Source organism: Mucilaginibacter sp. McL0603, assembly GCF_049992945.1.
Taxonomy (GTDB): Bacteria; Bacteroidota; Bacteroidia; order Sphingobacteriales; family Sphingobacteriaceae; genus Mucilaginibacter.
In genome coordinates, this window is record NZ_CP188251.1 from 3,052,398 (window position 1) to 3,167,740 (window position 115,343).

Here is a 115,343-nt window from a genome sequence, read left to right on the forward strand (position 1 = left end):
CATAATATTTTTTACTATTCCAGAATGTAACTCTGAGTATTACAGCTAATAATGGCAGAATTAAAAACATCATTTTAGGAGTATTATGCTTCAACTCATCCACAAACACATCCCGTGCATTTGTGCCATACTTTCCAATATAAGTATAAACCTTCTTGTTCCACATCCTCAATAAGAAGTTATCCTGTTCTTTTTCAGGCAATTTTTCCTGACTGATAAGATATTGCGCATAACTTGTATCTTTTGTGAGCGGACGAAACCAGGAGTTTGGCTTTTTTTCGTAATCTATATCTTCAGTAATTGCAACAACTCCTATGCTAGTAACAGCTTTAGCTTTAGGAAGCTGTTTTTTTAAAGCTGTTTTTTGTTGTGCGCTCAGATTCGTATTCCTGTCTATCGCCTTGCTTGTTGAATCTATAACATCAGCCGTTTTTTGAGTGTCTGCTGGCTTTTTTCCACTAACATTATTTGTTGTTACTGTTTCATGTGCACTTTGAAATAATAGCAGGAAATAAACAATACTGATAAAAATATACATTTTTACCGGGTGCAGGTATTGTGCACGTCTCCCGGCCATGTATTCGTTGGTCAGAAATCCCGGTTTAAATAATAAAGGTTTTAGTGTATGAAAAAACTGGTGATCAAAATGGAAGTAATCGCTTATGGCATGATTCATCATGTGGCCAAAACTTTCCCTTATCTGTAGGTTTTCCTGCCCACAGTTATGGCAATAATGTCCTTCCAAGATAGTTCCGCAGTTTAGACAATCATTTTCCTGGCGATAATGCTTTTTCATAAGTGTTTATTACTATTCAGGAATGTTGTATGGCATGCTTCAATGCTGCATTGTGTCGATATCTGAAAACAAATGGGAAAATAATAGCAATTACCAGGGCATATGCGGCAAAAGCCAGCCAGATGCCGTGCCAGTTATTACTATGATCAGGAAGTATGAAAAAGTTATCAATCAAGAAACCACTTAAAATACTTCCTAAAAATGCCCCGAATCCATTCACCATCATCATAAACAAACCTTGCGCGCTCCCCCTTATTTGAGGAGTAGTTTGTGTTTCGACAAAAAGTGAGCCTGAGATATTAAAGAAATCGAAGGCCATACCATAAATGATACAGGATAAAATAATCATCCATAGCCCTCCGGCAGGGTTACCAAAAGCAAGTAATCCAAAGCGCAATACCCAGGCCAGCATACTAAGTAACATCACATATTTAATTCCAAATTTGCGGAGGAAAAATGGAATAGTGATAATGAAAAACATTTCAGAAAATTGAGATATTGACAAGACAATGGCGGCATGTTTTACTCCAAAAGAATCTTTATATAGTGGCACGTTTTTAAAATCATGAATAAAGGTATCTCCGTAAGCGTTTGTTAGTTGCAAAGCCGCGCCGAGAAGCAACGAAAAAATGAAAAATATAGCGAATTTCGGCGTCTTAAATAATGTAAATGCATTTAATCCCAACAAATCCACAAAAGATTTATTAGTCGTTTTGCTATAGAGAGGCGGGCACTTTGGAAGAGTGAATGAATAAATGCCCAAAGCAAATGCTACCAACGACGAAATATAAAATTGATTAGCGGAGGTCTCACTACCGGTTAAATTTACAGTCCACAATGCTACGATAAAGCCGAACGTGCCCCATATGCGAATAGGGGGGTAGCTTTTAACTACGTCTTTATTTTCTGTTTTTAATGCAGAATAGGCAACTGTTATTGATAGTGAGAGGGTTGGCATGTAACACAATACATTTAATAGCATTACTGCAAAAAAGGTTGAAGGAGTATGCATCAGCGGAAGGCAAAACAATGCAACAGCTCCTAAAATATGTAAGATACCATACAATTTTTCTGCATTAATAAATCGATCTGCGATAATACCCATTAATGCCGGCATAAAAATGGCAGAAATGCCCATCGTTGAGAAGATAGCGCCGAATTGTGAAAATGTCCAGTGTTTAGTCTGGGAACAATAACTTCCTATGGTAAGCAGCCACGCTCCCCATATAAAGAATTGCATAAAATTCATCAGTATTAAGCGAAACTTAATATTCATAGAGCATCCGGGCTTTAAAAATGTTCAGTAATAAATCAAAAGCGGAAAATAATGAAATAAATACGAAATCAGAATCTTATGATATAGAATTTAGTGTCTGTGGGAGTATAGTTAGATTATTTTAAGACTCAGTTTGACAACCTCGTAAGCAAAATCTAAATCAGGAAGCTTTTCGCCTGTTAAGCTCATCGCGAATTTTTGCTGCTTTTTCATAAGCCTCGTCTGTAAGCGCTTCCTGCAATTTGCTTTTTAGCTCATCTACGCTTAAGGATGAATAGCCACTCGTAGCAGGTGTTACTGCTTTTTCTTCAGTAGCGTCACTCATATTTTCGAGGTAAACAAAATCATTGCCCTCGATGACAATACCTGCTGTAGATAAGATAAACTCATAGGTATAAATTGCACAATCAAACCTTACTGCCATAGCTATAGCATCAGATGTACGGGCATCAATCTCAACCACTTTTTTACCATCTGAGCAGATGAGTTTGGCATAAAATATTCCATCAACCAGGTTATAGATAATGATCTCCTGTATAGTAATGCTGTAGGCTTGTGCGAAATTTTTGAACAAGTCATGTGTAAGCGGCCTGCTTGGAGTCATTTTTTCTATCTCGATAGCGATAGCCTGAGCCTCAAAGCTGCCAATGATGATTGGTAATCTGCGGCGACCATTTACTTCGCCTAAAACCAGTGCATAAGCGCCGGATTGGGTTTGGCTATAAGACAAGCCAACTATATCCAGCTTTATTTTTTTCATATTATTACCCATCACTGATTCTGTTTATGCTGATGCTTTATATTCTTTTACTGCTGCAATTAATTGAGGTACTACTTCAAAAGCGTCGCCTACAATGCCGTAATCGGCTACTTTAAATATTGGTGCCTCAGGATCTTTATTAATAGCGACAATAACCTTCGACGAACTTATTCCGGCAAGGTGCTGTATGGCACCCGAAATTCCTATTGCAATATACAAATTTGGACTGACAGCTATACCGGTTTGTCCAACATGTTCGCTATGTGGCCTCCATCCGGCATCGGATACCGGTTTTGAACAAGCTGTAGCTGCGCCTAACAGATCGGCCAGTTCTTCTATCATTCCCCAGTTTTCAGGACCTTTTAAGCCACGGCCCCCTGAAACAACGATCTCAGCATCCGGTAAAGAAATTTTATCTGTAGAGCGAACGATCTCTTTAACCATGGCTTTGAAATCGGATTCTTTATTTTCAACAGCGAAATCCTCAATTGTACCTGCGGCCTTTTTTTCGGTTACCTGGTAAGAGTTAGGCACTAAGGCAATTACTTTATTAGCTGATGTTAATTGAACAGTCGCAAAAGCTTTGCCCGAAAAGGCAGTTTTTTTTACAGTAAACTTATCGCCTGATATTTCTGGTAATGCTACTGCGCCATCAGCCACACCTGCTTCCATTTTTACGCCTATCCGTGGAGCCAAGCCTCTTCCTGAAAATGAATTGGACAGAACTACGATGTCAGCATTTTCTTTTTTTGCTGCTGCCGCGATAACCGAAGCATAAGCCTGGTTAACAAAATTCTTTAACTGGCTATTAGAAACGTTCAACACTTTATCAGCGCCATACTTTCCCAGTGAGCTTAATTGTTCTGCACCCACATCTCCGATAGAAAGAGCTATCAGATTGGTTTTTGTTTGATCAGCAATTGCCCTGGCATAAGACACTGCCTCAAAAATTGACTTTTTGAATTTGCCTTCGGCATTTTCTGCATATATTAAAACTGACATATATTTTTCTGAATCGTAAAATCTGTAAACCTTATATAACGCGTGCTTCAGTGTGCAATAAGCTGATCAATTTGCTGCTTTCATCTGACGGGACTAATTTTACCTGTCCGCGTGAAGCCGGTGTTTCGTAGCTGATGATCTCTGAAGATGTTTTTACATCAACAGCATCAATTACATTTAACGGTTTTGTTCGCGCCGACATAATGCCGCGCATATTTGGTATTTTGGGTTCAGCTACACCCTCAGCAGTTCCTGCAACAAAAGGAAACGGGATCACCAATACTTCCTTACCACCTTCTATTTCCCGTTCCACAGTACCTTTGTCACCATCTACATCCAGTTTTTTGATGATCGATACAGATGGAATGTCTAACAGTTCACCAAGCATACCAGCAACCTTTGATCCATTATAATCAATAGATTCCCTTCCTGTCAAAATCAAATCAAATGCATTTTGTTTGGCATACTGTGCAATTTGATAAGCTACATACCATGCATCGTGGGGTTTTGCATTAACACGTACCGCATCATCAGCTCCAATAGCCAGTGCTTTACGTATGGTAGCTTCGGTATTTACTTCTCCTACATTTATCACAGTTACCGAACCTTTTCCGCCCTCTGTTAGCTCGATAGCGCGGGACAATGCTATCTCATCGTAAGGATTCAGGATAAATTGAACGCCATTGGTATTAAATTGCGTGTTATTATCAGTAAAAGTTATTTTTGTCGTTGTATCAGGAACATTACTTATGCATACCAGTATCTTCATCAGGCTATTTGTTTTTAATTGGCAATGAACTTTACAATGTGTACGGTTTTATTCATTTTACTCATGAAGACGCAAAAAGGTCCTCATGAACAATGTTTGCAAATTTAGTTAAAAAAGAGAGAGTTTAAAATGCAGTCGAGCCGATTAGATAAGCTATTAGAATTTTTACAAAATGAACCTGAAGATGCATTTTTGAAATATGCGTTGGCAACAGAGTACCTTCGGTTAAACGAAACAGATAAAGCCTTGGAATACTATGAGAGCCTGGTGAATGGCCATCCTGATTATGTAGGGACTTATTATCATCTTGGCAAATTATATGAGGCGTTAAATCGCAAACCTGACGCTATCAGTACCTATGAAAAGGGTATGGAGACAGCAAAAAAACAACGCGACAATCATGCTTTTTCAGAATTACAGGCAGTCTATCGTGAAGCAACGGGATGGGACGAAGATGATGACTACTAAACGTTCATTAGTTCATTGGCTAATTTGTTCCTTAGTAATGCATAGCCGATACAATGAGTATAAAAGCAGACCAATGAACCAGTGAACAATTGAACCAATGAACTAAATGAGGAGACGACAACTTTTATTTCTTCGCGACGCACTAATATACACCTTTACTGCTTTTGGTGGCCCGCAGGCACATATTTCTATTTTGCTGCGCGAATTTGTCGAAAAACGCCGGTATATAACTGAACAGGAATTGATGGAGCTGAATGCGCTCGCTCAAATACTGCCAGGGCCCTCTTCAACCCAAACCTTAATAGGCATTGCCTGGAAGGTTGGTGGTTTACGACTAGCAATCGTCACTTTCCTGATCTGGATATTTCCGTCTGCTGCTATTATGTGTATGGCGGCCATTAGTTATAAAATGTTTCTTACCCATAGTAGATTTACCGAGATACTGCGTTTTGTCCAGCCCATAGCTGTAGGGATAGTGGCTTATGCAACTTATACTTTTGCCAGTAAGTTTTTAAAGACAAAGGTTACGACCATGCTGGCCATAGGGGCACTTATTGCCACGCTTATCCTGCAAAATGCATATGCTTTTCCTATCCTGGTATTATTAGGGGGCATTATTTCATCAGCACTTGAAACACAACCACAGGAAAGTGAATTACGTGTAAGCTTATTCGCGAATGTGAATCCGAACAAAGTCGCTTATTTTATCGGTATATTATTAGCTTTTGCTGCTTTGGGTGCTGTGATCAATCAAACCTCGCCATTTAGTTTGCCTATACGTTTATTTGAAAACTTTTATCGTAACGGAATCCTTATTTTTGGGGGCGGACAGGTGCTGGTGCCCCTGATGTATACCGAATTTGTGGAGGTGAAGCATTATCTTTCCAACTCTGAATTTCTGTCCGGATTTGCTCTTCAACAGGCTTTACCCGGCCCTACATTTTCTTTTACTTCGTTTATTGGGAGCATTTCATTAGGTAATAAAGGCTACAGCATTGGTGGGCAAATTATGGGAAGCATTGTAGCTGTGATAGGTATAAACTTGCCGGGATTGATCCTAATCCTCTTTATTGTACCTTTTTGGGAAGATTTGAAGAAAATAACCCGTATCCGTAACTCATTAAGCGGAATCAGCGCAGTAGCTGTCGGCTTTATGGCAACAGCATTGATATTATTGGTCAGGCCATTTGGTATCAACTGGATGGCTTATGGGTTGATGGCCGGGTCATTCTGCCTGCTATATTTTACTAAAATAAAAACCCCGATCGTTATTATTATCGGAGTTGTTTTGGGGTTGATATTTTAGCCCCCTGCCCCCTAAAGGGGAACTTTTTAATAAATTTATTAAAGCACTTCATCATTCGTTATTCAAAATTCAGTATTCGATATTTTGCTCCCCTTTAGGGGCTGGGGGCTAAAACGGCTGATCATCGTCAATATCATCCATGCGTGATGGGCGGATGATAAAATTACTTGGTTTTTCAAAATCCTGTGATGGGTTTAAGCCCGAAAAAGGCGTACCTTGCGGCAGGAATGCACCACCCTGATCCAAGTCGGTAAACTTCACAAACTTGCCAACAAACTTCAGTCTTACAGTACCAGTTTCGCCATTACGGTGCTTGGCGATAATTACCTCGCCCACACCCTGTGTATTATTACCGTCTTCATCTTCGGTCATTCCATAATATTCGGGACGGTAAAGGAACAATACCATATCGGCATCTTGCTCAATTGACCCCGATTCACGCAAATCCGAAAGCATTGGTCTTTTGGACGCCCCAGGCCTGTTTTCTACCGCACGACTTAACTGCGACAACGCAATTACCGGTACATTTAACTCTTTAGCGACAGATTTTAATGCACGCGATATGCTACCAATTTCCTGCTCACGGTTACCCCCGCCTTTTCCATCGCCGCTTTTGCCCTGCATTAACTGCAGGTAGTCAATGATGATCAGTTGTATATCGTGCTGTGATTTTAAACGACGGCATTTTGCCCTGAATTCGAAAATGTTCAGCGCAGGGGTATCATCAATAATAAGCGGAGCTTGTTCCAGTCTGCCTATCTTAGAGTGTATTTGCTGCCATTCCCATTCTTCTAAAGTTCCCTTACGAATCTTTTCCTGCTCAATTTCGGTTTCACCAGATATTAAACGATTTACTAACTGAACCGATGACATTTCAAGTGAGAACACCACAACAGGCTTGCTGAAGTCAACAGCAGCGTTCCTGGCGCAACTTAATACGAATGCAGTTTTACCCATTGCCGGGCGGGCCGCTATAATTACAAGGTCTGATTTTTGCCAGCCAGAGGTCATTCTATCCAGGTCAGTAAATCCCGACGCCACACCGGTTAAACCGTCCTTTTTATCTTTTAAAGCTTCAATTTCTTTTAGTGTTTCATGCATCAGGTCGTCCATCTTCCTGGAGTCACGGCGCAAGTTATTTTGAGCAATATCAAAAAGATTTTTTTCAGCTTTATCTAATAGGTCAAGCACATCAGTCGTATCCTCATAAGCATTGTTGATCACTTCTGTAGAAATGCGGATCAATTCACGCTGAATAAATTTCTGGATAATAATACGTGAGTGGAACTCTATATTCGCTGCAGACGCAACGCGATTGGTTAATTCTGTAATATAATATGCACCACCGATCATTTCCAGTTCGCCTTGCTGGCGCAATTGGGCAGTAACCGTCAATATATCTACCGGCGAGGTTTTCTCAAACAGGTAGCGTATAGCAGTGAATATTTTTTGATGATTGTCTTTATAAAAGACTTCAGGTTTCAGTATATCAATCACTGATGAAAGTGCGTCTTTCTCAAGCATTAAGGCACCTAAAACTGCTTCCTCCAGGTCAACAGCCTGGGGGGGTAATTTACCTAGTCCACTGTAAGGGGTAGGATTGGTTATCCTGCTTCTTCTTTCGTTAGTGTTCGGCTTATTGTAAGAGCTTTCGTTCTCCAGAATCATACCTCAAAAATATACTAAAAAATGGCGGTTTCGCCAATAGTTAAAATCTTTTTATTTGAATTTCGGGAATGCCCAAATCACTGGAAAATTGAATAAACAGGAAATAATTAATTAACATCAAATTGTTGGTAAATTTAGTTTGTAGCTGTAAATCAGCTTTTAAAAACGGTTGTTAGTAAAATAGTTTGTCTTATTCCTTAAAAAAAAGGATACTAAAGCAGCATTATCCCGCATCACCACAAAGTTAATTAATATGGCTAATTTTACACCCTTAATTTAAGTAACATAATGTCTTATAATAACAGGGAGAGCAGGGAAAGTAATCAAATGGTTTTTGGTATCCGTGCGGTGATAGAAGCGATACGTTCAGATAAGGAGATCGAGTCACTATATATCCAGAGAGGTATCGGCGGAGGTTTGCTTAGCGAGCTTAAGGAATTGATGCATGAGTACGGAATTGTTGCCCAGCAAGTACCGGTTGAGAAACTAAATCGCCTCACACAAAAAAATCACCAGGGAGCAATTGCCTTTATTTCTCCTATTATCTACCAAAAGATAGAGAATATCATCCCTGAAATATTTGAGCGGGGAGAGGTACCGCTGATTCTTGTTCTTGATGGTATTACCGATGTTCGCAATATGGGTGCCATCGCACGTACTGCCGAATGTGCAGGGGTGCATGCAATTGTGATTCCGGCAAAAGGATCAGCACAGATAAATCCCGATGCAATCAAGACATCAGCGGGGGCGCTATATAAAATCCCGGTTTGCAGGCATGATAACTTCATGCAAACCATCCGGTTTTTGCAGGAATCGGGATTGCAATTGGTATGCTGCACCGAGAAAACTAAGGATGATATTTATGCACCTGATTATACTCCTCCAACAGCCATTATCATGGGCTCAGAAGAAGACGGCATACGTAATGACCTTATCCGTATAGCTGACCACCTGGCAAAGATTCCGATGTTTGGAGAAATTGAATCATTGAATGTCTCTGTATCAACAGGAGTAATTCTGTATGAGGCGATACGTCAGAGAGGAGTTGAGTAGTTGAATAAGTTAGATTAAGTTGATTGAGTTGAGGTAGTTGGAACTTAATCAACCACTTCACTCAATCAACTTATTAAACCGAACTAAATATATTTGGCTCCAAACTTTGTCTTTACATCAGCAACGACCTGTTTCACGTTTTGTTCCTGATCGCGTGGACAAATGAGGAGGGTGTTATTTGATTCGACTACAATAAAATCATGTAAGCCTTGTAAAATTACCAGCTTTTCGCCAGGGACATTTACCATGCAGTTGGATGAATCATACATGATCACTTTTTCAGAAGGGATTACTGCGTTGCCTACATAATCTTTTTCGGCAAGTTGATAAATGGAAGCCCAGGTACCGAGGTCTGACCAGCCGAACTCTGAAGGCAATACAAACACATTATCGGCTTTTTCCATAATGCCATAGTCAATTGAAATGTTTGTGCATTGCTGATAGGCTTTGTGAATATGGTTTTTTTCTTTGTCCGAATTGTAAACCGGCCTTGCATCAGCAAATATTTCATTCATTTCGGGCAGATAGCGGCTGAACGCGTTTAAAATAGCTTTTGCCGACCATACGAATATACCGGCGTTCCACAAAAAGTCTCCGCTTTGGATAAATGTCGTAGCTATTTCTAACGTGGGTTTTTCGGTAAAGGTCTTTACTTTATAAAAATCCTCGCTCAGCACCTGGTCGGTATATTGGATGTATCCATAGCCTGTATCCGGTCTCGATGGTTTTATCCCCAAAGTAATCAAGCATTCTTTTTTAGTAGCTAATTGTAATGATTTTTCAATGGTATTTACAAAAGCAGTTTCGTCCAATATTAAATGATCAGATGGTGCTACAACAATAGCTGCATCAGGATTGATGCTTTCAATTTTAAAACAACCATAAGCTATACATGGTGCAGTGTTACGCATTACAGGTTCTGTCAATATTTGCTGATCAGCCATATCCGGTAACTGAGTTTTTACCAGGTTGGTATAGTTCTCGTTAGTTACTACGTAGATATTTTCTTTCGGACAAACTTTAAGAAACCTATCATACGTGTTTTGTATCAGGGTCTTTCCAGTACCTAATATATCAAGAAATTGTTTGGGATGGGAGGTTCTGCTAATAGGCCAAAAGCGGCTTCCGATGCCTCCGGCCATAATGATAGCATAATAATTTTTATTCATGTGTGTTTGTAAAGAATATTATATCTGTAAACCATGCGCAAAAGTGTACAAAATTCTGTAAATTATGTATTAAATAAAATTACATAAACTCGCCGGTTACAGATCCGAATTAAAACGAAATGATAAAATAAATTGTTTTCATTTAAAAATCATTTTTGTATAAAATTTAAAGTAAAACACGTCGTTTATTTAGAAAATTTTGTTATTTTGAACTTTTAAATATAATAATAGAATACATAAATAATGATTGAAACAAAAAGGTCACTTTTTGATAATCTCCAGAATTTTTTTGGGTTTGATAATTTCAAGGGGGAGCAGGAAGCGATTATAACCAATATTCTTGCCGGTAATGATACATTTGTGATAATGCCCACCGGTGGTGGCAAGTCCATGTGCTACCAGCTACCAGCGTTGATGAGCGAAGGAACTGCGATTGTGATTTCACCCCTTATTGCATTGATGAAAAACCAGGTCGATCAACTAAGGGCCTTCGGTGGATCAGATAGCATTGCACATTTTTTAAACTCATCCCTAACCAAAGCTGATATTGCCCGTGTTAAAGAAGATGTGCTTGGTGGCAAAACTAAATTACTCTATGTTGCCCCTGAATCTTTGACCAAACAGGAAAATGTTGATTTTCTGCGTTTGAACCACGTTTCATTCGTTGCTGTTGATGAAGCGCATTGTATTTCTGAATGGGGGCATGATTTCAGGCCTGAGTATAGGAAAATAAGACAGGTGATCAGCAACATAGGCGAAGACATCCCGATCATAGCCCTTACTGCCACCGCAACACCTAAAGTTCAGCAGGATATCCAAAAAAACCTGCAGATGAACAATGCTACAGTTTTTAAGTCTTCTTTTAATCGTTCAAACCTGTTTTATGAGGTTAGAGCTAAAAGAAATGTGCTAAAAGAGATCGTTAAGTTTGTTAAGCAGAATACAGGGAAATCGGGTATAATCTACTGTCTTAGCCGAAAAAAGGTAGAAGAAGTAGCTGAGGCGCTTTCTCTAAACGGTATTAAGGCTTTGCCATATCATGCTGGGCTGGAATCAAAAGTACGAGCTGATACACAGGACAAATTCCTGATGGAAGATGTGGATGTGATCGTAGCAACCATTGCGTTCGGGATGGGTATCGATAAACCAGACGTGCGTTATGTGATTCACCATGATATGCCCAAGAGTATGGAAGGATATTACCAGGAAACTGGTCGTGCTGGTCGTGATGGTGGCGAAGGGATATGTGTGGCTTTCTATTCTGAAAAGGATATTGACAAGCTACAGAAATTTATGAAGGATAAGCCGGTATCAGAACGCGAGATCGGTACACAGATATTGAAAGAGGTTATTGATTACGCTGAATCATCTGTATGCAGGCGTAAACAGTTGCTTCATTATTTTGGCGAGAATTTTAATGAGGCCGGGTGTAACAATATGTGCGATAACTGCTGCGGACATAAAGAGCATTTTGATGGTGAAGAGCACCTGCATAAAGTTTTAAGCCTGATCAAACAGTTGGGTGAGAAGTTCGATGACTTCCACATCATTAGCGTATTAATGGGTAAGGATAACCCACAGATACACAATTATGAGCATCACTTGATGGACGTATTTGGATCGGGTAAGGAACAGGGTGAAAACCTTTGGAACTCGTTATTAAGACAGGCATTACTGAATAATTACCTATCTAAGGATATAGACCAGTATGGCTTATTACGCTTGACAAAAAGCGGTAATGCATTTCTGGATAACCCGCACAGTATACGTTTTGTCATGAACAGGCCTATGGGTGCTACTGATGATGATGATTCAGATGACGGGCCAAAACAGGGTGGAGGAGCTTTGGATACCGAATTATTACAGATGCTGAAGGATTTGCGTAAAAAGATAGCCAAACAAAAAGGATTACCGCCGTTTGTAATATTCCAGGACCCATCACTGGAGGAAATGTGCACACATTACCCGATAACAACTGAAGAGCTGAAGCAAATATCAGGAGTAGGGACGGGCAAGGCTACGAAATTTGGTGCGCCATTTATAGATCTGATCAAAAAGTATGTTGAGGATAATGAAATAGATCGCCCAATAGACATGGTGATCAAGAGCGCGGCTAATAAATCAGCTCTTAAAGTTTATATTATCCAGAACATTGATCGTCACTTGAACCTGGAGGACATTGCAGCCTCAAAAGGGCTGACGTACGAAGAGATATTGCGTGAGGTGGAGACTATTGTCAACTCAGGTACAAAACTCAACCTGAACTACTTTATTGATGAAGTGATAGATGAGGATAAGCAAGAGGAAGTATTCGATTACTTCAAATCAGCTGAAATAGATTCTATAGATGATGCTTTGGTTGAGTTAGGATCAGATGATTATACCCGCGAAGAGGTACAGCTGATGCGTATCAAGTTTATGTCCGAAATGGGTAACTAAAAATCTGTTATTTATAATATGGTGTATGGGTATCCAGGAAAGCTTTCTCGGTGCCCATCCAGCTATTATTGACCTCATTTCTGCCAGTGTTTAGCTGATTGTTTACCTGGTTAAAGTTATTGACTGCAGCATTAATATCACTCACTGCTTTGTTATAGGCATCAACATCCTTTTGTGTTCTTTGATCGGCCGCTTTTGCATCCATTGTAGTCTTGAATTTATTAAAGTTTTCCTCCTTCAAAAAGAAATCTGTGAGTATAGGGGTTTGTTTTTCCGCCTCATCTTTATAAAAAGCAAGTGCCTGTTTACAAGCCTCTCTGAGCGCGTGGTCATTTTCGTACGACTGTAACGTATCAAGCACCGTAAGTCCTTGTTTAGCATATTTATCAAGGGCGCTTCTGTCCTGCTCAATTTTGGTTACATTTTTCTGATTTACAGCTTCGATCAATTGATTGTCTTCCCAATTGCATTTGAAAAATAGCAGATACACTTTGTCACGGTATTTATTCAGACGACCGGTTATATCCATTTTATCACCAAGTTCTGTTTTCTCTGAAATGAGTTTTATATTATATTTTGAAGCAAAGCTGTTCACCGCTTTAGTCATTCGTTCATTGGCAATTTTCAGCGTATCATTTGTAGCTTCCTGCAATAACAAGTATGCCTGCATTTCGTCATAGCTCTGCTCAGCAATTTCTTCCATATTAACAATGTGGGCATAGTCATCATTAAATACCTTGTAACAAAGCTGTACGTAATTCAAGCTGCTTTGACGTAATGAATTATCCCCTTTATAGGGCGATAGATCAGTTATCTCATTTTGGCAGGTGATAATATTTTCAACGGCATGGTCACGCATTTTTTCGATCTTTCTTTTGCGACTGCTGTGTGCGGAGGCGCTTACGTAGGCCATGTAAGCTTTATTCATGTTTGTTTCCGCTTTGTTAATAGCATCTATGTAAGCAACAGCATCATCTGATGGGTCCTGGGCTTTTGCCAGGTTTATAGAGCCAAATATTATACCAAATACTAATAAGCAAAACGGTAAAAGTTTTTTCATGGAAGCGGTATTTATATTTCAAATATAGATTATTGGAGTTTTACTTTGGCAAGTACATCGTATGCAATTTTTACGAAAGCGTCAGCAGCTATCTGGTGCCTGAATTCGTCGTTCAGTTCTTTTAGATCGCTATCAGCCTGTATCATATCCTTTTCATACTGATTACTTTGCACCTTGAATTTTTTTGATTCTTCGTCAGAAAGATTAGTGCTATCATCATTTTTGCCAGCCTGATCTGCCGCTTTCAATGCATCATTTACATTGAGCGATATATCACTTGCCGCCTTTTTCTGTTTTGCAGTAGCTATAATCGGTTTTATAGTATTAAAATATTTGTTGGTGTCTATCTCTGTTTGTACACTTTGTGTCAATGTTTTTATAGGTAAGGGTGGGTAAGGGGTAAAATATTTATTGGCGGCAATTGTACCAGGTTTTATTGCGTGTGGTTCATCAGCTTCTTTGGTTATATAAGCATCCAATACATCGGGCAACACAATATCAGGCTGGACGCCTTTAAATTGTGCTGTAGCGCCGGTAACACGGTATAACTTGCTTGTAGTGACCTTTAGATAGTTTTCGGTCTGTTTCTGTGAAAAGTTTTCAGGCGTAACAGTAGTATCCATTGGCAAAACAACCTGCATTGTGGCTTTGCCATAAGTAGGTGCGCCAATAATGACAGCTCTGTTATAGTCTTGTAAAGTCCCGGCAAGTAGTTCAGAAGCTGAGGCGCTATATCCGTTTACCAGTATCACCAATGGGCCATCGTATATTGTACCCCGATCCATATCCTTTATGGTACTTACTTTAGTATCCCTGCTTTTTTCTTGTGCTACAGGCCCGGCATCAATAAAAATACCCGCAAGTTCAGTGGCCTCACTTACAGATCCTCCACCATTATAGCGTACATCCAGAATAAGACCGTTTATATTTTCCCTCTTTAGTTTTAAGATCTCACGACCAACATCATTTGCGCAACCGTTAAGGCCTTCGTTAGATGATTCCCAATCTTCATAAAAAGCCGGTAAATAAATATAGCCGATGGTACTGCTACCCTTTAAAATAAAACTTTTTACCCTGTCCTCGTCACCACCTTTGGCTTGTTCTTTTTCTAATGTGACCTGTACGTTTGAACCATCAGCCTTTTTTACAGTGAATAGGGTCTTTTTATGATTGATCTCATCAACCAATTCGCCAAATTCATGTGTTGTCATATCAGAAACGTCAATGGACTGCCCACCTTCCCACTGCATGCTCATAAATTTATCACCCCTGTTTAGCTTACCACACTTAAAGGCCGGACTACCAGGCTGGAGGTTATCTATCAATACACCACCATTTTTATCTGCTTTTATTTTAAAGCCAAATTGAAACGGTTGTTTGCCCAGTTCGCTTTCAAAGTTTTCTTTTTCATCGGGAGGGAAAAACTCTGTATGAGGATCATAGCAGGATGCGATAGTTTCGCAGTACATATTGCCCACATATTTGACAATACCATATGGATTTTGAAGAATATTATCAACCCTTCGTTTTAAAGATGATTTTGCCTTTCGTTGTAAGGTTACGAGGGCGCTGTCGATGTATTTTTTCTGTTTTGGCAGGCCGAATGTTTTAAAATTGGCTGGTATATCATCAGTCAACTCATTAAGCGCCCAGGCTCTCATTTTTTTATACAATTTAACTTGCATGGCTGCAAGCGAAGCCGGATATAAAGTATCTTCCGCAGCAGTAAGTTTTTCCGTTGTATAAAAATCAAATGGTTTTTTATTGATCGTATTAATAAGCGAATCAGCCTGTTCAAGACGACGTTTATAGATACTGATGAAAAGGTTTAAGTAGCCTGTTTTACGATGTTTTATTTCATCATCAAGTGAAGTATTATACTTACTGAGAACGACAATATCATTTTTTGTAAAAAGCACCTTGTCAGGGTCAGCTTTGTCAAGCATGCCTTTAAATACATCCACCGAAAACTTATTATTTAATTCGCGGGGTTCGACATGGAATTTATTTATCATCCGGACAAGCACAAAAGCTTCATTCGCGGTTTTTTCGTTTGTTTGACACAGTGAAAAAAGCGGGGTAATAATACAGGTGACAAGCACCGTTATGATTTTTTTCATGTCTTATAAATACCGACTGTAAAATAACAAGGATACCCGAAATAAAAAAGGGAATTAGCGTCCACGTTTTTAATAAATCAATCTTTTTTAAACTCGAGGTAATCAAGGTTCATGTTTCCGTTAGCTACAATATGAATCGTTAATACATGAATACCTTTTTCAAGTTTGCTAGTAGTTAATTGATCTGTTTTACTCCAGTGATGCCACTGCCGCCATTTAACAGTATCACGATCGTCATGGGTAGAAATTATTTTTAGCGGACCCGTTAGTTCTTTACCATCCAGATCAAGCGAAATAGCACCATCTCCATTAGCTGTGTACATTAAAGCAACATTATATATTCCCGATTCATTAACCTTTAGCGTGTATTTTATCCATTCGCCAGGTACTGTCCATCCGACATAAAATTTATCCATATCGCGGGATACTTTATTGTACTTATTATTGTCGATATCATCGGTCTTGGTATAAGAAATATCAACTCCTTCTTTCATTCTAAACTCATTCAGGTAACTACCGTTTGCAGGATTGAGCTTACCGCTTCCATTATTGATACTGTCTGAGTCGTGATAGGCTATCCCTTCGCCACCTTCATCATAATATTCGCACTCTATTCTTCCGGGTATCTGTTGCGTTTTATTCTGCCAGGGTTTACCGGAATAAGTAGTTTGATAGTTGAAAAAATACGGAAATGTAATAAAGATAAGGGCAGTCAAAGAGATTTTCATATCTAAAGCTATGAATTTGAATTGAAAAGCAATGGATCAGAAGCTCAGGTTCAACTTATTTAGCAATGATCATAAACTCAGTACGTCGATTTTTGCTGCGGTTTTCTTCATTATCATTGGATGCTATTGGTTGTGTTTCTCCATAGCCTTTGTAGACCAGTCTGCCTGCATTAATGCCATTACGGATAAGATATTGGTATACAGATTTCGCACGATTCTCTGATAAACTCTGATTAAATTGGATAGTACCCACATTATCGGTGTGCCCGGATATCTCAATGCGGACGGTAGGGTTAAGATTTAAAAAGTCAATCAGCTTTTTTAATTCTGATTTTGATTCATTTTTAATATCAGATTTGTTGGTATCGAAAAATATGTTGTTCAAAACAACCTTATTTCCTATCGCTATAGGTTGTAAAAAAACCTCAAGATTGAATGGTTTCCTATCTTCATGGCCTACAAGTGAAAAATTTGCGGAGTAGAACATGTACCCATCCCTGGAGATATTGAGGCCATAATTTTTACCGGTTGTCAATGTTGCCAGGAAATCACCGCGGTCGGCTGAGCTGTAATCCTGGTAAACAGGTGCATCTTTTTCAAGATCAACAATTTCAACTGCTGATTCCAGAGGTCGTTTTGTTACGGCATCATATACCAAGCCTTTTACATAGGTTACTCTATGCGGTCTTAAATTTTTAGGAAGTTCAAAAGTATAAATGTCAAAACCGCCAGTTCCACTCAAATTATTGGAGGAAAAGAATGCATAATCTCCATTTGCTGTTAGAGCCAACCCATTTTCATCACCACTTGAGTTGATAGGATAGCCCAGGTTTTCAGGTTTTTGCCATTTACCATCTTTTCCAAGGCGACTAACAAATAAGTCTTTGCCACCCATGCCGGGCCAGCCGTTGGAACAAAAATAAAGTGTGCTATCATCGGGGTGGATGAATGGGGATTGCTCATCAAGTGAAGTGTTAATATTAGGGCCAAGGTTCTCCGGCTCAGACCATCCCTTTTCAGTTAGGTTAGATTTCCATATATCATACCCACCATAGCCTCCTTTTCGGTTACTCACGAAATAAAGCGTCCTTCCGTCCGAACTAATGGATGGTTGTGATTCCCAACCAGGAGAGTTAACAGGTGCACTAAGATCAAAAGGCTTACGCCAATCGCTGCCTTTTTTTTGTGATACATATATATCGCAACGCCCCATTCCGTCGGGTCGGTTACAACCCGTAAAAAATAATACTTTCCCATCCTGTGATAATGAAAGTGCTCCTTCATTATAGCTTGAATTGATCTTATCACTTAAATAAATTGCAGTTTGCCATTCCCCATTAACCTTAATGCTTTTATAAAAATCTTCATTGTTGTCTACCTTACGGGTAAATATCAGCATGTTTTCATCTGCAGTGATTGCAGGAAAATATTCATCATCCCCGGTATTAACTGCCGGGCCAAGATTTTTAGGCTTAAAAGGAACAGGATGTTGCAACGCTGTAAGACTAAATTTGCAATCATTCAAATATTTTTTAGATAAAAAAGCATTTTGAGAAGAGATATCCGGGAAGGTTAGATATTTTTCGAAATTCTTTTCTGCGTCCAGATACTCAGCTATGTGTATATCACAGTCCCCTAATTTAAAATATACAAATCTGTTAAAGTCAGGATTAAGAGAGAGGACTTTATGATATTGATCTATAGCTTCTTTATATTTCCATTTTTGCCGGTAAACATCAGCTAATACTAAATGAGCTTCAATAAATTTATCATCCTGGTCAATGGCCTGAAGCAATAGCTCTATAGCTTTATCATAAGCATGATTGTCAATGCTTTCGTTAGCAAGTGCATAATATTTTATGGCTTCCTGATCAGTAGTAGAGTAGTGTCTTTCCTGGGCAGATAAAGAACCGTATAGAAATAGAAGTAATACTGACAGGAAAAAGACCTTCATCGTAAGTAATACGATATTCGCTACCCTAAGTTACGTGTTTTAGGGAATATTCAAATATTTGTGGGTTTGCAGTGAAATTTCCCACTTAGGATTATTCATCACATAATCCACAATAAGGGGCGTCATTTCTTTTGATTTTGACCATTCTGGTTGCAAATATAGTTTGCACTCAGAAGATACCATTTTTGCATGCTCCTCAGCCCAGGCAAAGTCGGATTTATTAAATACGATCACCTTAAGCTCATTAGCATGAGCGGCAATGCCTGGTGATGGTGATTTGAACTTTTTAGGAGATAGGCAAATCCAATCCCAATTACCCGACAGAGGGTAGGCCCCCGATGTTTCTATAAAGGTTTTGATGCCCTTTTGTTGAAGCTGATTAGTTAAGTACTCTAAATTATAGATCAGTGGCTCGCCACCGGTAACAACTACAGCCTTTGAAGGATATTTCATAGCATTTTCAACGATCAGATCGGCAGCGGTAAGCGGATGCAATTCGGCATCCCAGCTTTCTTTCACATCGCACCAGTGGCAGCCCACATCACATCCGCCAAGACGAATAAAATAAGCGGCTTTGCCGGTATGAAATCCCTCGCCCTGTATCGTATAAAATTCTTCCATTAAAGGAAGTAATGTGCCATCTTCCGGAACCTGGTGTGCCATAATTAAGCGGCAAATTTACCTTTTTAAGTGGAAAGGATAAAGCGCAATAGCAGAAAGGATAGAATGTTACGTTAAAAGGATAATTCTCCTGACTATATTAGTTTAATCGCGTCTTTTTCAAGCTATTATTTTCGTTTTTGATTTTATAATGCCAGTATTTTTTTTTAGTATTACTTAAATTTTTCAATAATGCGTAAACTCTGCATTCCGATAATATTTTTATTACTGGTTTGTTTAACATCTTGTGTTGATGTAGAGGAGCATTATGATTTTAAAGCTGATGGTTCCTGTAAGGTTGCATACACCTTTGATATGAGTAAAGCCGTATCTGTGCTGATGAACCTGATGTCTGATTCGGTAAAGGCAACTCCGCAATTCGCAGTTGTAAAAGATACAAGCCTTAACTTTTATAGTGCTTTACCAGATAGCACGCAGCAAAAAATGACACCTGATGAGATCAACCTTGCTAAAAGCAGTAGTCTTTCGGTAAAAATGAATCTCCAGAAAAGTCTGATGAAAATTAGTATCGATCATGAGGCTAAGAATGCTGCCGATCTGAAGTATTATTTACAGAATATCGCTAAGATCGAATCACACAGCAACCTGAAATCGGTAACCAATAGTGATAAAAACAGTAAAGAATTTGATGCCAGGCAGTTAATCAGCGGGCAGGATTATTACGCGTATGAGGTAACACCACATAAATTTTATCGCATTATAGATAAAGCAAAGTTTAATGCTTTCCTCAAAAAGACACAATCCACATTTTCTATGGCAAAAGCAATGCTGATAGATATGCCATATAAGGTTATCCTGAATTTTGCTAAGCCGGTTAAAAAAATAAATAACCCTAAGGCGGTGCTTTCTGCGGACAGGAAAACGGTTACACTTCAAACCAATATGGATGAGATCATTAAGAATCCATCGGTAATGAATTTAAAGATCGACTTTTAATATTCATGAAGTGGTATAAAATACCTGACATCCAACCTGACGGAAAACCATTTATCAAGAAAGTAAAAGCAGGTGGTAAAACCCTATGTTTAGTAGGCTTTGATAACCAGGTATTTGCGCTTTCGGCACGGTGTCCGCATGCAGGTGGCGATCTCACTGAAGGTTGGTGTAAAAATCGAAAACTTATTTGCCCTGTCCATCGTTATTCGTATAGCCTTGACACCGGAAAGGGGAGTGAAGGGCAAAATGACTATATTGAAAGCTATCCTGTTGAAATACGGAATAATTCAATATATGTCGGTATCAATTCATTTTGGGAAAAATTAAAGCAAGCATTTAAGTAATGGATACTACCGCAATCGATTTGCTGACAAAAGACTTTTATAACTCGATAAGTTTTGAGAATGCTGAACCACCTGAATTGGCAGCAGTGAAGATATTATTCTTCGGCGAGGGCATTTTAATCAACAACAGCTTTAGTAAACCTATAACTTTTACGGTGGAATCGTTTATTGATGCAGTAAAAGTAAAGGTTGCTGATGGTAGCATTGAGCAATTTATGGAGCGTGAGATACATTCAAAAACGGAAATATTTGGAAAAGTAGCCCAACGTGTTAGTGTTTACGAATATAATTTTGCCGATCATGCAATGCCCAGACTTCCTAAGGGAATCAATTTTATCCAGTTTATATGCACAGAAGGCAAATGGAGGATTTTATCTATGGCATGGTTTGATGAAAACGAAAATCATCTTATCCCAAGAGAGTATTTGCATAGTCAATTGATGAATAATTAAGCCGTTTTAGCTTATTCAGTTAATATAACCTTAATCAACTCACGGATAAACCTCTTTGTTAGCAGAAGATAGCGTGTTTTTAAGCAGTCCAATGATGGTCATTAATCCAACACCGCCGGGTACTGGTGTAATCCATGAAGATTTTGGAGCTACGTTTTCAAAATCTACGTCACCATATAATTTATAGCCTGATTTGGTAACTGTCGAGGTTTCGCGGTTCATACCTACGTCAATCACAATTACTCCATCTTTTACCATATCGGCAGTAATAAAATTCTTTTTACCGATTGCCACGATCAAAATATCAGCCTGCAAAGTGAAATTTTTGATGTCCGGAGTGCGGCTATGACAGATGGTTACCGTACAATTGCCTGGTTGAGTATTACGCGCCATCAAAATGCTCATTGGTGAACCCACGATATTACTGCGGCCTACAACTACACAATGTTTGCCTGTGGTATCGATGTCATACTCTTTCAGCATTAAAGTAATACCATAAGGTGTTGCCGGAATAAAGGAAGGCAGGTTACGCTGCATACGTCCGAGATTGATAGGGTGGAAGCCATCCACATCTTTACGGTGGTCAATTTTTTCAGTTACTTTTTCCGGGTCGATATGTTTTGGTAAAGGTAATTGAACAATAATGCCGTCTATATCAGCATCTGCATTCAATTCCGCAACTTTATTTAGCAGCTCTTCTTCGGTTACATCGTTTTCATAACGTACCAGGGTTGATTTAAAACCTACCCTTTCGCAGCTTTTCATTTTGCTGGCTACGTAGGTTTCACTGCCACCATCATGCCCTACCAAAACTGCAACCAGGTGTGGTTTGCGGCCTGTTCTTTCTAATATTTTAGCAGCTTCTTCGGCTATTTCGCCTTTGAGTTTTTCTGATACGTATTTTCCGTCAAGTAATTTCATTTTTCTTAGATGTGAGATATGAGACGTGAGATTTGAGATAAATAATTAAACTGATGAGATTAGTCTCAAATCTCATATCTAACATCTCAAATCTGTAATTAATCCAGTTTCAAAACCGCCATGAACGCCGATTGTGGTATTTCCACGTTACCAACCTGACGCATACGCTTTTTACCTTTTTTCTGTTTTTCAAGCAGTTTACGTTTACGGGAAATATCACCACCATAACATTTGGCAGTAACGTCCTTACGCAAAGCTTTTACAGTTTCCCTGGCGATGATTTTGGCACCAATAGATGCCTGTATAACAATTTCGAATTGCTGGCGTGGTAGTAGCTCCTTTAACTTTTCACAAATCTTTTTTCCGAAATCAAAGGCATTTCCTCTATAGATCAATGAAGATAAGGCATCCACCGGCTCAGCATTTAAGCGGATGTCTAAACGTACCAAGTCCGATTGACGGTAGCCAATCTGGTGGTAATCAAATGAGGCATAGCCTTTGGATATGGTCTTTAGCTTATCATAAAAGTCAAAAACAATCTCGCCCATTGGCATCTCAAATATCAGCTCTACACGATCTGAAGTAAGATAGGATTGATTAACAATGGTGCCTCGTTTTTGAATACACAACGACATCACCGGACCTACAAATTCAGATTTGGTAATAATGGTTGCCTTGATATAAGGTTCTTCCACAAAGTCAATTTTGCTGGGGTCGGGGAGGTCGGATGGGTTATTCACCTGCATTTCTTCACCTCTGGTAGTAAATGCCTTGTAAGATACGTTTGGCACAGTAGTTATCACCGTCATATCGAACTCACGCTCCAGGCGTTCCTGGATGATCTCCATGTGCAACATGCCCAGGAAACCGCAACGGAAACCGAAGCCTAATGCTGCAGATGATTCAGGTTCAAAAACAAGCGAAGCATCGTTTAGCTGTAATTTGGCCATTGATTCGCGCAGTTCTTCGTAATCCTCTGTATCCACCGGATAAATACCGGCAAATACCATTGGCTTTACTTCTTCAAAACCTTGTATACCGCTTTCGCATGGACGGTCGACACGTGTTATCGTATCACCAACCTTAACTTCCCGGGCTTCTTTTATTCCTGATATAATATAACCAACATCGCCTGTTTTTATAACATCACGCGGCGATTGCTTTAATTTTAAAGTGCCAACCTCATCGGCATTATATTGCTTTTCAGTAGCGAAAAATTTCACTTTATCACCTTTCCTGATCTCGCCGTTTACTACCTTAAAGTATGCCACAATACCTCTGAAAGAATTAAATACAGAGTCGAATATCAATGCTTGCAATGGAGCAGCAGGATCACCTACAGGGTGCGGTACTCTTTCAACAATAGCGCGTAAAATATCATGCACGCCCATGCCGGTTTTACCGGATGCAGCTAAAATATCCTCACGTTTACAACCGATCAATTCTACTATCTGGTCTTTTACCTCTTCAGGCATAGCGCCTGGTAAATCCATTTTATTTAATACCGGGATGATCTCCAAATCATTTTCCAATGCTAAATAAAGATTGGATATAGTTTGCGCCTGTATGCCCTGGGCTGCATCTACGATCAGTAAAGCACCTTCGCAAGCGGCTATGGAACGTGAAACTTCATATGAAAAATCTACGTGGCCTGGTGTATCGATCAAGTTCAAGATGTATTTCTGTCCATCAAGCTCATAATCCATTTGGATGGCGTGGCTCTTGATGGTGATACCGCGTTCACGCTCAAGATCCATATCGTCAAGCAATTGTGCCTGCGATTCACGCTGGGTAATGGTATTGGTATATTCCAGTAACCTGTCGGCAAGTGTACTTTTACCGTGGTCGATATGCGCTATAATACAAAAATTACGAATGTGCTCCATTGAAGCGCAAAAATAGCTTTTTAAGGCGAGATATTAAAGGCTAAACAATGAATGAGGCAAAAGGCAATTATTGAATACAACAACTGAAAGACAATATAGTTATGTTATCCTAATAATGGTAGATATGATGTAATCCGTATAACTCAGACATGCAAACAGTGAAGTTAAAGCAAAAGTGAATAAATACGCCATACCATATGGTGTTTTCTTTAATCCTGATATACGCCAGTAATAAACCAAAAGGAATAAGCCAGAAAAGTGAAATAAAAGAAGTATGCATGATTGCGAACAAAAATCCTGAAATAAATACCGCCTGTTTCTTATCAACTACCTGTAATAACTTTTGCAGCAGAAACCCACGAAAGCCCAATTCTTCAAACAAAGCTGGCATTATCGCTACAAAAAGCACCATTAATACTTTCCCATAATGATGCCCGGCGTAAAAAGCATAATATGAAGATGTTTTTGAGAAAAGCGTCCGGTTCACCCATCTGACCAAAAAACTGACAGTGATTGATCCAAGGATAGCAATTACACAAAAAGAAATTAATTTAACAATAGAAAATCCCGGCCATTTTAACAGTGTTTTGGTCGACTGCCAATTGTAAAAGAAAAACACTAACGATGAAATTGCCAGGGAGCTATCAAAAGTAACCGACCATGCAAGTGTTTTGAAAAAGTCGATAAAGGAAGCCGTGCAGCATATAACTGCATCAATAATAAAAAATAGTGCTATCTGTTTGGTAGCAATCCATCTTTCATCACTCAGGGAGCTATCCCTGGTTTGTGCAGAACCGCAATGACTACAGAAACGGCTCTCTGTGGCTATTGATTGACCGCACTCGATACAATGTGATAACACCGGTTCATCGGGACCGGTATTTATGCTTAGGTCATTCAATATTTAATTCCTTTTTAAGCTTATCGGCCTCTATTGCTGATTTTATGCCTCTTACAAAATATACAACAATAAATATTTTGAATACAATACCCCCAAATATACTTAAGGGGTCAGTAATAGCATTCAATATAAAAACAAGTACATAAAGTGAAAACCCGGATATAATAGCTGTCAATGGTTTCTTTTTGCTCCATAAACCCAAGCTTGCATAAATCAAAGCTAAAATAGTATTTACAATTAATATGCTGTTTTTAGTTTCAATGTCTTTACTGGTACCATAAGCTACAAGTCCCCATATCATGGTTGCACCTGCTATGTAGTATAAAGCATAACTGGCCCTTTTTATTTTGATATTTTCTTCATGAAGATAAATCTCTTTAGTGCTTTTCATCATCATGAAGTTCTTTTGCTCATCTTCAGAACCCTTCAAAGGATAGCCGCAGGCAGTACAAAAGGTGTCGTTTTGATCAACCTGATTAAGGCATGAATTACAAGAAATAGATTCGGTGGTATTGTGCGTAGTTGTTAACTCCATTTTGTGTAAGGTTTAGGATACTAATTTATAAATTTAGTTTTATTGTATCAACAGGTAGATTCACCTATATTTTCAAAAGATATCAATGTGAATGGAAAAACCTCTTTTAACATATATTGGAGAACGTTTAGGAATGGGTATTCTTAATTTTTCAAGTGTCGGTGGTGGGAGTATAAATCAAGTCTATTACCTTCAAACTAAATCTGAAAAACTCCTCCTGAAATTAAATAATAAAGAAGATTTCCCGGGAATGTTTAAGGCGGAAGCTGAAGGACTGGATATCATCAGACGAACGAACTCGATTAGTGTTCCCGAAATTATTTTACAAGATGAATTTGGCAATGATAGCTTCCTGGTGATGGAATGGATAGACAATAAACGACCCGGAACCAAGGCATCAATTTTACTGGGGGAGAAGTTAGCCCAGATGCATCGGAATACCACTGTGAATTTTGGTGCAGTAGCCGATAATTATATGGGATCACTTAAGCAGTCTAATCAATCTCATACTACATGGGCAGAATTTTATATCGAAGAACGATTGAAACCAATTGTTCAGATTGCAATTGATAAGCATCTGATAAACAATGATAATATGAAAGAATTTGACCAGCTTTATAAGAACATCCCAAGGCTATTTGATGAGGAAAAATCTTCATTAATTCATGGTGATCTTTGGAGCGGTAATTACCTGATAGGCATTGACGATCGACCTTATTTAATCGACCCTGCGATTACTTTTGGGCATCGTGAATTTGATATCGCTATGACTACTTTATTCGGTGGTTTTTCAAACGAATTTTATGAGGCTTATCAATACCATTTTCCATTAAATGAAGACTGGCAACAGAGAATCGATTTATGGAATCTTTATCCTTTACTGGTGCATCTGAACCTATTTGGTTTGGGGTATTTGGGACAGGTAAAGGATTGTCTGAAGCAATATATTTAGCCTATTGCTTTGTAGAGCCTTCAATAAATAAAAATCAAAATTTTCGTGCTTTTATATTTAATTTGCTAAAAATATTAGTAATTTTGATATCCGTAATAAATAATTATGCCGGATACCAAAAGAGACATAATCAGCAGGCTACAAAAGGATATTTTGCTTTGGGAGGGATTTAAACCACCCCAGACAGATAATGCGGATACTTTTGGACTTGGGCCGATAGAAGCTGCTTTCCCGAATGGCGTTTTTCCGGTCGGCGCTTTGCATGAATTAGTTTGCCCAACGTCCGAGCAAGCGGCGGCAACATCTGGTTTTATAGCCGGGATATTAGGAACACTGATGAAACAGGACGGGGCATGCCTTTGGATAGGTTCATCAAGAAAGCTATTCCCATCTTCCTTGAGCGTATTTAATATAGAACCCGACAGAATAATCTTTGTAGACCTGAAGCGGGAAAGAGATGTGCTTTGGGTAACGGAGGAGGCTTTGAAGTGTGAAGGCTTAACCGCAGTCATAGCAGAATTGCAGGATATCAATATTGCGCAATCACGCAGGTTGCAATTAGCAGTTGAAAGTAGTAAGGTGACGGGTTTTATTTTACGCACTGACCTTTATAAAGCTAAGACAAGTACCTGTGTAGCACGCTGGAGGATATCGCCAATACCAAGTGAAACTGAAGACGATTTACCGGGTGTGGGTTTTCCGCGCTGGGAGGTTGAACTGCTTAAAGTTCGTAATGGTAATCCGGGAGTTTGGAGAATGGAATGGGCTGGCAAAAATTTTGTCTCACTTGATGAAAAAGTAATAGCACATGAAACCCTGGAAAGGAGGGCCGTATAATGATTAAAAGGCGGTTTGTTTACATATGGTTCCGTCATTTAATGACAGACTGGATAACACTGCGCCATCTGGAACTACGTGACTTACCATTCGTTTTGACTACGCCGGTTAGAGGGCGTGTTGTGATCACTGCAACTAATGTACTGGCAGAAATACAAGGAATTACTACCGGAATGGCCATGGCTGATGCCCGGGCCATTGTCCCATCTCTTGAAATGATGGATGATTTACCGGAGCAGCCTGCCAAATTATTAAAAGCTTTGGGCGAATGGTGCATACGTTATACGCCATTGATTGCTGTAGACATGCCCGATGGATTAATATTGGACATTTCCGGCTGTGCTCATTTATGGGGTAGTGAGCGGACTTATTTGGCTGCAATCATTAAGACACTTCGAAGTAAGGGTTATGATGCCAGGGGCGCTATGGCTGATACGATTGGTACAGCATGGGCTGTTGCGCGGTTTGGCAAAGTGAAACCTATAATACAACCAGGCGAACAAATAGATGCTTTGCTGTCCTTACCGCCCGCTGCATTACGACTGGAACCGCTGACGCTTGAACGGTTACAGAAACTGGGGTTTTATACTATTCAGGGATTTATTGGCATGGGACGCTCTATATTGCGGCGGCGTTTTGGACAGGGATTTTTAATGCGGCTCGATCAGGCTTTAGGTAACGAGGATGAGCCCCTGCAATTACTGCAACCTGTTGAACCATATCACGAACGTTTGCCATGCCTGGAACCGATCAGAACAGTTACGGGAATCGAAATTGCGATCAGGAAGCTACTGGAAACTCTTTGCCATCGTTTAGAAAGTGAAGGAAAAGGCCTGAGGACAGCTACTCTAAAATGCTACCGGATAGACGATAAAATCGTACAGGTAAGCATCGGTACAAGCCAGGCATCGCGTTACATCGATCACTTATTTAAGCTATTTGAGCTAAAAATCCCACTTATTGAACCGGCATTAGGGATAGAACTGTTTACGCTGGATGCACTAAAGATAGAGGATGTTGAACCCGATCAGGAGGTACTTTGGTCAACTACAAGTGGAGGCTTAGAGGATGGACGCCTGAGTGAACTCCTTGACAAAATATCCAATAAAATGGGTTCAACTAGTATCCATCGTTACTTACCACAAGAGTGCCATTGGCCCGAGCGGTCAATAAAACTGGCAAAAACATTGCAGGATAAACGTATGACTGCCTGGCGTACAGATAGACCGAGACCATCTTTACTATTACAAAAACCCGAACAAATACAAGTAACGGCCCCAATACCAGATTATCCGCCAATGCTTTTTGTTTACAAGGATAAAGTTCATCAGATCAAAAAGGCGGATGGCCCCGAACGAATTGAACGCGAGTGGTGGCTGGAAAAAGGAGAGCATCGCGATTATTATTATGTGGAAGACCAGGATGGACAGCGCTACTGGTTGTTCCGTGCCGGGCATTATTCTGATGATCAGCCCAGGAAATGGTTTATTCATGGTTTTTTTGCCTGATATCATGAGTTATACAGAATTACAGGTAACCAGCAATTTTAGCTTTTTAAGAGGTGGCTCTCACCCTGAAGAGCTGGTACAGCAGGCTGCAGCGTATGGGTATACCGCCATTGCAATTACCGATCGTAATAGTGTAGCTGGCGTGGTACGTGCTCATAAGACTGCGCAGCTTTCAGGTATAAAGTTTATCCCTGCTTGCCGGCTCGATTTACTGGATGGGCCAAGCCTGCTCGCATATCCGACCAATATTACTGCCTGGGGGCGCTTGTGTGCCTTACTCAGCAAAGGTAATCTGCGAACCGAAAAAGGTAAATGTGATCTTTATAAAAAAGATGTTTTTGAACACGCTGAAGGAATAAAATTTGTTGCTATCGCCCCTGAGTTTTTAAATGAAAGATTTGATTTTGATGATTCCTTTAAAAGGGATATAAAAGAATATCATAAGATATTGGGCGATGACCTCTATATAGCGGCTAACCGGTCTTATAATGGGGATGACGGAAAACGGCTTCATCGCATTTCGCAATTGGGTGTACCGATGGTAGCAACCAATGATGTTTATTATCATGAGGTACAACGTCGCCAATTGCAGGATGTGGTAACCTGTGTTCGCGAGAAATGTACCATAAGCACCGGTGGGTTTAAACTGTATGCCAACGCGGAACGGCATTTAAAAACGATTGATGAAATGCAGCGCTTATTTCGTCAATATCCCGATGCGATTACGCGAACGCAGGAAATAGTCGATGCTTGCCAATTCTCGCTGGATACACTGAAATATTTGGAACCGGAATGGGTAAGCCCTGATGGGCGCACAGCCGATGAGCATCTTGCAGAGCATACCTGGAACGGTGCAAAGAAACTGCTTGGCGATAAAATAACGCCCAAAATAATTAAGCAGATTGAGTTTGAGCTGGCTTTTTTTGCCCGGCGCAAACTGGCACCTTATTTTTTGAGGATATTCGAATACACTAATAAAGCAACGGAATTAGGTATCCTGCATCAGGGACGGGGCTCGGCTGCAAATTGTACAGTTTGTTTTTGCCTGGGTATAACCCCTGTAAACCCCACTAAATCACAAATGTTGTTCTCAAGATTTATGTCTGACGCCCGTGATGAGTGGCCTGATGTAGATGTAGATTTTGAACATGAAAGACGGGAGGAAATCATACAATGGATTTATGAAACTTATGGGCGCGAGCACGCTGCTATCGTAGCCACTGTGACCCAGGAGCGTCACAAAGGAGCGATCAGAGATGTAGGAAAAGCGATGGGCTTATCCGAAGACACGATCAAAAGGCTTTCGGGTGCCATATGGGATTTTTCGGAAGAAGCTTTTGACCGTCAGCGAATACTCGAACAGGGGCTGAATCCGGATGATCCTCACTTATTCAAGGTTTTGGAGCTAACTGACCAGCTAATAGGCTTTCCACGCCAGTTAGGACAACATACCGGGGGCTTTGTTATCACCCAGTGCAAACTTTCGGATATATGCCCGGTGATGAATGCCCGTATGGAAGACCGCACACAATTGGAGTGGAACAAAGACGACCTGGAGGATCTCGGGATTTTAAAAGTTGATGTGCTGGGACTAGGTATGCTCACCTGTATACGCAAAGCGTTTGACCTGGCTAAATCAAGTTACAATCTGGACCTTACTTTAGAGAACGTACCGCAGGATGATAAGAAAGTTTACGATATGATTTGTGAAGCTGATACTTTGGGCGTTTTCCAGATCGAAAGCCGGGCACAGATGTCAATGCTTCCACGTTTGAAACCGAGGAAATTCTATGATTTAGTAATCGAAGTAGCTATTGTTCGGCCTGGACCGATACAGGGGGATATGGTACATCCTTATTTACGCCGTCGTAACGGTGAAGAGCCGGAAGAATATCCCAAAGAAGAGTTAAAACCTATTTTAAGCAGAACTAAAGGTGTGCCATTATTCCAGGAGCAAGCAATGGAAATTGCTATAGTAGCAGCAGGTTTTACACCCGCTGAGGCTGACCAATTGAGACGCAGTATGGCAACCTTTAAGGCGAAAGGCCTGGTGAGCCAGTATCGGAAAAAATTGGTGGACGGAATGGTGGAAAGAGGATATAAGGAGGATTTTGCAAACAGGGTATTTAAGCAATTAGAAGGATTTGGCAGTTATGGTTTCCCTGAAAGTCATGCTACGAGCTTTGCCCATTTGGTTTATATTTCGTGCTGGCTCAAATGCCATTATCCGGATGTTTTTACAGCAGCTTTGCTAAATAGTCAGCCTATGGGCTTTTATCAGCCTGCCCAGATCGTAATTGATGCACAAAAACATGGTGTTGTAGTGCTACCGGTAGATGTTAACCATTCCATGTGGGATAATACACTGGAGGAAAGAGATGGCAAATATTGTGCTTTGCGACTAGGTTTTCGACAAGTAAAAGGATTGAAGGAAGAGGAAATGCAATTGCTGATAGCAGCGCGCGGAAATGGTTATAAAAGTATCAATCAGTTAAGCGATGTAGGTATATCACAAGCTGCTATAGAAAAACTAACTGATGCAGATGCATTTATGTCGATTGAGCTTGATCGCCGACAGGCTTTATGGGAAGTAGCAGCTCTTTGCGATAAGCCTACCGGGGTTTTTGCAGGTCAGCCCTCTGAAAGTACCAAAGAATATCAAATAGCTTTACCTTTTATGACCCAGGCAGAACACGTTGTTCAGGACTATGCCTCTATAGGGTTGTCGTTAAAAGCACATCCGGTGAGTTTTGTTCGCGAAAAGTTAAACTTGTTGCATGTAAAGACAACCAGCGAATTATCAACCCTTAAAGATGGAGATTTAGTTAAAGTAGCGGGGCTGGTAACCGTCAGGCAACGACCGGGAACAGCCAAGGGGATTTTATTTATCACTATTGAAGATGAAACCGGATTCTCCAACCTGGTGGTTTGGGAAAAGTTGTTTGATAAATACCGGAAGGAAATACTTCAGTCGCGCTTGCTGATGGTGGAGGGCAAACTGCAGATTGAAGGACTAGTTATCCATGTAATCGTTAACCGTTGTTTCAACCTATCAAAATATTTATCTGATCTGATGCCCCAAAAGAATGAAGATCTGCCGGTACTTTCCTTATCACGTGCTGATGAGCGAACTGCACCTGTACCGGATAAACGAAATACAATACCGGATCAGGACAAAGCAATAAAAAAGGTTTTTCATAAAGGAAGGAATTTCCAATAAAAAGGATTAAAACATTACGACGTTTTGGATTTATTAGTTCAAAACATCGTAACAATAGAATTATTCCCCTCGTTTCAACCCAAATTTCTCTATTTTACTATATAGGTGACTGCGTTGTATGTCTATATCGTCGGCGGTTTTTGATACGTTCCAGTTGTTTTTTTCCAGCTTGAATTTAATGTACTCCCGTTCAGCATAGTCCTTATATTCCTGGAAGTTGACAAACTGGTCAAAGTCTGTTCGGGGAGCAGCAGCGACGCCGTTTGTAGCAGGTGCTGTCGCTGAAGGGTTGGCGAATGCTTTTACATCAGCATCTGTAATTACCTTATCACTCAGAATAATCAGGCGTTCAACCATATTTCTTAGCTCGCGGATATTACCTGTCCATGGCAGCGCTTTAAGTGCATCGACAGCTGCTTCAGATATTTTCTTTGGCGGCATGCCGTAGTCATTACATATTTCTTCAATAAAGGTTTGAGTCAGCAGGCCGATATCATCCTTACGTTCGGAAAGTGGCGGTACATGGATCAAGATAACACTCAAACGGTGGTAAAGGTCCATACGGAAATTACCGGCTTCAATTTCTTTCAGCAGATCTTTGTTGGTTGCAGCAACTACACGTACATCCACATCAATTTCTTTTTCGCCGCCCACACGGGTTATTTTACTTTCCTGTAAGGCACGTAATACTTTAGCCTGGGCTGAATGACTCATATCGCCAATTTCGTCCAGAAAAAGAGTACCTCCATGTGCTGATTCAAATTTGCCTATACGTTGTTTTACTGCTGAGGTAAACGAGCCTTTTTCATGTCCAAATAACTCGCTTTCAATCAATTCTGACGGTATGGCTGCACAATTCACTTCAATTAAAGGCGCATTTGATCGGTTTGATTTTTCGTGCAGCCAGCGTGCAACCAGTTCCTTTCCGCTACCGTTTGCGCCAGTTATTAATACCCGGGCATCGGTAGGCGCTACGCGGTCAATGGTTTCTTTGATTTTTGCAATAGGTTGCGAACTACCCAAAATAGGACGCACCTTTGAAACCTTACGTTTTAAGACCTTGGCTTCGGTAACCAGATTTCCCCTATCGAGTGCATTGCGGACAGTTATCAGCAGGCGATTTAGATCTGGTGGTTTAGAAATAAAGTCAAAAGCACCCTTTTTGCTAGCCTCTACAGCGGTTTCAACTGTTCCATGGCCTGATATCATGATAAATGGCAGATCGGGTTTGGTAGCAAGCCCTTCGGACAGTACTTCCATACCATCCATCCGGTTCATTTTGATATCGCACAATACGAGATCGTAATCGTTTTTTTCGATCAGTTCAAGGCCGTCGATACCGTTATCCACATCCTCAACTACATAATCTTCATATTCTAATATCTCTCTAAGGGTACTGCGGATAGCCCGCTCGTCATCAATAATTAAAATTTTGGCCATGCTTTATAGTGAAAAATTGGGTAATAACGTGATGGTACTAAGTTATAAATTTGTATAGAAAAACAAACAGTTTTATCTAATACAAAAATAACCCCTTCCTGTTTCAAGGAGAGGGGTTATTATGACAGCAGCAAAGCTGTAAGCCGGGTTCTGTTCATTTCTATCATTGATCTGGCCCTGCCATTGCTGACAGGTTCAAGCAACCTACCCATCCTGATAACACCGATAAATCGGTATACAAAGCGAGCAGCTTCAATTCAGGACCTATTTGGTCTTTCAACTCCTGAGGTTTACCGCGATTCCGGTCGCCCGGGAAAGCCGTGAGCTCTTACCTCACGTTTTCACCCTTACCACGATCAGATCGTGGCGGTTTATTTTCTGTGGCACTTTCTGTCGCCGGCTGTACGACGCCTTCCCGTTAGGAAGCAGGATGCTCTATGTTGCCCGGACTTTCCTCTTCTGCTTGCGCGGAAGCGATAGAACGTTTTGCAATTGCAAAGATAGTTATTTTGAGTTCATGGTTGATGGTTCATAGATCATTGTCATTTATTAATTAACCCTGATCTATGGACTATTTGCATTTAGTCAGGTCTGTTTGCACTTCCTGCTCATCTATGGTATTTAACTTATTACCAAATGAATTACCAATATAAGTTAGTACCTGCGCTATTTCAATAGGCGAGAGGTCGTTTGCTGGCATTGCGTCATCAAATGTTTTACCTTTAATAGTAATAGGCCCTTTTAAACCAGATTTTATTGAACAAGCCAACCCGGTTTTGTTTTTTATAAGATAGTTTGAATCGGTGAGAGGGGGAATGAGTGCTGATAAGCCTTCTCCGTTTTCTCCATGGCAATTCTGGCAATGTGATTGATATACCAGGGCACCGGACGAATAATACCGCCTAAATTCGATGCTCTCTTCATTTTGACAGGCTGCGATAAGAATAATAACAGCAGAAATTGCACCGATTACCTTTAATTTCATTGAGCGATAACTTGATCAGGTTCGGTTTGCAGTTCTTTGATGTCCTCTATCATTTGTTCTACTTGCTTGGGGTCTGTGCCATCATACGCGCCCCTGATGCGCTTTTGCTTATCAACCAAAAGAAATGAACCATCATGTATAAATTGCTGTTTGGCATCTTCCTCAGGCTTGCGCACTAAATAGCTTTCTGACAATTTATAAATTTCATCTTTTTTCCCCTGTAAAAACCACCAGGTATTGCCTGATACGCCCAGCTTATCAGCATACTTTTTTAAAATGGGCACACTATCATGTTTTGGGTCGATAGTATAAGATATGATCTTGATATTGCCACTGCTTTTAAATGCATTATACACGCTTAGCATATTACGATGCATAATAGGGCAAATAGAAGGGCAAGTGGCAAAAAAGAAATCGGCAATATAAATATTCCCATCCAGGCTTTTATTGCTGATACTATCTCCATATTGATTTACAGTTTTAAATTTTGATACGGTTTGATAAAGTGTATCTGTTACCGATTTGCCATTAATCATTTTTGTAACGGGTTGACGGTTACCATAAATAGGTAAGGTTTTTTGAGTGCCTGGTTTACATGCTGTCCATAACAATATTAACATTAACCCGCATCCTGTTAAATTCTTCATTTTGATCTGTTTGACAGGTATTTAGTTGATTCAGTAATAGCTGCGTTCATTTGCGAGTCGACCGACATGATCCCTTTTTTCTGGTCGTTAAAATATTTCATAATCTCATCATGAGACTTATTGGTAACATCTGGTTCAAAGTTATGCATCCAATTTTCCATAGCCTCTTCAGCGGCTGCAAGTTTCATATCTATTGCTTTCATGTTCGTTTTTTCAGCGGTATCTTTTGCAGGTAATTTCAACAAGCTATCCAGTTGCATTTTGTTTTTCATCAATGCATCGTCGTTGCCCATTAATTTATCATGTACTTTTAATATGTTGTCTAAAAGGTCTTTTTCCTGTTTCTTACCGTCCGAACAGGCACTTAAGGCCAGGCCAATAAAAGCTGCTATCAATATTTTTTTCATATGTGATGTTTCTTGCCGTCAAAATTAATATTAAAGTCGGAATTGCCCGAACCAGAATTAATAGGAATGAAAAATTGCAATACTTTCACATTCAATATTTATTTAAGCTCTCTTATATACAATATGTAATCTGTATTCGGCAATTCATTTCCGGCTAATTTTAAATGTTGACCTGCTTGCGCGCGGTGATGGGTACCATGATTGATAGCGTGTGCTAAAACATCGCTCAATTTATTCTCAAAACTATTGCCTCTTAAATCTTTATAGCTTACCTTTTTTTCAAAGTCGTCATCATTCAGGCCTTCAAGGAAGCTTATCCATTTTTGATGGTTATCGTTGAGCAATTGCACAAATGTATCAACTCTCCAATCGGGCCATAATATGCTTCCAGTGGTAGGTTCGCCTTTGCACCGTTTTAACCATATTTGTTGCGCGGCGAGCATGTGAGCCATTAATTGCACCGGTTTTTCAGCATCACCGACTTTAATAATGGTTTCAATTATCCGCAGGTTTGCATAGCGATCATAATTGAATAACTGAATAAAATATGCTTTCATACTTCAAAAATAAAAAGTAACAAATCTCACCTTTAATAGTTAATTCATTTGCAAGTAATATTTAATTGTAAATTTTAAATAACAAATGTTAACAAAAGCATAATGCAGCCATCATCATAAGATCATATTGATCAATTACTTTTACTATAGATAAAATCAAATTATCATGAAATTTATTTCAAAGCTTATCAGAAGTTTCCGTGAATGGATGGTCTTAAGAAGCATGAGATCATCATTTATTCATTAACTTTTTTGTCGGTTTTAACTTTTCTTTTATCCAATTATATTGTACAATTTGGGATCTATATTACTGTCGGCTATAAATGACCTTTTAAAGTCATTTAATGGCCGCCTATCTGGTATATAGATCAATTTCTATGGACTATCTTAATAAATTACTTTTCGGAAAGGATTTTAAATGGGGAGTATCAACGGCTGCGTTTCAGATAGAGGGTGCCTGTGATGCAGACGGAAAGGGTAAATCAATATGGGATACCTTTACAGCTCAAAAAGGTAAAATATTTAGCGGGCAAACAGCCGGTATAGCTTGTGATTTTTATAATAACTATAAAGCTGATATCGATCTGATCAAAAAACTCAATATTCCTAATTTTAGATTCTCCATATCATGGACACGGGTACTGCCAAACGGGACAGGAGAAATTAATCAGGCCGGTATAGATTATTATAACCAGGTAATTGATTATTGTCTTTCACAAGGTATTGAGCCATGGGTTACCATTTACCATTGGGATTTGCCGCAGGTCTTGGAAGATCAGGGCGGCTGGACAAATCGTAAAGTTGTTGATTGGTTCATTTCATATACAGCTATCTGCGCTCAGCACTTTGGCGATAGAGTGAAGTATTGGATGGTGATGAACGAGCCTTCGGTGTTTTCAGGCGCGGGTTATTTTTTTGGAATACACGCGCCAGGACGTACGGGTTTAAAAAACTTCCTTCCGGCAATTCATCATATTGTTTTGAGCCTGGCAGCAGGGGCAAAAAAGCTGCGTGAATTATTGCCTGAGGCCGAGATCGGCACTACTTTTTCCTGTTCGCATATCGAGCCCAGATCTGATAGCAAACGGGATATTAAAGCGGCAAATGTAGCAGACGCTTTAGTAAATCGTTTGTTTATAGAGCCTGTACTTGGCTTAGGATACCCTATGAGTGAAATCCCGGTGTTAAAGGGGCTTGAAAAATATTTCCAACCCGGCGATGAGCAAAATATGTCGTTTGATTTTGATTTTATAGGCTTGCAAAACTACACCCGTGAGATTATAAAGTATTCGTTTTTCACACCATATATCCAGGCTAGCCAGGTAAAAGCAAAAGACAGAAATGTACCGATCACAGCAATGGGCTGGGAAGTATATCCGCCTGCTATCTATCATGTTATAAAGAAATTTGATGCTTACCCGCAGATCAGGAAAATATTAATAACTGAAAATGGTGCTGCTTTCCCGGATCAGGTTATTGAAGGTGAAGTTGATGACCTGAGACGTGCAGAATATCTGCAAACACACCTGCAACAGATATTAAAAGCTAAACAGGAGGGATGTAAAGTAGATGGCTATTTTGTATGGACACTTACCGACAATTTTGAATGGGCTGAAGGCTATCATCCACGTTTTGGATTGATATATGTTGATTTTGATACTCAGGAAAGAATAGTTAAGTCATCGGGCAAATGGCTCGCCGGTTTTCTGAAAGAATAGTATTAATTAACCTCTTGCCCGTTTGTTTCTGATTCGGTTTCAATTATGATCAGATCCATTTTTTTAGGTTTAGGCAACTTAATATAAAAAGTTGTTCCTTTACCTGGCTTGCTATCAAACCATATTTTCCCATGATGCTGCTCAATGATCTGTTTGCAGATAGATAGACCCAACCCGAATGATTTCTCGCCTATTGTGCCTGCTCGTTTTGCATCTGTAAACATATTGAATACTTTATCCTTCATTTCATAAGGAATTCCAATGCCATTGTCACTTATCGCGATTTGGACATAGTTTCCTTGCTGAGTGGATTTTATCTGTATGGTTTCGCCTACTGAACTAAATTTTATGGCGTTCGTGATCAGGTTGCTGATAACACGCCATATCATTTCACGATTGATATATAATTGTTCGGCAACGTCAAGCCCTTCTAATAATATCTGCTGGTGTTTTTCAGCGGCTTTAAAACGTAACAATTCGATACTGCTGTTTAACAATGAATTGACTTCAATTAATTGTTTCTTTAAATCAGCTGAAGTATTATTGGTTGCTTCTAATATTTCATTGATCAATTCAAGCGTATCAGCAGACGTGTCTTTTATTATCTTAAGCTGATATCTTAGCTCGCTGTCCGGCTCTGTTTCCTCAACCATAATATTGGTTAAAGAAGCAATACCACCCAGTGGATTGCGTAAATCATGGGCAACTGTACGTAAAATGCGGTCCTTTTCGCGACTGCTTATTTTAATTTCCTCAATAGCCTTTTCCAGATCTATCTTTTGCTGGTTGATCTCCTCATTCAACTCCTTTACTGTTATTACATCCAGTTTTGATCTTCTCCAGTTTCGCCATACAAGGAGAATAATAGCAACTGCCATCAACGCACAAACAATAGCTACCTGCAAGTAAATACGTTGTAATTTGTTGTTATTACTCAGATTTTCAATCTCATATTGTTTTTCAAAATTAGCGAGTTGTTGGTTTACATCACTTTCTTTCAAAGAACTTAGCTTTTTGATTGCAGAATCTTTAAAGGCATTATAACGTTGGATATAATGAATAGCTTTATCAGCGTTACCTTTCTGAAGATAATAACCTCCCATTAAACGATTCCAATCTCCCTCGGCATCTTCATTTTTTATAGTGTCTAATTGAGTACGTATATGGGTCAATAAGTTAATCAGCGAGTCTTTTTTATGCTGAATAAGGTATATCTGAGCTAATTTAATTTCAGATAGTTCAGCATCACGACTATCGCCACCTTTTCTGAAATTAATTTCTATGCTTTTTGCAAGTAATCCTTTTGCTTTATTGTATTCTTTCTTTATGATAAAAGCCTCCGCCTTGTTTCCATAAATCACCGCGCGGGCCATTTCAAGCATGTCAGGTCTTGTTTTAAATTTCAAGCTATTGTCATTTATATATTTAAGACCCTTATCAAAATAAAAAATCGAACTATCGATGTCGCCGCTATGTCTGTAGCTTATGCCAATGTTATCCAGTAATTCCTGTCTGCGATAAAATGCCCCAAAGCTATCCTGATCTCTGCCTTTAATTGAAATGTTCTGGTTATAACTATCTTTAAAGTATTTTGCCGCAAGTTTATAATGAGCCTGTTTATACATGATCATGCCCATTCTGTAGGTATAGTCTGAAAGCGATACTTTGTTTAGATAATTTTTAGCTATCAAATAGCCCTGGAAATAACATTGATAAGCATCATTGTATTGGTTAAGGCTAAAATAGGCGTCGCCCTTGGCATAATTAGCTTCTGCAAAGTTGGAAACATATTGCTGTTTAGAGATGCTTTTTTGTGCGATACTAAGCATACTATCAGCATATGAAAGTGCTTTTTTGCTATTGAATTTTGTTTTTTCCTGATAAATATAGTGAAATCCATAGAATCTGAATTTATCGTTCAGATTTGGTTTCTTGATATGAATAAAAGCCGAATCAAGATAATATATGCCCCTGGCAGGTTGATTAAAGTCAACATAATGAGATGTCTTTTCAAATACAGGTTTAAAGGCATCAGAATAGTCTCCGGGCTCTGTCTTTTTCTTATTGCAGGAGTTAAATATAATAAACAGCAGTAGAAATATCCATATTATACTGCTATTTATAAGAATCGAGAAGAGCGTATTTTTACCAACAGATACAATCATCAACCTATAAAACTCATTAAATACCTTTGTTATACGTAATTGATCAGCGCGATGTTATATCTAATAAGTCTTTTTTATTCAGCTATTTAAAAAGTTTATTTAAAGGCATCCTCACCGGTAATATCCATACCGGTTATCAACAGATGAATATCATGTGTTCCCTCATAGGTAATTACTGATTCCAGATTCATCATATGACGCATAATTGAGTACTCACCTGTAATGCCCATGCCGCCGAGTATTTGTCTTGCTTCACGGGCTATAGTGATGGCGATTTCAACGCTATTGCGCTTGCCCATGGATATCTGGGCCGCAGTTGCCCTGTTCTCATTTTTCAATGTTCCTAAACGCCACACTAAAAGCTGGGCTTTGGTTATTTCGGTGATCATTTCGGCCAATTTCTTTTGTTGGAGTTGGAAACCGGCGATTGGTCTGCCAAATTGTACCCTTTCCTTTGCATATCGTAATGCAGTATCATAACAATCCATAGCGGCTCCTATAGCTCCCCAGGCAATGCCATACCGGGCCTGGTTTAAGCAGCCAAGCGGGCCTTTAAGGCCTGAAACATTAGGGAATAAGTTTCCTTTTGGGATCTTTACATTATCAAAAACAAGTTCACCCGTAGCTGATGCCCTCAATGACCATTTATTATGAGTTTCAGGGGTGCTGAAACCTTCCATACCACGCTCGACAATCAATCCACGTATTTTGCCATTGTCATCCTTTGCCCAAACAACTGCAATATCGGCAAAAGGGGAGTTGGATATCCACATTTTGGCCCCATTTAACAGGTAGTGATCGCCCTTATCTTTAAGATTGGTAGTCATACCGCTGGGATTTGAACCGTGGTCGGGTTCGGTAAGACCGAAGCAGCCCATTAATTCACCTGTAGCTAATTTGGGAAGATATTTTCTCTTTTGTTCTTCAGAACCATAAGCATAAATAGGATACATCACCAATGATCCCTGTACAGAAGCTGTGGATCTGATGCCAGAGTCCCCGCGTTCTATTTCCTGCATTATAATGCCGTAAGACATATAATCCAATCCTGCACCACCATACTCAGTTGGTATGGTAGGCCCAAATGCGCCTATTTCGGCCAAACCTTTCAGCAATTGTTTTGGAAATTGAGCCTTTTGTGCATAATCTTCTATGATCGGGCTTACTTCTTTTTTAACCCAGTCCCTTACAGTTGCGCGAATTAACTTGTGCTCATCAGTAAGCAATTCATCTATCTGGAAATAGTCCGGAGACTCAAATAAATCAGTTTTTGCCATATGGAATACGATAATTGGTGAGCAAAGATAGCTTTTAGTTGAGTAAGTTGATTGGGTTGAGCGGTTGATTAAGTTGAATTATTATCCAGGAATTAACTCAATCAACTTAATGCAACTTAATCCAACTCAATCAACTATTTTTGAAACATGATCACAGTAGCATTACGCGGTGCTGAGTTTTTTGCGAGGCATGGGTTTTATCCGGAAGAGCAACTTTTGGGCTGTAAATTTTTAGTCGATATAGTTGTTGGGTTTGTGCCAGCAGAAGAATTAAAAAAGGATAGCCTGGCAAATACTGTAAATTATGAGCAGTTGTATCATATTGCCTGTATTCAAATGCAACATCCCCGAAAACTGATCGAAACTTTGGGACAGGCCATTATAGATGATATAAAAAACGAATATCCTTATATTGAAACTGCCGAGGTGATGATCAGAAAAATGCATCCGCCAATGCCAGGAATGGTTGATCACACAAGCGTTACTATTACATATACCAAATCATAAAATGAAATTCAATATAATAACCGGCGAAATATTATCCGCAATAAAAGCTATTGTTGGTGAAGATGCGGTAATTACCCAACATGAGGGCCTGGAAAGGTATAGCCATGATGAAACTGAAGACCTGAGTTATTACCCGGATATAGTGGTTAAGCCGAAATCGGTTCAGGAGGTTTCTGCATTGATGAAACTATGTAATAAACATCTGATTCCGGTTACACCACGTGGTGCAGGTACAGGTTTAAGCGGAGGCGCATTGCCTGTTAAAGGTGGTGTGCTTTTAGCTATGGAGCGTTTTAACCAGGTTTTAAATATCGATGAAGAAAACTTGCAGGCTACAGTTGAGCCGGGTGTGATAACCGAAGTGTTCATGGATATGGTTGCTACCAAAAACTTGCTATACCCGGTTGATCCTGCAAGTAAAGGAAGTTGTTTTATTGGCGGTAATGTATCGCATGGCTCAGGCGGGCCAAGGGTGGTAAAATACGGAACCATCCGTGAATATATCCTTAATCTTGAAGTGGTTTTACCTAATGGAGAGATTATCTGGACAGGTGCCAACACATTAAAATATGCTTCAGGCTATAACTTGACGCAATTGATGATCGGTTCTGAAGGCACATTGGGTATTATTACTAAAATTGTTGTAAAACTGATACCACGTCCAACACAGGACGCTTTAATGATGGCGTCTTTCAGTACCAATGAATCTGCTTGTGCGGCAGTATCGGCTATTTTCAGGGCTGGCATCGTCCCTTCAGCATTAGAGTTTATGGAACGAAAAGGAGTGGAGTGGGTAATCAAATATGATGATATCAATTTTGATCTGAAAGATGGTATCGAGGCTTTTTTGTTGATTGAAGTAGATGGTACTGATCAGGAAGTGATATTTAGCGATTGCGAAAAAATCAACAATGTATTAGAGCAATTTGATTGCAAGGAAGTATTATTTGCAGACTCATCGGCTCAAAAAGAAGAATTGTGGCGGTTGAGAAGAACGATGGCGGTATCTGTTAAATCAAACTCCATTTATAAGGAGGAAGATACAGTAGTTCCGCGTGCACAATTGCCTCAATTGATCAAAGGCATAAAAGAGATAGGAGGGCGGTATGGTTTTGAATCAGTTTGCTATGGACATGCCGGTGATGGAAATTTGCATGTGAACATTATCAAAGGCAATATGAGTGATGAGGACTGGCACAATAAATTGAAAAATGGTATCCGTGAAATATTCGAGTTAACTGTATCTTTAGGAGGTACACTGTCCGGTGAGCATGGTATTGGACTGGTGCAGAGGGAATTTATGTCAATCAAATACTCGAATGTGCATTTCGAATTGTGGCGCGGTATTAAAAATGTATTTGATAAAAAAGGTATATTGAATCCTGGAAAAATATTTTAAGTGACAAGTCTCAAACTAAATAAATGCATTCATTAGAGTTTGACATATCATCCAGTGATCTTATAAAGGTGGCGATAGCCGTATTCTGCGGCGCTGTACTGGGTTTGGAACGGCAGTATAAGAATAAGACTGCTGGTTTTCGTACCATTATACTGATATGTCTGGGCTCTACTATTTTCACCATGATCTCGCAACGTGCCGGACAGGGTGTTAACATCAACTTAGTTACCGGTGTAGGATTTATTGGTGCCGGGGTAATATTTAAAGATAATATTTCCGTTAACGGACTTACAACTGCAGCGGTGATATGGGTAGCTGCAGCTATTGGCATGGCTAATGGTTCTGGTAATTACATGCTGTCCATTATATCAACCTTTGTCACTTTACTAGTGCTGGTACTGTTCCATATTTTTGAAGTTTACCTTGACAAAATAAACCATGAAAAGCTGTTATCCCTGGTGTTTACTAACGCTGATTTTGATAACCTTCTAATGGTAGAAAATATCATTCACAAACACAAACTCAGGCTTCAACGACGTTTAGTCAATAAGAAAGATGATTGTTTGCAGGCCATAATATTTGTAACAGGGCATAAAAAACATATCGCCCAACTGGACGAAAAGCTGTTGACGATGCCAGAGATAAAATCCTTTTGATGTGCAAATGCAGGTATGCAAATTAAAAAATAAAACATCTGCACATTTGAAATCCGCACATTTGCATATCAATTCGTGTTCAAAATCATCCTCGGTTCATCATAAGTGATCATCCTCGTACGCTGATCAGCTGGTATTTTTACTGATTTGTTGACATTGTAATCATAACTAATACAAACCGTTTTGCCCGTGGTGCAAATTTCCTCGCCTTCAGGTGTTATTTTTACTAATACATGCATAACATCAAAGCTGCTGTTGCCAATACGCGTTGTGCGTACATAACAGGCAATCTCATCATGCCGTGTGATCGGCTTTAAATAATTCACCTCAGAGCGCGCCAGTATGATACCATTATAATTCCAATCCCATTTTACTACATCACGCCAATAGTTTGATCGTGCTATTTCAAAATAGGTAAGATATACGGCGTTATTCACATGCCCGTAGAAATCCAGGTCCGAAAAACGGATAGGGATTAGGGTCTTATACTTGTAATCTGCTATATTTTCACTCATTTTATGTCATTATGTCTGTATGGAATCATGTTAAACGGACAACATGTCCGAAATGTTTGATTTTTAGCTGTTGGTACAACAGTTGAAATACCCTCGACGAAGTTAATAAAACTAATAAAAGAATAACTCTGGAGGATATAAAAATGACACTGGTAAAATTTAACAACGGACAAAAAAATGCAGTAAACCCTTGGTTTAGTGATGTGTTTGATTCATTAATTAACGATTCAGTTCTTAACGACAGGTTTGTAGCTAAAACCCCTGCTGTTAACATCGCTGAAACAGAAAACGAATTCCATATCGAATTGGCGGTTCCTGGATTGAAGAAAGAAGATTTTAAGATCAGTCTTGACAAAAACGTATTGAGCGTATCTACTGAAAAGAAAGCTGAAAATGTTGAAGAAGGTAAAAAATACAGCAAACGCGAATACACTTACAGCTCTTTTGTAAGATCATTTACCTTACCTGAAAGCGCTGATCAAAGCAAGATTGCTGCTGAATATACTGATGGTATATTAAAGCTTAACGTAACTAAGAAAGAAGAAGCTAAATTTCAGACAAGAGAAATAGCTGTTAAGTAATTTTCCCGGGTGCCGAGGGCTGGTGAGATTAAACTGTGATTTTTTGATAAGGCCTGAGGCCCCGGAAAATATACGGGTTCTGAAATAATAACAACTAGTTTCTGAATCTTGTTAAAAATTGTTTTCATAAGTAAGTTGTTGGTTTAGTTTGATTAAGGCCGTTCCAAGTTGGGACGGCCTTTTTTGTTGATGTTAGTGTAGTGCTTGATATTTCTTCCCTGGTTGTTACTTTTTTTTCAGCTTTAGCTATTTTGAATGCCAAACAGGAAATTCCTCTTGCTTTGCTCATCTTATTTATCGTCTTCTTAAAATAATCGCAGAAAAATTTGTGTAGTTAAATAACTACATTTATATTTGTAGTCAAATAGCTACACGATGAACTTAAGAAGAGACGTATTTCAAGCCATAGCCGACCCGACGAGAAGGGCTATATTGCTGTTGGTGGCTTCGCAAGCTTTGACAGCAGGTGCAATAGCCTCAAATTTTGACACAGCGCGGCCTACAGTTTCAAAACACCTGCAAATACTCACTGAGTGCGAATTGCTTCAACAGGAGCAAACCGGCAGGGAAATCCACTACCATATTAATGCAAAAAAAATGAAAGAAGTAGCCGACTTTATCGAACCGTTCCGCCAAATGTGGGATGAGCGATTTAACAAATTAGAGAGCATTATGAAAAAAATATCCACTAATCCTCACTAATTGAGACGAATTATACGAATTGGAATTTGCTAATTCGTGCTATTCGAAAAAAATCGTAAGCATTCGTGTTATTAAAAATAAAAAATGTCATGGAACTAAAAACAAAGGTCAACGCCGAAGACGGCAAGCAGGACTTAGTGATCACAAGGGAATTCGATTTACCATTGGAATTACTTTTTAGAGCATATGCAGAACCAGAATTAATTGAGCAATGGATGGGAACGAAAGTGCTGAAACTGGAAAATAAAAAATATGGCGGCTGGCAATTTGAAACGAAAGATCCCAAAGGCAACGTGGCATTCCAGGCCAGCGGGGTGATCCATGAGTTTAGCCCGAACCGGAAGATCACACGGACATTTGAAATGGCTAATACACCTTTTGGTGTCCAACTTGAGATAACAGAATTCGAAAAACTAACTGATGAAACCAGTAAAGTTAGTATGCACGTCATTTATGAATCGGTTGCACAACGGGACGAGGTGTTGAAGTTACCCTTTGCTCAGGGCATAAATTGGGCACATAATCGAATACAGGAAATATTAAGTACTTTAAAATAATCAGAAATGGAAAAAAGAATGTTAGTTTGGTATTGGATAATTACCGGGTTATTATCCTTTTGTATTTTTTTTGGGGGATTGACGCAGGCCTTGCAGCTGAAGGAAACGGTGCAGGGTTTTAAACCTTTGGGGTACCCCACTTACTTCATTTCGCTCATTGGTGTATGGAAGATGCTGGGCGTAATTGCGATATTGATCCCGAAATTTAAATTGCTTAAAGAATGGGCATATGCGGGTTTATTTTTTACTATGACCGGTGCGGTGATCTCGCATATTGCCAGTAATGACATCCATGCACAAATAATTGCTCCGTTCGTACTGGCTATTTTTACGGTGCTATCATGGTATTTGAGGCCCGCGGATAGAAGGATTATTTTAGCTAATTAACAAATAAATATATTAATATGGCAAAGAAATGGAAATGGAGAGGAGGTGAAATTACAGGTCATTTGGACATTATTATTCATGATTGTAAGGATGAGGATGATGGCGAAATAAGAAAATGGCAAGAAGTATTAATTCATGGCGACCCGGAAGGACTGCGAACTTTTGCTAAGCTTCTTATCACAATAGCAGACTTAAATCAAGAACAAGAAACCGAAACTGAACTTCCGGTAGGTGCAAGGGAACATTATCACTTACGACCAAACAGGGAATTAGGTAAAAGTTCAGTGGAGACAATTGTTGGGAGACTCGATGCAAAAGGCACAGGCCATTTTTATAATGGATATGTCGCAAAAGATGTGCGAAATATAATCCATAGAAAAAAATAGTATGAGAAAGGAATTATCATCACAACAACGTGAAGAATTACTTAGTACATTAAAGACCCGTTTTGAGAAAAACATCAACCGCCATAAAGGTGTTGAATGGGCTAAAGTACAGGCAAAGCTGGAGGCTAATACCAAGAAACTATGGTCGCTCAATGAAATGGAGTCGACCGGCGGCGAACCTGATGTGGTTAACCATGATAAAAAGACGGGTGAATACATCTTTTACGATTGCTCAGCAGAAAGCCCTAAAGGGCGCAGAAGTCTTTGTTACGACCGCAGCGCTTTAGATTCACGAAAAGAATATAAACCGGCAAACAGCGCTATGGATATGGCCGCAGCTATGGATATTGATATCCTGACAGAAGAGCAATACCGGGAACTACAGCAGCTTGGGGACTTTGATACCAAAACATCGAGCTGGATAATCACACCGACCGATATTAGAAAACTCGGTGGAGCTGTCTTTTGCGATCGGCGGTACGATACCATTTTTGTCTATCACAACGGGGCAGAATCGTATTATGCCGCCAGAGGTTTTCGTGGCTCACTAAAGATTTAAATTTTGTACAAATAGCTAAATTTGAATTTAAGAACACTATAACAAAGCATTAAATGAATCCTAAAGTTGATTTCTTTTTTAATAAAGCTTCACAATGGCAGGAAGAATATGAGAAATTGAGAGTGATCTGTCTCGACTGCGGGCTGACCGAAGAATTGAAGTGGGGCTGTCCCTGCTACACATTTCCTGCCTCGTCGGCAGGCAGGCAGAAAAGTAATATCGTCCTGATACATGGATTTAAAGAATATTGTGCGCTTTTGGTTTTCAAGGGCGCCTTGTTGAATGACCCGAATGGCATCCTGATCCAGCAAACGGAAAATGTGCAGTCGGCGCGCCAAATCCGGTTCACTAATCTCCTTGAAATAGTGGAGCTGGAATCTGTTCTGAAAGCCTATATTTTTGAAGCCATTGAAGTGGAAAAAGCCGGTTTGAAAGTGGAACTTAAAAAAACTACAGACTTCGCTATTCCCCAGGAATTTAAAAGTAAATTAGACCATATTCCTGCCCTGAAAGTCGCTTTTGAGGCATTGACACCGGGAAGGCAACGGGGATACCTATTTCATTTTTCTCAACCCAAGCAATCCAAGACCCGTGAAGCGAGGGTTGAAAAATATATACCGCAGATTTTGAGTGGGAGGGGGTTGGATGACGGGTAGATACCTTATTCTAAAACCATGTCCTTTGTTGGTGTTGTCCAACAAGATGCGCAAAGGCCTTATTCAGATTCGCAATGTATTGAGTGGTTTTGTGTTATGGAACCAAAGAAGCCACATACTTGGCTATCGCTGCATGCCCCGCATCATTCGCATGAAGCCCATCAGCAAGCCCAGTAATATCATAGGTATTAAATGGGTTAACAAAATAAACACCCACATTATTATTGGCCACGGTTTGTGCTGCTGTTATAAATGAATAATACCGTGTCATAGTAGCAGCGCCGTTGGGAAATGACTGACCTCCATATCCGGGACTCCAGGAAGCATTATTTTCAAAATAGCCACACAATACCACAATGCCATTATTTGCCCACCCTTTACTGTTGGCAAAAGTGATAATTGTCTGCAGTTGTGCAGAAAATAGATCGGTTGTGTAATCCGCAAAATTAAAAGCGCAATCATTTCCTCCATATGCAATAAAAATATACTTGCCTCTAGCAGGCTTAGTGGTTATCGCATCTTTATATTTTGAAAAAAAAGAAGTGTAACCAGTATTTTCGGATGCTTGTAGTAGTGTTTCATAAGACGTGCCTTCATTCATCTCCTCCCAATTTTTTTCTCTGCTTAGTACAGAAGTCCATCTATTGGCGATATTCGAAGCTCCTACTCCTGCCGTCATGGAATCCCCATAGAACCAAACTTGCGGCTTATTAGGCGGCGGCGGCGGCAACTGCTGCTTAGTGACAGTCGATTTACCACAAGCAATTAATAAAGCAAAGATAGCGAGGGCAATAATCTTTATTTTCATACGCTTCTATTACTAATAATTAGACTATTCATTGCAATTTTTTTTTATAAAAAAACATACATATTTTTTATAAAAAAATAAACTTTCGCATAAATATACAGAAGTCACGAGCTTACTGGGACACTATATGAAATATATTTTTTTAGTATTTTTTGCAAATAATATATAACCTCCGTTTGTTCAAGCGTGTCGTGGCAGTTGCGCAGGCGGGGAGGGGAGAATTGGAGAAATAACTCTCGGATATATTCGGATATATAAAGCATTTTACCTTACATACGCGGCCCTAATTCCTCATATTAATATACTGCAAAGGCTGTCCAAAATTCTCAGTACGGCATAAACTGATTACCGCCTGCAAGTCATCTATCTTTTTAGCCTGTACACGCACCTGGTCGTCCATAATGGAAGCTTGTACTTTTAGTCCGCTGTCCTTTATCTTCTTTACAATTTTTGAAGCCGTTGTCTTGTTTATACCTTCTTTTATCTTAATTTCCTTACGGATCATATTACCTGATGCATATTGTTCTTTTCCATCATCCAGCGCAGATGGATCGAGGCTCTGTTTTACCATACGACTGATGATAGAATCCTGTATTGCTTTCAGGCGCATATCATTTTCGGTAACTATGGTGATTTGATTCGTCTTCTTGTCCAGCTCGACAGTGCTTTTTGAATCGTTAAAATCATACCGGTTCAGAATTTCCTTTTTGGCGGTATTGATCGCATTATCGAGCGTTTGCCCGTCAATTTTACTGACTATATCAAATGATGGCATAATGGGTAGATTAATGTTTGTTTTGCAAAAGTAATTTCTTTAGAGCTGGTAATATAAAATTATCAAATTAATTAATCGGTATCACTTTTTTTACGTTAAATACTAAGCACAAAAGCCGCTATTTAAAGTTTAGTTAATATTAACTTAACAAATAAATAAGCAGTTTTGTAAACGGGGCCTAACACGCCATTTTTTATGGACATAAGACGTATACCTTTAATCAATCGGGAAATCAGCTGGTTATATTTTAATGACAGGGTTTTACAGGAAGCATCAGACCCAACAGTGCCCTTAATTGACAGAATACGTTTTCTAGCCATATTTTCGTCCAACCTGGATGAGTTTTACAGGGTACGGGTAGCTACCATGAGCCGGCTTTCAAACCTGAACGAAAAAGCCAAAGAAGTTTTAGGTTATAATCCTAAAAAGATACTTAACCAGATCAAGAATATCGTTGTAAAGCAGGAGCGTAAGTTTAATAATCTGTACGAGAATATTATTGTAAAGCAGCTTGCTGAAGAAAAAATATTTATCCTCAATGATAAACAATTGAACGTAACACGCGGTGCTTTCGTTAAGAGTTACTTCAGGGAGCGTTTACTGGCTACGTTGGTACCCATAATGCTCGATGAAAGTCAATCTTTTCCAGAATTAAGAGATAGAGCCATTTACTTTTTTGTAAAACTTACTAAAAATAAAAAATCACGTTACGCACTTATCGAGATACCTGATAACCTCTCAAGGTTCCTGGTGCTGCCGGATACGAATAATTTAAAGTTTATTATCCTTCTGGATGATATCGTTCGATACTCATTGGAAGATATCTTCTTTATTTTCGATCATGATACCATCGAAGCTTATTCCATACAGCTTACCCGCGATGCAGAACTTGACCTGGATAAAGAAGTAAGTGACAAATTTATTGAAGCATTATCAAAAAGTTTGCAAAAAAGGCGTAAGGGTAAACCTATGCGTTTGTTGTATGACACGGAAATGCCGATAGAAATGGTGACTTTCCTGGTCACTAAAATGGGCTTGCATGCCGAGAGCCTGATACCGGGTAACCGTTATCATAATTTCAAGAATTTTATCAATTTTCCCAACGTTGGCCGGCCCGAACTGGAATATACAGTATATCCGCCATTGCCGGTTAATGGTTTATCATTTGGTAAAAGCCTGATGGGAATGATCGCAGAGAAAGATTACCTGGTGAGCACGCCATATCAGTCTTTTGATTACATCATTCACTTCTTGCGGGAAGCTGCAATTGATCCCAAGGTGAAAGAGATTAGCGTAGCACTTTACCGTGTTGCAAGCAATTCAAGGGTGATACACGCGCTGATAAATGCAGCCAAAAATGGAAAGAAGGTAAACTGTCTGATGGAATTGCGTGCGCGTTTTGATGAGCAAAATAATATCACTTATAGCAGCAGGTTAGAAGAGGAGGGGGTAAATGTGCTCTATGGTATACCCGGTTATAAGGTGCATTCAAAAATATGCCTGGTTACCCGTACCGAAAAGGGAAGACCGGCTTATTATGCTTGTTTTTCAACCGGAAATTATAACGAAAATACAGCGAGGATATATGCTGATCACACTCTGTTTACGGCTAATAGAAAGCTTACAGAAGATTTAGTAGAGGTTTTTAAAACTTTAAAAGTAAGTGTATTACCAAAGGGTTTAAAGCATTTAATAGTTTCACCAATCGATTCCCGTCCGGCTATTTATAAGTTGATAGATAACGAAATAAAGAATGCAAAAGCAGGCAAGCCTGCCTATATGATATTAAAAATGAACAGCCTGGCTGATGAGCAAGTAATAGCCAGGTTATATCAGGCCAGCAATGCGGGGGTTAAAATTAAAATGATAATAAGGGGGATGTGCTGCCTGGTTCCGGGAATAAAAGATTATAGTGAAAATATAGAGGTGATCAGTATAGTAGATAAATACCTGGAGCATTCACGTGTGCATATTTACTGCAATGGTGGCAAAGAGCTGATTTATCTGACCTCAGCTGACTTCATGACCAGGAATATTGATAACCGGGTAGAGGTGGGGTTCCCGATATATGACGAACACTTGAAAAAGGAAATACGCGAAATAATCAATATCCAACTGGAAGATAATACTAAGGCCCGTGAAATAAACAGCCATAACAACAATAAATACCACAAGACTAATAGTGATATACCCTGCCGGGCACAGATAGACATTTACAATTACCTTAAACACAAAAATTAATTACGTTGAGATACGCTGCTATTGATATTGGTTCAAATGCTGTAAGGTTACTTATAGCTGATATTATTGAAAATAACGAATCGGTTTCGTTCAAGAAAAATACGCTGATACGGGTTCCGCTTCGTTTGGGGGACGATGCATTTTTACAACAATTTATTTCGGAAAGAAAAGCAGCAGACCTGGTTAAGACCATGGTTGCCTTCCGTAATTTAATGGATGTGTATAAAGTGACTGACTATATTGCCTTTGCCACATCGGCCATGCGGGAAGCCAAAAACGGGCAGGATATAGTGAGAACTATCAAAGAACAGGCTGATATTGACCTGGAAATTGTTACTGGTCAAAAAGAGGCTAAAATTATCTATACCAACCATGCTGAGCAGAGTATTGATAAGAGTAAAAATTATCTTTATATTGATGTTGGCGGGGGAAGTACTGAATTATCTTTGTTCTCTGAAGGGAAGCTGTTGGGATCAAGATCATTCAATATCGGGACTATACGTATACTGGATAACCAGGACAAAGAAGAGACCTGGAGCGAAATGCGTGAGTTTGTTCGCGATCATACCAAACAGTTTAAGAGTGTAAACGGCATTGGTACCGGAGGAAATATTAATAAATTGTACAGATTATCAGAAGAAAGGGGTGGCGCGCCTTTAACTTTTATTAAACTAAAATCTCTTTATAGTTATTTAAATTCCTTTTCGTTAAAAGATCGGATCAACGTTTTGGGCATCAACCAGGATAGGGCGGATGTGATCATTCCGGCCTGCGAAATCTATCTTTCAGTAATGAAATGGGCTAATATCAAAAATATTTACGTGCCTAGTGTAGGATTGGTTGATGGAATTATACAGATTTTAATAGAGAAAAATTTTTTGAATAACGATTAAAATTATTTTAAGAAATTGTTTAAAAATTGACAAAAATGTTTTTACATTTGTAGTGCCCTCTCATAGGGCATGTTTTTCATAGGTAGATGTAGGGTCGGGTACTTGTACTCGATCCTTTTTTTTGCACCCAATTTTAATCGTAGATTTACCGCTCATCATGACAAAAAAGAAGATCGTAGTTGCTATTACGGGTGCCAGCGGTGCAATTTATGCAAAATTACTGCTCGAAAAACTACAGCAGTTAAGCGGACAGCTCAATGAAGTAGCTATGGTAATGTCTGACAATGCCAAACAAGTTTGGCAATTTGAGTTAGACAATAGCGATTTTGATAATTTGCCTTTTAAGATATATTCGAAACATGATTTTATGGCGCCATTCGCTTCCGGATCGGCCAGGTTTGATACCATGGTGATTGTACCGTGTTCTATGGGAACACTCGGCCGTATAGCCAGCGGAACATCTGATGATTTGGTTACACGTGCTGCTGATGTGATATTAAAAGAACGCCGCAAGTTAATATTGGTAGCCCGGGACATGCCATTAAACCTGATTCATATTCGCAATATGCAAACCATAACTGAAGCTGGTGGCATCATTTGTCCGGCTATACCATCTTACTACAGCAAGCCAAAAACTGTCGAAGAAGTTGCTATGACTGTAGTGAACAGGGTAATAGACCTCATTGGTTTGGAGAACGAAAGCTATAGGTGGAGCGAGGAGTGATTATTGATTGTAACCAACATATGACTATCTATCAATCAACAAATCTGTAAATTTCCTATCTTTGCGCCCGGAAATGAATAAGAAAGTCGCTTTTTATACTTTAGGTTGTAAGCTCAACTATTCAGAAACGTCAACTATAGGCCGTCTTTTCAATAAGGCTGGTTTTGATACGGTTGACTTTACGGATACGCCGGATGTGTTTGTGATCAACACTTGTTCGGTAACCGAAAATGCCGATAAAAAGTGCAAAAAAGTAGTTAAAGAGGCTCTGAAGATATCTCCCAATGCCTATGTAACTATTGTAGGTTGTTATGCACAGTTAAAACCTAAAGAAATATCAGAAATACCTGGTGTGGATATGGTTTTGGGCGCGGCAGAAAAGTTTCAGATCATTGATCATATCACCGATTTAACCAAACAGCCTAAGGCACTGGTTTATAATCAACCGGTATCCGAGGTCAACCAGTTTATATCTTCGTATTCATTTGGAGATCGTACGCGTACTTTTCTTAAAGTACAGGATGGTTGTGACTATTCCTGCACATTTTGTACCATACCACTTGCGCGTGGTGCCAGCCGCAGCGATACCATTGAACATGTTGTTGAACAAGCCCGGCAGATCGTTGCTTCAGGCGTGAAAGAAATTGTTTTAACAGGTGTTAACCTGGGCGATTTCGGTATCCGCGATGGTAAACGTGAAGACAAGTTTTTCGACCTGGTAAAAGCATTGGATGAGGTAGACGGAATTGAGCGGATCAGGATATCATCCATAGAACCTAATCTGTTGACGGATGAGATTATCGAGTTTGTTTCGACCTCAAAGCGTTTTATGCCTCATTTTCATATTCCGCTGCAATCCGGCAATAATAAAATACTTGGATTGATGCGCCGTCGTTACAAGCGCGAATTATATGTTGATAGAGTGGCTAAAATAAAAGAACTGATGCCCGATTGCTGTATTGGCGTGGATGTCATCGTAGGCTTTCCTGGTGAAACACGCGAAGATTTTATTGATACCTATAATTTCCTGAACGGGCTGGATGTTTCTTACCTTCACGTATTCACCTATTCGGAAAGAGAAAACACATTGGCTGCTGAAATGCCTCATCCTGTTCCCGGCTCTACCCGTGCCGACAGGAGCAAAATGCTGCATATCTTATGTGACAAAAAACGCCGTGCTTTTTATGCAACCCAACTGAATAAAACCGATGAGGTATTGTTTGAAGGAGACATCAAAGATGGTTATATGCATGGCTTCACCCGTAATTATGTAAAAGTTAAAGCCAAATATGACCCCGTATTGGTAAATGAGTTAAAATCGGTTCATTTAACAAATATTTCACATGACGGTGATGTGGAGATTACGGAAAGCGAAGAAATATTAGTGCATTAATTCTATATTCGCTTCAAATTACAACCTATGTTCCCTACGCTAAGTTCTCTCATTCAATACCTCACAGGCTTATATATTCCACTTCCTATACAAACATTTGGGTTCTTTGTAGCTTTCGCTTTTTTGGGAGCATATTGGGCTTTTTCGGAAGAATTTAAACGCAAAGAAAAACTAGGATATATTCATCCATTTGAAAGAACGGTAACTATTGGTAAACCAGCCTCAACCGAAGATCTTGTACTCAACGGCATATTCGGCTTCATATTAGGCTTTAAACTGGTTGATGCGGCTGTAAACTATCACCAGCTTTTGGAGGACACGCAAGGCTTTATATTATCTCTACGTGGCAACTGGATCGGCGGTATAATAGGAGCGGGCGTTTTTGCCTACTGGGCCTATGCCGAAAAGAAAAAACAACAACTTGCAGAACCAGTTACCAAACCTGTATTAGTTCATACACACGAACTGATGGGAAGTATCCTGCTTTGGTCAGCCGTTGCAGGATTTGCGGGAGCAAAAATTTTTAACGCTTTAGAAAACTGGGACGAATTTATGGCTCATCCGGTTGAAATGCTGATCGGCTTTAGTGGTCTTACTTTTTTTGGCGGACTAATTTGTGGCGGTGCAGCAGTATTATACATAGCTCATAAACATGATATCAAACCTTTAACTATGCTGGATATCGGTGGGCCAGGAATGATGTTGTCTTACGGAATTGGGCGTATCGGTTGCCAGATGTCAGGCGATGGCGACTGGGGTATAGATAACCTTCATCCAAAACCACATTGGCTAAATTGGTTACCCGACTGGATGTGGGCTTTTAGGTTCCCGCACAATGTGAATGAGATGGGTGATAGAATCCCGACCTGTGCAGGCAAATTTTGTACTGTATTAAGAAACCCGGTATATCCTACATCTTTTTATGAATCGGTTATTTGTATATTGTTGTTCTTCTTTTTGTGGAGCATAAGAGACAAAATAAAAGCTCCAGGTATGATGTTTGGCATTTATATGATACTGGCCGGAGTAGAACGCTTTTTTATAGAATTGATCAGGGTAAATACTAAATATAAAATAGGCGGATTAGAATTTACACAAGCCGAATTGATCTCGGTTTTCCTTGTAATCGGAGGAATAATTATGATAGCAGCTGCAAAACGTACAACTAAACAATTGGATCCGAAAGCGAATGGTTGAACGGATTTTAGAACACAAGCTGGTGAAGAACCAGGTTTTTAGGTTTGTACTTTCTGCAGGGATGGGTTTTCTGGTTGATATATCCGCTTTTTACTTGTTTTATCACAACTTATTGGTACAGCATACCTATCAGGTATTTTCTTATACTGTACGAAATTCTACACTTTCACTCGCCATTTCATTTTTTATGGGTGTTGTGGTGAATTTCCTGATAACCAAATTTCTGGTTTTTAATGAGTCTCAATCAAAGTCTTCAAAGCAGTTTATACGTTTTGCATTGGTTGCCTTCATCGGTTTTTTTGCCAACCTTGCTGTAGTTAAATTTTTGATACAGACATTTGGAATATATCCACCCGTAGCGCGAATAATGGCGGCATTGAGCTTGTTCTTTGCCAGTTATTTTATTCATAAAATGTTTTCGTTCAGTTTATCTTTGCGTCATGCATCTTGAAAATTTAGCTAAACAGGTAATTGATGTTTCAAAAGAAGCCGGGGATTTCATCAGGCAGGAGCGTAAAAGCTTTGATTCTGATAAAATAGAATATAAAGGGTTGAATGATATGGTATCTTACGTAGATAAAACTGCAGAACAGATCATCGTCAAAGATCTTGAGAAAATATTACCCGAAGCAGGCTTTATCACTGAAGAAAAGACCAGGAGTCAAATTGGAGAGCGTTACAACTGGATCATCGATCCATTGGATGGAACTACCAATTTTATTCATGGAGTGCCAACATACTCAGTAAGCATTGCTTTAAAGGAACATGATGAACTGGTTTTCGGTGTAGTTTACGAGATCAACCTGGATGAATGTTTTTATGCCTGGAAAGATGCACCTGCTTATCTGAATGGAAAAGAAATTAAGGTAAGCAATAATCCAACTATTAGCAGCAGCCTCATTGCTACCGGTTTTCCTTATTATGATTTTGAAAAACAACCTGCCTACATTCAACTGTTTACCGAACTGATGAAAAGCTGTCATGGTTTACGCAGGCTTGGTTCAGCAGCAGTAGATTTGGCTTATACAGCTTGCGGACGTTTTGAAGCTTTTTATGAGTACAACCTTAATCCCTGGGATATAGCAGCCGGCGTAGTAATAGTAAGACAGGCTGGGGGACAAGTAATTAATTATAAAGGTGGAGGTGAAGTAATGAATAGCCGTGAATTATTAGCTACCAACGGCAAGATAACAGAGGAGATGCTGGATATTATCCAAAAATATTTCTAAAATAACACTTATTGCCCGCTAAACTACGCGAATTACACGAATAGTCTAATTCGCGTAATTCGTGATAATAATATTCGTGAAATTAGTGTAATTATTTATACAGCTTCAGAAACTACTTCAGTAACTTCAGGAACCATTCTCTTTAACAGATTTTCGATACCTGCTTTTAAGGTAACAGTTGATGACGGGCAACCACTGCATGAACCACGCAATTCAACAGTTACTACACCTTCGTTAAATGATTTATAGGTAATTGCACCGCCATCCTGTTCTACGGCCGGGCGAACGTAATCTTGTAATATCTGTTGAATTTTAACTTCAGCATCTGTCCCTTCAAAATTTACTTCTTCCTGTTCTTCTAACTGAACTTTCAATTCTGATTCAACAGCGCCTTTTACAAATTCTTTTAATATAGGCTCAACATCATTCCAGTCGCTGCCTTCAGTTTTGGTTACAGTAACAAAGTTGCTGGCAAAGAAAACACCGTTCACGAACGAAAATTTATATAACTCTTTTGCAAAAGGTGATTTTTCGGCACTTTCTTTTGTAGCGTAATCAACGCTGCCATTTATCAGCAACTTGTTTACTATGAATTTCATAGTTGCCGGGTTAGGGGTCGATTCGGTATATACGTTGATATTCATCTTCTATTTTTAATTAATCTTAACAAAGTTAAGTAGCTTTTTTGTTTGTTTTACTATGCAAAATAGTTATGACCCGTTAATGACGTATGAATTTGCAAATGTGTGGATATGCAGATGTGTAAATTGACGTATCCGTATATCTTATCTGCACATCAAATACCTGTATAATTTGAAGGGCTTATCTTTTTAATTTCAGTCTTAACTTCATCACTCACCGCTAATGTTTCTACAAAGGTTGCTATAGTTTCAGCATTGATTTCTGTGTTGGTGCGTGTTAAGTCCTTTAATGCTTCATACGGGTTTGGGTAACCTTCGCGTCTTAATATCGTCTGTATCGCTTCAGCAACAACGGCCCAGTTAGCTTCCAGGTGGGCATTTATCGCAGGTTCGTTAAGTAATAATTTGTTTAACCCCTTAATGGTCGATTTAATTGCGATCAATGTATGAGCAACAGGAACACCTATGTTACGTAATACCGTAGAGTCGGTCAGATCTCGCTGTAAACGGGATAAAGGTAATTTGGCAGCCAGGTGTTCAAATAATGCATTCGCAATACCCAGATTACCTTCTGAATTTTCAAAATCAATAGGATTTACTTTGTGTGGCATAGCCGATGAGCCTACTTCACCTGCCTTTATCTTTTGCTTAAAATAATTCATGGAGATATAAGCCCACATATCACGATCAAGATCCATCAGGATATTGTTGATCCTTTTCATTGCGTCACATTGTGCAGCGAAATTATCATAGTGCTCTATCTGTGTAGTAAATTGAGAGCGGCTCAAGCCTAAAATATCATTCACAAAATGGTCGCCGAATTTTTTCCAGTCGATGTTTGGATAGGCAATATTGTGGGCATTATAGTTACCGGTAGCGCCGCCAAATTTAGCTGAATAAGGTACTTGTTTTAATAAACGTAACTGGCTTTCCAGTCGTTCAACAAAAACCTGTATTTCTTTTCCCAGGCGGGTAGGAGATGCTGGCTGGCCGTGCGTGTGCGCCAACATTGGCAAATTAGCCCAATCAGCGGCATATTTCTTTAGCAAATCTAATAGCTCAGTAAGCGCAGGGAGATAGGATTTGTCAATTGCCAATTTAAAACTATATGGAATTGAAGTATTGTTGATATCCTGTGATGTTAAGCCAAAATGGATGAACTCTTTATATTTCTCCAGGCCCAGTTTATCAAATTCTTGTTTGATAAAATATTCAACCGCCTTTACATCGTGATTGGTGATCTTTTCAATGTCTTTTATACACTGCGCATCGTTTTCTGTAAAATTTTTATAAATGCCGCGTAACTTTTCTGATACTTTTTTATCAAAATCAAGAAGCTGTGGCAAAGGATGCTCGCATAAGGCAATAAAGTATTCAATTTCAACAAATACCCTGTATTTGATCAGTGCATATTCTGAGAAATAATTTGCCAGTTCTGATGTAGTGTTTCGATACCGGCCATCGATAGGAGAAATTGCAGAAAGTGCTGTAAGCGTCATTTTTAAAACTTTCCGCAAAGGTAATAATTAAGAGCCGCATTCAATAGGGATAGCAAGATGCGGCAATAGTACTTTGAAATCAAATTGTCTGGGAAAAGTCATTTGTGTTGGAAACTTTGAAATCAAAAAATGTTTCCTTAGTTTTGACCTATTAAGTCAATGAGTCAAATAGAAAGAATAATATTAGGCGCCGAAGAGCTTTTCTTAACAGCAGGCATCAAAAGCATAACTATGGATGATGTAGCAAAACATCTGGGTATGTCTAAAAAAACCATTTACCAGTTCTTTAAAGATAAAAATGAGTTAGTTGTTGCCCTGGTAAATAAAAAACTAAAAGAAGATGAAGATCAGATGAGTGCTATCATGAATCAATCAAGTAATGTGATTGAAGAAATGATAAACATGATGAAATGTTCTGAGGAGATATTTTCAAGAATAAATCCGATTGTGATCCATGATCTTCAAAAATATCATCCTGATGCCTGGAAACAGTTTCAGAATTTTAAATCTGGAGTATTGGTACATACACTGGAAGAACTGTTAACAAAAGGAATTAAGCAAGGCTATATCAGACCCGAGATAGATGTGAAGATAATAGCGATGATGCGGGTAGCACAAGTCGAAATGGGCTTTAACGCCACAGTATTCCCGGTAGCTGAATTTAACACATGGAAGGTGCAACAGCAATTTATGGAACATTTTAACTATGGTATCTGCACATTAAAGGGTTACAAATTATTAAATGAGTATAAAAATATACACGAATAAATTAATTAACCCTATTGACATAGGGCTGTCACAAAGAAATTGAATTTTGTACAGCAATAAGAAAAACAAACGAATTAAACCACCACACAATATATAAATATGAAGAATATATTTTTACTAACGTTGTTTTTGTCGGGTCTGGCTTTTAATAGCCTGGCACAGCAGGCAACACCACAAACTACACCGGCTGATTTTTCTGTAGCCGATTGTATAAATTACGCTTACGCCCATCAGAATGATGTAATCAATGCAAATCTCGATGTTAAGAGCGCTGAATATCATATAAAGGAGATTATAGGACAAGGCTATCCGCAAATAAGCGGATCGGCAAATTTTCAGGATTATTTGAAAATACCAACCACATTGATACCCGGCGAGTTTTTTGGATTACCTTCCGGTTCATTCAAACAAGTTCAATTTTCAGTTCAATATCAATCCAACTTAGGTGTAAATGTAAACCAGATCATTTTTGATCCTAATTATATTGTTGGTTTACAGGCGCGCAAGACTTACAAAGAACTTTATGTACGCAGTTATACCCGCTCAAAAATAGAAGTAAACGTAAATGTTACTAAAGCGTACTATCAAGTATTAGTTAATGCAGAAGCATTAAAATTACTCCAGGCAGATATTGATCAACTTAAACAACAATTGGATGAAACTGCAGCAAGAAATCAGCAAGGCTTTGTTGAAAAGATTGATGTGGACCGTATAACCTATCAATATAATTCTTTAGTAACCAGCAGGGAAAATGCTATTCGTCTCTTAGCTTTAAACTATCAGGTGCTTAAGTTTCAAATGGGCATGCCAATTGAAAATAATCTGACTCTAAAGGATAAGCTAGACGATGTCCAATTGGATGTAAGTTCAGCTGATGCAGTTAATGATACCACTGTTTATCGTAACCGTATTGAATATGACTTATTAGAGACTCAAAAAAGGTTAAATGAATATGACTTAAAAAGTAAAAAAGGACAGTTCTTACCAAAGCTGTCCGCTAATGGAAATTATGCTTCATCTTATCAAAGCAATGGTTTTAGTGATCTTTATAGGAAAAATTTTCCATCACTTTATGTAGGGCTTACTTTAAGTGTTCCAATTTTTACGGGGGGGCAACATCTTAACCAGGTAAGACAATCAGAAATAACAGTTCTGAAATCACAAAACGATATTTATAATATAAAGAATTCGATTAATCTTCAAATTACTGAGGCCAGGGTTTCATTTGTAAATGGCTTGCAAACATTAAACGACCAGAAAAAAAACAGAGCATTAGCAGCAGAAGTGCTTCGGGTTTCTAAAATTAAGTATCAGCAGGGAGTTGGATCGAGTATAGAAGTTACTCAAGCCCAAACTGCTGTTGAGGATGCTGATAATCAATATATACAAGGTTTATACAATGCACTTTTAAGTAAGGTTGACCTTGATCAGGCATACGGAAGAATTAAATAAATCAATCACAACACAGATATAAGAATATGAAAAAACTATTATACATACCGGCAATATTATTACTTGCAGCCTGCAGTCAGCCGAAAGGAAAAGATGCAAAAATAGCTGAATTGGCTAAATTGAAATCCCAACAAGCCGACCTTAACTCTCAAATAGCAAAATTACAGGCCGAGGTAGGAACACAGGATTCTGTTAAAAGCACCCTGGTAAATGTACAGGAAATAAAACCCGGCAATTTTACTAATTATGTGCAACTGCAGGGTAGGATAGATGCACAGGATAACGTGGTTGCTTACCCGCAGGCTTCAGGCTCAATTACTGCATTGCATGTTAAGGCGGGTGATCGTGTAAGCAAAGGCCAGGTATTGGCACAATTAGATAACAGTGTTTTGCTGCAAAATATTGGACAAGCACAGGCACAGGCTAATCTGGCTCAAACAGTTTATCAACGCCAAAAGAACCTTTGGGATCAAAAAATAGGTACTGAAGTACAATACCTGCAGGCAAAAAGCAATTTCGAATCAGCTGAAAAACAAGTAGCTTCGTTAAAACAGCAATCTGACTTATACCGTATTGTTTCACCAATAAGCGGATCAGTTGACCAGATGGATCTGAAATTGGGACAAATCGCTTCACCGGGAGCAACGGGCATACGCATAGTTAATGCAGATGTTTTAAAGATCAAAGCTGACGTACCTGAATCTTACGCAAGCAGCGTTAGGTTGGGTGATAATGTAAAAGTTGTTGTTCCTGATGCCAATGATTCATTGATGGCTAAAGTAACATTTGCTGCAAAAGTAATTGATCAGGCATCACGCAGTTTTGGGATCGAGATCAAACTACCTTTACGCAAAACATTACGTCCTAATATGACAGCCGTTATAAAAGTTGCTAACTATACCAATAAGGGTGCCATTGTGATCCCGCTGAATTCAGTACAGAGATCAGAAACAGGCAATTATGTTTTTGTTAATCAAAATGGTACTGCTAAGAAAAAGAATGTTAAATTAGGTGTTACTTATGGTGGACAGATCGAAATTTTATCTGGCTTAACCAATGGCGATCAGCTAATTACCGCAGGAGGCAGCGAAGTTCAGGATGGCGACAAAATAAAGGTTTCACAATCTTCAGCTAATTAATTCATCTAAAATTGATCGGATATGAAAGATCTCGAAAAGGAATTTAAGCCCTCAAGCTGGGCAATCGATAATAAAACAGCAGTATACGTAATTATATTTTTAATTACTGTGCTTGGCTTGTTAAGCTATAACAGGTTGCCAAAGGAGAATTTTCCAGATATAGCGCAATCCAAAGTTTTTATAACTACTGCTTATGGAGGGCAATCACCTCAAAATATTGAAACACTGGTTACCAAACAGATCGAAAAGCAATTAAAATCGCTTAAAGGCTTAAAAAAGGTCACCTCAAATACACAACAGAATGTTTCAATCATTACAGCGGAATTTAACGCTAATATTGATATTAAAGATGCAAAGAGGGATGTAAAGGAAGCTGTAGACAAAGCTAAGCAGGACCTGCCTCAAAATGATAATCAGTTAAAGGAATCTGTAATTTCTGATATAAATGTAGCTGACTTGCCTATATTATATATCAATATTTCTGGTGATTATGATCTGAAGAAATTAAAGGAATACGCTGATAACCTGAAAGACGATATCGAAGCCATGAGGGAAATATCCAAAGTGGACGAAGTGGGTGCTTTAAAGCCTAATATACAGATCAATGTCGATCTGAATAAAATGACAGCGGCCCAGGTAAGTTATGATGATATTATAAATGACATAGGCAAAGAAAACGTTATATCCTCTGCGGGGAATATAAAAACAGATGGTATACAGCGGGCCATAGATATAAAAGAAGACTTTAAAAATGCAGATGAGGTGGCGGCAATGGTGATCAGGAACCCGCAGGGGAAAGCGGTTTACCTGCGTGACATTGCGGTTGTAAAAGATGGTTTTCAGGATCAGGAAAGTTATGCTCGTTTAAAAACAAATGATAACAGGGACTTTAAAAATGTTATTACTTTAAATGTCAGCAAAAGATCAGGCGAAAACCTGATTGAAGCTTCTGATAAAATAAACTCCTTAATAGCGCAAAAGCAAAAAACGGTATTCCCTAAAGGATTAAACATTACCGTAACTGGTGACCAGTCTGACAAAACACGTACAACCCTTAATGACTTGATCAATACAATAGTTATCGGCTTTATACTGGTAACTATTATTCTGATGTTTTTTATGGGTAGCACTAACGCCATATTTGTGGCGCTTTCTGTTCCGCTATCATGTTTTATAGCCTTCCTGATAATGCCGGTGATAGGTTTTACACTAAACATGATCGTTCTGTTTTCCTTCTTACTCGCATTGGGCATTGTAGTGGACGATGCCATTGTGGTGATAGAAAACACACATCGAATATTTAGAAATGGTGCAGTGCCAATTAAACAGGCTGCCAAAATAGCCGCTGGTGAAGTATTTATGCCCGTATTTTCAGGGACCATGACGACGCTGGCACCATTTGTACCATTAGCTTTCTGGAACAGTTTGATTGGCCATTTCATGTTCTTCCTGCCGATCACATTAATCATTACTTTACTTGCCTCGTTGGTTGTTGCTTATATTATGAATCCTGTTTTCGCAGTTGATTTTATGAAGCCACATCACGAAGGTGAGCACGACAATCCGAGATTCGACCGTAAGGTGGTTCGCTCACTTATATTCCTGGCTATTTTCACAGCATTGGGATATTGGATAAATGTAGGCGTGGGTAATTTTGTAGTATTTGCAGCTTTCCTGTACCTATTAAACCATTTCTTTCTTTTACGAATCATTGACAGGTTTCAGAAGAATGCCTGGCCACGTTTTCAGACTTGGTACGCCAGGTGGCTTGAACGCGCCGTACATTCGCCATACTGGGTTTTAACGGGCATCGTAGTTTTGTTTATATTCACTATTGGTTTCACAGTTGCCCGTAGTCCTAAAGTGGAATTTTTCCCGGCGGGTGATCCCAACTTTACCTACGTGTATGTGACCATGCCAATTGGTACTGATCAGGCTTATACCAATGAAGTAGTTAAAAAACTCGAAAAAAAGGTGGCTGATGTCGTTGAGCCGGATAAGGATATTGTATCATCCATTATTTCCAACGTTTCTATTGGTGTAACCGATCCTACAGATGAGGACCAGGGTACTTATTATAATAAAGGTAAAATAACCGTAGCGTTTGTAGAGTTTGGCAAACGTAACGGTAAGGACACCAAAAAGGTGATGGAAAGGATACGTCAATCTGTTCAGGGTGTTCCGGGAGTTAAAATCTCAGTAGCGCAAGAGAACGCAGGACCACCCGTTCAAAAAGATATTAGTATTGAATTGATTGGTGATAACCTGGATACATTGGTAAATACTACCGATAGGCTAAAAAAATACATCGAAAAGCAAAATATTGCAGGTATAGAATTATTGGTGCCCGATGTACAGAGTGATAAGCCTGAAATCGTGTTTGATGTTGACAGAGAACGTGCCAACCGCGAAGGCATAACAACAGCCCAGATAAACTCTGCTTTATTTACCTCTATATATGGCTATAAAGCATCCGATTTCAGAAATACGAAAGAAGACAATTATGAAATAGACGTGCGTGCACAGGAAGATCAGCGTAATAATATCGATGCACTTCGCAATTTAAAGATCACTTATCGCGATTTGGCTACTGGTGGCTCTATACGACAAGTACCTATTTCTGCTTTTACTGATATAAGGTATACCAATACATATGCCAATATTAAGCATAAGCAATCAAGACGCGTAATTACACTAGGCTCTAATGTTTTGAAATCAAGTAACGTCAATGATGTGAATGCAGGCATAGCACAAGCGATTAAGGATTTTAAGACACCAGAAGGCGTAAGCATCCATATGGGTGGTGGCCAGGAAGATCAGGCAGAAGCTGCAACGTTCCTCGGTACCGCATTGTTAATATCATTTGGATTGATCCTGATCATTTTGATGACACAATTCAACTCAATAGGTAAAACCTTTATTATCCTGAGCGAAATTTTCTTTAGTATAATAGGCGTATTTTTAGGATTGAGCATATTCCACATGACTATCTCAATTGTAATGACCGGTGTAGGTATTATAGCGCTAGCAGGCGTAGTAGTGCGAAACGGTATCTTACTGGTTGAATTTACCGATATGCTGATAGAGCAGGGGGCAAGCTTACATGATGCGGTAGTTGAAGCTGCACGTACACGTATGACACCTGTATTATTAACTGCTACTGCTGCCATGCTGGGTCTGATCCCATTGGCTGTTGGTTTTAATATCGATTTTGCAGGGCTGTTCAGTTCATTTAAACCACATATCTATTTTGGTGGAGACAACGTTGCCTTCTGGGGACCGTTATCATGGACAATGATATTCGGGTTGGGTTTTGCAACCGTTATAACACTGATACTTGTACCGTGTATGTATATCATCCGGGTTCGTATAAAATCAAGCCTATTCCATAAAAAGGAAACGGTTGAAGAAGTAAAAGAACTGGAAGTTAGCGATATGGCATAAAATATATAATAAAATTTGCAAAGCCGTTCTGTCATATACACAGAGCGGCTTTTTTGCTTCTGAATTTTCCTGGAATTCATTCATAAAAACTAATGTTGCTATAGCAGGTTATTAAGATATGAAAGTAAGTCGGCATCAGTTATACAAACTATAAGTATCGGAATATTGGCAGGCAGCCATTCAACATCGGCGCCAGCCATAGCTTTTCACTAATTTTAAGCGTAAATATGACATTATTATGTATAGAATTTTTGATAGATTTGTTAAAAAAGTCAGGAATTAGCCCTAAGTACTACAGGTAATTAAGTCATATTATAAGAAATGAGCTCAGGAAACGATCAACAGGATATAAAAAGGGAAAAGATTTTAGAGGCGGCTTATCAACAGTTTTTACATTATGGCTATTCAAAAACAACCATGAATGAGATAGCAGGATCGCTATCAATGTCCAAAGCTTTGCTGTATTATTATTTTCCTGATAAAAGTGAATTGTACATTGCTGTCACCCGCAAACTAGCTAATGAATATCTTAAATCATTAGAAGACAAAATACCGCAATTTGATGATTTGAAAGAAGCATTTGTATTCCAGATCGATACGCATCATAATTTTATACTTAACAATTATAATTTTTTTGACTATATCCGCCTTAATGAGCAAAATATGCCCGATATGATATGGGAAATAGTTGACCATATCCGCCAATCAGAAATGGACTTATTGGGAAATGCAATTAAAGCTGAAGCTGCACGCGGTAAAATAAAACTAGTAGATAATGCCCGCGAAATTGTTGACCTTATGCTGGATGCTCTGCATGGTGTAAGAGTCGGATCTGCCGGTTATAATAAAAAGAATAGCTTTCCGAGGAAAGAGCACCTGGAAGAAATTCACAAGAAACGCCTGATGCTGATCGATATATTTATTAAAGGTTTAATGCACTGACCTACTGTCACATCGAGGTCAAAAAGCAGAGTGTTTTAATTTAACAATAAATTAATTTGGTATATTTGACTAATTAATTTAGTTGGTCAATACTATATTCTCCAAATATATTTATTAAAGATACTTCTTAATTTAGAGGTGATTGTTTTAGAGTGATTGAAGCATCCGGATATATACCCGGATGCTTTTTTGTTAACATATTATTTATTGTAAACTGGTATCAATAATAATTTCCCCTGTTAACATTTTATGAATAGGACAGGCGTCAGCTATTTGTACCAGTCGTCTTTTTTGCTCTTCAGATAGCTCGCCTTTAAAGCCCAGCTGTTTTTCTATTACTGTAGCACCATCAACTTCAAATAATTGCAGGTCCACGGTTATATCATCAACAGCCCACATCTTTCGGTCAATGTACATTCTTAAGGTAATTGCTGTACAACTGCCAAGGCTTGCTAACAACAGTCCCTGGGGATGCGGACCTTCATTCATCCCCCCAATAGTAATAGGCTCGTCCGAAATTAGCGTATGGTTGTCAATTTTTACAACGGTACGGTAATGTGATCTGCCAATTTGTGCTTGCACACTTGTTACCGGTTCTTTTATATTTTCCATTTCAGCACAAAGATACGGCAAGTGCGGTGTTCAGAAAACATTCCTGTCAATATTCAACAAGATGAACGATTTCCGGCACATTTTTGTAAAGCAGGAATATAAGTTAATTAATAAAACTCATAACAACGGTGTGCTCCCTCAAAACGTGGTGGATCATTATTACCGTTTGAAGGTAACGTAGTCTCATATCCAAGGCTACCTTCTGTACTGCCTGCTGTATTGCCATAAGTAAGGCCTTGCACAGCTGAATCGTGGCTAACTCCAAAACGGAATTTTTCGGCACCATCTCTATTAACAAATATATCAAATATCAGAGACAGCACTAAAGCACTCGGGCCGGTTTCAGCACCACTGCGATAAGATACACCTACATTTACACCACGTCGTTTATATTGTACCCCAACACTATAGGAATCAAAATTCGACTGTTTGTAAAAAACTACTGAGGGTATTACATAAGTTTTATCGTCATCGTCCATATTGTCCATGCTGTTAAGATCCAACCGGTAACTCACATGAGTGTTAATACGCATAGGTAATTTATCAGGCATGCCTGTAAATGATTCGTTGGGTTGATTAATATGTTGAACGGCGGCACCGATATTAAAATCACCAATAGCCAGGTTGGTGCCTACGCCTGTGTCAAAATAAAATTTATTATTAAAAGGCAAGTCTCCGGCATTAGAGGATCCGGGAATAATACCAAGCGTTGGATCGATCTGATTCGCAAAAATCAACTTGCCATAGTCTATCGTGCGGTTAGTCATCCCGGCTTGCAATCCAAACGACAAAACAAAATCCTCTGAACCTACACTGTAGGAGTAAAGGGCTGAAAAATTTGTTTTATCAAGATACGCAGTTCCTTCGCTGCCACGGGTAAACAAAAGGCCGATACCTCCACCTAACCTGGGTATATTATAGTCTATTGACCCGGTGAAATAGGATAGCGGCCCTGGTACATTTGTCCATTGGTTACGATAGATCAAGTCTACCCGCAGATCGGCCTTAAATTGGCCGGTAAGTGCAGGGTTAAGATATAATGGCGAGTTAAAGAATTCGGAATAAAGATGATCCTGCGCAAAGCTTGTTATACTTTTCAATAATATCATTAAAAACAACACCCACCTCATAACCAAATTTTTCATTGTTTATTCTATTTTAATAGATGTATTACTCCCACTGCCCTTGGCGCTTCTTTACCAAATGACATCCCTTTCCACTCTTGTCCGTTCAATAATGTCGCTGATATCTGCCATACATAAACGCCCTGTTCTACAAGTACGCCTTTGTAAGTACCATCCCATCCTTCAACTGGTGATCCGTTACTGTCGAGCTTAGTCGACTCCCAGATCATCTGGCCAAAATTGTTAAATATCTGCATGTGCCATGTTTTAAGGCCGAAACCTTTAGCCATAAACACTTTCAGGTCCTTCTTTGAACTGGATGGTATAAACGCATTTGGTAAAAATAAGTTACCATGAAATTTAATCTCGATAACCTGTGTTGTAATACCAGCGCAGGTAGTGCCTGGGGTAGTTGCCGTCAAAGCAACCGTAAATGGTGATTTGGTGAAATCAAAATGATGCAATGAAGGTACATAAGCATTCTCTTTTACCGAACCATCCCCAAAATCCCAACTGTATAATAATGATGACGCCGGTATGTTCTCTGCATTAGGCGTGGTATTGGTAAATGTTACATTGTATTGATCATCAATAGTATACGTAAAGCTCGGTTTTGGAACGGGATAAACAGTAAATTCCTTTAATGCGGATACCGGTGCATCGCCGCAACCCTCATTACCTGCTGTAAGTGATACATAATAAATTCCGGTTGCAGGAGGGATATATTCTGTATCAGCTGTACCGCCGGGGATTGTAGCTATAGGATTCTTATTAGAATCATAGACAATAATGGTAGCCTTCTCCCCACCTGTGGAAATATTCTGGAAAGTTACCGGGCTACCTAAACAAACCGAATTTACACCACCTTTGATCTGCACTCCTGAAACCACTAATGAAGGTGATGCTGGTATGTTCACAGGAACTGTACGGCTTTGGTTACCGCATTGATCCGTAGCAATCATATAAACCGTATATACAGTCGGTTGGGTTGGAACGATGGGCTGGAATACGGCATCCTCGTTATCAGGATAGCTTAGATGCTGTACAATGGCGTTATTTTCGTCCAACAGGTAGAAATCATATTTTACGTTATTACCTGGTGATAAATTCCTGGCGGTTACTGTAAAAGTTCCGCACGCGTTTGCCTGCACGGGCAAAATTGCCGCTACCGGCGTCTGCGGGCTTACCGTTATCTTGTCGACAAAAGGAGCCTGTGATCCGCAATTACTTGCAGGAGTCATTGTGATAGTATAAGTTTTTTCAGTTCCATCACTTGAAGGCTGAAAAGTATGAGGCGGTGGATTTATTGCGGTAATGGTAGATGTCCCATCCCCGAAATTCCATACAAATAAGCCTACCGGTGCCGGGGTTGAGGTGTTTGTAAACGTTACTACAGTAGGACCGCAACCATGGCTCGTATTCATTGTAAAGCTTGGAACAACGTCCGTATGTAGACCAATATTAATACTTGAACTTGTATTAGCGCATGGAGGTAAACCATAAATTGTCCATTGAAAAGTATAGATATTGTCACCTGATAGTCCGGTAACCTGTGTCGAATAGTTTGATGGATCTACAATATTCACAGCAGGACCGGCAGTCTGTGTCCAGGTACCGCTAAATGCTCCCGGGTCATTCCCAGTTAATGTAATTGCAGTTTGGTTACAAACATTGAAATCCTGACCGGCCTGGGCAATTGGAGTTGGAGGGTTTACAGTTATAATAGTAGGAGCTGACGGTACATCTTTACAAGAAGTACCGTTATGTAAAAATGCCCTATACTGTGTTGTTCTTGTCAAATTTGAATAAGACTGAGTATTAGTTGAGTTAGCAATAGGCTGCCATGAAGCACCATTGTCAATTGATGATTCCCACCGCACAATAGTGCCAAACTGACCTGTTAGTAGAATTTGTCCACTATTGGATCCCCAACAAACTGTAGCAGCGCCTGATGTTGTACCTCCAAGAGGAGCCTGGTCAATAGTAATTGTTACCACACCACTACTCGGCGGACATGCAGCTGTATTTGTAATGACCCATTTAAATTGATAAATACTGCCCGGTATCAATCCGCTTACTGTCGCATTCGGATTGGTATCATCAGAAAAGGTAGCACCGGCCGGACCTTGTACAACCGTCCACTTACCTGTTCCTGGTGCAGGGTTATTGGCATGCAGTGTATAAGAAGTTACGCTGCAAACCACATCGTCAGGGCCGGGGATAGAGGTTACAGGCGGAGGATCAACTGTTATGGTTGTTGCAGTTGAAGTAGCGTAATCACAAACAGCACCGTTTTGCAGAACTGCCCTGAATTGTGTAGTCTGTGTCAAATCAGCGAAATGTTGGGTGATACTGGTATTAGCTATCGGTTGCCAGGTACTATTATCAATTGAAAACTCCCAACGCACTATAGTTCCGAATTGCCCTGAAAGGGTAATTTGGCCCGAGTTGTTTCCAGAGCACACTTCGGCAGGGCTTGATGTCGTTCCTCCTATTGGCGCCTTATCAACCTTAATGGTCGCAATGTCAGTACTTGGAGGGCAAGTAGCAGTGCCTGTTATTGCCCACTCAAACTGGTAAACATTTCCTGGTATTAACCCGCTTACTGTGGCAAGCGGATTAGTTGCATCCGAGAAAGTAGCGCCAGTGGGACCACTGACAACTGTCCATGTACCTGTGCCAGGTGCAGGGTTATTACCATGAAGGTTATAACTGGTCACACTACAAACTTCGTCATCAGGACCCGCATCAGCGTCAATCGGCGGAGGATCAACTGTTATAGTAGTTGCCGTTGAAGCCACATCGTCACAAGTAGCGCTGTTATGCAACATAGCCCGGTATTGAGTGGTGTGAATCAAATTTATATAAGGCTGAGTAGTACCGGTGTTAGCGATATCCTGCCAGCTTCTACCATTATCAATTGAAAATTCCCAGCGTACTACACTACCAAATTGACCGTTAAGTTTTATTTGGCCTGCGTTTCCGCCATAACACACCTCCGCAGGACTGGAGGTTGTTCCGCCAATCGGCATTTTATCTATAGTTATAGTAACTATATCGGTACTTGGAGGACATGCAGCAGTTCCTGTGATCGACCACTGAAACTGATAAACACTTCCGGGTATCAGCCCGCTTACAATGGCCGCCGGATTAGTTACATCCGAGAATGTAACACCTGCAGGGCCACCAACAATGCTCCATTTACCTGTTCCAACTGCAGGGCTATTGCCATTAAGCGTATAGGTAGTAACACTACAAACTTCAGCGTCAACGCCTGCATCAGCTGCTACCGGAAGTGGGTCAACGGTTATTGTTGTTGGAGTTGAAGCCGCATCGGCACAAGTTGTGCTATTATGTAATATAGCCCTGTACGAAGTAGTTTTGGTCAGATTTAAATAAGGTTGTGTAATATTAGTATTAGCAATTGGCTGCCATTGACCTCCAATGGCCTGCGATTCCCAGCGTACAACAGTACCAAACTGCCCTGAAAGTGTGATCAGTCCGCTATTGCTTCCGGAGCAAACTTCAGCAGGAGTAGAGGTTGTTCCTCCAATTGGTGCTTTATCTATGGTTATAGTAACTATATCGGTACTTGGAGGACATACGGCAGTTCCTGTGATCGACCACTGGAACTGATAAACATTCCCTGGTATTAACCCGCTAACTATAGCATTTGGTTTGGTGGCATCCAGGAAAGTCGCGCCTGCAGGGCCCCCAACAATAGTCCATTGGCCTGTTCCGGTTCCAGGGCTATTGCCATTAAGCGTATAGGTAGTAACATTACAAACTTCAGCGTCAACGCCTGCAACAGCTGCAATCGGTGGAGGATCAACAGTAATTGTGGTTGCAGTCGAAGTTACGTCAGGGCAGGTGGCGCTATTATGTAAAACGGCCCTGTATTGAGTTGTTTGTGTTAGATTTACGTAAGATTGCGTGTTGTTAGTATTGGCAATGGGCTGCCATGGACCTCCGGCGACCTGCGATTCCCAGCGTAAAATGTTACCAAATTGACCTGTAAGTTTAATCTGTCCGCCATTGCTGCCGGCACATACTTCAGCAGGGCCGGATGTTGTTCCTCCTACCGGAGGCTGATCAATCGCAATGGTAACTATACTGCTGCTTGGGGGGCATGTGGCCGCACCTGTGATAGTCCATTTAAACTGGTAAACATTTCCGGGTATCAGGCCGGTTAATATAGCACTTGGATTGGTTGCATCGGAAAGAACAACCCCAGGCGGGCCGGTGACAATTGTCCATAAACCGGTTCCATATGCGGGCGTATTACCATGAAGTGTATAAGTTGTTACATTACAAACTTCGTCACCGGCACCTGCATCAGCGATAGTCGGCGGAGTATCAACTGTTATCGTAGTTGCAGTTGAAGTTACATCGTCACAAACATTACCGTTATGTAAAACGGCCCTGTACGCGGTGGTTTGTGTTAAATTTAAATAAGATTGTGTATTGCTTGTATTTGCAATAGGCACCCAGCTAGCTGGGGTAGCCGGGATAGTGGTCGATGATTCCCAGCGAACTATAGTACCAAACTGTCCGGCAAGTGTTATCTTACCGCTATTACTGCCTGAACACACTTCAGCTGGCGCCGAAGTTGTTCCGCCTATCGGCGCACTATCAATTGTAATTGTTACAATATCTGTGCTCGGAGGGCAAAAAGCTGAGCCTGTTATCGACCATTTAAACTGGTAAACGTTACCCGGTATCAATCCGCTTACAGTAGCAGCGGGATCCGTTGCATCTGAGAAAGTGGCGCCGACGGGGCCCGTAACCTCAGTCCAATTACCTGTTCCCGGTGCCGGGCTATTCCCATTAAGCTTATAACTGGTTACGCTACAAACTTCATCATCAGTTCCTGCAACAGCGGTAGTCGGAGGAGGATCAACTGTTATGGTAGTTGCAGTTGAAGTTACATCGTCACAAACATTGCCGTTATGTAAAACAGCCCTGTACTGGGTAGTTTGTGTTAAATTCAGATAAAGCAGTGTAGTGATGTTATTAGCAATGGGCTGCCATGGACCTCCGTTGACCGACGATTCCCAGCGCGCTATCGTACCAAACTGTCCGGCAAGTGTTATCCTACCGCTGTTACTGCCTGAACACACTTCAGCCGGTGCCGAAGTTGTTCCGCCTATTGGCGCCTTATCAACCGTAACAGTTACAATATCTGTGCTCGGAGGGCAAAAAGCTGAACCCGTGATGGTCCATCCAAACTGGTAAACGTTCCCCGGTATCAACCCGCTTACAGTAGCAGCGGGATCCGTAGCATCTGAGAAAGTGGCGCCGACGGGGCCCGTAACCACAGTCCATTTACCTGTTCCCGGTACCGGGCTATTCCCGTTAAGCTTATAACTGGTTACGCTACAAACTTCATCATCAGTTCCTGCAATAGCGGTAGTCGGAGGAGTATCAACTGTTATGGTTGTGGCAGTTGAAGTTACATCGTCACAAATATTGCCGTTATGTAAAACAGCCCTGTACTGGGTGGTTTGTGTTAAATTCTGGTAAGACTGTGTTGTACTGTTATTAGCAATGGGAAGCCATGAACCTCCGGCGACCTGCGATTCCCAGCGTAATATGCTGCCAAATTGGCCCGAGAGTTTTATCTGACCGCCGTTAGCGCCTGAACACACTTCAGCCGGTGCTGAAGTTGTTCCGCCTATCGGTGCCTTATCAATTGTAATAGTTACCATATCTGTGCTTGGAGAGCAAAAAGCTGAGCCTGTAATGGTCCATCTAAACTGGTAAACGTTCCCCGGTATCAATCCGCTTACAGTAGCAGCGGGATCCGTAGCATCTGAGAAAGTGACGGCGGCAGGGGCTGTAACCACAGTCCATTTACCTGTTCCCGGTGCCGGGTTATTCCCGTTAAGCTTATAACTGGTTACGCTACAAACTTCATCATCAGTTCCTGCATTAGCGGTAGTCGGAGGAGGATCAACTGTTATCGTTGTGGCAGTTGAAGTTACATCGTCACAAGTAGTGCTGTTATGTAAAACAGCCCTGTACTGGGTAGTTTGTGTTAAATTCTGGTAAGACTGTGTTGAACTGGTATTAGCAATGGGCAGCCAGCTAGCTGCGGTAGCCGGGAAAGTGGTCGATGATTCCCAGCGCACGATATTACCAAACTGTCCTGAAAGTTTAATCTGACCGCCGTTACTGCCTGAACACACTTCAGCCGGTGCTGAAGTTGTTCCACCTATTGGTACCCTATCAATTTTAATCGTTATAATATCTGTGCTCGGAGCGCAAAAAGCTGAGCCAGTGATAGACCATCTAAACTGGTAAACGTTTCCTGGTATCAACCCGCTTACAGTAGCAGCGGGATCCGTAGCATCTGAGAAAGTGACGGCGGCAGGGCCTGTAATCATAGTCCATTTACCTGTTCCCGGTGCCGGGCTATTCCCGTTAAGCTTATAACTGGTTACGCTACAAACTTCATCATCAGTTCCTGCATCAGCATCAACCGGTGGAGGATCTACAGTTATTGTAGTAACTGTTGAATTTACATCGTCACAAGTAGCTCCATTATGCACAACAGCTCTATATGATGTTGTTTGGGTTAGATTTAAGTAAGACTGTGTGGTGCCGGTATTGGAGATTGGCAGCCAGGAACCACCACTAACTGATGATTCCCAACGAACTACGGTGCCTAATTGGCCGGTAAGTTTTATCTGACCACCATTGCCGGTGGCGCACACTTCGGCAGGGCTCGAAGTTGTTCCTCCTATTGGTGCCTGGTCAATAGTAATGTTAACCGTATTGCTGTTTGGAGGACAGACAGAAGTAGACGAACTGGTAATTGTCCATTTAAACTGGTAAACATTTCCTGGTATCAATCCGCTTACTATAGGATTTGGATTAGTATCGTCTGAGAAAGTAGCGCCTGCAGGCCCTTGTGTAATAGTCCATTTACCTGTTCCAGGTGACGGGCTATTACCATTAAGATTATAAGTAGTAACATTACAAACTTCATCATTAGGGCCAGGATTAGATGCTACAGGCAACGGATCAACAGTCACTATAGTCGGTGCCGTAAATGCATCAGGGCAGGTATTACTATTATGTAATACAGCCCGGTATTCTGTAGTTTGACTTAAGTTGGTGAATGTTTGTATAGCAGTTCCATTACTTATGGCCTGCCATGTCTTACCATTATCAACTGATGATTCCCAACGGAATATAGTACCGAATTGTCCGGTAAGGGTTAAAGTACCACCGTTGCTACCGAAACAAACTTCAGCAGGGTTTGCAGTTATAATTCCGGCTACCGGAGCTTTGTCAATCGTAATTGTTACAGTACTGCTGGTAGATGGACAAGAAGGTGAAGTGGTGATGGTCCACGTGAATTGATAAATGCTTCCTGGTATTAATCCGTTTGCAATAGCATTTGGATTTGTGGCATCTGAAAAAGTAACACCTGCAGGGCCGTTAACCGTCCATTTTCCCGTCCCAGAGGCAGGGTTATTACCCTGTAAGGCGTAGCTTGTAACATTACAAACTTCATTATTAGTGCCTGCGATTGCCGGACTTGGTAATGGAGCCACGGTAATAGTGGTTACTGATGAAGGTACATCAGCACAAGTGCTGCTGTTATGTAAAATTGCCCTGTACTGGGTGGTTTGTGTTAAATTTAAATAAGATAGTGTACTGCTTGTATTTGCAATAGGCACCCAGCTAGCTGGGGTAGCTGGGATAGTGGTCGATGATTCCCAGCGAACAATAGTACCAAACTGCCCCGAAAGTGCGATCTGCCCTGCATTACCGCTAATACAAACCGTCGCATCGCTGGAAGTCGTTCCGCCTACCGGTGCTTTATCAATGGTAATCGTTACAGTATTGCTGTTTGATGGACAAGCCGGTGAGCCGGTGATGGTCCATGTGAATTGATAAATACCGGGGATTAATCCATTTGCAATAGCATTGGGATTCGTGGCATCTGAAAAAGTAACACCAGCCGGACCGGTAACGGTCCATTTACCAGTTCCGGGCGCTGGGTTGTTACCATGAAGGGTATAGCTGGTAACACTACAAACCTCATCGTTAGAGCCGGCGCTAGATGTTACAGGCAGTGGCACAACGGTTATGGTAGTAGGAGCCGAAGGTACATCCGGGCATACACCATTATGGACAAAAGCCCTGTATTGAGTAGTTTGTGTTATATTTAAATAGGGTTGTATAGTGCTGGTATTGGCAATAGGCAGCCAGTTGGCTCCGTTGTTAATTGATGATTCCCAGCGCGTTACGGTACCAAACTGGCTGGCCAGGACGACCTGTCCGCTATTGGCACCTATACAAACGGTCGCCGGGGCCGATGTTGTTCCGCCTATTGGTGATTTATCAACAGTAATATTTACCACATTGCTGCTGGGTGAACAAGAAGGTGAACCGGTAATGGTCCATTGGAATTGATAAATATTTCCGGGGATAAGCCCGCTTACAGTTGCGGTCGGACTGGTGGCATTTGAGAAAGATGATCCCGCCGGACCGCTTACTACTGTCCACAAACCGGTTCCGGGTGATGGGTTGTTACCTTGTAAAGTATATGTTGTAGACGCACAAATCTCAGCATCCAAGCCTGGTTTAGATGTTACCGGCAATGGCTGAACAGTAATAGTAGTAGGCGCCGAAGTTACATCAGGACATACACCATTATGCAATACGGCCCTATATATGGTAGTTTGCGTTAAATTTAAATATGGCTGGGTAGTACCTGTATTTGCAATAGGCACCCAGCTAGCCGGGGTAGCTGGGATAGTTGTCGATGATTCCCAGCGAACAACTGTACCAAATTGGCTTGCAAGCGTAATTGTCCCGCTATTGGAACCTGTACAAACAGTAGCCGGACTTGAGGTTGTTCCACCTATTGGTGATTTATCAATAGTAATATTTACCGAATTGCTGTTGGGTGGACAAGTAGAAGAGCTGGTAATAGTCCATGTGAATTGATAAGCACCTCCTCCGGGGATCAATCCGCTTACAACTGCATTTGGATTCGTGGCATCTGAAAAAGTAACACCAGCTGGCCCCCCGGTAACGGTCCATTTACCAGTTCCGGGTGCCGGGTTGTTACCTTGTAAAGTATACGTTGTAGACGCACAAACCTCAGCATCAGGGCCTGCGTTAGACACAACAGTCAATGGCAAAACGGTAATAGTGGTAGGCGCCGAAGTTACATCAGGGCATACACCATTATGCAATACGGCCCTATATATGGTGGTTTGTGTTAAATTTAAATAAGATTGTGTATTGCTTGTATTTGCAATAGGCACCCAGCTAGCTGGGGTAGCCGGGATAGTGGTCGATGATTCCCAGCGAACAACAGTACCAAACTGGCTGGCAAGTGTAATTGTTCCACTATTACCACCTGAACAAACGATCGCATCAGTTGAGGTAGTTCCACCAATAGGTGATTTATCAACCTGGATTTTTACTACATCACTCTTTGATGCACATAGCGGTGAACCGGTAATGGTCCATGTGAATTGATAAATACCTCCGGGGATCATCCCGCTTACTGTCGCAGTTGGACTGGTGGCATCTGAAAAAGACGTACCGGCAGGACCACTTGAAACGGTCCATAAACCGGTTCCGGGAGTGGGGCTATTACCGTTTAAAGTGTAGGTGGTTGATGCACAAATCTCTGCATCAGAACCTGCACTAGGTGTTTTAGGCGTTGGCTCAACAATTATGTTGACAGTAGCCGGCGTTCCGGGACAAGTTCCATTATAAGGGGTAATGGTATAGGTAACAGTTCCGGCTGTTAATGCACTGTTTACTAATGTATTATTTATGCTACTGGTAAGCAAAGGAGTAACCTGATTGGTATTCCCTGTTATACCAGCTGATGCCGTACTGGTCCATGTATAGGTGGTGCCGGCAACGTTTGATGACAATGTAACAGTTCCATTTCCGGCCACGCCACTACAAACGGGTGATGGAGCAGTAGCAGTTATTACCGGCAAGGGATGTACAGTAACCCTCAACATGAACGGAATACCCGGGCATGAATTATATGTGGGCAGGATTGTGTAGGTTACCACAGCATCAGACGTAGTGGTGTTGATCAATACATCATTTATTTTATTTCCACTCCCTGATGCAGTAAAACCTGTCGCTGTTCCTGATGTTAAAACGGAAGTCCATGCAAAGGTTGTACCTGGTAAATTTGCCGTTATAGTATAATTCAAGGGCGTACCGGAACAGATAGGCGCGGTAGGAAGACTGGTAATTTTAGCTATAGGGGTAATGGTAATAACAACCTGACTGGTTATAGTATTACATGGGCTTGTAGAAGTAACCGTTAATGTCAACGTAGCGCTGCCCGCTGTAATTTCGGCAGTAGAAGGCTGATAAGTGGGATTTAAAGCCGTAATACTTGAAAAAGTTCCTCCGCCCGCACTGCTCCACACATGACTTAATATTGTACCAGATACAACTCCGGCTAAAGTAACCGTTGGCGCAGGGCTTGCGCAAACGGTTTGTGGAGGACCGGCACTAACTAAAGGCGGCTGGATAAAAGTTAGTTGTTGTGTTGCAAAAACAGTACCACACGAATTTGTATGTGTTACTTTAACGGTATAGGTGTCATAGGCCGTAAATGTTATCTGAGGATATTGACTGCTCGCACTCGTCCCGCCCGCAAAACTGTAAGTCGCTCCGCCAGCGGCTGGTGTTACAGTCCAGGCGTAGGTATCTGTTGCAGGTATTCCGTTTAATGTTGTCTTGGTACTTGAACCGGCTGTTGCATCAAAGGTCAATGTTTGATTTTTCCCGCAAAATGACACGTTGGCCGATAATACTGCAGTAGGGGCCGGCTGAACGACAATCGTTTTTTGTGTTGTTTTCGCACCGCAGCTGCTTGCTATACTTAATGTTACGGTATAAGTGCCTGCTGCCGTAAAATTAAATTGTGGCTGAAAACTGTTTTTATTTGTGCCGCCTGAAAAAGTAAAGGTGTTAGGAATTGCAGACCATGTGTATGCAGGGGTACTGCAGGTATTATCTACTGTAGATGTATTGGTAACCGTCACCGGCATACTGGTGATACATACAGGGCTTGGTATGGTGAACGCCGGTGTCGGTGGATTTTCAAGACAGATGGTTTTTATAGCATCCGGTGCCGAACAATAAGGGGTATTTGGATCTACAGGGGCATCTGCATGAAGTAGTATGGTATGGGTGCCATGCGCTGTAGTTGCCGGTATAGTAAAAGAGACGCCAAGCTTTACACCGCTGAGCACCTTAACCCCGTCAAAATACCAGTCATATAACGCATTCGGGTTCTGTAAATTACAATTAGTCTGGGTGGCGGTACTGTAATCTGGCCCCGGCTTGGAATTATTCGGCACGGTGATCGCTGTACCTACACAGCCAACGGCCGGTAAACCAAAGTCAACCGTTGGTGTAATAATCACCTTTGCAGTAGTGGTAGAGGGAGCAGTTATATTAGTGCAATATGGGGTAGAAGGCTGACATACCACTTGTAGTGGGGTTGCCGAGCCGCAGGTGGGGGCAGTATAGTCATGCGATAATAAACCGTTAGCTTGAAGAATATCACAATAGGTAAAAACACTGGTTGTTCCATCCCCCCAGGTTACTGTGTACAATGTACCCGGATAGTTGTTGTTTATACCTATAGCCCCCGTAAAGGACATTCCAAAAGTAAGTGTCGCTTTGCCACCTGTCGGCAAACAAGTAAAAGGCTGGCCAACCGGACTAAACGGGTTAAGCAAGTTATTGTTAATAAGTTGGTAGTCGTAGGTACCTACTATACCGCTGCCGTTAACAGATTTGGCAGTAATAGTGTAATTGGACTTAGTGGGCGTAAATTGATACCCGGTTATTGGAATGGCAACATTGGTGCCTTCATTCCCCCCCGTGGTTTCATTGTGAAAGCTGGCGGTTGTACCGCTGGAGGCTGACAAAATGGTATAAGGTGAAAGTGTACCAACGCATCGTCCGAATACATTTGGTGCTACGGTTTCGGTTGATGAAAGAGAAGCAGTTACACCGCCGACGGCACTTATTTTAAAAGCTGCTGATACGGTACTGGTTACAGCCGGGCTGGAAGATTTTACCTCCACCCTATAACCGGTGCCTGCGGCTATGCCAGTGGGTATGACACCATTCACAAAACCGGCATAAAAGCCGCTATAAGTTCCTATTGCAGTGCCCGGTGAAAAATTACCTGAAGCATCTGATAAATAAAGAGTGAATGTATTAGCTTGAGTAATACAGCCTCCCGTAACATTGACATTTATCGGGACAGCAATGGATGATTGCCAGCCATACGGGCCAGGATCAACGGTTCCAACGGTTATTGTTTGAGCAAATGTATCCGCTAATATAAATAGAGTGAATACTGCTAATAAGAATAAGCGTTTTGTGTAGGTTTTAGTCATCAATACTCCCTGATTTAGTGAAAGGGTTTTATCTGATAATTAATTCATGTACTTACAAAATCTGCTTTGAAAGCAGAATGTATTATAAATGAACTTCATCCCTTTTACGAATAGAGAATAATTTAGTTGCGATATTTAACCATGTGGCCAAATGGCTTATCAACAAAAAAATAAACAAATTAAACTATTAATTATGTGTTGATTGATGGGAGCAAGTGAAGTAAGAAATAGACAGTGTTGAAAATTATTATTAACCAAAAAATAAATAAGTCACAAAAATAGCGGCAATAATTCCGGCTAAGTCAGCAATTAAACCTGCCGGGATAGCATAGCGTGATCTCTTAATTCCTACCGAACCGAAGTAAAGAGCTACTATATAAAATGTGGTATCAGCCGAGCCGTTGAACACACAACCTAATCGTCCGGCAAAACTGTCAGGGCCGAAGGTCTGCATGGTATTGATCATCATAGCCCTGGAACCGGAACCACTTAGCGGTTTCATATAGGCTACGGGCATAGCATCAACAAAACGGGTATCCAGGTTTAGGTGACTTATAACCCATCTCAACCCCTCATTGACATAGCCTAAAGCTCCGCAGCTTCTAAAAACGCTAATACCAACAAGCATGGCAACCAAATAAGGGATGATTTTAATAGACGTTTCAAAGCCTGACTTTGCACCATCAATAAACGCTTCGAACACATTTACTTTTTTGAGCAATCCACCAAATATGAAAACAACGGGTATAGCAAACAACAGCAGGTTGCTCGCTATTTTTGAGAATGTGCCTATCTGTTCTTTAGAAAGATGTGTTGTGAAATACCAAACCAATAAAGTAATAAAAACGGTTACACCACCAAGCCAGGCAATAATAACACGATCAAATAAATTGATCTTTTGCCGGATAGCAACAGCGATCATACCAACAACAGCCGATACATAGGTAGCTATAATACAAGGAATAAAAATATCAGTAGGATCTGCCGCATGCAGAATAGCACGTTGGGCAATAATAGCTACAGGCAGCAATTGCATACCCGACGTAAGCAGCACCAGGAACATGATCTGGGCGTTGCTGGCGGTTTCTTTATCCTTATTTATTTCCTGCATACTATCCATCGCTTTTAAGCCAAGTGGGGTAGCTGCATTTATAAGGCCCAGTAAATTTGCCGAGAAGCTCATTAATATGTTGCCCAAAGCAGGATGATCTTTCGGGATTTCAGGGAATATCCTCCTGAAGAATGGCCCTACAATACGTGAAAGAAAATTGATTGCACCTGCCTTTTCACCCACCTTCATTATGCCAAGCCAAAAGGTCATGGCACCTGCAAGTGGAAGGGCAATATCCATTACAGATGATTTTGAAGAATCAAAAATGCCATCAACCAGTAGCTTAAAAGCTTCGGTATCTCCCAAAAAAATTAATTTTACTAAAGCAAATACAAAAGCGATTAGAAAAAAAGCTATCCAGATATAGTTAAGGGCCATATTAATAGTTCAGGCTTTGAAGGTAATAGTTTTTTGATAAAATGTTCAGCTTCGGATAATAACATTGCTATATTTAATTCAACATTTATCCTTTCTATGCAACAGGTAACAATTCAGCTTACAGCAACAATTGATAAGTTTATCAGAGCTGTAAATAATCAAAACATCGATTGGGAAAGTAAGCCATTACCGGGCAAATGGTCAAACAAAGAGGTCATTGGTCATTTGTGCGATAGCGCTAAGATCAATTTACAACGTTTTGTGCGGTGTACGTATGAAGAGAATTTTAAGTTGACCTATGAGCAGGATAAGTGGGTAGCAGCACAGCACTACCAGGAAATGAACATTGACGACCTGCTGCAATTATGGCGTTTGCTTAATTTACAGATCAGTCTCGTATTGGATAATTATCCACTTGACCGGTTGCAGGCGAAATGTGATAATAGCAAAAAAGAAACTACATTACATACAGTAGAATGGCTGGCACGAGATTATCTGGAACATTTGCAACATCACTTAAATCAAATCAGATTTATATAAATGGAAATAGCTGGCTATTCCGGTACTCCGCTTGCAAAGAAACTCGGTATTAAATCAGGGTTTCATATCAACCTTGTCAATGCACCTGAATATTATCTGCAGCTTTTTACCGACCTCCCCAATGATTTGTATTTTGGAGATAAGGAAAATTCAAAAATTGATTTCATTCATGTCTTCACTAAAAGCAAGGAGGAATACACATCCTTACTTCCACATTTAAAAGATTGTATTAAATCTAATGGAATGATCTGGGTATCCTGGCCTAAAAAAGCATCGAAAGTACCAACCGATATTACTGAAGATATCATACGTAACTATGCTATAGAAATCGGCTTGGTTGATATTAAAGTTTGTACAGTTGACGATATATGGTCGGGCCTGAAATTGGTTATACCGATGAAGGATAGAAACTAAACGGTCATTATAAATGTATTCGATTTCTACGGTTGTTGATCAACAATAAATTATGTGGTTAAATATTTTTGACCCAAACATAATGCTGCATAACACGTAAAAACTATCAGTAATAATATTTTTTTCATCTGCCCTAAATTAAGAGATTTATTTACTTAGGGTCAGATTTACTCGTGTAACGGCGACATTATGCTTAAAAATCATAACTTTGGCTATTAATATTTTTTGAAGATGCCTACTATACAACTTTCACGCGTTCATGGTGATTTTGGTTTTGAAGCCACTGATGAGAACGGTCACAGTATTAAAATGGATAGCAGCCCGGAGAGCGGCGGCCTTAATTATGGTGTGCGACCAATGCAAACCCTATTAATGGGATTAGGCGGATGCTCGGCAATCGATGTGATCAGTATTTTAAAAAAGCAGCGCCAGGATGTGGTTGATTATAAAATGACCATCAGCGGCGAGCGTGAAAAAGGCAAAGAACCATCGTTGTGGCAGTCCATCAATGTTGAGTTTCATCTGTATGGAACTATTGATGAAGATAAAGCAATCCGCGCTGTTGACCTTTCTATAAATAAATATTGCTCTGTTGCTGCCACTTTGATGGGAGCCGGAGCAAAAATCACAACGCAGGTATTTGTTCATCCTGCCGAATAATACATTCTTCTACAACATTCATATTATATCATGTCCAAAAAATTAGACCCAGTTACCCAGGCTATACGTATTCAAACACCTCAATCAGATCAACAGGAACATTCAACACCGCTTTATATTACCAGCAGTTTCACTTTTGATGAAGCTGAGGCTATGCGTGCCGCATTTGCCGATGAATCTGATGATAATATATACAGCCGATTTAGCAATCCGAATGTAGACGAGTTTATTGCTAAAATGTGCGCACTTGAAGGTGCTGATGCTGGCTTTGCCACATCAACCGGCATGAGTGCTATATTCTCATCCATGTTTGCTTTGTTAAAGCAAGGTGACCACCTGATCTGCTGCAGTTCTGTTTTCGGAAGCACCTATACTATGGTAACTAAGTATCTGATAAACTATGGTATCGAAAGCACTTTGGTGCCTGCGGGTGATTACGCCGCCTGGGAAGCCGCAGTACAGCCCAATAGCAAAATGATCTATCTGGAAACGCCAACCAACCCGCAATTGGAAGTGCTTGATCTGGAATGGACCGGTAAGTTTGCTAAAAAGCATGGTTTGATATTAAATGTAGATAATTGTTTTGCCACTCCGTTATTACAAAGGCCAATTGATTATGGGGCTGATCTTATTGTTCACTCCGCTACTAAATGGATTGACGGGCAGGGTAGGGTGTTAGGTGGTATTATTGTCGGCCGTGCTGATCTGATCAAAGAGATATACTTGTTTTGCCGTAATACCGGCCCGTCAATGTCGCCTTTTAATGCATGGGTACTAAGCAAGAGTTTGGAAACATTGGATGTGCGTATGCAGCGCCATTGCGAAAATGCATTAAAAATTGCCGAAACTCTACAAAGCAATCCTAATGTGGCATGGGTTAAATATCCTTTTCTTCCCAACCATCCTCAATATGAAATTGCTAAAAAGCAAATGAAACTGGGTGGTGGTGTGTTTTGTATGGAGATAAAAGGCGGACTTGAAGCAGGACGTAAATTCCTTGATGCGCTCGAAATGCTTTCGGTGACCGCCAACCTGGGCGATACCCGCAGCATTGCATCACACCCGGCAAGTACCACGCATTCCAAATTGACAGACGAGCAAAGGATAGCAGTAGGCATCACACCCGGATTGATCCGTATATCCGCCGGCCTTGAAAAAGCTGAGGATATTATTGCAGATATTACCCAGGCTTTAGAGAAAAGCGCATTATAACAAAGGAGCACTTTATCCAATATACAAACAAAAAGCCGCTTAATTAAGTGGCTTTTTGTTTGTGCTGTTTTGTCCGAAACTATGGGACATCAAAAAATTCAGCCAAAGCCCCGAAATAGGAGCTATCCCATCCATCAGCAAAACTGTCGTAGTCCTGGTCTGGAATATTAGTGTGTCTCAACTCCGCTGACGTACCTTTTTTATCCGGATGCAGTTTGATGGTGACAATAGATGCTTCAGGCTGCCCATCAAAATACCATTGCTGTACTATTTTCTTTCCATCTTCAAATTCCAGGTTTTTACCAACAATACTGCCATCCCACATAGAAAATTCTGAGCCAGGTTCTGTGCTCATTACTGCTTCTTCACCTGTCCATAATTCAATGGTTAGCGGATTGGTTAAAGCAGTATAGATTTCTTGTGGTGTAGCGGGTAAAAGGTAATATTTCTTAAAATCTTTCATTTGTCTGAACCTGAATTATTAGAATTCAGGAATTTATCGAATTTCATTTATCGTCAACAAAACTATTATTTATTACACATATAATTCTGCTAATTCTTTAATTCGATTAATTCCGGTTTAAGACAATTTACACAGCACCTATAGGTAAAACTGATCTGCCGTATATTTCATTTAATACATTAGCTATTCCGGTATATATAGCTGATAATCCGCATATTATACCTTCATACCCAGCAAGATGTTTAATTGAAGTATTACCGGTAGAATCGCCAACAGCCAATAAAATGAATAAAATAGTTAAGGATCCGAATACAAATTGTAGTGCCCGGTTCAATCTCAAAGTGCCGAAAAACATACAAAAGGTAAAGAAACCCCAGATAGCAAGGTAGGCAACCATGGCATCATCAGAGGCTGCAGGAATCCAACCCAATTTTGGCATAACGATTAATCCGACCAATGATAACCAGAAAAAGCCATATGAGGTAAAGGCTGTTAATCCAAAAGTATTATTTTTTTTTGCCTCAATAATACCGGCAATTACCTGGGCCAGGCCGCCATAAAAGAGGCCCATAGCCAGTATGATGGAGTTAAGCTCAAAAAAGCCGGCATTATGAAAATTTAATAAGACGGTAGTCATGCCAAAGGCACACAGGCCTAATGGCGCAGGGTTGGCAGTCCCATCCTTTGCGGGAACAGGTGTTGTTGGGATCATAGTAGTTTTAGGTTTAATTTGGTTTATGATGCAATATAGTAAAATGATTACACTGATTAATAGAACGATTTCACCGATTACTGATATTATTTCATCATTAAACAGCTTTGGGCTTTAATCTTTTACCTTTATGCTTTCATCTTTCTTATGCAAAAACTAGTTTTAATACGTCACGGCGAAAGTACATGGAACCTTGAAAACCGTTTTACAGGCTGGACCGATGTTGATCTTTCTGAAAATGGTTATCAACAGGCCAAAAATGCAGGCGAACTATTTAAAAAACATGGTTATACTTTTGATACGGGTTTTTGCTCTGTTTTAAAACGATCTATTAAAACCCTGGATATCGTATTGGAAGAAATGGACCTGCTTTGGATACCAGTACAAAAATCGTGGCGGTTGAATGAACGGTTTTATGGCGCCTTACAAGGACTAAATAAGGCGGAAACAGCAGCAAAATATGGCGAAGAGCAGGTACATAAATGGCGTCGTGATCCTCATACATTTCCACCCGCCATTACTATTGATGATGATCGATATCCGGGTAAAGACCCACGCTATAAACAACTTACTCAACGGGAATTGCCACTTACCGAAAATCTTAGCGAAACGATGGACAGGGTATTACCCTTCTGGCACGAAAGTATTATTCCTGACATAAAGCTTAACCATAAAGTAATCGTTGCCGCGCACGGTAACAGTTTACGGGCCTTAATTCAATATATTGATCATCTATCAGATGAAGAAGTAATCAAACTGGATCTACCCACCGGTGTGCCCATAGTATATGAACTGGATGATGAGTTGAATAGAATAAAGCATTATTATCTGGAATAAATACTCTTTAAGAAAGAGGGCTTTTTCTAACCTTCCTTATCATACAATACCGCCGCCTTTTCTGCCGACATTTTAATTCCCTTTATCATTGCCGAGCTAAAACCGTTATGTTCCATCTCATTTAGTCCTGCAATAGTGCAGCCTTTGGGGGATGTTACCTTATCAATTTCCTGTTCAGGATGCGAAGCTAATTGTAGAAGCAGATCTGCAGCACCTTTTGCTGTTTGAGCGGCCATTTTCAGTGCATCATGTGCATGAAAGCCAATCTCAGTACCACCTTGTGATGCAGCGCGAATTGAACGTAAGAAGAACGCGATACCACAGGCGCAGAGCGCCGTTGCTGATGTCATTAGCTCTTCATTGATCTGGATAGTTACGCCTACCGTATCGAATAAAGATTTTACCAGCGCAACGTTTTCTGCAGACGCGTTATCAGTAGCAATACAGGTCATAGATTGACCAATAGCAATGGCAGTATTAGGCATAGCACGCACTACCTGAACCTGCGTGCCGGATTGTACACGTATATCATGACAGTTTACCCCTGACACTACTGAAATTAGCAGGTGCTTCAGTTTCTTCAGTACCGGTTTTATTTCATATAGCAATTTATTGAGTTGCTGCGGCAATACAGCTAAAACAACAATATCCGCCTTTCTAACTGCGTCAGAATTATTACTGGTGGTTTGAAATCCTTCTTCAGCCAATAATAACAGAGCAGAAACGTTACGGCGCGTTAATACAATTTGATCGGGTTGATAAATACCAGCCTTAACCAATCCTCTTGCTAATGACAGCCCGATATTCCCGCTACCAAGTATTGCGATGGTTTGTTGTTCACTCATTTTTTATGATTACTTAAACGTGTACCAAATGATTGTTTATATTTTAGCTGACCTAAATCATCAGACTTGCCGATAATTACTGCCTTTACTCCACAATTGATGGCAGTAAAAGCGTTATCCAGTTTTGGCAGCATACCACTGTGAATGATCTGTTGCCCTTTTAGCTTTTCATACCTATCCGGGTCAATTTCCCGGATCAATGATTCCTCGTCATTAATATCCTGCAAAACACCTTTCTTTTCAAAGCAATATACAAGAGTAGTTTCATATATTTTTGACAAGGCAACTGCCAATGCCGATGCAATAGTATCTGCATTGGTATTTAATAACTGGCCTTCACCATCATGTGTTATTGCACAAAAAACAGGGGTGAAGCCTGCATCCATTAATTTTTCCAAACTGTTAGGGTCGATGGATTTATCATCAATATCCCCCACAAAGCCGTAATCGATAGTTTTTACAGGCCGTTTACTGGTTCTGATAAAATTTCCGTCCGCACCGGTGAGGCCGATAGCATTAGTACCAAAACGCTGTAATTGGGCAACTATATTTTTGTTGATCAACCCACCATAAACCATTGTCACTACGCGCAGGGTTTCAATATCTGTTATCCTTCGTCCATCAACCAGTTTGGCTTCAATACCGAGCGTCTCTGATAATTGCGTGGCCACTTTTCCGCCACCATGCACCAATATCTTGTAACCATCTATTGCCGTAAAATCCTTCAAAAAATGATAGAGATTCTCAGAGTTATCAATGACATTGCCACCAATTTTTATAATATGCAATTCTTTCTTAGCCATCAAATTCAATAAGAGGCTAAAATACTAATTCGATGTTACTTATTTTTTAAAAATTAGGTCAGATTAAAAACATAGTTACCGTAAATCAGGTTGAAAAAAGTTTCAGGTAGCTTTTTTTATCGTTATTTTGCGACTGAAAATTTGGTAATATATTCTACTTATGGAATTGAAGAAAACCGCAGGAGTGTCACGTGTAGTTATAATTGGTGGTGGATTTGGAGGCATTAACCTGGCTAAAAAGCTAAAAAATAAGCCTGTAGAAGTCCTGATGTTAGATAAGCATAATTATCATACTTTTCAGCCCTTACTTTACCAGGTGGCAATGGGCGCTATTGAAGCAGATTCTATAGGCTTCCCGATCAGAAGGATATTTACCAATCAAAAGAACTTTACTTTCAATCTTGCTGAAGTACTAACCATCAACCCAGAAAAGAATACGCTAACAGCTGATATCGGTGAAATTGAATATGATTACCTGGTAATAGCCACAGGCGCCAATACCAATTTCTTCGGCAACAAGCAAATTGAGCATCATGCCATGCCGATGAAAAACATTAGTGAGGCATTAAATATACGCAGCCTTATGCTGCAAAACCTTGAAAAGGCAGTTATTACAAAAGACTATACTGAAAGAGAGGCCTTACTAACGTTTGTTGTAGTAGGCGGTGGCCCTACAGGCGTGGAGCTATCTGGTGCATTAGCCGAGATGCGTAACCATGTTTTATGCAAGGATTATCCTTCACTTTGTGAAGAAGATATGAAGGTTTTCCTGGTAGAAGGTAAGCCCGTTGTACTTGGCGCCATGTCTGCAAGCGCTTCTGCCGCTGCTAAAAAGGGATTGATTAAAATGGGCGTGGTTATACATAATGGTGTGCATGTACAAAGTTATGATGGCTATGAACTAAAGATAGATGATGGCACCACCATACTAACCCGCAATGTTTTTTGGGCAGCAGGCGTAATGGGCGAGGTACCCGGCGGTTTACCAGATGGTGCTATTACGAAGGGCCGCAGGATACAAACCGATGATATCAGCAGGGTAGTTGGTTATCAAAATGTATTTGCAATTGGTGATGTCGCAGCCATGATAACCCCTGAAACACCTAACGGCATACCGGGTATGGCCCAGGGTGCTATCCAAACCGGGCAGCACCTGGCTAAAAATTTGATGCACCTGATAAAAGGCGAACCCACCGTTCCATTTAAATACTTCGACAAAGGTTCTTTAGCCACCGTAGGGCAAAATAAAGCAGTGGCAGATATTTGGAAACTACATTTTCATGGTTTCCTTGCCTGGGTGCTATGGATGTTTGTTCACTTAATGTCGTTGGTGGGCTTTTCAAATAAGCTAAGCGTTTTCACCAGCTGGGCAATCAAATACTTTACAAAAAATACTGACAACCGCCTCATCGTGCGTTTCTTCAACACTGAAACGATGATGACCGAGCCGGTAGCTAAATAACCGATACAAACATTCTGCACACTCCAACGTTAGCCAATCTGGTTAATGCCTATGGATCTGTTTGTTGTTATTGCTTTACTGGTTACTGTCAGCGCTATTTATTCCTACATAAACGCCCGGTTTATCAAATTGCCAGGCACTATCGGTATTATAAGCGTAGCCATAGTTTTTTCTATTATCACCATAGTTGTTGATAAGTTAAACCCTGGGGCCGCCAAGTACCTTAATGCCTTGTCAAAGGGTATAAACTTCTCTGGCATTGTACTCAATATCATGCTGGGGTTCCTGCTTTTCGCCGGCTCATTCAATCTTAATACACAGCGATTAAAAAAAGAAATGCATCCCGTATTAATTTTAAGTACAGTAGGTGTTATCTTATCTACAATCATATTTGGTGTTCTTTTTTATTATGCGGCATCACTATTCCAGGTGAATATCCCCCTTGTTTATTGTTTTCTATTCGGGGCGCTGATCTCACCAACCGACCCCGTTGCCGTTGGTGCAATCATCAAAGGCTCCAAACTGCCTGCTAATCTCGCAACGATAATACATGGCGAGTCTTTATTTAATGATGGGATAGGCCTGGTATTATTCATTACCATACTTGAAATTATTGAATCAGGGAGCGATCATGTTGATTTTGCCAAGGCTGCTTTATTGTTTTTAAGAGAAGTGTTTGGTGGTATTGCAATGGGGATGATATTTGGCTTTATTGCTAACCGGCTAATGAAATCCATCACCGATTTTCAAACTATTGTACTGGTATCACTGGGTTTGGTTATGGGTGTCAGTGTTTTGGCCGAGGTTTTCCATTTGTCTATTCCTTTATCCGTAGTAGCTGCGGGGTTAGTATCGGGTAACCGTTCGATCAATATCGATAACAAAGAGCATTCGCATCAGTCATTGGAAAGGTTTTGGATGCTGATTGATGAAATGTTAAATACCATCTTATTTGTGATGATCGGTTTGCAGATGATTAACTTGCCTTTTCTTAAAAACTACTGGTTAATAGGCGGTATTGGCATTTTAGTGATATTATTGGCAAGATGGATCAGCATTATGTTGCCTATTACATTTTTACGCCGAAGCCTGGATATTAATTATGGCAGTATCAATATACTTACCTGGGCCGGTTTACGGGGAGGAATCTCTATTGCACTGGCTTTATCATTACCGATTACACCATACAGGCACCTGATCTTATCGGGGAGTTATTTTATTGTGATATTCTCTATTATTGTGCAAGGACTTACCTTAAGCAGGCTCATTAATTTCTCTTACAGAAAAACAGAGAATACTGACTAATTATCTTATTTGCTTTTTAGTTTAGCCATATAAGCTGCGATTTCCTTTTCATTAGCATCGCCGCTCTTGCTTAGAGAATGAATGATGTTTTCTTTTTCAATTTCGCTTCTATTCTGGCTCAGCTTCTTTTTGGCTTGTAGATCGGTTACTTCTATTTCAAAAGCAATGATCCCTTTCATCATTTTGGATTTGTACTGATCAGGTAAATTATTCCATTGCTGTAGATAACCAGCATCATAATATTCAATGGTATGCTTAAGCAGCTCCGCTTTTTTATGTTCTTCCTCTAATATTACCGCTTTGCCGTAAGCATGCACTGCGATATAATTCCAGGTAGGTACATTCTCTTCTTTCTCGTAATTTTTGGGCGATATATAGGCGTGAGGTTCAGTAAAAATAACCAGTGAAGTATTTTCGATTACCTGTGCCGATTGTGGATTGGCCTTTGCAAAATGCGATAACAAAAATACCTTGTCATTTTCCTGCTTAACTAAAAAGGGCAGGTGAGTAGCCTCTGGTACACCATTTACGGCAGTAACAATAGTGGCAAAGCTATATCGCTGCATAAATGCGATTATTTCTTGTCCGTCCGTAAGTGCGTTAAAGTAGGGGATGTACATTTTATAGGGCTAATATTTCTTTCTTTAATATTTCAGGGATATTGGTAAATAATGTATTCTTTGTTAGTGACAAATTACAGTAACATTCATTTTTAACGACATTTATAATATGTTTATACCAATCAAGATATGACCACTCTCTTGGTTTAGGAGAATAAAGAAACATATCCTTATTATCCCAATGAACTTCTGTTGCCGTCCTGTAGATATAGGTAAATTTTTCAGTTTCAGGAAAAATACAAAGCCGACCTGAATCGTCGATTGCCACCTCTTTAATACCGTCGTTTTTCATGCGACCTAATTTACAAAGTCTCCAGCATCTGTTTCAATACGGCCTGTGCAGCCCACACACGATTACCCGCTTCGTGGATTACTATTGAGTTTTGTCCGTCCAGTATTTCATCGGACAATTCCAAATTACGACGTACCGGTAAGCAATGCATCACCTTGGCATTATTGGTAGGTTTTAATTTGTCATTGGTCAGCATCCAGTCCTCATATCCTCCAAAAACCTTCCCGTAAGGCTCATAAGCCGACCAGTTTTTTACGTAGATAAAATCAGCATCAGCTAATGCTTCGTCCTGGTTATGGGTGATGGTTGCGCCATTGGTGAAATCAGTGCATAATTCATATCCTTCTGGGTGAGTGATAGTAAAATCAACATCAGCCCTGCACATCCACTCTGCAAATGAATTGGGTACCGCCTGTGGCAATGCTTTTACATGAGGTGCCCATGTTAATACCACTTTAGGACGTGCTTTGGTTTTTAACTCCTCAATGGTAACCAAATCAGCTAAACTTTGTAAAGGGTGACGTGTAGCCGATTCCAAGCTCACCACCGGTACACCGCAATATTTTACAAACTTGTTAAATACATCTTCGCTATAATCCGCATCCCGGTTCTTTAAGCCAGGGAACGAGCGTACCCCGATAATATCTACATATTGCCCCAAAACACCTGCCGCTTCACGAATGTGTTCTACCGTACCTCCGTTCATGATCGCGCCATCCTGTAGTTCCAGGGCCCAGCCTTCTTTATCTATATTGAGTACCATAACGTTCATCCCCAAATTAGTGCCGGCTTTTTGGGTACTAATACGGGTACGTAAGCTCGGGTTAAGAAAAATCAACCCAAGGGTCTTGTGCTTACCCAAATGCTCGTAGGCGTAAGGATTTTGCTTTAAATGCAAAGCCTCCTTAACAAGCGATTGAACGTCGACAACATCATTTACAGACGAAAAAAGTTTCATAGGCGCCCAGGGTATTTATTGTGCTATGGTTGAATGATTTAGTACAGTAGTAAACGCTTCTAAAAACCTGTCGGCATGTGCCTTTGTTAAATTCAGAGCCGGTAAAAGCCTGATCACATTTGGCTTGGCCTCTCCAGTAAAAATATGGTGTGTAAACAGCAGTTCTTTACGTGCATGTGCCAGCTCTTCTGGTAATTCAATGCCTATCATCAAACCACGTCCGCGTACTTCTTTTACCTGTTCAAATTTCTTCAATTCTTCTATCAGGTAACCACCAACTGTGGTTGCATTTTGCATCAGGTTATCCTGTTCCATCACTTCCAGTACAGCTAAACCGGCGGCACAGGCCAAATGGTTACCACCAAAGGTAGTGCCCAGCATACCATAAGCAGGTTGTATTTTTGGCGATATAATAATACCACCAATAGGGAAGCCGTTACCCATACCTTTTGCCATACTGTAGATATCCGCATTGATACCTGCAAAATCATGAGAGTAGAATTTTCCTGTCCGTCCGTAACCGCACTGAACTGAGTCTGCTATAAATACCGCATTATGCTGATCACACAGCGACCTGATCTTTTGTAAAAAGCTTGCACTGGCTACCTGTATACCACCCACACCCTGTATGCCCTCTATTATTACTGATGACACTTCATATTTATTAAAAGCTTGCTCTAAAGCTGCTTCATCGCACCAGGGCAGGAAGATTACATTATCTGTTTCATTAACCGGAGCAACTATCTTTGGATTATCGGTCACTGCAACCGCTAACGATGTCCGTCCGTGAAATGACTTGCGGAAAGCTATTACCATCTTTTTTCCATTGTAAAATGATGCCAGTTTAAGCGCATTCTCATTGGCCTCAGCGCCAGAGTTGCATAAGAATAACTGGTAATCATCCTTACCAGATACCTTGCCCAATTTCTCAGCCAGTTCCTTCTGCAAAGGGATCTCAATCGAATTAGAATAAAACCCTATTTGATGTAACTGATCTTCCAATCGCCTTACATAATGAGGGTTGGTGTGACCAATAGAGATCACCGCATGACCGCCATACAGATCAAGGTACTCGGTTCCCTTGTCGTCATAAACCAAACTTCCAACACCTTTTACAATGTTGATCGGGTTGATAGGATATACATCAAATAGTTTCATTCTTTTAAGCTGAATGCGGAAAGCTTAAAGCAGAAAGCTTTTTCTTTCCCGGTTATTAATTTATTAATTCTATATTCTCATTACAAAGCTTTGGTCTTTCTGCTTTTAGCTTTCTGCTAAAACGCAGTGGCCTTAAGCCTTAGCCCTGCTGTTTCATCGAAATCAAATAACAAATTCATATTCTGAACTGCTTGTCCAGATGCGCCCTTTGTTAAATTATCAATAATGCTTGTTATAAGCAGCTTATTGCCATGTTTGGCAACCTGTATAAAACATTTGTTAGTATTCACCACCTGTTTCAAATCAATATTACGACTGGTAACATGGGTAAACGGATGACCAGCATAGTAATCCTCAAATAATTTCAAAGCCTCATCGCCTGACAGATCGCTGTCCATGTAAATACTGGCAATAATGCCGCGGGTATAATCACCACGATAAGGCACAAAATTTATTGTCCGTCCGTAAGTAGGCTGAAGTTGCTTAATTGACTCGCCGATCTCCTTCAAATGCTGATGATCAAAGGCTTTGTAGATAGACAGGTTATCATTCCTCCACGTAAAGTGCGTAGTAGGTGATGGGCTTTGCCCTGCACCTGTAGATCCTGTTGTACCTGTAATATGTACCTCTCCGTTTAACAAGCCTTTAGCTGCAAGCGGTAATAAGCCTAATTGAAGGCATGTTGCAAAGCAACCCGGGTTAGCGATGTTTTGAGCTGATTTTATAGCATCCCTATTTAACTCAGGTAAACCATAAACAAAGCTTTTGTTATTTATTTTCGAGTTTTGGCTTAACCTGAAATCCTGGCTCAAGTCAATGATCTTAATATGATCGGGGATAGGGTTAGCTTCTAAAAACTTTTTAGCATCACCATGCCCAACGCATAGAAAAAGCACATCGATATCATTGGGTAATTCACCTGTGAACTTCAGGTCTGTATCGCCAAATAAATCGGTATGTACCTCGTATATATAGTTGCCTGCGTTGCTGTTACTGTTTACAAAAGCGATCTCCACATTGGGATGGTTCACAAGTATACGCAGCATTTCGCCGCCTGTATAACCTGCCCCGCCAACTATACCAGCTTTAACCCCCCGGCCCCCTGAAGGGGGAGTATTTGTAGTATTAATATTTTTCACAGTGTCATTCATATTCAAAATTATAATTCCCCCTTTAGGGGGTTAGGGGGTATGTTGATCCTGTCATTTTTTGTAGATGGTGTTGAGTACAGTATAAATTCCAGGTCTGATGTTTCTTTATTGCTGATGAAATGCTTTTGCCCCGGTTTTATCTCGATACCCTGTTCTGGCTTTAGCTCACTTTCTATACCGTCTATCATAAAAGTAGCCTTGCCTTTAATAATAAAAAATACCTGTGTCGCCTTTTCGTGATAATGCAATTGCTCGGCTGTATCTGGAGGCATCAATTCCTGTTTAACAGATAAAGCGTCTGTATCTATAAAATTCCAACCGTAGCAATCATCGCCCCATTTATAGTGGCTTGTGCATTCGCTTTTTGAAAATACGCCCCCCTGACCCCCTAAAGAGAGAGTTTGACCGTCTTTTTTACTTTGGTTACTATCCATTTAACTTTTATTGAGCATTAATTGCTCCCCCCTTCAGGGGAATGGGGGGCATTTACTTTGTGATAGATCATTACCTGGTTGCCAAATATCTTGGAGAATCCTTTAACGTCTTCGCCTGTCCAGGCATTGTTCATTTCGCCATAGCTGCCAAACTTGCTCGACATCAGATCATGTTTAGATTCGATACCTGTCACCTGGAAACGATAAGGGTTTAATTGTACAAACACTTTTCCGCTCACATTTTGCTGGGTATCGGTTAAAAACGCCTCAATGTTACGCATAATAGGGTCGTGGAACTGCCCTTCGTGCAGCCAGTTACCGTAGAATGAAGATAACTGATCTTTCCATGATAATTGCCATTTGGTCAATACATGTTTCTCCAAAGTGTGATGCGCCTTGATAATAACCATTGGAGCCGCAGCCTCAAACCCTACACGACCTTTAATACCAATAATGGTATCGCCCACATGTATATCTCTGCCGATGCCGTATGGTTGTGCAATAGCCTGTAGTGCCTGTATAACCTGGGTTGGATGAGCATATTTCTTGCCGTCTAAAGCAACCAATTCGCCTTTTTCAAATTCAAGCTCAATGTTTCTTGTGCCTGATGCTGTCATTGGGGTAGGCCATGCATCCTCTGGTAAACCTAAATTGGAAGTAAGGGTTTCTTTACCGCCTACAGATGTTCCCCAGATACCTTTGTTGATAGAGTATTTGGCTTTCTCGAAGTTCATATCCACACCGTGCTTTTTCAGGTATTCAATCTCTTCTTCACGACTCAGTTTAAGGTCACGAATAGGGGTCATTATCTGCACGTTTGGTACCAGGATATTGAAGATCATATCAAAACGTACCTGGTCGTTACCTGCACCTGTACTGCCGTGTGCTACATACTCGGCACCAATTTCTTTGGCGTAGTTGGCTATGGCTGTAGCCTGGCTTACCCGCTCCGCACTTACTGACAGGGGATAAGTATTGTTCTTTAACACATTACCATAAATGAGGTATCGCACGCAGGTGTTGTAAAAATTGTCAGTCTCATCTACCACATGGTGCGAAGTTACACCCATGCGGTATGCACGCTGTTCAACATGATATAACTCATCAGCGCTAAAACCGCCTGTGTTTACGATAACTGAGTGAACCTCAAGGCCTAAATCACGTGTTAAATAAATGCAGCAGAATGAGGTATCTAATCCACCGCTGTAAGCCAATACTACTTTCTTTTTCATAAGCTAAAAGCTGAAAGCAAAAAGACCAAAGCTTTTTACCCTCTTAATTTTTTAATTAAGCCAATTAACATGGCCTTTACTTCGTTAATAAATTGATTAATTTGTTGATAAAACTCTTGATCAATATAAGTTAAATCCCTACTAAGCAGGGAGCAATATTCTAATTCATGAGCTGATCCTAAAGCCATATCTAAAAAATGAGCGAAATCTTTCTCCGTAAATCTTCCACTGCCCTCTACAATGTTTAGCGCAATGGAATAAGACGCACGTTTCGTCTGACTTAATAAGTCAAATTGTTCACTTTTTGGAAATTTTGGAAGAAAGTGCAGATACACAAACAAATTAAGTTCATGTGCCTTTTTCCATACTTCCAATTTTTTATAATCCCTCATATCAAGCTTAAAGCTAAAAGCGGAAAGTCTAAAGCTCCTGCTTTTTGATGTGTATAATGTTAATTTAAATTCAAATTTATCTGTCTTTATCTTTAAATCTCACTTTCAGCTTAAAATGTCCGTCCGTAACTAAGAGAAAGCTTTTCTTAAGCTCAATGCTTAAAGCGTATCCTCAGCTCAAAAAAAGCTTTCAGCTTTAGTCTTTTCGCTTTCAGCCTAAAATGGCTTTCTGCTTTAGTCTTTAAGCTTTCAGCTCAATAGAGAACTTCTCCATCCGTCTCTTTATCGCATTTTCAATACGCTCCAATAGGGTAGCCTTGTGGGTAATGCGTTTCATTTTATCTTCGTATTCTTTTTGCTTTTCAGCCGGGTCAAATAACATGGCTGTACACATACAATTCTTGCGCTCCTTGCTGGTCAGGATATCATAGTTAACACAGCTTTTGCATCCTTCCCAAAACTTTTCATCCTGGGTAAGCTCTGAGTAGGTAACCGGCTCATAACCCAAATCTGAGTTGATCTTCATTACTGCCAAACCTGTAGTTAAGCCAAATATCTTTGCATCAGGGTATTTGGTTCTGGATAGTTTGAATATGTTTTCTTTGATCGCCTTGGCCAGTCCGCTTTTGCGAAAGTTAGGGTTAACTATCAGTCCCGAATTAGCCACAAACTCACCGCTCCAGGTTTCGATATAACAAAACCCTGCCCAGGTACCGTCTTTATGAAAAGCGATCACTGCTTTGCCTTCCAGCATTTTATTAGCAACATATTCAGCCGAGCGTTGTGCAATGCCTGTGCCGCGAGCCTTTGCCGACTCGGCCATTTCATCACAAATCAGCTGTGCATAATCGACATCCTGTGCTGAAGCAACCCGAATATCAAAATCTTGTATAGTCATTGAAATAGATAAATTAACGTTAAATTCTTTGGCTTTGTGGCCAATACGTAATTAGATGGATTTTTGTTGACGAAGTTTAAAAAACCTCGGTTTGGGTTAATAGCAGAGCGTTAATTAAACCCGGGGTATGTAAAGCCTTCGTCGTGAAGGCGAAAATTCAAAAACCGTTGAAACCAAAGCAGCGGCAACCGGAGCATTTATTGCTCTTGTTACGGGCTTATTTAAGCTTTGCTGGATCATTATTATGCGTGTTTTTGTTATTTTTAATTTGGTTGCAAATTATCGCATAAATTTTTACTTATGCAAGAAAAAATACATTTAATGATATTCAAATTAAATTAAATTATTCGATAATTGCATTACCAATCAATAAAACCCAGATACCCATACCTAAATTATTGACATGAAACTAAAAACTACTTTGTTCATCCTCTTTTGCCCTTTAGTGTGTTTTTCTCAAAATATAAGCATCATCCCACAACCAGCATCATTAAAACCGACAAAGGATGCGTTTATTTTAAAACAGGGAAAAACAATCGCTTTTAATAATCAATCATTATACCAGGAAGCTAAATATCTTAAAAGTGAAGTGTTGAGTTCCTGTAAAATACAATTAAGAATAAATAAGAAGTCGAATAATGGTATAAAGCTTGTTTTATTAAAGGGAAACGATGTACAAAATGGCTATCACCTGGTTATTAATGCCAATAGCGTTACCATATCTTCATCGAGCAGGGAGGGGATATTTTACGGTATCCAATCGTTGCTGCAGTTAGTGAATGATAATGCTAATTCCTCCTCAATTAAATTACCGGGATTGGTTATTAATGATACTCCGCGCTACCAATGGCGGGGTTTTATGCTGGATGAAGCCAGGCATTTCTACGGCAAACAAAAGGTTGAGATGTTGTTGGATTGGATGGCAAGATACAAGCTCAATAAATTCCACTGGCATTTAACTGATGCCCAGGGCTGGCGTATACAGATCAGCAAATATCCAAGGTTAGCTTCTGTTGGGGGGATAGGCAATTTTACTGATTCACTTGCAGCGGCACAGTATTATACAAAAGATGATATTAAAGAGATAGTTAATTATGCTCAAAAACGTTTTATTACAATAATTCCTGAGATAGATATGCCGGGGCATGCCACGGCAGCCAATAAAGCTTATCCTGAATATAGCGGCGGCAGTGTTGAAAAATACCCTAATTTTACTTTTAACCCGGCCAAAGAAGAAACTTATACTTACCTGTCAGATATAATAAAGGAGACTAATCAATTATTCCCTGCCCATCTTTTCCATTTAGGGGGTGATGAAGTTGCTTTTGGGATGCAGGCATGGCTCAAGAATCCTCAGATTACAGCTATGATGGCTGATAAAAAATTCAGCACTCCAAATGAGCTTGAATTTTATTTCATTAAGCGGATGGCCGATACCGTGATTAAACTAAAAGACAAAGTACTCTGCTGGGATGAAGCCACCGATGCCGATCTTCCTGCTGATAAAACAATTGTTTTTTGGTGGCGTCAAAATAAACCGGAGCAGCTGGCTTTGGCACTAAAAAAGAATTACCAGGTGGTGCTGTGCCCACGATTGCCGATGTATTTTGATTTTGTACAGGATAGCGCACATGTATCCGGCCGTAAATGGGATGGAAAGGCTTTTAATAGCTTTGCTGATGTGTACAATTATCCCGATAGCCAGACGGATACGGCACAGTTAAAATTAAAAAACATTATCGGCATACAGGCAAACCTTTGGACTGAAACCGTTGGTTCTGAAAAGCGCCTGGATTATATGGTATTTCCACGGTTAGCTGCTTTGGCCGAAGCTGCATGGACAATGCCTTCTGTTAAAGATGAGGCAGCATTTGAGATCAGGCTTAAAGCAGAACTTCAGTTATACAATAAAAAAGGGATCTATTATTTTGATCCTTTCAATCATGGCGTGCATCCCGAAGCGGTAGATTACCCATCATTGTCAGATGATTGATTTCAATGTATTTTGTTTAAGATATCACCACAATCATTTTGTCCGTCCGTCCGGGTGAACATTCTACTCACCCCGACATCGCTGCGCTTGTCACCCCTCTCTCCGCCTTTGGCGGAAAGAGGGGGATAAAAATCTTCTCCGATCCCTCTTTCCGCGCAGCGAAGAGAGGGTGGTCGAGCGTAGCAACGACCGGGTGAGTCAACTATGCGTTTTGTCCGTCCGGATGTAAGCTGATTTAACCTAACCCAATCAACCTTTCAACTTCGACACAATATCCCCCACAATAATCTCTGCATGAACACGTGAGTTTTCAATGAACCATAAATGAGTATCCATACCACCCACTACCACTCCGGCTAAATAAAGCCCTTTGAGGTTGGTTTCCATCGTTTCATGATTGTATTGGGGGATCAGCTTCTCGTCGGTTGACAGGGTGATGCCTATATTCTTTAAAAACTCAAAGTTTGGCCTGTAGCCCGTCATCGCCATTACAAAATCATTGGGGATGGTAATTTGTCCGTCCGGGGTTTGGATGTCTACCTCGTGTTCGCGCACAGCAGTAAGGCTGGAGTTAAAATGGGCTTTGATGCTGCCTTCTTTAATTCGGTTAATGATATCGGGCCTGACCCAGTATTTTACACGGTGACCTACCTCATCACCACGAATAACCAAAGTCACCTCAGCACCTTTACGATAGGTTTCCAACGCCACATCAATAGCCGAGTTGCTTGAGCCCACCACTACCACCTTTTGCAGGGCATAATAATGAGGGTCTTTATAATAGTGTTGTACTTTAGGCAGGTCCTCGCCGGGGATATCCAGTTTAACAGCAATATCATAAAAGCCTGTTGAGAGGATCACATTCTTAGCCTCGTATTTGCCTTTTGGGGTGGTGATGGTGTAATGTTTGTCCGTCCGTTCTACACAGGAAACTTCTTCAAACAAATTCACTTTAAGGTGATTAGAGAAAGCTACCCTGCGGTAATATTCCAACGCCTCAGCACGGTTGGGTTTGTTGCTTATTGTAACAAAAGGGATACCGCCGATCTCCAGTTTCTCTGAAGTACTGAAGAAAGTCATGGTAGAAGGGTAGTTGTACAGCGAGTTGACCAGGCAACCTTTTTCAATAATAATATAGCTTAAACCGGCTTTTTGTGCCTCTAATGCACACGCCAAACCTATTGGGCCACCGCCTATAATGAGTATATCGAGCATATTTATCTAATTTTAAAGGTGAAAGGTAAAAGGTGAAAGGCAAAAGGTTAAATGTTTACTTAAAAAAGCTTTCGCCTTTTACCTTTCGGCTTTCGCCTCAAATCTCCGCCAGCACATCCCCATAAGCCTTAACCCGGTTAAAAACTGATCGTGCAAAAACACAGGTAGGCAGTATTTTTAAATGATTTTCACGCGCGAAGTTTACGCCGGCTTCAACCAGTTTCTCGCCCATGTGCTGGCCCTTTAGTTTTTCGCTTACCTCGGTATGGTAAATGTTCATCACATTATCGCGTGTGAGGTAACGCATTTCGCCCAGGCGGTTGCCGTTATCGTCAATATAAAATATGCCCGCGTGGTGTCTTTCTTCGTTTTTGATCTCCATTAATCACAAATAGTTGAGTACGGTAAAAGTAAAGCATCTGCCTTACAATTATCTTAACGGGATGTAATAAATTGAATGGATATTGTTTGAGTTGTGTAAACTCTGATGTCCTTGCCGAAGGAAAATAAAAAAAGGGTAAGCTACTTTTATCGCACCGCTACAACCCTCTACCCTTGCTGCGTTCCCACCCTGGGGGAGTTCAAGAGGAGCTGGTCGTAAAAGACTTACCCCGGCACAAAGATATACAAAAGGTTGATATGGGTTAAGAAAATGTTATTTTTTTAGTAGGTTAAAGGTAAAAGGCTAAGGGTGAAAGGTTTTTCTTTTGTCCGTCCGTAACTTCTCTATGTTTATAAGAATGACAGATTGGTCTTAGCCTTTTACCTTTCGCCTTTAACCTTTCACCTAAAACAAACTTATCTGCTGGCTCGGATTATAATTACCGTGAAACGGTTTTAACAACGATTCCCTCGGCGGTGCTTCACTAACCAGGTGACGTGCCTCGAAGGGCATTTCAGCATAAACCTGCCAGTGGGCGAAGGTATCAAAGGCCTGTCGATGTAGTATGGTGAGCTTTGAAACTTCAAAATCTTCTACCCATTTAACGCCCTTAAAATGCCTCCATAATGAATTGTGTGCGCACACATCGATATTTCGGGCTATGGTGATATGGGGTACCAGGTAATCCTTAATACCCAGGGATTTCTTCAATGCCTTGAACCATTGGGTGGTATGTGTGGTCGACCTGATCTTTGCATAAATGGTGCGGTATTCATCACCATGGGTAAAAAAGTCGAAGCCATCAATTGTTAAAGTAACAGGTGGCAGCAGTTGCAGGTTATTCTTCAGACCCATTAATTCGGGCTGTGCCAGGTAAGGTTTACGCCGGGGCATATTCTTAATGCTGATGTGCGCCTTTGAGTGTAGCCCCTCATAATTGCCGATTATACCCTCAGCATCGGCTTTGTATTTTACTACCTGCTCACAGATACCATCGCCCGGCGAAAGTACCATCATGTAATCTGCGTAACCTGTCATGTTCAGTTAGATTGGGTTGATTGGGTTGATTGGGTTGAATAAGTTGGATTGGATTAGATTAGGTTGATTAGGTTAGATTAGGTTGATTGGGTTGGACTAAGTTGACTGGGTTAAGAACCTAATCAACTACTTAATTTAATCAACTCAATCAACCATCTTAATTAATCAACTACTTAACTTAATCAACTCAATCAACTACTTAACCAATTACCCCACAAACCAAATCAGGGATATAAATATGCTAAATTATTTAGCATTAATGCAAATTTATTTTGTTTTTTTAGCTTAAAGCGAAAAGCTGAAAGTCCAAAGCATTTTCTTGAGCTAAAAGCTTATAGCTGAAAGTCCAAAGCATTCAAGGGATAAAAGCTTTCAGCTTTAGTCTTTTAGCTTTCTGCCCAAAAGAGCTTTCTGCTTAAAAAAGGCTCATCTGATTCACATCCCCCAAATCCTTATCTTCCTTTTCGGCTTTCTTATCCGGCAGCACATGCCATGCAGGATCACCCCTGAAGGGTATCTCATTAAAAAGTTTCCATGCTTTATCATACCCATAACTTTCGCGTTGTAGTATCGTGAGGCGTTTGAGCTCGAACTCGTCGTTCCAGCGGCGGTCTTTAAATTTGGGCCATAGTTTTTTGGCTTTGTCGTTGGGTACCTGCCTGGCTATGGTGATGTGCGGTACCGATTTCTTCTCGTTAAGGCATTTTCTTAACCGCTTAAACCAATCTTCCATAGGCGGGGCCGATTTGATGGCAGCATATATAGTGGTATAGTCGGTAGGTAAAAAGGTGGCGAAACCGTTTAGCTGCAAGGTAACCGGCTCTAACAGCGACAACTCTTTTTCCAGCTGCTGAAACAGGGGCTCGGTCCAGAAAGGTTTTTGCCGTGCCAGCCGTTTCATGGTGAGGTGCGCTTTGCTGTGCATCCCCTCAAAATCGCCGATAAGCCTTGCGCTGCTTTGCTTAAACTTCTTCACCTGTTCTGTAATAGGAGCAGGAGGCGTAAGTATGATCAGGTAATCTTTGTAGGCTTCCATGTGATAAAATTACTAATATTTTTAGTATATTAAAGTTGTTTAAGTTGGATTAAGTTGATTGGGTTTTCTCTCCGCGCGTCCGTCCGCTTGCATATTCTACTCACCCTGACATCGCTGCGCTTGCCACCCCTCTCTTCGCCTTTGGCGGAAAGAGGTGAGTAAAAAAAATTCTTCAATCCCTCTTTCCGCGCAGCGAAGAGAGGGTGGTCGAGTGAAACAATGACCGGGTGAGTCAACTATGCGACATGTCCGTCCGTAACTCCCCATAAACCCTATAATAAATATTTATCTGTAATATAATCTTAAAATTATTACCCTGTTTTATAGTTAATTATAAAATATTTATAAAGACTATTCTTTTTATTTAAAAATCTATCTTTATATTTGTGATGAACATAATCCCCCCGGATTATCATTAATCAAAATCAAAAATTGTCTGCCGTTTCTCTTACTTACGGACGGACATTTTGAGCAGAAAGCTGAAAGACTAAAGCATAAAGCTTTTATGCCTTGAACGCTTTAGACGTTCTGCTTTCAACTCAAAAAATAGCTTTGGACTTTTTGCTTTCAGCTTTTAGCTTCAAATGCAAGCCTGCACTATACTTTAGTAGGCTTTTGGGGGAGTATTGTTCGCTGCGCTCTACAGTTGATTGAGTTGAGCGGTTGAATAGGTTAAGTAGTTACCTAATCCAACTTAATCAACCTAATCAACCAAAATCACTAATTCACTAATTCACTAATTCAATAACTAAACCTCTCATGCTAAACAAAAACCAACCTGCCAAAAGCAATTATTACACTTCTGTTGATCAATTAAACTCATTACAAAACAAGGTATTACCACCGGATAAGGCTGATGATGAGCTATTAACCATTTATACTGCTAAAAATTGGCTTAAACGTGCAAGTAAACAACCCGTACCCAAAATGCTATTTGGCAAGTTATGGTTCGAGGGTGAGTTATGTATCTTATTTGCTGATAGTAACTTAGGCAAATCCATATTAGGGGTACAGATAGCCAACGGTATAAGTGTGGGCTATGCAAATGAACCATTTAATATTGAGTGCGAGGCTCAGCCTGTGTTGTATTGCGATTTTGAGTTATCAGAGAAACAGTTCGAGGCACGGTATTCTGCCAATTTTGAAGATCATTATGATTTTTCTGATAACTTTTACCGTGCCGAGCTTAACCCTGAAAACGACATTCCCAAAGGCTTTAAAAATTTTGACGAATACCTGTACGCTGTATTGGAGCGGGCAATAGTGCAAACAAAGGCAAAGGCTATCGTGATAGACAACATTACCTACCTGCGTACCGAGACCGAGCAGGCAAAAGATGCCCTTCCATTAATGAAGCACTTAAAGGCTTTAAAAAAGCAATACAAGCTATCTATACTGGCATTGGCCCACACACCAAAACGCGACCTGGCTAAAGAGATAAACCGCAACGACCTGCAAGGCAGTAAAATGCTGATGAACTTTTGCGACAGTGCATTTACCATCGGCGAGAGTGTAGTTGATAAGCAGGTACGCTACATCAAACAAATAAAGCAACGCAATACCGACCAGGTGTATGGCAGCGACAATGTGATCGTTTGCCAGATAAACAAGCCCCATAACTTTTTACAGTACGAGTTTAACGGCTACGGCAACGAGATGGATCACCTGCGCAAACAAAAGCGCGGCGAGGGTTACGAGAACATGAACGAAGCTGTAAGAATGAGGGAAGAGGGGCTAACCCTGCGTGAGATAGGCGACAAATTAGGAGTACCATTCCAAAAGGTCGACAGGATGATAAAAGCAGCTAAACTAAAATCTACTCTATAATTAATTATTGTCCGTCCGTAAGTGAGTGAAAAAGCGAAAAGCAGAAGGCATCAAGCTAAAATGCTTTCGGCTTTGGTCTTTCAGCTTTCGGCTTACTTACGGACGGAAAAAAGAAGAAAGATCAGATCAGCTCTCAAGAGCTATTGTGTACCCACATCATTATGATTTACCCCAATCGGGGTAATATGTCGGTAGAAAAATACAGGATGCCACGTTTTTTGCTCTGTAGGTGCAATACATTTCGCCATTATTATCGGAAATGCATAGTCCAGGTGTTGCACCTATGGCGCAAAATATCATTTTAATTATTCTTCTACCAACATTTAGCTCCTAAAGGAGCAGCTTTTTTTGAGAAAAAAAGATGTGGGTACACGGTAGCTTTCAAGAGGGGAATTAAAAAGTCTACACCTAAACCAATGAACCAACAACACCGCTTCATCCTCGAACCATACAATGGTACGGACACCCGCTTTATGTGCCCAAATTGCCGGCACAGAACCAACACTTTTGCACGCTATATTGATACGGAGACACAAACTTACCTTGCCGATCATGTTGGCATGTGCGACCGTAAAGAACGCTGTGCCTATCACTTTCCGCCTAAAGATTTTTTTAAAACCAACCCCGATAAACGGCCCAAAGGCAACCCGTTCCCGCCTGTGCAGCCTAAACAGGATGACGTAATAACCTACGACGTAATGCACTGGGATTGGCTGGAAGAAACCCTGCGGTGCTATGAACACAATTACTTTATGTTTATCCTCAACTCCTTATTCGGGGAAGAACAGGCTGAACAACTGGCACAGCAATACCACATCGGCACATCAAAACATTGGTATGGCAGCAACATATTTTGGCAGGTAGATATCAATAACCAGGTACGCGCAGGCAAAATAATGCTCTACAGTCCGGATGATTGCAAGCGTGTGAAAGAGCCATTTCACCATATTACGTGGGTGCACGCTGTTTTAAGTCAGAAGTCGAGAGTCGTGAGTCTTGAGTCGAAAGTCGTAAGTAATAAGTCGGGGTTGGCTCAAGACTCAGAACTTCAGACTCAAGACTCAAAAATAAAGCAATGTTTCTTTGGAGAGCATTTACTAAAAGGCGTACCAGAGAAAAGCCGGACGGTGTGCATAGTAGAGAGTGAGAAAACCGCCATCATAGCCAGCGTGTACCACCCCAACTGTATCTGGCTGGCCTCAGGCAGTTTAGACGGGCTGAACCTTGAGAAATGCAAAATGTTAAAAGACCGCAAGGTTGTACTTTACCCCGATATAAACGGCTACGACAAATGGCGTGAAAAAGCCCGCGAACTAAACGCCCGTATGCCCACCACCACCTTTTTGGTAAACGACTACCTGGAACGCACAGCCACACCCGAAGAACAAGCCCGCGGTATAGACATAGCAGATAGATGGATAGATGAAATGTTGGCGCAATGGGAGATGGAGAGGGAGTGGGGGCTTCGTTAGCTTTTGAGCGGAAAGCTGAAAGACTAAAGCGGAAAGGTTTTGGGGGTTTTGGGGAGTTGCGGACGGACACGGAGACTCACCGCCACGTCATTGCTGTAAAGGTCAGATAATTCGGTAACAGAATTAGCTTTATATAATTTAAAGTTAAGCGTTATGCGAATCAATACAAATGATCTGACATTAAAGAGGAACTATTTACAGACTTACCGCCAACTGATTGCCGATTATGAACAGGTAAAGTTAGGCCATCACCCTAAGTATAAACTGGCGAAAGAGTTTTATGAAGCCAATCATACAGACAGGCGCAGTTTCCTGAAGTATTATAACCGCTATAAACAATCCGGGAATCCGGATGATCTGCTTCCGGGTAAACGCGGGCCGAAGTATCAGACCCGCAGACCCTCTGATGCGGATGAACAGCAGGTATTGATGCTGCGGCAGCGGGGCTGCAATAAGTTTGAGATCGCCAGTCAGCTTAAACAAAAATCAGATAAATTTACACCGTCTCCGTCAGGGGTGTATAATATCCTGAAGCGACATCATCAAAACCGGTTAACGGCGACTGATAAAGAAGTAAAGCGAAAGATCATCAAGGAACGTATGGGCCAATTAGGACATATTGACTGCCATCACTTAAGTAAAAGTGTTATCAGAGGTCAGCATAGGAACCTTTACCTGCTGTGTGTCATAGATGATTATTCCCGCCTGGCCTGGGCAGAAGTGATGGGAGACATTACCGCTTTAACAACCATGTTTACAGCTATGCGCTGTATGCAGAGGCTCAAACAGGAGTTCGGCATACAATTCGAAGAACTTATTGCCGACAACGGCCCTGAGTTTGGTACAGCTATTAGCCAGAATAAGCACAATCATCCATTTGAAAGAATGCTGGTAGAAACAGGTATTAAACGACGTTACATGAAGCCTTACCGCCCACAAACCAACGGCAAGGTGGAACGTTTCTGGCGTACACTTAAAGAAGACCTTATTGAGGAAACAGACTTTGACAGTTTGGAAGAACTAGAAGATGAACTCCTAAAATACCTCGTTTACTACAACTGGGAGCGACCTCATCAGGGTATCAATGGCAAAAAACCTATCGATATGGTCTCCCTAAACAACAAATAAAAATACCTGATTCTGTCATCGAATTACTAAACCCTTACAATTGCGAGGTACGAAGACAACCGACCAAAGGGAGCTCATTAATACCAATAAAAAACAAATTATAACATTAATAATCTCTATGCTATACAGAGCGGATAGAAAGGTGTAAAACCTGCATGGTCGACCTGCCTTAGTATAGATTGCCACGCTATCGCTCGCAATGACGCTTTGGTTTTATTTGTGCTTACTTAGTTGTTAATTAAATCATCATACAAATCTTTCCATTCAGGATTTAATGAATTGACCAGTTGCTTTTTATAATCACGGCTATTAGCCTTTATTGCTTTTTCAGCGGCAATAGCTTCTTCGATGCGAGGGTAGAAATAATAGTAAACCAGCTTGTCGCACTTGTATTTGGCAGTAAAACTATTTGGGTAGACTTTGTTCTTATGCTCCCATACCCGGCCAGTTATATCAGAAGTAACACCTGTGTACAATACTGTGTGGAGCTTGTTGGTCATGATATAAACACAACCACCTCTTTGAAATACCATATCGCAAAATAAAAAAAATAATCAACCAGTTCACTACACCGTCATTGCGAGGAACGAAGACAACCGACCAAAGGGAGCTCATTAATACCAATAAAAAACAAATTATAACATTAATAATCTCTAAGCTATACAGAGTAGATAGAACGGTGTACAACTTGCATGATCGACCTGCCTATGTAGAGATTGCCGTACTACGCTCGCAATGACGCGTGGAGAGTTACGGACGGACAAAATCCCACCACGTCATTGCGAGGAACGAAGCAATCTCTAAGCTATACAGAGCGAATAGCAAGGTGTAGAATCTGCATGACCGACCTGCCTGTGTAGGGATTGCCACGCTACGCTCGCAATGACGCGTGGAGAATGAGGTATTTATTGCTAAAATAATTAGTATTTATCTCAATTTATTTCCACATTTGTACCTGTGGAAGCCAAAAAATACATCATGCATATTGACCTCGATTCGTTTTTCGTGTCGGTGGAGCGTAAGTTTAACCCGGAGCTGATCGGGAAGGCTATCATTATTGGTGGTGATGCGCGGCGTGGGGTGGTGGCATCGTGCAGTTACGAGGCGCGTAAATTTGGGGTACACTCGGGCATGTCGTCGAGGGACGCTTTTAAGCTGTGCCCGCATGCTATATCGGTTCGCGGTAATCATCATTTGTATTCAGAGGCATCCCGCGAGGTAACAAAGATCATTGATGAGATGGTGCCCCTGTACCAAAAAGCATCAGTCGACGAGTTTTATATTGACCTCACCGGCACCGACCGCTTTTTTGATCCTTATACACTGGCATCGCAGGTGCGGCAACGCATCATCAAAGAAACAGAGCTACCTATATCTTTTGGACTGGCATCGGGCAAAACCGTGGCTAAAATGGCTACCAACAGGGCAAAACCCAACGGTCAGTTATTTGTACCGCATGGCAGCGAAATGCAGTTCCTGGCACCTTTACCCATATCCGCTATACCGGGACTGGGTGAGAGCACCGCCAGCAAATTATACGCCTACGGCATCGAAAAAATAGGCGATCTGCAACGTGTGGAGCTGCGCTTTTTAGAGACCGTATTTGGTAAAGCCGGCAACTGGATATGGGACAAGGCAAGAGGGATAGACCACGCCGAGATCGTACCGCACTCTGACCGTAAATCCATTTCTACAGAACGCACATTCAGCACCAATATATCGGACGGACGGACACTGGAATCCATCCTCGTATCCATGACGGAGGAGCTATCATCCAAACTACGCAGGGAAAACAAACTGGCATCGTGCCTGGCCATTAAAATACGCTACGCCAATTTCGAGACCCACATGCAGCAGGAGAAGATAGCCCTTACCTCGGCAGAGCATATCCTGATACCCGGCATCAAAAACCTGCTCAAACGCGCCTGGAACCATCACCGACCCATCAGGTTAATAGGGGTGAGGCTAAGTCAGCTTTGCACCGGCAGCTACCAGATCAACCTTTTTGAAGACAACGAGCAACAGATAAAGCTTTACCAGGCCATGGATCAGATCAATTTCAGATTTGGCGATAAAACTGTGTGCAGGGCAGCGGGTATGGAGATTGGTACGAGGAATTTTAATCCTTTTTTGAAGGAATGAGAAAGCTGAAAGCAGAAAGACTAAAGCGAAAAGACTAAGCCGAAGGCTCTTTTAAGTCCTAAAAAAAGCTTTGGACTTTCAGCTTTTTGCTTTCAGCTCAAAAAAAGCTTTGGACTTTCTGCTTTACGCTTTCAGCTCAAAGAAAAGCTTTAAGCCTTGGTCTTTTAGCTTTTCGCTTGTAAATCCTTCTTCATCAGCAAATCTATCTGCTTATCATTACCTACCCAAAACTCATGACTGCTGAATTGCTTAAAACCTTCACGTTCATAAAAGCGGATGGCACTGTGGTTATGCTCCCATACACCCAGCCAGATGTATTTTAATTTATCCTCGATAGCTTTTGCAATGGCGAAATCTATCATCTGCTTACCTATTTGCTTACCTTGCAGACTGGCCAGTACATAAATACGCTCTACCTCAACAGCGTCTTCATCTTTAAACTCAGTTTGGGCCGATGAATAGTTTAGTTTGATGTAGCCAACCTTTTCACCATCTATCGACGCAAAATAAAAGGCAGAATGTGGATTATTGATCTCTGATAATATCTTTTCTGGACGGAACGCTACCGATGTATAGGCTTCAAAATCATCAGGATTATTTACATGCTCAAAGGCATCATAAAAGGTTTTACGGGAAAGAGATAGCAATTCCTCACTATCGGACGGACGGACAGGTTGTATATCAATAGGTGTAAGCATATTTTTAAGCGAAAAGCCAAAAGACTAAAGCAGAAAGCCATTTTAAAGCCGAAATTAACATAAAAGCAGAAAGTAAAAAAGCTTTAGACTTTTCGCTTTCAGCTTTCTGCTTAACTCTCAAACTGCCCTTGTAACCTCTCAAGGCGGTCTATGATCAGGTTTAGCTTTTCTTCCTGGTTTTTAAATATGCGCTTTTTGTAATAGAAGGTCATGAAAAGAATCCAGATAATGGTAAAGCTATAGAAGCCGATCTTGTAATACAGTGGGGCGCTATCTAAAACCTCAACCAAATAAAGCGACAGACCAAGGCTGATCAGCATCACATACATATAATAGAACCACCCGGCAATTTTAGCCTGGTTTTTTTGATATTCTTTTAGATCCTGCAGGTAATCGGTGGGGTTTTGGGTGGCATCGTGTTTATTAAGGATTCGGTAATTGCGCACTATCCTGGCTGCATAGGCCATCATGGTGATCAGCATAATAAACAGCCCCATGTAAGTTAACCACTGGAATACAAAGAAGAACGTAATAACAAAGGTAAGCGCAACCATAACCACCATAGCCACAATACCCCAATATAGTTGACTGGTGATGCTGCGCACACCCTTCTTTACCTGCTTCAGCACCTCATCCACAGAAAGCTGCTCCTGCTTTGGCTGTCCCTGCCAAACGGAGATCAAATGCTCAAAGTCTTTCATAGTGGTTATATAACTCTGTTAACTTTTGTTTAATACGATATATTTTCACCCTCAGGTTGCCCTCTGATATGCCCGATATATCGGCAATTTCAGGGTACGGCAGTTCATCCAACACCATAGTAATTATAATCCTTTCTGATTCTTCTAATTTCGATATACACTTATATAGCAGCGCTACCTGCTCATTCTTCTCAGAATATTCCTCACGTTTGTTTTCAGCTATTTGTGGGGTTAGTTCATCCTTTGCCTGCCGTTTCTCTGACCGTAGGTAGGTTAGACATGTGTTAACAGCAATACGATAGATCCAGGTAGATATTTGGGCCTGGTTGCGAAATTTATCCAGGTTCTGCCAAACTTTTAAAAAAGTCTCTTGTAGCAGGTCATTGGCGGCATCATCGTCGCCGGTATAACCATAGCATAAATGGTATATCTTTTTGGAATTAGCTTCAAATATCTGCTTGAAGGCTGCTTCTCTGGTATCCAATTTCAGTTAACTTTTTTATTGTTAGAGATGTGTTAAGGTAATTTGTTACAACAGGTAATCATTCATGTTCACCCATTTCAGCTTTTCTTCGGCTTCGCCTACCATGGCATTAAAATCCTGGCTGTAATCAAACTGCAGATCCTCGTGCAATTTAGCTATTGATTTGTTTATTTTATCCAATTGCCTTGTTAATATTAATCTAAGCGGCTTGTAAGATGATGATGCCCGCCTGTCAATATACTGAATATAATTACGGCAAAAGTTGATCAGCAACTCAATTTCAGCCTCTTTTGATCCCATAAATTTTAAGTATTTATTGATCACCCTCAATATCTTACGCAGGCCTTTAGCTAGCTGGTAATTATTATGAGGTAGTTGGCTAAACATAAAACCGCTCTCGGCGACCAGGCTATCAATAAAAGCACGCTCATTATCAGCATCAAATAATAAATAACCTGTTAATTCTTTATTCTCCTTTTTATAACGAACCAGGCGCAGGCATAATTCAATCAGCTGGGTATTATCCAGGTGCTGTAATTCCTTCTTAATATCCTGTACACCATAAGTTTGTATACTCATGCCCCTAACTTAATTATTTTAGTAAATAGTTGTAGTTTCGCAGCTTAATTTAATATGCATAAAAGTAAACTTACCCTCTACATCTTCATTGCACTCATATTAGGTATCGGGACCGGGTATGTTTACAATATTAAAGTTATTGATCAACTTAACAAGAAGATCAGCGTTGCCGATGCGAATATAAAAACAATAGACGGCCATTTAATACAATTAAAGGATAGTACCCTTACAGAGTATAAGCAACTAAAAACGGACAGGGCCTTACAGGCAAAGTTACGGACGGACAACAATACTGAACGTGATAACAAGCTGGAAGGCTTTACCATTTTAAGCGATATATTTTTAAGGCTGATAAAAATGATCGTAGGGCCATTGGTATTTACTACGCTGGTAGTTGGTGTTGCTAAAGTAGGCGATATTAAAGCTGTAGGACGGATAGGAGGAAAGACCCTATTGTTATTTATATGTGCCACATTTGTATCCCTGCTGTTAGGTATGTTTCTGGTTAATTTATTTGAACCGGGAGGCACCATTCACCTGGCATTGCCAGAGGGGCATTTAAGTGCTGATGTTAAGAAATCGGCCATATCATTTAAAGATTTTATTGGTCACGTATTCCCCCGAAGCTTTACCGAGGCCATGGCGAATAATGAGATACTGCAAATAGTAGTATTCTCGCTGTTTTTTGGCGCAGCTACGGCGGCTATAGGCGATAAAGGGGAGATCATTATTAAATTTATGGATGCGGTTGCGCACGTGATCATGAAGATAACCGGCTATGTGATGAAAGTTGCACCAATAGCAGTTTTTGGGGCGATAACTGCGGTTGTGGCAAAAGAGGGGTTGGGTATTATTGCAACCTATGCATCATTTATCGGCGAGTTTTATTTTTCATTGCTGCTGCTTTGGATACTTATTGTGGCAGGAAGCTTTTTAGTTTTAAGGAACAGGGCTTTTACGCTGCTCAATAATATCAAAGACGCGGTGCTTGTGGCTTTTAGTACATCAACAAGCGAGGCCGCCTACCCTAGGTCGTTAGAAGAACTGGAGAACTTTGGATGCAGTAATAAGATTGTGAGCTTTGTATTACCGTTGGGTTACTCATTCAATTTGGTAGGCTCGATGATGTACATGACCTTTGCATCGTTATTCCTGGCGCAAGCTTATGGTATACACCTTACTTTTGGCCAGCAATTATCTATGCTTTTAATGCTTATGCTGATGAGTAAAGGGATGGCAGGTGTGCCGCGTGCCGCATTGGTAGTAGTAGCAGGCGCCATCGGTATGTTCAACATCCCTGAAGCCGGTTTAGCTCTATTGTTAGGAATAGATCCAATATTAGATATGGGAAGATCAGCGACAAATGTGCTCGGCAACGTAATGGCAACCGCAGTAGTGAGCAAGTGGGAAAATGAGCTCAGTGAAGAATTAGTGAATGAGTGAGTTAGTGAATGTGCGATTGAAAAATTAATAACGAAAAACGAAATAGTAAACCAACAAGCAAAGCAGGAACAAGATATTTAAAGTCGTCTCAGCATCCAGAAAAATAGTATCAAACAAATAAATTCAATAATCAATACTCACTCATTCACTAATTCAATAACTAAATCCGATGGATTCACGTTTCAA

The 115,343-nt window shown here is 40.4% G+C and carries 102 protein-coding genes and 2 other RNA genes (2 of these 104 cut by a window edge); 48 read left to right on the forward strand and 56 right to left on the reverse strand.

The window, feature by feature from the left end; translation table 11 throughout:
• The 5 genes from ACPPVU_RS14055 to ACPPVU_RS14075 all read right to left on the reverse strand — a co-directional run.
• A protein-coding gene (locus ACPPVU_RS14055; protein WP_426667145.1) for a DUF3667 domain-containing protein crosses the window boundary here: on the reverse strand, positions 1 to 796 show its 5' portion. It extends 287 nt beyond the left edge of the window; only the first 796 of its 1,083 coding nucleotides appear in the window; its start codon is at positions 794 to 796; its stop codon lies off the left edge, out of view.
• A gap of 16 nt (positions 797 to 812) precedes the next feature.
• Positions 813 to 2,072, reverse strand: coding sequence for a nucleoside permease (locus ACPPVU_RS14060; protein ID WP_426667146.1), 1,260 nt, complete (start codon positions 2,070 to 2,072; stop codon positions 813 to 815).
• A 160-nt stretch (positions 2,073 to 2,232) separates the two neighbouring features.
• Positions 2,233 to 2,832, reverse strand: coding sequence for a bifunctional nuclease domain-containing protein (locus ACPPVU_RS14065; protein WP_426667147.1), 600 nt, complete (start codon positions 2,830 to 2,832; stop codon positions 2,233 to 2,235).
• 24 nt (positions 2,833 to 2,856) lie between these two features.
• Positions 2,857 to 3,834 carry an electron transfer flavoprotein subunit alpha/FixB family protein gene (locus ACPPVU_RS14070; RefSeq protein WP_426667148.1) on the reverse strand — a complete coding sequence of 326 codons (978 nt, stop codon included), beginning with the start codon at positions 3,832 to 3,834 and terminating at the stop codon, positions 2,857 to 2,859.
• Between the two features lie 31 nt (positions 3,835 to 3,865).
• Entirely contained in the window at positions 3,866 to 4,603 is a 738-nt protein-coding gene (locus ACPPVU_RS14075; RefSeq protein ID WP_426667149.1) for an electron transfer flavoprotein subunit beta/FixA family protein, read from the reverse strand.
• A gap of 129 nt (positions 4,604 to 4,732) precedes the next feature.
• Here ACPPVU_RS14075 and ACPPVU_RS14080 point away from each other — a divergent pair, with 129 nt between their 5' ends.
• Both ACPPVU_RS14080 and chrA read left to right on the forward strand, forming a co-directional pair.
• On the forward strand, positions 4,733 to 5,071 hold the full coding sequence (locus ACPPVU_RS14080) for a tetratricopeptide repeat protein (RefSeq protein WP_426667150.1): 339 nt from the start codon (positions 4,733 to 4,735) through the stop codon (positions 5,069 to 5,071).
• A 106-nt stretch (positions 5,072 to 5,177) separates the two neighbouring features.
• Entirely contained in the window at positions 5,178 to 6,377 is a 1,200-nt protein-coding gene (chrA, locus tag ACPPVU_RS14085; protein WP_426667151.1) for a chromate efflux transporter, read from the forward strand.
• A gap of 108 nt (positions 6,378 to 6,485) precedes the next feature.
• On the opposite strand, the gene dnaB is transcribed toward chrA, so the two are convergent.
• Entirely contained in the window at positions 6,486 to 8,045 is a 1,560-nt protein-coding gene (gene dnaB, locus ACPPVU_RS14090; RefSeq protein WP_426667152.1) for a replicative DNA helicase, read from the reverse strand.
• Positions 8,046 to 8,333: 288 nt separating this feature from the next.
• Between dnaB and rlmB the strand changes: the two genes are divergently transcribed.
• Positions 8,334 to 9,098, forward strand: a complete 765-nt coding sequence (gene rlmB, locus ACPPVU_RS14095) for a 23S rRNA (guanosine(2251)-2'-O)-methyltransferase RlmB (protein ID WP_426667153.1) — start codon at positions 8,334 to 8,336, stop codon at positions 9,096 to 9,098.
• 83 nt (positions 9,099 to 9,181) lie between these two features.
• Here the strand turns inward: rlmB and ACPPVU_RS14100 are convergent, their stop codons facing one another.
• Positions 9,182 to 10,267 carry a mannose-1-phosphate guanylyltransferase gene (locus ACPPVU_RS14100; protein WP_426667154.1) on the reverse strand — a complete coding sequence of 362 codons (1,086 nt, stop codon included), beginning with the start codon at positions 10,265 to 10,267 and terminating at the stop codon, positions 9,182 to 9,184.
• A gap of 243 nt (positions 10,268 to 10,510) precedes the next feature.
• Between ACPPVU_RS14100 and recQ the strand changes: the two genes are divergently transcribed.
• Positions 10,511 to 12,706: a DNA helicase RecQ gene (gene recQ / locus ACPPVU_RS14105; RefSeq protein WP_426667155.1), complete on the forward strand. Its 2,196-nt coding sequence runs from the start codon at positions 10,511 to 10,513 to the stop codon at positions 12,704 to 12,706.
• Between the two features lie 7 nt (positions 12,707 to 12,713).
• Here the strand turns inward: recQ and ACPPVU_RS14110 are convergent, their stop codons facing one another.
• The 5 genes from ACPPVU_RS14110 to ACPPVU_RS14130 all read right to left on the reverse strand — a co-directional run bounded on the left by ACPPVU_RS14110 (position 12,714) and on the right by ACPPVU_RS14130 (position 19,231).
• Complete coding sequence (locus ACPPVU_RS14110; protein ID WP_426667156.1) at positions 12,714 to 13,766, reverse strand: hypothetical protein; 1,053 nt, start codon at positions 13,764 to 13,766, stop codon at positions 12,714 to 12,716.
• A gap of 29 nt (positions 13,767 to 13,795) precedes the next feature.
• Positions 13,796 to 15,886: a S41 family peptidase gene (locus ACPPVU_RS14115; RefSeq protein ID WP_426667157.1), complete on the reverse strand. Its 2,091-nt coding sequence runs from the start codon at positions 15,884 to 15,886 to the stop codon at positions 13,796 to 13,798.
• Positions 15,887 to 15,963: 77 nt separating this feature from the next.
• On the reverse strand, positions 15,964 to 16,614 hold the full coding sequence (locus ACPPVU_RS14120) for a carbohydrate-binding protein (RefSeq protein ID WP_426667158.1): 651 nt from the start codon (positions 16,612 to 16,614) through the stop codon (positions 15,964 to 15,966).
• Positions 16,615 to 16,669: 55 nt separating this feature from the next.
• The gene (locus ACPPVU_RS14125; protein WP_426667159.1) at positions 16,670 to 18,568 is read right to left on the reverse strand and encodes an OmpA family protein; all 1,899 of its coding nucleotides are present in this window, start codon (positions 18,566 to 18,568) and stop codon (positions 16,670 to 16,672) included.
• Between the two features lie 39 nt (positions 18,569 to 18,607).
• Positions 18,608 to 19,231, reverse strand: coding sequence for a 7-carboxy-7-deazaguanine synthase QueE (locus tag ACPPVU_RS14130; RefSeq protein ID WP_426667160.1), 624 nt, complete (start codon positions 19,229 to 19,231; stop codon positions 18,608 to 18,610).
• Between the two features lie 189 nt (positions 19,232 to 19,420).
• Here ACPPVU_RS14130 and ACPPVU_RS14135 point away from each other — a divergent pair, with 189 nt between their 5' ends.
• Genes ACPPVU_RS14135 through ACPPVU_RS14145 form a run of 3 tightly spaced genes read left to right on the forward strand, consistent with a single transcriptional unit; the run spans position 19,421 to position 20,981 of the window.
• Positions 19,421 to 20,185 carry a hypothetical protein gene (locus ACPPVU_RS14135; protein ID WP_426667161.1) on the forward strand — a complete coding sequence of 255 codons (765 nt, stop codon included), beginning with the start codon at positions 19,421 to 19,423 and terminating at the stop codon, positions 20,183 to 20,185.
• 5 nt (positions 20,186 to 20,190) lie between these two features.
• Positions 20,191 to 20,529 (forward strand): Rieske (2Fe-2S) protein, encoded by a 339-nt coding sequence (locus ACPPVU_RS14140; RefSeq protein ID WP_426667162.1) that lies wholly within the window; start codon positions 20,191 to 20,193, stop codon positions 20,527 to 20,529.
• The gene (locus ACPPVU_RS14145; protein ID WP_426667163.1) at positions 20,529 to 20,981 is read left to right on the forward strand and encodes a hypothetical protein; all 453 of its coding nucleotides are present in this window, start codon (positions 20,529 to 20,531) and stop codon (positions 20,979 to 20,981) included. Before ACPPVU_RS14140 ends, ACPPVU_RS14145 begins: the two co-directional genes overlap by 1 nt.
• Before the next feature lie 39 nt (positions 20,982 to 21,020).
• On the opposite strand, the gene ACPPVU_RS14150 is transcribed toward ACPPVU_RS14145, so the two are convergent.
• From ACPPVU_RS14150 to ACPPVU_RS14165, 4 genes are all read right to left on the reverse strand, one after another.
• Positions 21,021 to 21,902 carry a bifunctional 5,10-methylenetetrahydrofolate dehydrogenase/5,10-methenyltetrahydrofolate cyclohydrolase gene (locus ACPPVU_RS14150; RefSeq protein WP_426667164.1) on the reverse strand — a complete coding sequence of 294 codons (882 nt, stop codon included), beginning with the start codon at positions 21,900 to 21,902 and terminating at the stop codon, positions 21,021 to 21,023.
• 98 nt (positions 21,903 to 22,000) lie between these two features.
• Complete coding sequence (gene lepA / locus ACPPVU_RS14155) at positions 22,001 to 23,788, reverse strand: translation elongation factor 4 (protein WP_426667165.1); 1,788 nt, start codon at positions 23,786 to 23,788, stop codon at positions 22,001 to 22,003.
• Between the two features lie 109 nt (positions 23,789 to 23,897).
• The gene (locus ACPPVU_RS14160; protein WP_426667166.1) at positions 23,898 to 24,689 is read right to left on the reverse strand and encodes a CPBP family intramembrane glutamic endopeptidase; all 792 of its coding nucleotides are present in this window, start codon (positions 24,687 to 24,689) and stop codon (positions 23,898 to 23,900) included.
• On the reverse strand, positions 24,682 to 25,224 hold the full coding sequence (locus ACPPVU_RS14165; protein WP_426667167.1) for a hypothetical protein: 543 nt from the start codon (positions 25,222 to 25,224) through the stop codon (positions 24,682 to 24,684). Before ACPPVU_RS14165 ends, ACPPVU_RS14160 begins: the two co-directional genes overlap by 8 nt.
• A 91-nt stretch (positions 25,225 to 25,315) precedes the next feature.
• On the opposite strand from ACPPVU_RS14165, the gene ACPPVU_RS14170 reads away from it, so the two are divergent.
• The 4 genes from ACPPVU_RS14170 to ACPPVU_RS14185 all read left to right on the forward strand — a co-directional run bounded on the left by ACPPVU_RS14170 (position 25,316) and on the right by ACPPVU_RS14185 (position 31,741).
• A complete protein-coding gene (locus ACPPVU_RS14170; protein ID WP_426667168.1) occupies positions 25,316 to 26,176 on the forward strand; it encodes a fructosamine kinase family protein in 861 nt (286 codons plus the stop codon).
• A 105-nt stretch (positions 26,177 to 26,281) separates the two neighbouring features.
• Positions 26,282 to 27,013 (forward strand): ImuA family protein, encoded by a 732-nt coding sequence (locus ACPPVU_RS14175; RefSeq protein ID WP_426667169.1) that lies wholly within the window; start codon positions 26,282 to 26,284, stop codon positions 27,011 to 27,013.
• Entirely contained in the window at positions 27,013 to 28,521 is a 1,509-nt protein-coding gene (locus ACPPVU_RS14180; protein ID WP_426667170.1) for a Y-family DNA polymerase, read from the forward strand. Before ACPPVU_RS14175 ends, ACPPVU_RS14180 begins: the two co-directional genes overlap by 1 nt.
• A 4-nt stretch (positions 28,522 to 28,525) precedes the next feature.
• Positions 28,526 to 31,741 (forward strand): error-prone DNA polymerase, encoded by a 3,216-nt coding sequence (locus ACPPVU_RS14185; RefSeq protein ID WP_426672203.1) that lies wholly within the window; start codon positions 28,526 to 28,528, stop codon positions 31,739 to 31,741.
• Between the two features lie 60 nt (positions 31,742 to 31,801).
• Here the strand turns inward: ACPPVU_RS14185 and ACPPVU_RS14190 are convergent, their stop codons facing one another.
• The 6 genes from ACPPVU_RS14190 to ACPPVU_RS14215 form a co-directional block, all read right to left on the reverse strand.
• Complete coding sequence (locus ACPPVU_RS14190; RefSeq protein WP_426667171.1) at positions 31,802 to 33,181, reverse strand: sigma-54-dependent transcriptional regulator; 1,380 nt, start codon at positions 33,179 to 33,181, stop codon at positions 31,802 to 31,804.
• A gap of 123 nt (positions 33,182 to 33,304) precedes the next feature.
• Positions 33,305 to 33,674: RNase P RNA component class A (gene rnpB, locus ACPPVU_RS14195), an RNA gene on the reverse strand.
• A 78-nt stretch (positions 33,675 to 33,752) separates the two neighbouring features.
• Positions 33,753 to 34,166, reverse strand: a complete 414-nt coding sequence (locus ACPPVU_RS14200; RefSeq protein WP_426667172.1) for a c-type cytochrome — start codon at positions 34,164 to 34,166, stop codon at positions 33,753 to 33,755.
• Positions 34,163 to 34,813, reverse strand: coding sequence for an SCO family protein (locus tag ACPPVU_RS14205; protein ID WP_426667173.1), 651 nt, complete (start codon positions 34,811 to 34,813; stop codon positions 34,163 to 34,165). The genes ACPPVU_RS14200 and ACPPVU_RS14205 overlap by 4 nt, the downstream gene beginning before the upstream one ends.
• Complete coding sequence (locus ACPPVU_RS14210; protein ID WP_426667174.1) at positions 34,810 to 35,220, reverse strand: hypothetical protein; 411 nt, start codon at positions 35,218 to 35,220, stop codon at positions 34,810 to 34,812. Before ACPPVU_RS14210 ends, ACPPVU_RS14205 begins: the two co-directional genes overlap by 4 nt.
• A 98-nt stretch (positions 35,221 to 35,318) precedes the next feature.
• Positions 35,319 to 35,777 (reverse strand): DinB family protein, encoded by a 459-nt coding sequence (locus ACPPVU_RS14215; protein ID WP_426667175.1) that lies wholly within the window; start codon positions 35,775 to 35,777, stop codon positions 35,319 to 35,321.
• A gap of 377 nt (positions 35,778 to 36,154) precedes the next feature.
• Here ACPPVU_RS14215 and ACPPVU_RS14220 point away from each other — a divergent pair, with 377 nt between their 5' ends.
• Entirely contained in the window at positions 36,155 to 37,495 is a 1,341-nt protein-coding gene (locus ACPPVU_RS14220) for a GH1 family beta-glucosidase (protein ID WP_426667176.1), read from the forward strand.
• A gap of 2 nt (positions 37,496 to 37,497) precedes the next feature.
• Here ACPPVU_RS14220 and ACPPVU_RS14225 read toward each other — a convergent pair whose 3' ends face one another.
• Both ACPPVU_RS14225 and ACPPVU_RS14230 read right to left on the reverse strand, forming a co-directional pair.
• Positions 37,498 to 39,660: a tetratricopeptide repeat-containing sensor histidine kinase gene (locus ACPPVU_RS14225; RefSeq protein ID WP_426667177.1), complete on the reverse strand. Its 2,163-nt coding sequence runs from the start codon at positions 39,658 to 39,660 to the stop codon at positions 37,498 to 37,500.
• A gap of 95 nt (positions 39,661 to 39,755) precedes the next feature.
• Positions 39,756 to 40,937 (reverse strand): acyl-CoA dehydrogenase family protein, encoded by a 1,182-nt coding sequence (locus ACPPVU_RS14230; protein WP_426667178.1) that lies wholly within the window; start codon positions 40,935 to 40,937, stop codon positions 39,756 to 39,758.
• A gap of 147 nt (positions 40,938 to 41,084) precedes the next feature.
• Between ACPPVU_RS14230 and folB the strand changes: the two genes are divergently transcribed.
• The 3 genes from folB to ACPPVU_RS14245 are packed head-to-tail and all read left to right on the forward strand — an operon-like array spanning position 41,085 to position 43,499.
• Positions 41,085 to 41,444 (forward strand): dihydroneopterin aldolase, encoded by a 360-nt coding sequence (gene folB, locus ACPPVU_RS14235; RefSeq protein ID WP_426667179.1) that lies wholly within the window; start codon positions 41,085 to 41,087, stop codon positions 41,442 to 41,444.
• 1 nt (position 41,445) lies between these two features.
• Positions 41,446 to 42,843: an FAD-binding oxidoreductase gene (locus ACPPVU_RS14240; RefSeq protein WP_426667180.1), complete on the forward strand. Its 1,398-nt coding sequence runs from the start codon at positions 41,446 to 41,448 to the stop codon at positions 42,841 to 42,843.
• 23 nt (positions 42,844 to 42,866) lie between these two features.
• Positions 42,867 to 43,499, forward strand: a complete 633-nt coding sequence (locus ACPPVU_RS14245; RefSeq protein WP_426667181.1) for an MgtC/SapB family protein — start codon at positions 42,867 to 42,869, stop codon at positions 43,497 to 43,499.
• A gap of 68 nt (positions 43,500 to 43,567) precedes the next feature.
• Here ACPPVU_RS14245 and ACPPVU_RS14250 read toward each other — a convergent pair whose 3' ends face one another.
• Entirely contained in the window at positions 43,568 to 44,014 is a 447-nt protein-coding gene (locus ACPPVU_RS14250) for an acyl-CoA thioesterase (protein ID WP_426667182.1), read from the reverse strand.
• A gap of 143 nt (positions 44,015 to 44,157) precedes the next feature.
• Here ACPPVU_RS14250 and ACPPVU_RS14255 point away from each other — a divergent pair, with 143 nt between their 5' ends.
• The 7 genes from ACPPVU_RS14255 (at position 44,158) to ACPPVU_RS14285 (ending at position 47,842) form a co-directional block, all read left to right on the forward strand.
• On the forward strand, positions 44,158 to 44,595 hold the full coding sequence (locus ACPPVU_RS14255; protein ID WP_426667183.1) for an Hsp20/alpha crystallin family protein: 438 nt from the start codon (positions 44,158 to 44,160) through the stop codon (positions 44,593 to 44,595).
• Positions 44,596 to 44,970: 375 nt separating this feature from the next.
• Entirely contained in the window at positions 44,971 to 45,297 is a 327-nt protein-coding gene (locus ACPPVU_RS14260) for an ArsR/SmtB family transcription factor (protein WP_426667184.1), read from the forward strand.
• A gap of 89 nt (positions 45,298 to 45,386) precedes the next feature.
• Positions 45,387 to 45,854: an SRPBCC domain-containing protein gene (locus tag ACPPVU_RS14265; protein WP_426667185.1), complete on the forward strand. Its 468-nt coding sequence runs from the start codon at positions 45,387 to 45,389 to the stop codon at positions 45,852 to 45,854.
• Between the two features lie 6 nt (positions 45,855 to 45,860).
• The gene (locus tag ACPPVU_RS14270) at positions 45,861 to 46,241 is read left to right on the forward strand and encodes a DoxX family protein (RefSeq protein ID WP_426667186.1); all 381 of its coding nucleotides are present in this window, start codon (positions 45,861 to 45,863) and stop codon (positions 46,239 to 46,241) included.
• A 17-nt stretch (positions 46,242 to 46,258) separates the two neighbouring features.
• A complete protein-coding gene (locus ACPPVU_RS14275; protein WP_426667187.1) occupies positions 46,259 to 46,627 on the forward strand; it encodes an Imm32 family immunity protein in 369 nt (122 codons plus the stop codon).
• 1 nt (position 46,628) lies between these two features.
• The gene (locus tag ACPPVU_RS14280) at positions 46,629 to 47,186 is read left to right on the forward strand and encodes a DUF4256 domain-containing protein (protein ID WP_426667188.1); all 558 of its coding nucleotides are present in this window, start codon (positions 46,629 to 46,631) and stop codon (positions 47,184 to 47,186) included.
• Positions 47,187 to 47,239: 53 nt separating this feature from the next.
• On the forward strand, positions 47,240 to 47,842 hold the full coding sequence (locus ACPPVU_RS14285) for a YdeI/OmpD-associated family protein (RefSeq protein ID WP_426667189.1): 603 nt from the start codon (positions 47,240 to 47,242) through the stop codon (positions 47,840 to 47,842).
• Positions 47,843 to 47,936: 94 nt separating this feature from the next.
• Here ACPPVU_RS14285 and ACPPVU_RS14290 read toward each other — a convergent pair whose 3' ends face one another.
• Together ACPPVU_RS14290 and ACPPVU_RS14295 are read right to left on the reverse strand one after the other, a co-directional pair.
• Complete coding sequence (locus tag ACPPVU_RS14290; protein ID WP_426667190.1) at positions 47,937 to 48,650, reverse strand: SGNH/GDSL hydrolase family protein; 714 nt, start codon at positions 48,648 to 48,650, stop codon at positions 47,937 to 47,939.
• A gap of 283 nt (positions 48,651 to 48,933) precedes the next feature.
• Complete coding sequence (locus ACPPVU_RS14295; RefSeq protein ID WP_426667191.1) at positions 48,934 to 49,425, reverse strand: YajQ family cyclic di-GMP-binding protein; 492 nt, start codon at positions 49,423 to 49,425, stop codon at positions 48,934 to 48,936.
• Between the two features lie 195 nt (positions 49,426 to 49,620).
• Between ACPPVU_RS14295 and ppk1 the strand changes: the two genes are divergently transcribed.
• The 7 genes from ppk1 to ACPPVU_RS14330 all read left to right on the forward strand — a co-directional run bounded on the left by ppk1 (position 49,621) and on the right by ACPPVU_RS14330 (position 57,102).
• Entirely contained in the window at positions 49,621 to 51,666 is a 2,046-nt protein-coding gene (gene ppk1, locus ACPPVU_RS14300; RefSeq protein WP_426667192.1) for a polyphosphate kinase 1, read from the forward strand.
• A gap of 5 nt (positions 51,667 to 51,671) precedes the next feature.
• On the forward strand, positions 51,672 to 52,559 hold the full coding sequence (locus tag ACPPVU_RS14305) for an exopolyphosphatase (protein WP_426667193.1): 888 nt from the start codon (positions 51,672 to 51,674) through the stop codon (positions 52,557 to 52,559).
• 157 nt (positions 52,560 to 52,716) lie between these two features.
• Positions 52,717 to 53,283, forward strand: coding sequence for a UbiX family flavin prenyltransferase (locus tag ACPPVU_RS14310; RefSeq protein ID WP_426667194.1), 567 nt, complete (start codon positions 52,717 to 52,719; stop codon positions 53,281 to 53,283).
• 73 nt (positions 53,284 to 53,356) lie between these two features.
• Entirely contained in the window at positions 53,357 to 54,676 is a 1,320-nt protein-coding gene (gene mtaB / locus ACPPVU_RS14315) for a tRNA (N(6)-L-threonylcarbamoyladenosine(37)-C(2))-methylthiotransferase MtaB (protein ID WP_426667195.1), read from the forward strand.
• A gap of 27 nt (positions 54,677 to 54,703) precedes the next feature.
• A complete protein-coding gene (locus ACPPVU_RS14320; RefSeq protein WP_426667196.1) occupies positions 54,704 to 55,873 on the forward strand; it encodes a prolipoprotein diacylglyceryl transferase in 1,170 nt (389 codons plus the stop codon).
• Positions 55,866 to 56,324 (forward strand): GtrA family protein, encoded by a 459-nt coding sequence (locus tag ACPPVU_RS14325; RefSeq protein WP_426667197.1) that lies wholly within the window; start codon positions 55,866 to 55,868, stop codon positions 56,322 to 56,324. The genes ACPPVU_RS14320 and ACPPVU_RS14325 overlap by 8 nt, the downstream gene beginning before the upstream one ends.
• Positions 56,314 to 57,102: an inositol monophosphatase family protein gene (locus ACPPVU_RS14330; protein ID WP_426667198.1), complete on the forward strand. Its 789-nt coding sequence runs from the start codon at positions 56,314 to 56,316 to the stop codon at positions 57,100 to 57,102. The genes ACPPVU_RS14325 and ACPPVU_RS14330 overlap by 11 nt, the downstream gene beginning before the upstream one ends.
• Positions 57,103 to 57,197: 95 nt before the next feature.
• Here the strand turns inward: ACPPVU_RS14330 and ACPPVU_RS14335 are convergent, their stop codons facing one another.
• Both ACPPVU_RS14335 and purB read right to left on the reverse strand, forming a co-directional pair.
• The gene (locus ACPPVU_RS14335; RefSeq protein WP_426667199.1) at positions 57,198 to 57,746 is read right to left on the reverse strand and encodes a NifU family protein; all 549 of its coding nucleotides are present in this window, start codon (positions 57,744 to 57,746) and stop codon (positions 57,198 to 57,200) included.
• 152 nt (positions 57,747 to 57,898) lie between these two features.
• Positions 57,899 to 59,242 carry an adenylosuccinate lyase gene (gene purB / locus ACPPVU_RS14340; protein ID WP_426667200.1) on the reverse strand — a complete coding sequence of 448 codons (1,344 nt, stop codon included), beginning with the start codon at positions 59,240 to 59,242 and terminating at the stop codon, positions 57,899 to 57,901.
• Positions 59,243 to 59,401: 159 nt separating this feature from the next.
• On the opposite strand from purB, the gene ACPPVU_RS14345 reads away from it, so the two are divergent.
• The 5 genes from ACPPVU_RS14345 (at position 59,402) to ACPPVU_RS14365 (ending at position 66,987) form a co-directional block, all read left to right on the forward strand.
• Positions 59,402 to 60,010 (forward strand): TetR/AcrR family transcriptional regulator, encoded by a 609-nt coding sequence (locus tag ACPPVU_RS14345; protein WP_426667201.1) that lies wholly within the window; start codon positions 59,402 to 59,404, stop codon positions 60,008 to 60,010.
• Positions 60,011 to 60,109: 99 nt separating this feature from the next.
• On the forward strand, positions 60,110 to 61,462 hold the full coding sequence (locus ACPPVU_RS14350; protein ID WP_426667202.1) for a TolC family protein: 1,353 nt from the start codon (positions 60,110 to 60,112) through the stop codon (positions 61,460 to 61,462).
• A gap of 26 nt (positions 61,463 to 61,488) precedes the next feature.
• Positions 61,489 to 62,601, forward strand: a complete 1,113-nt coding sequence (locus tag ACPPVU_RS14355) for an efflux RND transporter periplasmic adaptor subunit (RefSeq protein ID WP_426667203.1) — start codon at positions 61,489 to 61,491, stop codon at positions 62,599 to 62,601.
• A gap of 21 nt (positions 62,602 to 62,622) precedes the next feature.
• Positions 62,623 to 66,045 (forward strand): efflux RND transporter permease subunit, encoded by a 3,423-nt coding sequence (locus tag ACPPVU_RS14360; RefSeq protein ID WP_426667204.1) that lies wholly within the window; start codon positions 62,623 to 62,625, stop codon positions 66,043 to 66,045.
• Positions 66,046 to 66,366: 321 nt separating this feature from the next.
• A complete protein-coding gene (locus ACPPVU_RS14365; protein ID WP_426667205.1) occupies positions 66,367 to 66,987 on the forward strand; it encodes a TetR/AcrR family transcriptional regulator in 621 nt (206 codons plus the stop codon).
• Between the two features lie 204 nt (positions 66,988 to 67,191).
• Here ACPPVU_RS14365 and ACPPVU_RS14370 read toward each other — a convergent pair whose 3' ends face one another.
• The 4 genes from ACPPVU_RS14370 to ACPPVU_RS14385 all read right to left on the reverse strand — a co-directional run bounded on the left by ACPPVU_RS14370 (position 67,192) and on the right by ACPPVU_RS14385 (position 82,631).
• Positions 67,192 to 67,599, reverse strand: coding sequence for an OsmC family protein (locus ACPPVU_RS14370; protein WP_426667206.1), 408 nt, complete (start codon positions 67,597 to 67,599; stop codon positions 67,192 to 67,194).
• Positions 67,600 to 67,706: 107 nt separating this feature from the next.
• The gene (locus ACPPVU_RS14375; RefSeq protein ID WP_426667207.1) at positions 67,707 to 68,744 is read right to left on the reverse strand and encodes a PorP/SprF family type IX secretion system membrane protein; all 1,038 of its coding nucleotides are present in this window, start codon (positions 68,742 to 68,744) and stop codon (positions 67,707 to 67,709) included.
• A gap of 8 nt (positions 68,745 to 68,752) precedes the next feature.
• On the reverse strand, positions 68,753 to 81,142 hold the full coding sequence (locus tag ACPPVU_RS14380; RefSeq protein WP_426667208.1) for a PKD-like domain-containing protein: 12,390 nt from the start codon (positions 81,140 to 81,142) through the stop codon (positions 68,753 to 68,755).
• A 250-nt stretch (positions 81,143 to 81,392) separates the two neighbouring features.
• Positions 81,393 to 82,631: a nucleoside recognition domain-containing protein gene (locus tag ACPPVU_RS14385; protein ID WP_426667209.1), complete on the reverse strand. Its 1,239-nt coding sequence runs from the start codon at positions 82,629 to 82,631 to the stop codon at positions 81,393 to 81,395.
• Positions 82,632 to 82,727: 96 nt separating this feature from the next.
• Here ACPPVU_RS14385 and ACPPVU_RS14390 point away from each other — a divergent pair, with 96 nt between their 5' ends.
• The 4 genes from ACPPVU_RS14390 (at position 82,728) to ACPPVU_RS14405 (ending at position 85,457) form a co-directional block, all read left to right on the forward strand.
• Positions 82,728 to 83,171, forward strand: a complete 444-nt coding sequence (locus ACPPVU_RS14390; protein ID WP_426667210.1) for a DinB family protein — start codon at positions 82,728 to 82,730, stop codon at positions 83,169 to 83,171.
• Positions 83,172 to 83,585 (forward strand): DUF3052 domain-containing protein, encoded by a 414-nt coding sequence (locus tag ACPPVU_RS14395; RefSeq protein WP_426667211.1) that lies wholly within the window; start codon positions 83,172 to 83,174, stop codon positions 83,583 to 83,585.
• A gap of 231 nt (positions 83,586 to 83,816) precedes the next feature.
• Positions 83,817 to 84,245 carry an OsmC family protein gene (locus tag ACPPVU_RS14400; RefSeq protein ID WP_426667212.1) on the forward strand — a complete coding sequence of 143 codons (429 nt, stop codon included), beginning with the start codon at positions 83,817 to 83,819 and terminating at the stop codon, positions 84,243 to 84,245.
• A 30-nt stretch (positions 84,246 to 84,275) separates the two neighbouring features.
• On the forward strand, positions 84,276 to 85,457 hold the full coding sequence (locus tag ACPPVU_RS14405) for a trans-sulfuration enzyme family protein (protein ID WP_426667213.1): 1,182 nt from the start codon (positions 84,276 to 84,278) through the stop codon (positions 85,455 to 85,457).
• 79 nt (positions 85,458 to 85,536) lie between these two features.
• Here the strand turns inward: ACPPVU_RS14405 and ACPPVU_RS14410 are convergent, their stop codons facing one another.
• Together ACPPVU_RS14410 and ACPPVU_RS14415 are read right to left on the reverse strand one after the other, a co-directional pair.
• Entirely contained in the window at positions 85,537 to 85,920 is a 384-nt protein-coding gene (locus ACPPVU_RS14410) for an SRPBCC domain-containing protein (protein WP_426667214.1), read from the reverse strand.
• 127 nt (positions 85,921 to 86,047) lie between these two features.
• The gene (locus ACPPVU_RS14415) at positions 86,048 to 86,632 is read right to left on the reverse strand and encodes an acetate uptake transporter (protein ID WP_426667215.1); all 585 of its coding nucleotides are present in this window, start codon (positions 86,630 to 86,632) and stop codon (positions 86,048 to 86,050) included.
• 147 nt (positions 86,633 to 86,779) lie between these two features.
• Here ACPPVU_RS14415 and gpmA point away from each other — a divergent pair, with 147 nt between their 5' ends.
• Positions 86,780 to 87,469 (forward strand): 2,3-diphosphoglycerate-dependent phosphoglycerate mutase, encoded by a 690-nt coding sequence (gene gpmA / locus ACPPVU_RS14420; protein ID WP_426667216.1) that lies wholly within the window; start codon positions 86,780 to 86,782, stop codon positions 87,467 to 87,469.
• 26 nt (positions 87,470 to 87,495) lie between these two features.
• On the opposite strand, the gene proC is transcribed toward gpmA, so the two are convergent.
• Both proC and argB read right to left on the reverse strand, forming a co-directional pair.
• Positions 87,496 to 88,314 carry a pyrroline-5-carboxylate reductase gene (gene proC, locus ACPPVU_RS14425; protein ID WP_426667217.1) on the reverse strand — a complete coding sequence of 273 codons (819 nt, stop codon included), beginning with the start codon at positions 88,312 to 88,314 and terminating at the stop codon, positions 87,496 to 87,498.
• Entirely contained in the window at positions 88,311 to 89,117 is an 807-nt protein-coding gene (gene argB / locus ACPPVU_RS14430) for an acetylglutamate kinase (RefSeq protein WP_426667218.1), read from the reverse strand. The genes proC and argB overlap by 4 nt, the downstream gene beginning before the upstream one ends.
• A gap of 160 nt (positions 89,118 to 89,277) precedes the next feature.
• On the opposite strand from argB, the gene ACPPVU_RS14435 reads away from it, so the two are divergent.
• Together ACPPVU_RS14435 and ACPPVU_RS14440 are read left to right on the forward strand one after the other, a co-directional pair.
• Positions 89,278 to 90,579 carry an NAD(P)/FAD-dependent oxidoreductase gene (locus tag ACPPVU_RS14435; protein WP_426667219.1) on the forward strand — a complete coding sequence of 434 codons (1,302 nt, stop codon included), beginning with the start codon at positions 89,278 to 89,280 and terminating at the stop codon, positions 90,577 to 90,579.
• Between the two features lie 45 nt (positions 90,580 to 90,624).
• Positions 90,625 to 91,884, forward strand: coding sequence for a cation:proton antiporter (locus ACPPVU_RS14440; RefSeq protein ID WP_426667220.1), 1,260 nt, complete (start codon positions 90,625 to 90,627; stop codon positions 91,882 to 91,884).
• A 5-nt stretch (positions 91,885 to 91,889) separates the two neighbouring features.
• Here the strand turns inward: ACPPVU_RS14440 and ACPPVU_RS14445 are convergent, their stop codons facing one another.
• The 9 genes from ACPPVU_RS14445 to ACPPVU_RS14485 form a co-directional block, all read right to left on the reverse strand.
• Positions 91,890 to 92,504, reverse strand: a complete 615-nt coding sequence (locus ACPPVU_RS14445) for an FMN-binding negative transcriptional regulator (protein ID WP_426667221.1) — start codon at positions 92,502 to 92,504, stop codon at positions 91,890 to 91,892.
• A gap of 1 nt (position 92,505) precedes the next feature.
• The gene (locus ACPPVU_RS14450; RefSeq protein ID WP_426667222.1) at positions 92,506 to 92,796 is read right to left on the reverse strand and encodes a hypothetical protein; all 291 of its coding nucleotides are present in this window, start codon (positions 92,794 to 92,796) and stop codon (positions 92,506 to 92,508) included.
• Positions 92,797 to 92,806: 10 nt separating this feature from the next.
• Entirely contained in the window at positions 92,807 to 93,754 is a 948-nt protein-coding gene (locus ACPPVU_RS14455) for an acetylornithine carbamoyltransferase (protein ID WP_426667223.1), read from the reverse strand.
• A gap of 15 nt (positions 93,755 to 93,769) precedes the next feature.
• A complete protein-coding gene (locus tag ACPPVU_RS14460) occupies positions 93,770 to 94,912 on the reverse strand; it encodes an aspartate aminotransferase family protein (RefSeq protein WP_426667224.1) in 1,143 nt (380 codons plus the stop codon).
• Between the two features lie 116 nt (positions 94,913 to 95,028).
• The gene (argC, locus tag ACPPVU_RS14465) at positions 95,029 to 96,063 is read right to left on the reverse strand and encodes an N-acetyl-gamma-glutamyl-phosphate reductase (protein WP_426667225.1); all 1,035 of its coding nucleotides are present in this window, start codon (positions 96,061 to 96,063) and stop codon (positions 95,029 to 95,031) included.
• Between the two features lie 8 nt (positions 96,064 to 96,071).
• The gene (locus ACPPVU_RS14470) at positions 96,072 to 96,497 is read right to left on the reverse strand and encodes a cupin domain-containing protein (protein ID WP_426667226.1); all 426 of its coding nucleotides are present in this window, start codon (positions 96,495 to 96,497) and stop codon (positions 96,072 to 96,074) included.
• A 17-nt stretch (positions 96,498 to 96,514) separates the two neighbouring features.
• Positions 96,515 to 97,729: an argininosuccinate synthase gene (argG, locus tag ACPPVU_RS14475; protein WP_426667227.1), complete on the reverse strand. Its 1,215-nt coding sequence runs from the start codon at positions 97,727 to 97,729 to the stop codon at positions 96,515 to 96,517.
• 35 nt (positions 97,730 to 97,764) lie between these two features.
• Complete coding sequence (locus ACPPVU_RS14480) at positions 97,765 to 98,121, reverse strand: four helix bundle protein (RefSeq protein ID WP_426667228.1); 357 nt, start codon at positions 98,119 to 98,121, stop codon at positions 97,765 to 97,767.
• A 241-nt stretch (positions 98,122 to 98,362) separates the two neighbouring features.
• A complete protein-coding gene (locus tag ACPPVU_RS14485; protein WP_426667229.1) occupies positions 98,363 to 99,019 on the reverse strand; it encodes a GNAT family N-acetyltransferase in 657 nt (218 codons plus the stop codon).
• Between the two features lie 403 nt (positions 99,020 to 99,422).
• On the opposite strand from ACPPVU_RS14485, the gene ACPPVU_RS14490 reads away from it, so the two are divergent.
• Positions 99,423 to 101,012, forward strand: coding sequence for a beta-N-acetylhexosaminidase (locus ACPPVU_RS14490; RefSeq protein ID WP_426667230.1), 1,590 nt, complete (start codon positions 99,423 to 99,425; stop codon positions 101,010 to 101,012).
• Positions 101,013 to 101,261: 249 nt separating this feature from the next.
• Here the strand turns inward: ACPPVU_RS14490 and ACPPVU_RS14495 are convergent, their stop codons facing one another.
• The 5 genes from ACPPVU_RS14495 to ACPPVU_RS14515 form a co-directional block, all read right to left on the reverse strand.
• Positions 101,262 to 102,227, reverse strand: a complete 966-nt coding sequence (locus ACPPVU_RS14495) for a YpdA family putative bacillithiol disulfide reductase (RefSeq protein WP_426667231.1) — start codon at positions 102,225 to 102,227, stop codon at positions 101,262 to 101,264.
• 97 nt (positions 102,228 to 102,324) lie between these two features.
• Positions 102,325 to 102,609, reverse strand: coding sequence for a GNAT family N-acetyltransferase (locus tag ACPPVU_RS14500; protein ID WP_426667232.1), 285 nt, complete (start codon positions 102,607 to 102,609; stop codon positions 102,325 to 102,327).
• A 130-nt stretch (positions 102,610 to 102,739) separates the two neighbouring features.
• An RNA gene (ffs, locus tag ACPPVU_RS14505) (signal recognition particle sRNA small type) lies at positions 102,740 to 102,839 on the reverse strand.
• Between the two features lie 175 nt (positions 102,840 to 103,014).
• Positions 103,015 to 103,647 (reverse strand): 2'-5' RNA ligase family protein, encoded by a 633-nt coding sequence (locus tag ACPPVU_RS14510; RefSeq protein WP_426667233.1) that lies wholly within the window; start codon positions 103,645 to 103,647, stop codon positions 103,015 to 103,017.
• A 415-nt stretch (positions 103,648 to 104,062) separates the two neighbouring features.
• Entirely contained in the window at positions 104,063 to 104,683 is a 621-nt protein-coding gene (locus tag ACPPVU_RS14515; protein ID WP_426667234.1) for a 2'-5' RNA ligase family protein, read from the reverse strand.
• Positions 104,684 to 105,442: 759 nt separating this feature from the next.
• On the opposite strand from ACPPVU_RS14515, the gene ACPPVU_RS14520 reads away from it, so the two are divergent.
• From ACPPVU_RS14520 to ACPPVU_RS14530, 3 genes are all read left to right on the forward strand, one after another.
• A complete protein-coding gene (locus ACPPVU_RS14520; protein ID WP_426667235.1) occupies positions 105,443 to 106,510 on the forward strand; it encodes an AAA family ATPase in 1,068 nt (355 codons plus the stop codon).
• A gap of 416 nt (positions 106,511 to 106,926) precedes the next feature.
• Positions 106,927 to 107,982, forward strand: coding sequence for a DUF6371 domain-containing protein (locus ACPPVU_RS14525; protein ID WP_426667236.1), 1,056 nt, complete (start codon positions 106,927 to 106,929; stop codon positions 107,980 to 107,982).
• 153 nt (positions 107,983 to 108,135) lie between these two features.
• The gene (locus ACPPVU_RS14530) at positions 108,136 to 109,110 is read left to right on the forward strand and encodes an integrase core domain-containing protein (protein ID WP_426667237.1); all 975 of its coding nucleotides are present in this window, start codon (positions 108,136 to 108,138) and stop codon (positions 109,108 to 109,110) included.
• A 227-nt stretch (positions 109,111 to 109,337) separates the two neighbouring features.
• Here ACPPVU_RS14530 and ACPPVU_RS14535 read toward each other — a convergent pair whose 3' ends face one another.
• On the reverse strand, positions 109,338 to 109,643 hold the full coding sequence (locus ACPPVU_RS14535) for a GIY-YIG nuclease family protein (protein ID WP_426667238.1): 306 nt from the start codon (positions 109,641 to 109,643) through the stop codon (positions 109,338 to 109,340).
• Positions 109,644 to 110,088: 445 nt separating this feature from the next.
• On the opposite strand from ACPPVU_RS14535, the gene dinB reads away from it, so the two are divergent.
• Positions 110,089 to 111,252 carry a DNA polymerase IV gene (gene dinB, locus ACPPVU_RS14540; RefSeq protein ID WP_426667239.1) on the forward strand — a complete coding sequence of 388 codons (1,164 nt, stop codon included), beginning with the start codon at positions 110,089 to 110,091 and terminating at the stop codon, positions 111,250 to 111,252.
• A gap of 164 nt (positions 111,253 to 111,416) precedes the next feature.
• Here the strand turns inward: dinB and ACPPVU_RS14545 are convergent, their stop codons facing one another.
• The 4 genes from ACPPVU_RS14545 to ACPPVU_RS14560 form a co-directional block, all read right to left on the reverse strand.
• Entirely contained in the window at positions 111,417 to 111,950 is a 534-nt protein-coding gene (locus ACPPVU_RS14545) for a GNAT family N-acetyltransferase (protein ID WP_426667240.1), read from the reverse strand.
• A 110-nt stretch (positions 111,951 to 112,060) separates the two neighbouring features.
• Positions 112,061 to 112,651, reverse strand: a complete 591-nt coding sequence (locus tag ACPPVU_RS14550; RefSeq protein ID WP_426667241.1) for a hypothetical protein — start codon at positions 112,649 to 112,651, stop codon at positions 112,061 to 112,063.
• The gene (locus tag ACPPVU_RS14555; RefSeq protein ID WP_426667242.1) at positions 112,638 to 113,135 is read right to left on the reverse strand and encodes an RNA polymerase sigma factor; all 498 of its coding nucleotides are present in this window, start codon (positions 113,133 to 113,135) and stop codon (positions 112,638 to 112,640) included. Before ACPPVU_RS14555 ends, ACPPVU_RS14550 begins: the two co-directional genes overlap by 14 nt.
• A gap of 45 nt (positions 113,136 to 113,180) precedes the next feature.
• Positions 113,181 to 113,714, reverse strand: a complete 534-nt coding sequence (locus ACPPVU_RS14560; protein WP_426667243.1) for a hypothetical protein — start codon at positions 113,712 to 113,714, stop codon at positions 113,181 to 113,183.
• 54 nt (positions 113,715 to 113,768) lie between these two features.
• On the opposite strand from ACPPVU_RS14560, the gene ACPPVU_RS14565 reads away from it, so the two are divergent.
• Positions 113,769 to 115,157 (forward strand): dicarboxylate/amino acid:cation symporter, encoded by a 1,389-nt coding sequence (locus ACPPVU_RS14565; RefSeq protein WP_426667244.1) that lies wholly within the window; start codon positions 113,769 to 113,771, stop codon positions 115,155 to 115,157.
• Between the two features lie 169 nt (positions 115,158 to 115,326).
• Positions 115,327 to 115,343 carry the 5' portion of a hypothetical protein gene (locus tag ACPPVU_RS14570; protein ID WP_426667245.1) on the forward strand. 493 nt of this gene lie beyond the right edge of the window, so 17 of the gene's 510 nt are visible here — the first part of the coding sequence; it begins with the start codon at positions 115,327 to 115,329; the stop codon falls past the right edge of the window.

Bases quoted from the DNA above. Each gene is read 5' to 3' on its own strand.
- ACPPVU_RS14450 (WP_426667222.1), bottom strand. From the start codon at position 92,796: ATGAAAAACGACGGTATTAAAGAGGTGGCAATCGACGATTCAGGTCGG.
- ACPPVU_RS14280 (WP_426667188.1), top strand. From the start codon at position 46,629: ATGAGAAAGGAATTATCATCACAACAACGTGAAGAATTACTTAGTACA.
- ACPPVU_RS14405 (WP_426667213.1), top strand. From the start codon at position 84,276: ATGTCCAAAAAATTAGACCCAGTTACCCAGGCTATACGTATTCAAACA.
- recQ (WP_426667155.1), top strand. From the start codon at position 10,511: ATGATTGAAACAAAAAGGTCACTTTTTGATAATCTCCAGAATTTTTTT.
- ACPPVU_RS14365 (WP_426667205.1), top strand. From the start codon at position 66,367: ATGAGCTCAGGAAACGATCAACAGGATATAAAAAGGGAAAAGATTTTA.
- ACPPVU_RS14115 (WP_426667157.1), bottom strand. From the start codon at position 15,886: ATGAAAAAAATCATAACGGTGCTTGTCACCTGTATTATTACCCCGCTT.
- ACPPVU_RS14515 (WP_426667234.1), bottom strand. From the start codon at position 104,683: ATGGAAGCCTACAAAGATTACCTGATCATACTTACGCCTCCTGCTCCT.
- ACPPVU_RS14385 (WP_426667209.1), bottom strand. From the start codon at position 82,631: ATGGCCCTTAACTATATCTGGATAGCTTTTTTTCTAATCGCTTTTGTA.
- ACPPVU_RS14080 (WP_426667150.1), top strand. From the start codon at position 4,733: ATGCAGTCGAGCCGATTAGATAAGCTATTAGAATTTTTACAAAATGAA.
- ACPPVU_RS14175 (WP_426667169.1), top strand. From the start codon at position 26,282: ATGCCGGATACCAAAAGAGACATAATCAGCAGGCTACAAAAGGATATT.
- ACPPVU_RS14065 (WP_426667147.1), bottom strand. From the start codon at position 2,832: ATGAAAAAAATAAAGCTGGATATAGTTGGCTTGTCTTATAGCCAAACC.
- ACPPVU_RS14330 (WP_426667198.1), top strand. From the start codon at position 56,314: ATGCATCTTGAAAATTTAGCTAAACAGGTAATTGATGTTTCAAAAGAA.
- ACPPVU_RS14285 (WP_426667189.1), top strand. From the start codon at position 47,240: ATGAATCCTAAAGTTGATTTCTTTTTTAATAAAGCTTCACAATGGCAG.
- ACPPVU_RS14240 (WP_426667180.1), top strand. From the start codon at position 41,446: ATGAAATTCAATATAATAACCGGCGAAATATTATCCGCAATAAAAGCT.
- ACPPVU_RS14400 (WP_426667212.1), top strand. From the start codon at position 83,817: ATGCCTACTATACAACTTTCACGCGTTCATGGTGATTTTGGTTTTGAA.
- ACPPVU_RS14320 (WP_426667196.1), top strand. From the start codon at position 54,704: ATGTTCCCTACGCTAAGTTCTCTCATTCAATACCTCACAGGCTTATAT.
- ACPPVU_RS14260 (WP_426667184.1), top strand. From the start codon at position 44,971: ATGAACTTAAGAAGAGACGTATTTCAAGCCATAGCCGACCCGACGAGA.
- ACPPVU_RS14060 (WP_426667146.1), bottom strand. From the start codon at position 2,072: ATGAATATTAAGTTTCGCTTAATACTGATGAATTTTATGCAATTCTTT.
- ACPPVU_RS14070 (WP_426667148.1), bottom strand. From the start codon at position 3,834: ATGTCAGTTTTAATATATGCAGAAAATGCCGAAGGCAAATTCAAAAAG.
- ACPPVU_RS14290 (WP_426667190.1), bottom strand. From the start codon at position 48,650: ATGAAAATAAAGATTATTGCCCTCGCTATCTTTGCTTTATTAATTGCT.
- ACPPVU_RS14120 (WP_426667158.1), bottom strand. From the start codon at position 16,614: ATGAAAATCTCTTTGACTGCCCTTATCTTTATTACATTTCCGTATTTT.
- argG (WP_426667227.1), bottom strand. From the start codon at position 97,729: ATGAAAAAGAAAGTAGTATTGGCTTACAGCGGTGGATTAGATACCTCA.
- rlmB (WP_426667153.1), top strand. From the start codon at position 8,334: ATGTCTTATAATAACAGGGAGAGCAGGGAAAGTAATCAAATGGTTTTT.
- ACPPVU_RS14250 (WP_426667182.1), bottom strand. From the start codon at position 44,014: ATGAGTGAAAATATAGCAGATTACAAGTATAAGACCCTAATCCCTATC.
- ppk1 (WP_426667192.1), top strand. From the start codon at position 49,621: ATGGACATAAGACGTATACCTTTAATCAATCGGGAAATCAGCTGGTTA.
- ACPPVU_RS14110 (WP_426667156.1), bottom strand. From the start codon at position 13,766: ATGAAAAAACTTTTACCGTTTTGCTTATTAGTATTTGGTATAATATTT.
- ACPPVU_RS14520 (WP_426667235.1), top strand. From the start codon at position 105,443: ATGCTAAACAAAAACCAACCTGCCAAAAGCAATTATTACACTTCTGTT.
- ACPPVU_RS14460 (WP_426667224.1), bottom strand. From the start codon at position 94,912: ATGAAACTATTTGATGTATATCCTATCAACCCGATCAACATTGTAAAA.
- ACPPVU_RS14395 (WP_426667211.1), top strand. From the start codon at position 83,172: ATGGAAATAGCTGGCTATTCCGGTACTCCGCTTGCAAAGAAACTCGGT.
- ACPPVU_RS14440 (WP_426667220.1), top strand. From the start codon at position 90,625: ATGCCTATGGATCTGTTTGTTGTTATTGCTTTACTGGTTACTGTCAGC.
- ACPPVU_RS14135 (WP_426667161.1), top strand. From the start codon at position 19,421: ATGCGTAAACTCTGCATTCCGATAATATTTTTATTACTGGTTTGTTTA.
- ACPPVU_RS14350 (WP_426667202.1), top strand. From the start codon at position 60,110: ATGAAGAATATATTTTTACTAACGTTGTTTTTGTCGGGTCTGGCTTTT.
- mtaB (WP_426667195.1), top strand. From the start codon at position 53,357: ATGAATAAGAAAGTCGCTTTTTATACTTTAGGTTGTAAGCTCAACTAT.
- ACPPVU_RS14185 (WP_426672203.1), top strand. From the start codon at position 28,526: ATGAGTTATACAGAATTACAGGTAACCAGCAATTTTAGCTTTTTAAGA.
- ACPPVU_RS14270 (WP_426667186.1), top strand. From the start codon at position 45,861: ATGGAAAAAAGAATGTTAGTTTGGTATTGGATAATTACCGGGTTATTA.
- ACPPVU_RS14490 (WP_426667230.1), top strand. From the start codon at position 99,423: ATGAAACTAAAAACTACTTTGTTCATCCTCTTTTGCCCTTTAGTGTGT.
- ACPPVU_RS14125 (WP_426667159.1), bottom strand. From the start codon at position 18,568: ATGAAGGTCTTTTTCCTGTCAGTATTACTTCTATTTCTATACGGTTCT.
- purB (WP_426667200.1), bottom strand. From the start codon at position 59,242: ATGACGCTTACAGCACTTTCTGCAATTTCTCCTATCGATGGCCGGTAT.
- ACPPVU_RS14325 (WP_426667197.1), top strand. From the start codon at position 55,866: ATGGTTGAACGGATTTTAGAACACAAGCTGGTGAAGAACCAGGTTTTT.
- ACPPVU_RS14225 (WP_426667177.1), bottom strand. From the start codon at position 39,660: ATGATTGTATCTGTTGGTAAAAATACGCTCTTCTCGATTCTTATAAAT.
- ACPPVU_RS14345 (WP_426667201.1), top strand. From the start codon at position 59,402: ATGAGTCAAATAGAAAGAATAATATTAGGCGCCGAAGAGCTTTTCTTA.
- ACPPVU_RS14410 (WP_426667214.1), bottom strand. From the start codon at position 85,920: ATGAAAGATTTTAAGAAATATTACCTTTTACCCGCTACACCACAAGAA.
- ACPPVU_RS14525 (WP_426667236.1), top strand. From the start codon at position 106,927: ATGAACCAACAACACCGCTTCATCCTCGAACCATACAATGGTACGGAC.
- ACPPVU_RS14215 (WP_426667175.1), bottom strand. From the start codon at position 35,777: ATGAAAGCATATTTTATTCAGTTATTCAATTATGATCGCTATGCAAAC.
- ACPPVU_RS14265 (WP_426667185.1), top strand. From the start codon at position 45,387: ATGGAACTAAAAACAAAGGTCAACGCCGAAGACGGCAAGCAGGACTTA.
- gpmA (WP_426667216.1), top strand. From the start codon at position 86,780: ATGCAAAAACTAGTTTTAATACGTCACGGCGAAAGTACATGGAACCTT.
- argC (WP_426667225.1), bottom strand. From the start codon at position 96,063: ATGAATGACACTGTGAAAAATATTAATACTACAAATACTCCCCCTTCA.
- ACPPVU_RS14470 (WP_426667226.1), bottom strand. From the start codon at position 96,497: ATGGATAGTAACCAAAGTAAAAAAGACGGTCAAACTCTCTCTTTAGGG.
- argB (WP_426667218.1), bottom strand. From the start codon at position 89,117: ATGGCTAAGAAAGAATTGCATATTATAAAAATTGGTGGCAATGTCATT.
- ACPPVU_RS14130 (WP_426667160.1), bottom strand. From the start codon at position 19,231: ATGGCACACCAGGTTCCGGAAGATGGCACATTACTTCCTTTAATGGAA.
- ACPPVU_RS14220 (WP_426667176.1), top strand. From the start codon at position 36,155: ATGGACTATCTTAATAAATTACTTTTCGGAAAGGATTTTAAATGGGGA.
- ACPPVU_RS14565 (WP_426667244.1), top strand. From the start codon at position 113,769: ATGCATAAAAGTAAACTTACCCTCTACATCTTCATTGCACTCATATTA.
- folB (WP_426667179.1), top strand. From the start codon at position 41,085: ATGATCACAGTAGCATTACGCGGTGCTGAGTTTTTTGCGAGGCATGGG.
- ACPPVU_RS14360 (WP_426667204.1), top strand. From the start codon at position 62,623: ATGAAAGATCTCGAAAAGGAATTTAAGCCCTCAAGCTGGGCAATCGAT.
- dnaB (WP_426667152.1), bottom strand. From the start codon at position 8,045: ATGATTCTGGAGAACGAAAGCTCTTACAATAAGCCGAACACTAACGAA.
- ACPPVU_RS14100 (WP_426667154.1), bottom strand. From the start codon at position 10,267: ATGAATAAAAATTATTATGCTATCATTATGGCCGGAGGCATCGGAAGC.
- ACPPVU_RS14145 (WP_426667163.1), top strand. From the start codon at position 20,529: ATGGATACTACCGCAATCGATTTGCTGACAAAAGACTTTTATAACTCG.
- ACPPVU_RS14075 (WP_426667149.1), bottom strand. From the start codon at position 4,603: ATGAAGATACTGGTATGCATAAGTAATGTTCCTGATACAACGACAAAA.
- ACPPVU_RS14380 (WP_426667208.1), bottom strand. From the start codon at position 81,142: ATGACTAAAACCTACACAAAACGCTTATTCTTATTAGCAGTATTCACT.
- dinB (WP_426667239.1), top strand. From the start codon at position 110,089: ATGCATATTGACCTCGATTCGTTTTTCGTGTCGGTGGAGCGTAAGTTT.
- ACPPVU_RS14310 (WP_426667194.1), top strand. From the start codon at position 52,717: ATGACAAAAAAGAAGATCGTAGTTGCTATTACGGGTGCCAGCGGTGCA.
- ACPPVU_RS14510 (WP_426667233.1), bottom strand. From the start codon at position 103,647: ATGACAGGTTACGCAGATTACATGATGGTACTTTCGCCGGGCGATGGT.
- ACPPVU_RS14245 (WP_426667181.1), top strand. From the start codon at position 42,867: ATGCATTCATTAGAGTTTGACATATCATCCAGTGATCTTATAAAGGTG.
- proC (WP_426667217.1), bottom strand. From the start codon at position 88,314: ATGAGTGAACAACAAACCATCGCAATACTTGGTAGCGGGAATATCGGG.
- ACPPVU_RS14165 (WP_426667167.1), bottom strand. From the start codon at position 25,224: ATGGAGTTAACAACTACGCACAATACCACCGAATCTATTTCTTGTAAT.
- ACPPVU_RS14275 (WP_426667187.1), top strand. From the start codon at position 46,259: ATGGCAAAGAAATGGAAATGGAGAGGAGGTGAAATTACAGGTCATTTG.
- ACPPVU_RS14150 (WP_426667164.1), bottom strand. From the start codon at position 21,902: ATGAAATTACTTGACGGAAAATACGTATCAGAAAAACTCAAAGGCGAA.
- ACPPVU_RS14500 (WP_426667232.1), bottom strand. From the start codon at position 102,609: ATGGAGATCAAAAACGAAGAAAGACACCACGCGGGCATATTTTATATT.
- ACPPVU_RS14190 (WP_426667171.1), bottom strand. From the start codon at position 33,181: ATGGCCAAAATTTTAATTATTGATGACGAGCGGGCTATCCGCAGTACC.
- ACPPVU_RS14140 (WP_426667162.1), top strand. From the start codon at position 20,191: ATGAAGTGGTATAAAATACCTGACATCCAACCTGACGGAAAACCATTT.
- ACPPVU_RS14370 (WP_426667206.1), bottom strand. From the start codon at position 67,599: ATGGAAAATATAAAAGAACCGGTAACAAGTGTGCAAGCACAAATTGGC.
- ACPPVU_RS14435 (WP_426667219.1), top strand. From the start codon at position 89,278: ATGGAATTGAAGAAAACCGCAGGAGTGTCACGTGTAGTTATAATTGGT.
- chrA (WP_426667151.1), top strand. From the start codon at position 5,178: ATGAGGAGACGACAACTTTTATTTCTTCGCGACGCACTAATATACACC.
- ACPPVU_RS14535 (WP_426667238.1), bottom strand. From the start codon at position 109,643: ATGGTATTTCAAAGAGGTGGTTGTGTTTATATCATGACCAACAAGCTC.
- ACPPVU_RS14335 (WP_426667199.1), bottom strand. From the start codon at position 57,746: ATGAATATCAACGTATATACCGAATCGACCCCTAACCCGGCAACTATG.
- ACPPVU_RS14210 (WP_426667174.1), bottom strand. From the start codon at position 35,220: ATGAAAAAAATATTGATAGCAGCTTTTATTGGCCTGGCCTTAAGTGCC.
- ACPPVU_RS14545 (WP_426667240.1), bottom strand. From the start codon at position 111,950: ATGCTTACACCTATTGATATACAACCTGTCCGTCCGTCCGATAGTGAG.
- ACPPVU_RS14205 (WP_426667173.1), bottom strand. From the start codon at position 34,813: ATGAAGAATTTAACAGGATGCGGGTTAATGTTAATATTGTTATGGACA.
- lepA (WP_426667165.1), bottom strand. From the start codon at position 23,788: ATGGAGCACATTCGTAATTTTTGTATTATAGCGCATATCGACCACGGT.
- ACPPVU_RS14480 (WP_426667228.1), bottom strand. From the start codon at position 98,121: ATGAGGGATTATAAAAAATTGGAAGTATGGAAAAAGGCACATGAACTT.
- ACPPVU_RS14445 (WP_426667221.1), bottom strand. From the start codon at position 92,504: ATGTACATCCCCTACTTTAACGCACTTACGGACGGACAAGAAATAATC.
- ACPPVU_RS14530 (WP_426667237.1), top strand. From the start codon at position 108,136: ATGCGAATCAATACAAATGATCTGACATTAAAGAGGAACTATTTACAG.
- ACPPVU_RS14455 (WP_426667223.1), bottom strand. From the start codon at position 93,754: ATGAAACTTTTTTCGTCTGTAAATGATGTTGTCGACGTTCAATCGCTT.
- ACPPVU_RS14230 (WP_426667178.1), bottom strand. From the start codon at position 40,937: ATGGCAAAAACTGATTTATTTGAGTCTCCGGACTATTTCCAGATAGAT.
- ACPPVU_RS14375 (WP_426667207.1), bottom strand. From the start codon at position 68,744: ATGAAAAATTTGGTTATGAGGTGGGTGTTGTTTTTAATGATATTATTG.
- ACPPVU_RS14560 (WP_426667243.1), bottom strand. From the start codon at position 113,714: ATGAGTATACAAACTTATGGTGTACAGGATATTAAGAAGGAATTACAG.
- ACPPVU_RS14255 (WP_426667183.1), top strand. From the start codon at position 44,158: ATGACACTGGTAAAATTTAACAACGGACAAAAAAATGCAGTAAACCCT.
- ACPPVU_RS14200 (WP_426667172.1), bottom strand. From the start codon at position 34,166: ATGAAATTAAAGGTAATCGGTGCAATTTCTGCTGTTATTATTCTTATC.
- ACPPVU_RS14495 (WP_426667231.1), bottom strand. From the start codon at position 102,227: ATGCTCGATATACTCATTATAGGCGGTGGCCCAATAGGTTTGGCGTGT.
- ACPPVU_RS14180 (WP_426667170.1), top strand. From the start codon at position 27,013: ATGATTAAAAGGCGGTTTGTTTACATATGGTTCCGTCATTTAATGACA.
- ACPPVU_RS14295 (WP_426667191.1), bottom strand. From the start codon at position 49,425: ATGCCATCATTTGATATAGTCAGTAAAATTGACGGGCAAACGCTCGAT.
- ACPPVU_RS14415 (WP_426667215.1), bottom strand. From the start codon at position 86,632: ATGATCCCAACAACACCTGTTCCCGCAAAGGATGGGACTGCCAACCCT.
- ACPPVU_RS14485 (WP_426667229.1), bottom strand. From the start codon at position 99,019: ATGACTATACAAGATTTTGATATTCGGGTTGCTTCAGCACAGGATGTC.
- ACPPVU_RS14355 (WP_426667203.1), top strand. From the start codon at position 61,489: ATGAAAAAACTATTATACATACCGGCAATATTATTACTTGCAGCCTGC.
- ACPPVU_RS14390 (WP_426667210.1), top strand. From the start codon at position 82,728: ATGCAACAGGTAACAATTCAGCTTACAGCAACAATTGATAAGTTTATC.
- ACPPVU_RS14170 (WP_426667168.1), top strand. From the start codon at position 25,316: ATGGAAAAACCTCTTTTAACATATATTGGAGAACGTTTAGGAATGGGT.
- ACPPVU_RS14550 (WP_426667241.1), bottom strand. From the start codon at position 112,651: ATGAAAGACTTTGAGCATTTGATCTCCGTTTGGCAGGGACAGCCAAAG.